The organism is Cryobacterium algoricola, from assembly GCF_004402485.1.
In the GTDB taxonomy this organism is placed as follows: Bacteria; Actinomycetota; Actinomycetes; order Actinomycetales; family Microbacteriaceae; genus Cryobacterium; species Cryobacterium algoricola.
This window is the reverse complement of the sequence record NZ_SOFG01000004.1, coordinates 799,891-915,233: the sequence shown is the minus strand read 5'-3', so window position 1 is coordinate 915,233 and position 115,343 is coordinate 799,891. Positions and strand designations below refer to the sequence as shown.

At 69.7% G+C, this 115,343-nt stretch carries 89 protein-coding genes (2 of these 89 only partly in view); 53 read left to right on the top strand and 36 right to left on the bottom strand.

Going from position 1 to position 115,343, the window contains the following annotated elements:
• Positions 1 to 419, bottom strand: the start of a protein-coding gene (locus E3O44_RS04610) for a putative bifunctional diguanylate cyclase/phosphodiesterase (protein WP_134532871.1). 1,855 nt of this gene lie to the left of the window's left edge; 419 of the gene's 2,274 nt are visible here — the first part of the coding sequence; the start codon lies at positions 417 to 419; the stop codon falls past the left edge of the window.
• A complete protein-coding gene (locus E3O44_RS04605; RefSeq protein ID WP_166792534.1) occupies positions 416 to 2,608 on the bottom strand; it encodes a putative bifunctional diguanylate cyclase/phosphodiesterase in 2,193 nt (730 codons plus the stop codon). The genes E3O44_RS04610 and E3O44_RS04605 overlap by 4 nt, the downstream gene beginning before the upstream one ends.
• A 237-nt stretch (positions 2,609 to 2,845) precedes the next feature.
• Here E3O44_RS04605 and E3O44_RS04600 point away from each other — a divergent pair, with 237 nt between their 5' ends.
• Positions 2,846 to 3,376, top strand: coding sequence for a flavodoxin domain-containing protein (locus E3O44_RS04600; RefSeq protein ID WP_134532868.1), 531 nt, complete (start codon positions 2,846 to 2,848; stop codon positions 3,374 to 3,376).
• A 28-nt stretch (positions 3,377 to 3,404) separates the two neighbouring features.
• Here the strand turns inward: E3O44_RS04600 and E3O44_RS04595 are convergent, their stop codons facing one another.
• On the bottom strand, positions 3,405 to 6,611 hold the full coding sequence (locus tag E3O44_RS04595) for a DEAD/DEAH box helicase (RefSeq protein ID WP_166792533.1): 3,207 nt from the start codon (positions 6,609 to 6,611) through the stop codon (positions 3,405 to 3,407).
• A gap of 153 nt (positions 6,612 to 6,764) precedes the next feature.
• Positions 6,765 to 8,978 (bottom strand): S9 family peptidase, encoded by a 2,214-nt coding sequence (locus E3O44_RS04590; protein ID WP_134532864.1) that lies wholly within the window; start codon positions 8,976 to 8,978, stop codon positions 6,765 to 6,767.
• Here E3O44_RS04590 and E3O44_RS04585 point away from each other — a divergent pair.
• Positions 8,977 to 9,792 (top strand): HAD-IA family hydrolase, encoded by an 816-nt coding sequence (locus E3O44_RS04585; RefSeq protein WP_241976024.1) that lies wholly within the window; start codon positions 8,977 to 8,979, stop codon positions 9,790 to 9,792. The genes E3O44_RS04590 and E3O44_RS04585 overlap by 2 nt on opposite strands.
• 42 nt (positions 9,793 to 9,834) lie before the next feature.
• Here the strand turns inward: E3O44_RS04585 and E3O44_RS04580 are convergent, their stop codons facing one another.
• Positions 9,835 to 11,925, bottom strand: a complete 2,091-nt coding sequence (locus tag E3O44_RS04580; protein WP_134532862.1) for a transketolase family protein — start codon at positions 11,923 to 11,925, stop codon at positions 9,835 to 9,837.
• A 52-nt stretch (positions 11,926 to 11,977) separates the two neighbouring features.
• Between E3O44_RS04580 and E3O44_RS04575 the strand changes: the two genes are divergently transcribed.
• From E3O44_RS04575 to E3O44_RS04560, 4 genes are all read left to right on the top strand, one after another.
• Positions 11,978 to 13,189 carry an ROK family transcriptional regulator gene (locus E3O44_RS04575; RefSeq protein ID WP_134532860.1) on the top strand — a complete coding sequence of 404 codons (1,212 nt, stop codon included), beginning with the start codon at positions 11,978 to 11,980 and terminating at the stop codon, positions 13,187 to 13,189.
• 130 nt (positions 13,190 to 13,319) lie between these two features.
• The gene (locus E3O44_RS04570; RefSeq protein WP_134532858.1) at positions 13,320 to 13,841 is read left to right on the top strand and encodes a PTS sugar transporter subunit IIA; all 522 of its coding nucleotides are present in this window, start codon (positions 13,320 to 13,322) and stop codon (positions 13,839 to 13,841) included.
• Complete coding sequence (locus tag E3O44_RS04565) at positions 13,838 to 14,110, top strand: PTS sugar transporter subunit IIB (protein ID WP_134532856.1); 273 nt, start codon at positions 13,838 to 13,840, stop codon at positions 14,108 to 14,110. Before E3O44_RS04570 ends, E3O44_RS04565 begins: the two co-directional genes overlap by 4 nt.
• 59 nt (positions 14,111 to 14,169) lie before the next feature.
• A complete protein-coding gene (locus E3O44_RS04560) occupies positions 14,170 to 15,693 on the top strand; it encodes a PTS ascorbate transporter subunit IIC (protein ID WP_134532854.1) in 1,524 nt (507 codons plus the stop codon).
• A gap of 77 nt (positions 15,694 to 15,770) precedes the next feature.
• Here E3O44_RS04560 and E3O44_RS04555 read toward each other — a convergent pair whose 3' ends face one another.
• A complete protein-coding gene (locus E3O44_RS04555; RefSeq protein WP_134532852.1) occupies positions 15,771 to 16,157 on the bottom strand; it encodes a VOC family protein in 387 nt (128 codons plus the stop codon).
• A 113-nt stretch (positions 16,158 to 16,270) separates the two neighbouring features.
• On the opposite strand from E3O44_RS04555, the gene E3O44_RS04550 reads away from it, so the two are divergent.
• The 3 genes from E3O44_RS04550 (at position 16,271) to E3O44_RS04540 (ending at position 20,231) form a co-directional block, all read left to right on the top strand.
• Positions 16,271 to 17,587: an LCP family protein gene (locus E3O44_RS04550; RefSeq protein WP_241976023.1), complete on the top strand. Its 1,317-nt coding sequence runs from the start codon at positions 16,271 to 16,273 to the stop codon at positions 17,585 to 17,587.
• 146 nt (positions 17,588 to 17,733) lie between these two features.
• Complete coding sequence (locus tag E3O44_RS04545; RefSeq protein WP_134532850.1) at positions 17,734 to 18,546, top strand: TspO/MBR family protein; 813 nt, start codon at positions 17,734 to 17,736, stop codon at positions 18,544 to 18,546.
• Entirely contained in the window at positions 18,543 to 20,231 is a 1,689-nt protein-coding gene (locus E3O44_RS04540; protein WP_134532848.1) for a DHA2 family efflux MFS transporter permease subunit, read from the top strand. The genes E3O44_RS04545 and E3O44_RS04540 overlap by 4 nt, the downstream gene beginning before the upstream one ends.
• A 25-nt stretch (positions 20,232 to 20,256) precedes the next feature.
• Here the strand turns inward: E3O44_RS04540 and E3O44_RS04535 are convergent, their stop codons facing one another.
• Entirely contained in the window at positions 20,257 to 21,168 is a 912-nt protein-coding gene (locus tag E3O44_RS04535; protein ID WP_134532847.1) for an FHA domain-containing protein, read from the bottom strand.
• Positions 21,169 to 21,170: 2 nt separating this feature from the next.
• Positions 21,171 to 21,446: a hypothetical protein gene (locus tag E3O44_RS04530; RefSeq protein ID WP_420897908.1), complete on the bottom strand. Its 276-nt coding sequence runs from the start codon at positions 21,444 to 21,446 to the stop codon at positions 21,171 to 21,173.
• A 218-nt stretch (positions 21,447 to 21,664) separates the two neighbouring features.
• Here E3O44_RS04530 and E3O44_RS04525 point away from each other — a divergent pair, with 218 nt between their 5' ends.
• Positions 21,665 to 25,252 (top strand): TM0106 family RecB-like putative nuclease, encoded by a 3,588-nt coding sequence (locus E3O44_RS04525; RefSeq protein ID WP_134532845.1) that lies wholly within the window; start codon positions 21,665 to 21,667, stop codon positions 25,250 to 25,252.
• Positions 25,253 to 25,353: 101 nt separating this feature from the next.
• Here the strand turns inward: E3O44_RS04525 and E3O44_RS04520 are convergent, their stop codons facing one another.
• The 5 genes from E3O44_RS04520 to E3O44_RS04500 all read right to left on the bottom strand — a co-directional run bounded on the left by E3O44_RS04520 (position 25,354) and on the right by E3O44_RS04500 (position 31,271).
• Entirely contained in the window at positions 25,354 to 25,632 is a 279-nt protein-coding gene (locus tag E3O44_RS04520) for an HPr family phosphocarrier protein (RefSeq protein WP_134445914.1), read from the bottom strand.
• 89 nt (positions 25,633 to 25,721) lie between these two features.
• Complete coding sequence (gene ptsP / locus E3O44_RS04515; RefSeq protein ID WP_134532843.1) at positions 25,722 to 27,506, bottom strand: phosphoenolpyruvate--protein phosphotransferase; 1,785 nt, start codon at positions 27,504 to 27,506, stop codon at positions 25,722 to 25,724.
• 23 nt (positions 27,507 to 27,529) lie between these two features.
• Entirely contained in the window at positions 27,530 to 29,521 is a 1,992-nt protein-coding gene (locus E3O44_RS04510) for a PTS fructose transporter subunit IIABC (protein ID WP_134532841.1), read from the bottom strand.
• On the bottom strand, positions 29,518 to 30,486 hold the full coding sequence (locus tag E3O44_RS04505; protein ID WP_134532839.1) for a 1-phosphofructokinase family hexose kinase: 969 nt from the start codon (positions 30,484 to 30,486) through the stop codon (positions 29,518 to 29,520). Before E3O44_RS04505 ends, E3O44_RS04510 begins: the two co-directional genes overlap by 4 nt.
• Complete coding sequence (locus E3O44_RS04500; protein WP_134532838.1) at positions 30,483 to 31,271, bottom strand: DeoR/GlpR family DNA-binding transcription regulator; 789 nt, start codon at positions 31,269 to 31,271, stop codon at positions 30,483 to 30,485. The genes E3O44_RS04505 and E3O44_RS04500 overlap by 4 nt, the downstream gene beginning before the upstream one ends.
• A gap of 180 nt (positions 31,272 to 31,451) precedes the next feature.
• Between E3O44_RS04500 and E3O44_RS04495 the strand changes: the two genes are divergently transcribed.
• The 4 genes from E3O44_RS04495 to E3O44_RS04480 all read left to right on the top strand — a co-directional run bounded on the left by E3O44_RS04495 (position 31,452) and on the right by E3O44_RS04480 (position 37,795).
• Positions 31,452 to 32,660, top strand: coding sequence for an exonuclease SbcCD subunit D (locus E3O44_RS04495; RefSeq protein ID WP_134532836.1), 1,209 nt, complete (start codon positions 31,452 to 31,454; stop codon positions 32,658 to 32,660).
• Positions 32,661 to 32,685: 25 nt separating this feature from the next.
• Positions 32,686 to 35,757, top strand: a complete 3,072-nt coding sequence (locus E3O44_RS04490) for an AAA family ATPase (protein WP_134532834.1) — start codon at positions 32,686 to 32,688, stop codon at positions 35,755 to 35,757.
• Positions 35,758 to 35,940: 183 nt separating this feature from the next.
• Positions 35,941 to 37,305 carry a S1C family serine protease gene (locus E3O44_RS04485; protein ID WP_241976020.1) on the top strand — a complete coding sequence of 455 codons (1,365 nt, stop codon included), beginning with the start codon at positions 35,941 to 35,943 and terminating at the stop codon, positions 37,303 to 37,305.
• 121 nt (positions 37,306 to 37,426) lie between these two features.
• Positions 37,427 to 37,795, top strand: a complete 369-nt coding sequence (locus tag E3O44_RS04480) for a DUF2834 domain-containing protein (RefSeq protein WP_134532833.1) — start codon at positions 37,427 to 37,429, stop codon at positions 37,793 to 37,795.
• Here E3O44_RS04480 and E3O44_RS04475 read toward each other — a convergent pair.
• From E3O44_RS04475 to E3O44_RS04460, 4 genes are read right to left on the bottom strand one after another with little or no spacing between them, the layout of a single operon-like run.
• Positions 37,701 to 38,438 (bottom strand): Pr6Pr family membrane protein, encoded by a 738-nt coding sequence (locus E3O44_RS04475; RefSeq protein WP_134532831.1) that lies wholly within the window; start codon positions 38,436 to 38,438, stop codon positions 37,701 to 37,703. The genes E3O44_RS04480 and E3O44_RS04475 overlap by 95 nt on opposite strands.
• A 53-nt stretch (positions 38,439 to 38,491) precedes the next feature.
• Complete coding sequence (locus tag E3O44_RS04470) at positions 38,492 to 39,394, bottom strand: amino acid ABC transporter ATP-binding protein (protein WP_134532829.1); 903 nt, start codon at positions 39,392 to 39,394, stop codon at positions 38,492 to 38,494.
• Positions 39,381 to 40,049 carry an amino acid ABC transporter permease gene (locus tag E3O44_RS04465; protein WP_134532827.1) on the bottom strand — a complete coding sequence of 223 codons (669 nt, stop codon included), beginning with the start codon at positions 40,047 to 40,049 and terminating at the stop codon, positions 39,381 to 39,383. Before E3O44_RS04465 ends, E3O44_RS04470 begins: the two co-directional genes overlap by 14 nt.
• 7 nt (positions 40,050 to 40,056) lie before the next feature.
• Positions 40,057 to 40,896: a transporter substrate-binding domain-containing protein gene (locus tag E3O44_RS04460; protein WP_134532825.1), complete on the bottom strand. Its 840-nt coding sequence runs from the start codon at positions 40,894 to 40,896 to the stop codon at positions 40,057 to 40,059.
• Positions 40,897 to 41,058: 162 nt separating this feature from the next.
• Between E3O44_RS04460 and E3O44_RS04455 the strand changes: the two genes are divergently transcribed.
• Both E3O44_RS04455 and E3O44_RS04450 read left to right on the top strand, forming a co-directional pair.
• Positions 41,059 to 42,081: a hypothetical protein gene (locus E3O44_RS04455; RefSeq protein ID WP_134532824.1), complete on the top strand. Its 1,023-nt coding sequence runs from the start codon at positions 41,059 to 41,061 to the stop codon at positions 42,079 to 42,081.
• Positions 42,082 to 42,149: 68 nt separating this feature from the next.
• The gene (locus E3O44_RS04450; RefSeq protein WP_134532822.1) at positions 42,150 to 43,733 is read left to right on the top strand and encodes an ABC-F family ATP-binding cassette domain-containing protein; all 1,584 of its coding nucleotides are present in this window, start codon (positions 42,150 to 42,152) and stop codon (positions 43,731 to 43,733) included.
• 20 nt (positions 43,734 to 43,753) lie between these two features.
• Here the strand turns inward: E3O44_RS04450 and E3O44_RS04445 are convergent, their stop codons facing one another.
• Both E3O44_RS04445 and E3O44_RS04440 read right to left on the bottom strand, forming a co-directional pair.
• Positions 43,754 to 45,880, bottom strand: coding sequence for an acyltransferase family protein (locus E3O44_RS04445; protein WP_241976018.1), 2,127 nt, complete (start codon positions 45,878 to 45,880; stop codon positions 43,754 to 43,756).
• A gap of 127 nt (positions 45,881 to 46,007) precedes the next feature.
• The gene (locus tag E3O44_RS04440; RefSeq protein ID WP_134532820.1) at positions 46,008 to 48,176 is read right to left on the bottom strand and encodes a RecQ family ATP-dependent DNA helicase; all 2,169 of its coding nucleotides are present in this window, start codon (positions 48,174 to 48,176) and stop codon (positions 46,008 to 46,010) included.
• A 59-nt stretch (positions 48,177 to 48,235) separates the two neighbouring features.
• Between E3O44_RS04440 and E3O44_RS19125 the strand changes: the two genes are divergently transcribed.
• Complete coding sequence (locus E3O44_RS19125) at positions 48,236 to 48,958, top strand: hypothetical protein (RefSeq protein ID WP_166792532.1); 723 nt, start codon at positions 48,236 to 48,238, stop codon at positions 48,956 to 48,958.
• On the opposite strand, the gene E3O44_RS04430 is transcribed toward E3O44_RS19125, so the two are convergent.
• Both E3O44_RS04430 and E3O44_RS04425 read right to left on the bottom strand, forming a co-directional pair.
• Positions 48,955 to 49,545 carry a DUF2510 domain-containing protein gene (locus E3O44_RS04430; RefSeq protein ID WP_166792531.1) on the bottom strand — a complete coding sequence of 197 codons (591 nt, stop codon included), beginning with the start codon at positions 49,543 to 49,545 and terminating at the stop codon, positions 48,955 to 48,957. The two genes, E3O44_RS19125 and E3O44_RS04430, sit on opposite strands and share 4 nt — an antisense overlap.
• Before the next feature lie 78 nt (positions 49,546 to 49,623).
• Complete coding sequence (locus E3O44_RS04425; protein WP_134532816.1) at positions 49,624 to 52,098, bottom strand: glycoside hydrolase family 65 protein; 2,475 nt, start codon at positions 52,096 to 52,098, stop codon at positions 49,624 to 49,626.
• A 77-nt stretch (positions 52,099 to 52,175) separates the two neighbouring features.
• Between E3O44_RS04425 and E3O44_RS04420 the strand changes: the two genes are divergently transcribed.
• The 4 genes from E3O44_RS04420 to E3O44_RS04405 all read left to right on the top strand — a co-directional run bounded on the left by E3O44_RS04420 (position 52,176) and on the right by E3O44_RS04405 (position 56,481).
• The gene (locus tag E3O44_RS04420; RefSeq protein WP_134532815.1) at positions 52,176 to 53,531 is read left to right on the top strand and encodes a M18 family aminopeptidase; all 1,356 of its coding nucleotides are present in this window, start codon (positions 52,176 to 52,178) and stop codon (positions 53,529 to 53,531) included.
• Positions 53,532 to 53,656: 125 nt separating this feature from the next.
• Positions 53,657 to 54,619, top strand: a complete 963-nt coding sequence (locus tag E3O44_RS04415; protein WP_134532813.1) for an NAD-dependent epimerase/dehydratase family protein — start codon at positions 53,657 to 53,659, stop codon at positions 54,617 to 54,619.
• Positions 54,620 to 54,621: 2 nt separating this feature from the next.
• Positions 54,622 to 55,269, top strand: coding sequence for a MerR family transcriptional regulator (locus tag E3O44_RS04410; RefSeq protein WP_198415865.1), 648 nt, complete (start codon positions 54,622 to 54,624; stop codon positions 55,267 to 55,269).
• 102 nt (positions 55,270 to 55,371) lie between these two features.
• A complete protein-coding gene (locus tag E3O44_RS04405) occupies positions 55,372 to 56,481 on the top strand; it encodes a hypothetical protein (protein WP_174775025.1) in 1,110 nt (369 codons plus the stop codon).
• 20 nt (positions 56,482 to 56,501) lie between these two features.
• Here the strand turns inward: E3O44_RS04405 and E3O44_RS04400 are convergent, their stop codons facing one another.
• Positions 56,502 to 57,506, bottom strand: coding sequence for an oxygenase MpaB family protein (locus E3O44_RS04400; RefSeq protein ID WP_134532809.1), 1,005 nt, complete (start codon positions 57,504 to 57,506; stop codon positions 56,502 to 56,504).
• 91 nt (positions 57,507 to 57,597) lie between these two features.
• Between E3O44_RS04400 and E3O44_RS04395 the strand changes: the two genes are divergently transcribed.
• From E3O44_RS04395 to E3O44_RS04380, 4 genes are all read left to right on the top strand, one after another.
• The gene (locus E3O44_RS04395) at positions 57,598 to 59,061 is read left to right on the top strand and encodes a cryptochrome/photolyase family protein (protein WP_134532807.1); all 1,464 of its coding nucleotides are present in this window, start codon (positions 57,598 to 57,600) and stop codon (positions 59,059 to 59,061) included.
• A 75-nt stretch (positions 59,062 to 59,136) separates the two neighbouring features.
• On the top strand, positions 59,137 to 60,246 hold the full coding sequence (gene menC / locus E3O44_RS04390; protein ID WP_134532805.1) for an o-succinylbenzoate synthase: 1,110 nt from the start codon (positions 59,137 to 59,139) through the stop codon (positions 60,244 to 60,246).
• Positions 60,247 to 60,339: 93 nt separating this feature from the next.
• Positions 60,340 to 61,266 carry a Pvc16 family protein gene (locus tag E3O44_RS04385; protein WP_134532803.1) on the top strand — a complete coding sequence of 309 codons (927 nt, stop codon included), beginning with the start codon at positions 60,340 to 60,342 and terminating at the stop codon, positions 61,264 to 61,266.
• 21 nt (positions 61,267 to 61,287) lie between these two features.
• A complete protein-coding gene (locus tag E3O44_RS04380) occupies positions 61,288 to 61,578 on the top strand; it encodes a hypothetical protein (protein WP_134532801.1) in 291 nt (96 codons plus the stop codon).
• Between the two features lie 9 nt (positions 61,579 to 61,587).
• On the opposite strand, the gene E3O44_RS04375 is transcribed toward E3O44_RS04380, so the two are convergent.
• Together E3O44_RS04375 and E3O44_RS04370 are read right to left on the bottom strand one after the other, a co-directional pair.
• Complete coding sequence (locus tag E3O44_RS04375; protein WP_134532799.1) at positions 61,588 to 62,364, bottom strand: RNase H family protein; 777 nt, start codon at positions 62,362 to 62,364, stop codon at positions 61,588 to 61,590.
• 70 nt (positions 62,365 to 62,434) lie between these two features.
• Complete coding sequence (locus tag E3O44_RS04370; protein WP_134532797.1) at positions 62,435 to 63,616, bottom strand: MarP family serine protease; 1,182 nt, start codon at positions 63,614 to 63,616, stop codon at positions 62,435 to 62,437.
• Between the two features lie 109 nt (positions 63,617 to 63,725).
• On the opposite strand from E3O44_RS04370, the gene E3O44_RS04365 reads away from it, so the two are divergent.
• On the top strand, positions 63,726 to 64,925 hold the full coding sequence (locus tag E3O44_RS04365) for a DUF4192 domain-containing protein (RefSeq protein WP_166792530.1): 1,200 nt from the start codon (positions 63,726 to 63,728) through the stop codon (positions 64,923 to 64,925).
• Between the two features lie 12 nt (positions 64,926 to 64,937).
• Here E3O44_RS04365 and E3O44_RS04360 read toward each other — a convergent pair whose 3' ends face one another.
• The 3 genes from E3O44_RS04360 to E3O44_RS04350 all read right to left on the bottom strand — a co-directional run bounded on the left by E3O44_RS04360 (position 64,938) and on the right by E3O44_RS04350 (position 68,228).
• A complete protein-coding gene (locus E3O44_RS04360) occupies positions 64,938 to 66,146 on the bottom strand; it encodes a low temperature requirement protein A (RefSeq protein WP_134532793.1) in 1,209 nt (402 codons plus the stop codon).
• Positions 66,147 to 66,239: 93 nt separating this feature from the next.
• Positions 66,240 to 67,742: an aspartate aminotransferase family protein gene (locus tag E3O44_RS04355; RefSeq protein WP_255454323.1), complete on the bottom strand. Its 1,503-nt coding sequence runs from the start codon at positions 67,740 to 67,742 to the stop codon at positions 66,240 to 66,242.
• A gap of 3 nt (positions 67,743 to 67,745) precedes the next feature.
• Entirely contained in the window at positions 67,746 to 68,228 is a 483-nt protein-coding gene (locus tag E3O44_RS04350) for an Lrp/AsnC family transcriptional regulator (protein ID WP_134532791.1), read from the bottom strand.
• A 176-nt stretch (positions 68,229 to 68,404) separates the two neighbouring features.
• Here E3O44_RS04350 and E3O44_RS04345 point away from each other — a divergent pair, with 176 nt between their 5' ends.
• The 13 genes from E3O44_RS04345 (at position 68,405) to E3O44_RS04285 (ending at position 91,400) form a co-directional block, all read left to right on the top strand.
• On the top strand, positions 68,405 to 69,463 hold the full coding sequence (locus tag E3O44_RS04345; protein ID WP_134532789.1) for an FHA domain-containing protein: 1,059 nt from the start codon (positions 68,405 to 68,407) through the stop codon (positions 69,461 to 69,463).
• Entirely contained in the window at positions 69,460 to 70,341 is an 882-nt protein-coding gene (locus E3O44_RS04340) for a PP2C family protein-serine/threonine phosphatase (RefSeq protein WP_134532787.1), read from the top strand. Before E3O44_RS04345 ends, E3O44_RS04340 begins: the two co-directional genes overlap by 4 nt.
• A gap of 166 nt (positions 70,342 to 70,507) precedes the next feature.
• A complete protein-coding gene (locus E3O44_RS04335; protein WP_134532785.1) occupies positions 70,508 to 72,046 on the top strand; it encodes a serine/threonine-protein kinase in 1,539 nt (512 codons plus the stop codon).
• Positions 72,043 to 78,012: an Ig-like domain-containing protein gene (locus tag E3O44_RS04330; RefSeq protein WP_134532783.1), complete on the top strand. Its 5,970-nt coding sequence runs from the start codon at positions 72,043 to 72,045 to the stop codon at positions 78,010 to 78,012. The genes E3O44_RS04335 and E3O44_RS04330 overlap by 4 nt, the downstream gene beginning before the upstream one ends.
• Before the next feature lie 75 nt (positions 78,013 to 78,087).
• Positions 78,088 to 79,098, top strand: a complete 1,011-nt coding sequence (locus E3O44_RS04325; RefSeq protein ID WP_241976016.1) for an AAA family ATPase — start codon at positions 78,088 to 78,090, stop codon at positions 79,096 to 79,098.
• Positions 79,095 to 80,492, top strand: a complete 1,398-nt coding sequence (locus E3O44_RS04320; RefSeq protein WP_134532781.1) for a DUF58 domain-containing protein — start codon at positions 79,095 to 79,097, stop codon at positions 80,490 to 80,492. The genes E3O44_RS04325 and E3O44_RS04320 overlap by 4 nt, the downstream gene beginning before the upstream one ends.
• Complete coding sequence (locus tag E3O44_RS04315; RefSeq protein WP_134532779.1) at positions 80,489 to 82,885, top strand: transglutaminase TgpA family protein; 2,397 nt, start codon at positions 80,489 to 80,491, stop codon at positions 82,883 to 82,885. Before E3O44_RS04320 ends, E3O44_RS04315 begins: the two co-directional genes overlap by 4 nt.
• A complete protein-coding gene (locus tag E3O44_RS04310; RefSeq protein ID WP_134532777.1) occupies positions 82,882 to 83,655 on the top strand; it encodes an FHA domain-containing protein in 774 nt (257 codons plus the stop codon). Before E3O44_RS04315 ends, E3O44_RS04310 begins: the two co-directional genes overlap by 4 nt.
• 156 nt (positions 83,656 to 83,811) lie before the next feature.
• Entirely contained in the window at positions 83,812 to 87,060 is a 3,249-nt protein-coding gene (locus tag E3O44_RS04305; protein ID WP_166792529.1) for an FtsK/SpoIIIE domain-containing protein, read from the top strand.
• A 204-nt stretch (positions 87,061 to 87,264) separates the two neighbouring features.
• Positions 87,265 to 88,476 (top strand): ABC transporter substrate-binding protein, encoded by a 1,212-nt coding sequence (locus tag E3O44_RS04300; protein WP_134532773.1) that lies wholly within the window; start codon positions 87,265 to 87,267, stop codon positions 88,474 to 88,476.
• A 1-nt stretch (position 88,477) separates the two neighbouring features.
• Positions 88,478 to 89,683, top strand: coding sequence for an ABC transporter ATP-binding protein (locus E3O44_RS04295; RefSeq protein WP_134532771.1), 1,206 nt, complete (start codon positions 88,478 to 88,480; stop codon positions 89,681 to 89,683).
• Positions 89,683 to 90,597, top strand: a complete 915-nt coding sequence (locus E3O44_RS04290; RefSeq protein WP_134532769.1) for an ABC transporter permease — start codon at positions 89,683 to 89,685, stop codon at positions 90,595 to 90,597. Before E3O44_RS04295 ends, E3O44_RS04290 begins: the two co-directional genes overlap by 1 nt.
• The gene (locus tag E3O44_RS04285) at positions 90,594 to 91,400 is read left to right on the top strand and encodes an ABC transporter permease (protein WP_174775024.1); all 807 of its coding nucleotides are present in this window, start codon (positions 90,594 to 90,596) and stop codon (positions 91,398 to 91,400) included. Before E3O44_RS04290 ends, E3O44_RS04285 begins: the two co-directional genes overlap by 4 nt.
• Positions 91,401 to 91,513: 113 nt before the next feature.
• Here E3O44_RS04285 and E3O44_RS04280 read toward each other — a convergent pair whose 3' ends face one another.
• Both E3O44_RS04280 and gabT read right to left on the bottom strand, forming a co-directional pair.
• The gene (locus E3O44_RS04280) at positions 91,514 to 92,548 is read right to left on the bottom strand and encodes an asparaginase (RefSeq protein ID WP_241976014.1); all 1,035 of its coding nucleotides are present in this window, start codon (positions 92,546 to 92,548) and stop codon (positions 91,514 to 91,516) included.
• Entirely contained in the window at positions 92,548 to 93,918 is a 1,371-nt protein-coding gene (gene gabT, locus E3O44_RS04275; protein WP_134532767.1) for a 4-aminobutyrate--2-oxoglutarate transaminase, read from the bottom strand. Before gabT ends, E3O44_RS04280 begins: the two co-directional genes overlap by 1 nt.
• Before the next feature lie 35 nt (positions 93,919 to 93,953).
• Between gabT and E3O44_RS04270 the strand changes: the two genes are divergently transcribed.
• Complete coding sequence (locus tag E3O44_RS04270) at positions 93,954 to 94,424, top strand: OsmC family protein (RefSeq protein WP_134532766.1); 471 nt, start codon at positions 93,954 to 93,956, stop codon at positions 94,422 to 94,424.
• 26 nt (positions 94,425 to 94,450) lie between these two features.
• On the opposite strand, the gene E3O44_RS04265 is transcribed toward E3O44_RS04270, so the two are convergent.
• Positions 94,451 to 95,788 (bottom strand): aminotransferase class III-fold pyridoxal phosphate-dependent enzyme, encoded by a 1,338-nt coding sequence (locus E3O44_RS04265; protein ID WP_134532764.1) that lies wholly within the window; start codon positions 95,786 to 95,788, stop codon positions 94,451 to 94,453.
• Positions 95,789 to 95,852: 64 nt separating this feature from the next.
• Positions 95,853 to 96,659, bottom strand: coding sequence for a lysophospholipid acyltransferase family protein (locus tag E3O44_RS04260; RefSeq protein ID WP_420897907.1), 807 nt, complete (start codon positions 96,657 to 96,659; stop codon positions 95,853 to 95,855).
• 52 nt (positions 96,660 to 96,711) lie between these two features.
• Between E3O44_RS04260 and dxr the strand changes: the two genes are divergently transcribed.
• Entirely contained in the window at positions 96,712 to 97,791 is a 1,080-nt protein-coding gene (gene dxr, locus E3O44_RS04255) for a 1-deoxy-D-xylulose-5-phosphate reductoisomerase (protein ID WP_134532762.1), read from the top strand.
• Between the two features lie 12 nt (positions 97,792 to 97,803).
• Here dxr and E3O44_RS04250 read toward each other — a convergent pair whose 3' ends face one another.
• Genes E3O44_RS04250 through E3O44_RS04240 form a run of 3 tightly spaced genes read right to left on the bottom strand, consistent with a single transcriptional unit; the run spans position 97,804 to position 100,653 of the window.
• On the bottom strand, positions 97,804 to 98,718 hold the full coding sequence (locus E3O44_RS04250) for an NAD-dependent epimerase/dehydratase family protein (protein ID WP_134532760.1): 915 nt from the start codon (positions 98,716 to 98,718) through the stop codon (positions 97,804 to 97,806).
• Between the two features lie 25 nt (positions 98,719 to 98,743).
• Positions 98,744 to 99,217, bottom strand: a complete 474-nt coding sequence (locus E3O44_RS04245; protein ID WP_134532758.1) for a hypothetical protein — start codon at positions 99,215 to 99,217, stop codon at positions 98,744 to 98,746.
• Positions 99,214 to 100,653, bottom strand: a complete 1,440-nt coding sequence (locus E3O44_RS04240; protein WP_241976013.1) for a serine/threonine-protein kinase — start codon at positions 100,651 to 100,653, stop codon at positions 99,214 to 99,216. Before E3O44_RS04240 ends, E3O44_RS04245 begins: the two co-directional genes overlap by 4 nt.
• A gap of 65 nt (positions 100,654 to 100,718) precedes the next feature.
• Here E3O44_RS04240 and E3O44_RS04235 point away from each other — a divergent pair, with 65 nt between their 5' ends.
• The 11 genes from E3O44_RS04235 to E3O44_RS04185 all read left to right on the top strand — a co-directional run bounded on the left by E3O44_RS04235 (position 100,719) and on the right by E3O44_RS04185 (position 113,305).
• Positions 100,719 to 102,143 (top strand): M50 family metallopeptidase, encoded by a 1,425-nt coding sequence (locus tag E3O44_RS04235; RefSeq protein ID WP_198415864.1) that lies wholly within the window; start codon positions 100,719 to 100,721, stop codon positions 102,141 to 102,143.
• Positions 102,144 to 102,298: 155 nt separating this feature from the next.
• A complete protein-coding gene (locus E3O44_RS04230) occupies positions 102,299 to 103,573 on the top strand; it encodes a sensor histidine kinase (protein ID WP_198415863.1) in 1,275 nt (424 codons plus the stop codon).
• Positions 103,570 to 104,229: a response regulator gene (locus E3O44_RS04225; RefSeq protein WP_134532754.1), complete on the top strand. Its 660-nt coding sequence runs from the start codon at positions 103,570 to 103,572 to the stop codon at positions 104,227 to 104,229. The genes E3O44_RS04230 and E3O44_RS04225 overlap by 4 nt, the downstream gene beginning before the upstream one ends.
• Before the next feature lie 134 nt (positions 104,230 to 104,363).
• Positions 104,364 to 104,732 carry an SHOCT domain-containing protein gene (locus E3O44_RS04220; protein WP_241976011.1) on the top strand — a complete coding sequence of 123 codons (369 nt, stop codon included), beginning with the start codon at positions 104,364 to 104,366 and terminating at the stop codon, positions 104,730 to 104,732.
• 145 nt (positions 104,733 to 104,877) lie between these two features.
• Positions 104,878 to 106,035 carry a flavodoxin-dependent (E)-4-hydroxy-3-methylbut-2-enyl-diphosphate synthase gene (gene ispG / locus E3O44_RS04215; RefSeq protein ID WP_174775023.1) on the top strand — a complete coding sequence of 386 codons (1,158 nt, stop codon included), beginning with the start codon at positions 104,878 to 104,880 and terminating at the stop codon, positions 106,033 to 106,035.
• Positions 106,036 to 106,167: 132 nt separating this feature from the next.
• Complete coding sequence (locus E3O44_RS04210) at positions 106,168 to 107,931, top strand: proline--tRNA ligase (RefSeq protein WP_174775022.1); 1,764 nt, start codon at positions 106,168 to 106,170, stop codon at positions 107,929 to 107,931.
• Positions 107,932 to 108,066: 135 nt separating this feature from the next.
• Positions 108,067 to 109,077 (top strand): transcription termination factor NusA, encoded by a 1,011-nt coding sequence (gene nusA, locus E3O44_RS04205; protein WP_134532751.1) that lies wholly within the window; start codon positions 108,067 to 108,069, stop codon positions 109,075 to 109,077.
• Positions 109,078 to 109,085: 8 nt separating this feature from the next.
• On the top strand, positions 109,086 to 109,343 hold the full coding sequence (locus E3O44_RS04200) for a YlxR family protein (RefSeq protein ID WP_134532749.1): 258 nt from the start codon (positions 109,086 to 109,088) through the stop codon (positions 109,341 to 109,343).
• Between the two features lie 76 nt (positions 109,344 to 109,419).
• A complete protein-coding gene (gene infB, locus E3O44_RS04195) occupies positions 109,420 to 112,293 on the top strand; it encodes a translation initiation factor IF-2 (RefSeq protein WP_134532747.1) in 2,874 nt (957 codons plus the stop codon).
• 128 nt (positions 112,294 to 112,421) lie between these two features.
• The gene (gene rbfA, locus E3O44_RS04190) at positions 112,422 to 112,913 is read left to right on the top strand and encodes a 30S ribosome-binding factor RbfA (RefSeq protein WP_134532745.1); all 492 of its coding nucleotides are present in this window, start codon (positions 112,422 to 112,424) and stop codon (positions 112,911 to 112,913) included.
• Positions 112,914 to 113,098: 185 nt separating this feature from the next.
• Entirely contained in the window at positions 113,099 to 113,305 is a 207-nt protein-coding gene (locus tag E3O44_RS04185) for a hypothetical protein (RefSeq protein ID WP_134532743.1), read from the top strand.
• Positions 113,306 to 113,328: 23 nt separating this feature from the next.
• On the opposite strand, the gene E3O44_RS04180 is transcribed toward E3O44_RS04185, so the two are convergent.
• Positions 113,329 to 114,057, bottom strand: a complete 729-nt coding sequence (locus tag E3O44_RS04180; protein ID WP_134532741.1) for a DUF72 domain-containing protein — start codon at positions 114,055 to 114,057, stop codon at positions 113,329 to 113,331.
• 76 nt (positions 114,058 to 114,133) lie between these two features.
• Positions 114,134 to 115,000: an HhH-GPD family protein gene (locus tag E3O44_RS04175; protein ID WP_241976057.1), complete on the bottom strand. Its 867-nt coding sequence runs from the start codon at positions 114,998 to 115,000 to the stop codon at positions 114,134 to 114,136.
• A gap of 106 nt (positions 115,001 to 115,106) precedes the next feature.
• On the opposite strand from E3O44_RS04175, the gene E3O44_RS04170 reads away from it, so the two are divergent.
• A protein-coding gene (locus E3O44_RS04170) for a nucleoside/nucleotide kinase family protein (RefSeq protein ID WP_134532739.1) crosses the window boundary here: on the top strand, positions 115,107 to 115,343 show its beginning. The gene runs 429 nt beyond the window's last position; only the first 237 of its 666 coding nucleotides appear in the window; its start codon is at positions 115,107 to 115,109; the stop codon falls past the right edge of the window.

Genomic DNA, 115,343 nt, shown 5'->3' with positions numbered 1-115,343 from the left:
TGCCGCCGCGCGGTGACGAAAAGGGAGGAGAGGATCAGGCCGTAGAAGGCCAGATAGAACACGTCGGCGACCGAGGGGGAGCCGGGGCCCCCGAAGAATCGGGTGGAGACGGTGAAGCTGATGTCGCCGAGGACGTTGCAGGTGACCGCGGCGGCGGCGAGCGTCACTTCCCGCCGGACGAAGCCGGCCCGGCGGACGGCGGTCCAGCAGACCACGACGGCCGCCACTCCCACGAGCTCGACGACGACGAAGTCGACGAGGACCCGGTAACCGTTGCCCTTGCCGAGGAGCATCACGAGGTAGATTGCGAGCGGGACGCCCATGATCCACAGCGGACGGCTCGACGGCTGCCCGGCGGAGGGTTCCGGGGCTCCGTCCGGCGACTTCAGGGTGCGCGCGCCTCCGCGCAGGATCGTCATGACGCGACCGGCTCCGCGACCGACCGACGGTCCGCGATCCACTGGTCGAAGGCATCCGCCGGGATGGGCCGGGAGATGAAGAACCCCTGGGCCTGGTCGCAGCCGAATGCGGCGAGGGCCTCGTAGGTGGCGGCATTCTCGACGCCCTCCGCGACCATGCGCAGCCCGAGGCCGTGCGCGAGCTCGATCGAGGACTTCACGAGCGCAGCGGCGCGCGGGTCGTCCTTGAGCGGAAAGACGAAGGACTGGTCGAGCTTCAGTTCGTCGATGGGCAGGTCGCGGAGGTACGCGAGCGAGCTGTAGCCGGTGCCGAAGTCGTCGATGGAAATACTGATGCCGTTCGCGCGGAGTCTGGCCAGAATGTCCCTGGCTCGTGCCCGGTCGCTCATCAGGAAGTCCTCGGTGATCTCCAGTTCGAGCACCGAGCCGGGCAGACCACGCTCGGCGAGGAGGTTTTCGATCCGTTCGGGGAGCTCGGCGTCGACGAGGGAACTCGCCGACAGGTTCACGGCGATCGAGAGGGGCAGGTCCCCGGTCCAGGAGGCGGTCCAGACCTTCGCCTGGTCGAGCGCGACGGCGAGTACCCGCTGGGTCAGGGCGTGCATGAGCCCGGCCTCCTCGATGAGCACGAGGAACTGGTCGGGGAAGAGCAGCCCGCGGGTGGGGTGCTGCCAGCGCACGAGGGCTTCGATGCCGGCGACGCTCCCCGATGCGAGGTCGATCTTGGGTTGGTAGTGCACGATGAGCTGGTCGTCCTCGAGGGCGAGCCGCAGCTCGGAGAGGGTGCGCAGACGCAGATCGCCGTGACTGTCGTCGTTGCTGCGGTAGACGTGGTGGCCGCTTCTGGTCGATTTCGCCTTGTACATGGCCATGTCGGCCTTGCGCATCAGCCCGGTCAGGTCGCTGCCCTGGTCCGGGTACAGGGCGATGCCCACACTCACCCCGGTCTGCAGGGCGATGCCCTCGAGGGTGAACGGCACGGCGAGTGCTGCGCGCACCCGGATGGCGAAGTCGACGGCTTCGCCGTGTCCGACGTCGTCGAGCAGGATCGCGAACTCGTCGCCGCCGAGCCGGGCGAGCAGGTCGTCTTCGCGCAGCTGGTCCGACAGGCGGATACCGGCCTGCACGAGCAGACGATCGCCGGCGTTGTGCCCGAGGCTGTCGTTGACCTCCTTGAACCGGTCGAGGTCGAGGAGAAGGAGGGCACGGCGACGCCGGGGTTCCCTCGTGATCCGGGCGGTGACATCGCCGTACAGGGCGCGTCGGTTGGGCAGCCCGGTGAGGTCGTCCGTCCGGGCCTGGCGCCGCAGCACGATCTGCCGGGAGACGAGCGGGAGGGAGGCGAGGGCGAGGGCGGTCGCGGCCAGCGCGATGGCGAAGCCGGTCACGGGCACCTGGCTCGCGAGGATCAGCACCCCGAGGCCCGCGCCCGTCGACACGACCGGCACGGCGACGGCGGCGATGCTGTCCTGGGCGTGGCTGTGCGTTCCGGTCTGGCGCGACGAGGAATCGATCCAGACGGCGACGAGGCCGAGTCCGATCGCCCAGCCCGCGTCGAGGGAGGTGCCGGTGACGTAGGCCTCTCCGATGCGGAGGTAGACGATCTCGGTCGCCGAGAAGATCATCAGCCCGAGAACGAGCAGCATCCAGCGCCTGCGGGGATCTGGCCCCTGGGTCGCGGCAGTGCCGGCAATCACGAGCACGAGCATCGCATTGAACAGCGGGTAGGTCACGACGACGGCGGTCGCGCCGGCCTCGATGGTGGTGTCGGCGGAATAGAGGATCGGGGTGAGGAGTGCCGCAAGAACGGAGCCGGCGCCGAGGATCCCGATCGCACCCTCGAGGAGGACCGGCCAGCCCGGGGCGCGGCGCTGCCGGCGTGCGAGGGTCACGATCGCGGCGACGATCAGGAGATAGAAGAAGAAGTATCCGATGTCGGGGAGGGTCTGGGACTGGTCGGAGTCACCTGGCCGAAAGTAGGCGTAGCTGTCCGCTGCCACCACGAGGGTGATGGCGCTCGCCGAGAACACGATTTCGCGGCGGTCGAAGCCCGCGCGCACGACGGCGGTCCACGCCACGGCGACGAGGCTCAGCTTCGTGATGATCGCGAGCCAGACATCGACGAATGGGCTGAAGTCCGAGCCCTGCGCGACGAGCCCGACCGTATAGGCGGAAAGCAGGATGCACATGAACCAGACAAGCCAATTGCCTGATGAGGCCACGTACCGAGCGAAAGTGCCGAGGTGGCGAGCCAGAGTTGTCATGGTTACCTGTGCCCTCCGCCTGCGTGTGCCCAGCATATCAGCGGGGAGGCCCCCGAAATCCGTCACGGCCACCCGAACGAGGGGCGGTCTGCCGGGCCGCCGCAGTCGCGGGGAGGAGCAGAATGGCAGTGCAGGCATGACCTAAGGCACAGGAGGCGGACCGTGGTGGTTCTGGTGGGGTATTCGAGCAAGTACGGTGCCACGGAGGGGATCGCCGAGCGGATCGCGCGGAAGCTGCGCGAGGCGGGGCGTGACGCCGAGGCGAAACCCGTTTCGGTCGTCGAGACTCCCGACCGGTACACCGCGTTCGTGATCGGCAGCGCCGCATACATGGGCTCCTGGCGGAAGGACGCCGTCGAATTCGTGCGCGGCAACCTCGAGCTGCTCACCTCCCGCCCGCTCTGGTTGTTCAGCAGCGGCCCGCTCGGCACCGCGACCCGCAATGCAGAGGGACGCGAACTGATCCTCGAGGCCGAGCCCAAGCAGTTCGACGAGTTCGTGGCCGCACTCGAACCACAGGGGACCAAGGTGTTCTTCGGAGCGCTGAACCCGGAGGCGCTGCGCCGCCGCGACCGACTGGTGCGGATGATCCCGGCCGGCCGGGAGCTGCTCCCGGAGGGCGACTTCCGTGACTGGGTCGCGATCGACGCCTGGGCTGCGACGATCGCCGCCGAGCTGCCGGCGTCCGCGTAGGGCAGGCTCGGTCGCCCGCCGGCGGCGCTCAGGGTGCGAGGAGCGCCCGGATGTCGTCTGCGGTGAAGTCGTCGCCGGCATCCGCTGCCGCCGCAGCGCCGTCGGGCGCCGAACCGTCGAGGCCGGCGCCGTCGAGCACAGACCCGACGAGCCGCGCCTTGCGTTCCTTGAGCGCCATCACCTTGTCCTCGATGGTGTCCGCGGCGACGAGCCGGTAGACCATGACCGTTCGGGTCTGGCCGATGCGGTGCGTGCGGTCGATCGCCTGCGTCTCCGTCGCCGGGTTCCACCACGGGTCGAGCAGGAACACGTAGTCCGCCTCGGTCAGGTTGAGGCCGAAGCCGCCGGCCTTGAGGCTGATCAGGAACACGGGCGCCGTGCCGCTCTTGAACCGGTCGATCACCTCGGAGCGCTTCAGCGTCGAGCCGTCGAGGTAGCAGTACGGGGTGCCCTGGGCGTCGAGTCGTGCCGCGGCCTTGCCGAGGAACGACGTGAACTGGCTGAACACGAGCGCCCGGTGGCCCTCGGCGACGACGTCGTCGAGCTGGTCGAAGAGGGCGTCGAGCTTGCTCGATGGCACGTCCGCGTAGGTGTCGCCGAGCAGGGACGGATCGAGGCTCAGCATCCGCAGCAGGGTCAGCGATCGGAACACGATGAACCGGTTCGCGTCGAGGTCTTCGATCAGCCCGAAAAGTTTCTGTCGTTCGCGTTGCAGGAAGGTGTCGTAGAGCGCCCGGTGCCGGGGGTTCAGTTCGATCCGCAGCACCTGCTCCTGCTTCTCGGGGAGTTCGCGGGCGACGACGTCCTTGGTACGGCGCAGGATCAGGGGGCGGATGCGGCGGCGCAGCCGGGAGACCAGCGCCGGGTTTCCGGGTCGCTCTCCGTCGTCCGTTGTGTCGGCGGGTCGCAGGCCGTGTTCGTCGCGGTTCTCGATCGGGCGCACGTACTCCTCGCTGAACCTGCGGGCGGACGGGAACAGCCCGGGTGCGACGATCGCGAACAGGGACCAGAGTTCGAGCAGCCGGTTCTCCATCGGCGTCCCGGTGATGGCGAGTTTGAACGGTGTGTCGAGGTCACGGGCGCAGGTGTGCAGCCGGGAGGCGTGGTTCTTCAGGAACTGCGCCTCGTCAAGGATCAGCCCGGCCCAACCCTCGGCGCGGTAGGCCGCGAAGTCGAGACGGAAGAGCGTGTACGAGGTGACGATCACGTCGTGGTGCAGGGCGGCATCCGCCAGTGTGGTGCCGCCGCGGCCGAGGACGGTCGACTGGGTGGTCTCGACGCCGTGCACGCGGAGGCCGGGGGTGAAGCGGGCGGCTTCGGCGATCCAGTTGGAGACGACGGAGGTCGGCGCGACCACGAGGAAGGGGCGGCGCGGTGCTGCCGGCGCGTGTGCCGAACCCGGTGCGGTTTCTGGTCCGGGTGCGGTTCCCGGGTCGGTCTCGCGCGTCGCGTGCTCGATCAGGGCCAGCGCCTGCAGCGTCTTGCCGAGGCCCATGTCGTCGGCGAGGATTCCGCCGAGGCGATGCTTCCAGAGGAAGGCGAGCCAGGCGAAACCGTCGAGCTGGTACGGGCGCAGGGTCGCGGTCACTCCCGCGGGCACCGGCACGGGTTCGAGGAGGCCGTGCCCGTCGTCGTCGTCGACCGCGCGGGTGCGTTCGAGCAGCCCGGACACCGCTGACCGCCAGGCGGCGGCCTGCTCGGTGTGTTCGGCGAGATCCTCGAACTCGGCCCAGAGCTGGGCCTGGTAGCGGCTGATCCGCAGCCCGGTCTCCCACTCGGTGAGGCTGCGGGCCTCGTCGATGAGCGTCCGCAGGCGCTCGAACGCGGGCTGGCGCAGCGAGAGGTAGGTGTTGTCGATCATCAGCAGCTTCGGCTTGCCCTGGGCGAGCGCCTTGAACAGCGGGCCGAACGGCACCGTGCGGCCGTCGATCGTGACGATCACGCCGAGGTCGAACCAGTCCCGTTGGTTCGTCTCGACCGTCGTGATGGTCAGTTCCGGCGTCGCGGTGAGCTCCCGGTAGCCGGGCTCCGCGCCGATCCGGTCGACTCGCAGCCCCCGCAGCTCCTCGAGCCGGGGGAGCTCGTCCGCGGTGAACTCGGCCGCGTCGAGCCCGCGGAGGGTGTCCGGGGCCGAGCCGGGCGCGCTGCCCGGCTGAGGTGCGGAGAAGACACCGTCGCGGCGCTCGGGAAGGTGTTGGGTCCGCAACTCGACCGCCGCGAGGAGCGCGGCCTCCGCGGCCGCGTCCCGGCCGCCGGAGTCGGGGCCGTGGCCGAGCGGGACGCGCGTGACGGCCCGGCCCTCGCGGTATTCCCAGTCCCAGGCGAGGCTCAGCGCCTGCTTCGGGAGGAAGCGCACGGTGAGCACCAGGAGGGGAGCGGCGGCCTCCGGAAAGCTCACCGAGGCATCCGTGCTCGTCACCGGGAGCGCGTGGCGGAGGCTCGGGTAGAAGTCGCCGAGGAACTCGGCCGTCTCGGACGCGGGCACGGCGACGGTGGCGGGCAGCCCGAGCAGGCGGGTCTGCTCCGGGCTGAGCGGGCCGCGGGTGGGGGCGAGGAGGAACGAGAGGGCGAGGGCCGGGGACCTGGGCGAGGATTTCGGCGCGGTCGAGGTCGAGGTCGGCAGCGAGGCCGAGGGCGTCGTCTGCGAGTAGACGTAGACGCCGTGGCTGCCGATCGCGCCGGCCTGGGCGGGCGGCTGCTCAGTGCCGTCGATCGTGAGTGTCGTGGTCAGGCGGAGGCCGGTCGGCCCGCCGGAGGCAGCCGCCCGCGCGGTGGCAGCGGTCGCGGCCGCGGCCTGCGTCACGTCGAGTCCGACCACGGCTTCCGACCCCACCGAGACGGTCACGCCCTTCTTCGTGCCGACGAGCGCTATCCCGAGGCGACGCGCCTCGCCGAGGTGCGCCCAGAGCAGGGAACTCTCGAAATCGTCGAGGTAGAGCCAGTCCGACTCCTGGTTCGTGTACACCCCGCGCACCGCGCGGTTCAACGCCCACAGCTCGCTCAGCCAGCGGGTGTGCTCGGGATTGAGGGCGAGCCGGTTCATGTGGAAGCTCATCTTGTTCCAGGTCACACTGCCGCGCACCCAGTTGCCGCGCGCGTTCAGCACGACGGGGCGCACACCGAGCCTGAGCGTGCCATGGCCGCCGCGCAGGCTCGTCACCGTCTGTGCGGTCGGCCCACGCCAGCGTTCATCGGTGCGGGGGGTCAGCTCGCGGAGTTCGAACTGGAGTCCCATCGCGGTCGGGGTATCGGTTCTCGAGGCGGTCCCTGCGTTCCCCGGTGTCCCGGTGGGCGGTCCAGCGGGGGGCTCTGCACGCATCCGCCAGCCCGGCGCCGGTGCAGGGGGCCCGGTCTGCGACATTCCCCCATGCTCTCACGCTCCCGCGGCTCAGGGCAGCGGCTGCACCCCGGCCGCATCGAGGATCCACGCGTTGTCGAAGGCGATCTCCCGCCAGCGGGCGTAGCGACCGGACACCCCGCCGTGGCCGGCGGACATCTCGGTCTTGAGCAGGACATCCGCCCCGACCTCGCGCAGGTGGGCGACCCACTTCGCCGGTTCGACGTAGAGCACGCGGGTGTCGTTGAGGCTCGTGACCGCGAGGATGCGCGGGTAGTGCGTGTCCCGCACGTTCTCGACGGGTGAGTACGACTTGATGTACGCGTACACCGCTGCGTCGTGCAGCGGGTCGCCCCATTCGTCCCACTCGATGACGGTGAGCGGCAGCGAGGGGTCGAGGATCGAGGTGAGCGGGTCCACGAACGGCACGCCGGCGAGGATGCCGGAGAACAGCTCGGGGGCGAGGTTCGCGACGGTGCCCATCAGCAGGCCGCCGGCACTGCGGCCCTCCGCGACGAGCCGGTCCGGCGAGGAGAAGCCCGCATCGATCAGGTGCCGGGCACAGTCGATGAAGTCGGTGAAGCTGTTGCGCTTCTCCAGCTCCTTGCCGTGCTCGTACCAGAGCCGGCCGAGCTCGCCGCCGCCGCGCACGTGCGCGATCGCGTAGACCAGTCCACGGTCGAGCAGGCTGAGCCGCGACACGCTGAACGTCGGGTCGATGCTGATCTCGTAGGACCCGTACCCGTAGAGGAGCGTGGGCGCGGGCTCTCCGGGGGTGACCAGGTCGCTCCGGTAGACGAGCGAGATCGGCACGCGGGTGCCGTCCGCCGCGGTCGCCCACTCGCGGCGCTGCTCGTACCCGGCCGGGTCGTACCCGCCGAGCACGGTCTGCTGCTTGAGCAGGCGGCGCTCGCCGGTTCCGACGACGAGGTCGTACACGGCCGACGGGGTGACGAAGCTCGTGTAGCCGAACCGGATCGTCGGCTGCTCCCACTCGGGGTTCGCCCCCGTGCCCGCGGTGTAGAGCGGTTCGTCGAAGGCGAGCTCGGTGAAGGTGAGCGGGCCGGCGGCTCCGGCCATCGAAGCGGATGCCTCCGGCGCAGCCCCGAGGGACGCGATCGCCACCTGCGTCAACCCGTCGCGCCGGTACTCGGCGATGACGAAGTCGCGGAACGCGTCGACACCCTCGAGCCGGACGGACTCGTCGTGCGGAAGCAGGACCCGCTGCGGGCCGTGCGGGTCTCCCGCGGCGACGTCGACGAGTTCGAAGTTGACGGCCTGGTCGTTGTGCACGATGAGGAGCCGGTCCTCCCCGGCGAGAACGGCGTGCTCCACGTCGTACTCGACTCCGTCCCTACGGGCCCAGACGACCGCGAAGTCGCCGGTGGGATCGCTCGTGTCGAGCAGCCGGGTCTCGGTGGTCACGCTCGAGCCTGCCTCGATCAGGAGGTACTTGCGGCTCCTGGTGAGCCCGATGCCCACCCAGAACCGGTCGTCGGGTTCGTGGAAGACCTGGGCGTCGTTCGCGGCGTCGGTGCCGATCTCGTGCCGCCAGACCGTGTCGGGGCGCCAGGCCTCGTCGACGGTCGTGTAGAAGAGAAAACGGCCACTCGGTTCGAACAGCGCATCCTCGCCGGTGTCGGTGATCTCGTCCGCGAGGTTCTGACCCGTCGTGAGGTCGCGCACCCGGATCGTGTAGCGCTCGTCGCCCTCGGTGTCGACGGCGTACAGCAGGCGGGTGGCGTCGGCGCTCACGTCGAAGCTGCCGAGGGCGTAGAACTCGTGGCCGGCCGCCTCGGCGTTGTCGTCGAGCAGGACCTCCTCGCCGGGCAGGCCTGCCGGCAGGGCGACGGATGCCGGGGTGCCGTCGTCATCGACGCCGGCCGTTCCAGCGCCGTCGGCTTCGGGGTCCAGGATCGGCGGCGCCCAGTCGTCCGGGCCCGAGATCGGCGCCCGGCAGTGGATGCCGTACTCCTGGCCCTCGACCGTGCGGGTGTAATACCACCACCGGCCCTCCCGCACGGGCACGCTGAGGTCGGTCTCGCGGGTGCGGGCCTTGATCTCGTCGAAGAGCTGTTCCCTGAGCGGTGCGAGCCCCGCGGTGCGGGCATCCGTGTAGACGTTCTCGGCCTCGAGATGGGCGAGGACCTCCGGGCTCTCCTTGTCGCGCAGCCATTCGTAGTCGTCGATCACGAGGTCGTCGTGGTGCAGTCGTTCGACGGGCTTCTTCGCGGCGAGGGGAGGTCCGAGGGGAGCAGTTGTCATGGTGTTCAGCGTAGTGAGGCTTCCGACGAGGGAGAATTGGGGGAGTACCGAAGCCGGCTATCGCGGCTTCACGGAAGGAAACAGCATGGAGCAGGGCCTCACCACCGCCGCGAGCACGACAGAGAACCGCACGGGCAGCAGCACGGATGGCGCCGCCGGGCACGTTCTCCTCGGCCGGGTTTTCGACGCCGTCCTTTTCGACATGGACGGCACCCTCGTCGACTCGACGCGGGCGGTGAACCGGGCGTGGATGCGCTGGGGTGCCGAAGCGGGCCTCGGCCCGTCGTTCACCGGTGCCGAGCACGGGGTGCCCGCCCGGCAGATGGTGGCCCGCCTGGTCCCCGAGGACAAGATCGAGTGGTCGATCGCCCGGGTGCTCGAACTCGAACTCGACGACCTCGAGGGCATCGAGATCCTGCCGGGCGCCGCGGAACTGATGCAGAGCATTCCCGAGAGCCGCCGCGCCATTGTGACCTCGTGCGCCCGGTCCTTGTGCCTCGGCCGGCTCGACTCCGCCGGCTTCCCTGTGCCCGCCACGGTCGTGACGATCGACGACACCCCGCGCGGCAAGCCGTTCCCTGAGCCGTTCCTCAAGGCGGCAGAGCTGCTCGGCGCCGACCCGCGCCGCTGCGTCGTGGTCGAAGACGCCCCCGCCGGCCTCGAAGCCGGTCGTGCGGCCGGATGCCTGACGATCGGTGTCGCCGGAACGCACACCATGGACCAGCTCGACGCCGACCTCGTCGTGCCGAGCCTCGACCGCCTGCGGATCAGCGTCCGCGACACCGGCATCGTCTTCGAGCTCCTCCCCGAGTAGCCCCCAGCCGGACGGGCGGGGGGAGCGGCGCTCCGTGCGCGCTCAGCGCGAGAGCGGGCGGGGATCGCCGGCGCACCGGGCGATGGATGCCTTCGCCGCGGCCACGATGTGCCCCGGAGTGATCCCGCGCAAGCGCATCACTTCGGGCCCGCTTCCCGATTCCCCGAACGACTCGATGGACACGACATCACCACGAGATCCCGTCCAGCGCCACCAGGCATCCCCGCGACCGGCCTCGACGGCGATCCTGGCCGTCACCACCGGCGGCAGGACGGAGTCGATGTACGTCTGACCGGCATCCGCGAACCATTCGACACACGGCATCGAGACCACCCGGGCCTGGATGCCGTCCCGGGCGAGGATCCCGGCTGCCTCGATGGACAGGGCCACCTCGCTACCGGTGGCGATCAGGGCCAGGTCCAGTCCGTTGCCCTGCTGCCAGACGACATAGCCGCCGTTGGCCACTCGGGCTTCACGGTCGGGGACGTGCTCCAGAACGGGCACGTCCTGGCGCGACAGGATCAGCGCCGTCGGTCCCTCTGGCCGCTCGATGAGGCGGCGCCATGCCGCGACCGCCTCCGTGGCGTCTGCCGGGCGTACGACGGAAAGCCCCGGCACTGTCCGCAGGGACGCGATCTGCTCGACCGGCTGGTGCGTCGGGCCGTCCTCGCCGACAGCGACTGAGTCGTGTGTGAAGACATAGACGACGGGAAGGTTCATCAGGGCGGCGAGCCGAATGGCGGGCCGGAGGTAGTCGCTGAACACGAGGTAGGTCGAGCCGAACGGACGCCAGGGTCCGTGGATGGCGATACCGTTCAGGATCGCCGCCATGGCGTGTTCGCGGATGCCGAATCGGATGAATTCACCGCCCGGGTTATCGCGGGTCACCGCGTCTCCGGCGACGGCGACGTTCGTCGATCCGGCGAGATCGGCTGAGCCGCCCCAGAGTGGCCAGGCCGCGGAGAGCGCCTGAACGGCCCGACCATTGGCCTTACGGGTCGCGACGGGTGTTCCGGGTTCAGGGAGACCACCGGCCACGTCGTCGAGCACGGCACGAGCCCTGGCGCTGTCGGTACCCGCGTATGCCGCAAGCCGAGCGCCCGCGGATTCCGGGTTCCGCGCGGCCCACAGGTCATAGTCCCTCGACCACTCAGCCTCGAGACCTGCACCCCTGGCGATCGCCCTGCGGCAGAAGGCGAGGGCTTCCGGCGTCACCAGGTCGGCGAGAGCGGCGTCGGGAGCAAAGCCCAGCGTTTCCTTGATCTTCGCGAGTTCGTCTTCGCCGAACCCGCCGGCGTGAGCTGCAGACTTCCCGCCGAAGGCCAGGGAGGGGGCCCCGATGACGCTCGACACGGCGACCAGGGTCGGTCGTCCGCCGGCTGCCGAACGGTCGCTCGCGACACGGAGCACGCCCTCGATCGCGTCGAGATCGGTGGCATCGGGGATGTCCAGCACCCGCCAGCCGTATGCGCGGTACCGGGCACGCACGTCCTCGGCGAAGGCCTCGCTGGTCGGCCCGTCGATCGTGATCCCGTTGTCGTCCCACAGTAATACGAGGTTGTCGAGGCCGAGTGTCCCCGCGAGACTCGACGCCTCCGCCGACACCCCTTCCTGCAGGCATCCGTCTCCTGCGAGTACCCAGATCGTGTGATCGAAGACGGTGGTACCCGCGCCGTAGACGGCCGTCTCGCGACGTGCGGCGAGCGCCATGCCGACGGCGGATGCGACGCCCTGGCCGAGCGGGCCCGTGCTCATCTCGACGCCGACCGTGACACCTCGCTCCGGGTGGCCGGGGGTGACCGAGCCGAGCCTCCGGCTCGAGGCGAGGTCGTTGAGGGTGAGGCCGTACCCGGTGAGGAAGAGCTGGGTGTAGAGCAGGAGGCTGGCATGACCGGCGCTGAGCACGAACCGGTCACGGCCCGCCCACATCGGCGTGGCTGGGCTGTGACGCATCACACGGGAGAACAACACGTGGGAGAGTGGCGCGAGCGCCATCGCCGTTCCAGCATGCCCATGTCCTTTGGACTGTACGACATGGGCGGGAATGGCGATGGCCGCGGCCACGGCCCTGGCTTCGGCAGGATCAGGTGCAACGACATCGGTGCGGGTGGGAAGATAGCTGACTGTGGTCATGCAGCTCACATTGGTATATAAGTAAACTTAAGTCAATCGATGGGAGCAAATCGTGGCGCATGTCCCCTCCACCGGATCCGGTGTGGCCCTTGACCTGATCAGGAGTGGCGAAGCGACAACACGCACTGAACTGATCGAACGGCTTGGCTGGTCGCGAATCACCCTGGCCCGGCGCCTCGACGACCTCCTGGCCGCCGGCATCATCGTGGTTTCCGGTCAGCGCGAGTCCGGGGGCGGACGTCCCTCGGAGAAATTCGCCGTCAACAAAGACGCCGGACTCCTTCTCAGCGTCGACATCGGCGGATCCCACACCCGGGTCGCGATCACCGACCTCATCTCGACCGTGCTCGTGGAGGACGAGGCCGATATCGGCCTCTGGGAAGGCCCGGACGCCGTCTTCACCTGGGCGACGCAGGTCTTCGACTACCTGCTGCCCCGGCTGGGCAAGTCCCGCGCCGACGTGCGAGGAATCGGCGTCGGGGTTCCCGGGCCGGTCGATGCGCAGACCGGGCGCCTTGCCTCGCCACAGCTCGATCAGCAGTGGGCTGATGTGCTGGTAAAAGACTATTTTCCGGAAGAATACTCCGCAGTCTTCGCAATAGACCGCGACGTCAACGTGATGGCGGTTGCCGAGTCGCGTCTCGGCTGGCCCGAGTATCGGGACCTGATCGTGCTCAAGCTCGGGCTCGGGATCGGCTGCGGACTCGTTCTCGACGACCGGGTGTACCGCGGTGCCCGCGGGGGCGCCGGAGATGTCGCCCACCGCTACCGCCACGGTTCCGAGCCCTGCAGTTGCGGAGGCAGCGGATGCCTCGAAACAGTGGCCAGCGGCTATGCCATCCGGCGGCGGTTGAACGAGCGTGGCTACCGCGTCCGCACCAGTTCGGACATTGTCGCACTGGCGCGTCTCGCCAGCCCGGATGCCGTCGAGCTCCTGACAGCGGCCGGGCAGGAGATCGGCACTGCCCTCGTGGACGTCGCGGGCCTGCTGAACCCCCAGATCATCGTCGTGGGGGGAATTCTGGCCGAGGCGGGGGACCCGTTCCTCTCGGCGATCCGGGACACGCTGCTCGCCGGAGCGCGGGCGTTCTCGGGAGAAGGCCTGGTCGTGGCGCAGTCCAGACTCGGCAACAAGGCAGGCATCCTCGGGGCGTCCCTGGTGGCGCAGGACGCCCTCTTCGCCACGGAGCGCATCAGTGCCCTCACCCGCACCCCGCGTTCCGGCAGCCGGGCCGGTGCCGTCCAGGTTCGCATCGTGCCGTAATGACGAACCGACTTTCGTTTACTTGTAGACGAAAGCCCCGCAGGGTGGCTAGGCTCAGGAGGTAACACCGGCACGGCCGGACGGACAGAGCAGTCACGGGCCAGGGCCCGGAACCAAGGAGCGATGCACGATGACGGTGACGACAACTGGTCTCTCGGGCGGGCTTCCCGAAGACGCCATCCTCACGCACGCAGTGGCGGCGGATTGGCGGGCCGCGATCACGCTCGCCGGCGACTTGCTCACGACAAGCGGCGTCACGACCTCCGCCTATACGGCGGAGATGCTCGCCGCAGTCGACACCCTCGGACCGTACATCGTCATCGTTCCCGGCCTCGCCATCGCTCATTCGCGACCTTCTCCGGCCGTTCTGCGTGCCGGAATGAGCTGGGTCAGCCTCGAGACTCCGATCCCGTTCGGAAACTCCAAGAACGACCCCGTCTCACTGGTGCTCGGATTGGCCGCGCCCGACCACGACAGCCATCTCGGCATCATGTCGGCACTCGCCGCGCTGCTGCTCGACGCCGATGCCCTCGCCGAACTCACGGCCGCGGAATCGCCGGCGCAGGTGCACGCGCTCCTCGTCGCTTTCGACCGTTCTCACTCCGACCGCTCTCACACTGATTCATCCCTGGAAGGGAAGGCCACCTCATGAAGATCATCGCCGTCTGCGGTATGGGCATCGGGACCTCTGTCCTGCTCAAGATGAACACCGAGAAGGTGTTGCGCACTCTCGGGATCGACGCGGATGTCGAGGCCGCCGACATCGGCGTCGCCCGGGGGATGGCCAGGGACGCGGAGATCGTCCTGACGTCGGCGGACCTGGCTCCGCAGATCGGCGACGTACCTGCGACCGTCATCGTGATCGACAACTTCTTCGACCTGGACGAAATCTCCGACAAGCTCACCGAGGCACTCGACTGAGCACGTCGTCCTCAACCAGATAACTCACTGACAACTGAACAAACAAGGGGTGTAGCACAATGGAGTGGTTCCTAGTCATACTCGACTTCCTCGGCAAGCAGATCCTGAATGTACCTGCCTATCTCGTGGGGATGATCACGGCGGTCGGGTTGATCGCCCTGCGGAGACCGGCTGGAACGGTGATCGGCGGCGCGCTCAAAGCGGCGCTCGGGTTCCTCATCCTCGGCGCAGGCGCAAACGTCGTCGTGGCCGCACTCAACCCGCTCGGCAACCTCATCCTGGCCGTCACCGGGTCCCAGGGAGTCATCCCCACCAATGAGGTCATCACGGCCCTGGCGGCCGAGCAATACGGCGCCACGAGCGCCTACGTGCTGGTCGTCGGGTTCCTGGTGATGCTGATGTTGGCTCGCTTCACTCCCCTCAAGTACATCTTCCTGACCGGACACCACATGGTCTTCATGGCCATGATGCTCGCCGTCGTGCTCTCCGTCGGGTTCGGACCGAACCTGAGCTGGCTCGTCATCCTGATCGGCGGGTGCCTGCTCGGCGTGATCATGGTCGTGATGCCCGCCTTCGCGCAGCCGTGGACCAAGCGCATCACGGGCGATGACTCGATCGCCATCGGTCACTTCGGTACCCTGGGGTACATTGCGGCGGGCATGGCCGGTCAGGCGACGGGCCAGCGCAGCAAGTCGACCGAGCACATCGACTTCCCCCAGAACCTCAAATTCCTCAGGGACTCGATGGTCGCGACGTCACTCTCGATGGTCATGATCTACATGGTGTTCGCCGTGTGGGGCCTGATCGCCCTCCCGATCGACGATGCCCTCAAGATCTTCGGATCCGCTGATGGTGGCGCGTACATCATGGCCGCCTTTGCCCAGGCGCTGCAGTTCGGCGTCGGTGTCGCGATCATCCTCTACGGTGTCCGCACCATCCTCGGCGAACTCGTCCCCGCATTCCAGGGCATCGCCGAGAAGGTCGTCCCCGGGGCCAAGCCTGCGCTGGACATCCCGATCGTCTTCCCGTTCGCCGCCAACGCAGTACTGATCGGCTTCATCGCCTCGTTCGCCGGTGGCCTCCTGAGCCTCGGTCTCCTCGCCTGGTGGCTCGGCCCGGTCTTCGGTCTGGCCCTGATCCTTCCTGGCATGGTGCCGCACTTCTTCACCGGTGGTGGCGCGGGCGTCTACGGGAATGCGACCGGCGGCCGGATCGGCGCGGTCGTCGGCGGATTCGTCAACGGCATCCTGATCACGATCCTTCCGGCGATCCTCCTCCTGGTGCTCGGCCAGCTCGGCTTCGCCAACAGCACATTCGGCGATGCCGACTTCGGTTGGTTCGGGACGCTGATCGGCGTCAGCCTGCTGAGCGGCAATGTCCTGGTCGGGGTCGTGCTGACCGTCATCATCGGCGCCGTCCTCGTGATCGGTGCCTCGGTCTTCCAGATGAAGGTCGTCGACAAGGGCTGGCTCCCCGGTGCCAAGCACGCCGCGTATGTCGCAGGGATCGACGCGGAGCTGAAGGCCACGGCCGCCGAAGCCAGGGCGGCTGCCAAGGCAGAACGCGCGGCCCATCCCGCATAAGTCGCCTGTTCGATCACGTTCGGTTCCCCCTCATCTGGCGGATGAAGGGGAACCGAACGCGATTCCGGGGAGGGCGGTCAGGACTGGTAGATCTCGAGGGGCAGGCCGTCGGGGTCCCGGAAGAAGAACATCGCCTTGTGGGTGTGCGGGTCGACCCGCAGTTCCTCGCAGTCGACGCCCCGGCCGAGGAGTTCGGCCCGCGCGCCGGGAACGTCGTCGACCTCGAACGCGAGGTGGCGCAGGCCGAGCGCCTCCGGTCCGCTGCGGCGGGCCGGGGTGTCCGGGAACGAGAACAACTCGAGGATGTACTCGCCGTTCAGCGCGAGCTTGCCCATCCAGGAATCGCGCTCGGCGCGGAAGTACTCCGCTTCGAGCGTGCACCCCACCACATCGAGGTAGAACCGTTTCGAGCGCTCGTAGTCGCTCGCAATGATGGCGATGTGGTGCACGCGGTTGATCAGCATGCTCCCAGCCTGACACGGCCGTTCCTGTGAGTCTCATAGCCCGAGTCCAGAAAACGTCCGGGACCGGCAACTATCGTGAAGATTCTGACCATGGAACGCAATTAGGGGTTTTGTTGACGAATCACGGGCCCGAGGGCCGCGCGGACGCCCGCAGGCACGCCAGGGCGGCCACACTCATCCGTCACCGGCGCCGACCGAGCCGCAGCCACACGATGCTCACCCTGATCAAGGCCCTCTCGATCGCGCTCGCGGTCGTCCTCGTGAGCGGGGCATCCGTTGCGGCCATCGCGGTCACCCAGTTCGCAACGAAGGTCTCGGCCAACGCGGTCGACATTTCCAACGGCGCGACCGATGCGCCCGCGATTCCGCAGCTCGGCTCTTTCGAGGGCGGCTTCAACGTTCTCGTCGTCGGGGTGGACAACTCCCTCACCCAGTCGGCGGCATACGGGGACCGTACCGGCACCCTCAACGACGTCAACATCCTGCTGCACGTCTCCGCCGACCATAAGAGCGCGGTCGTGATCAGCATTCCCCGCGACCTCGTCGTCAGCCAGCCCGCCTGCACGGACCCCGACACCGGGAAGGTGTCGAAGGCCGTTTCGTCCTCGGCCATGAACGCGTCCTTCGGCAGGGGAGGACTCGGCTGCGTCGTCTCGACCGTTGCGGCGCTGACCGGACTCACCATTCCCTACGCCGGCCTGATCTCCTTCGAGGGCACGGTCGCGATGGCCGACGCCGTCGGCGGCGTCCCGATCTGCCTCAACGACGCGATCAAGGATCCGTACACGGGACTCGACCTCCCCGCGGGAACGAGCGTCGTCTCCGGAACCGCGGCCCTCGCCTACCTGCGCAGCCGCCACGGTGTCGGAGACGGCAGCGACCTGTCCCGGATCTCTTCGCAGCAGGCATACATGTCGTCGCTGATGCGCGTGATGAAGAGCAGCGCGACGCTCACCGACGTGTCCAAGCTCTCGGCCCTCGCGACGGCAGCGGGGACGAACCTGAAGCTCTCCACGTCTCTCGCCAACATCCCGACCATGGTCGGCATGGCGCTCGCCCTGAAGGACATCGACCTGAACCAACTCGTGTTCGTGCAGTACCCCTCGGCGACGGACCCGGATAACCTCGCGAAGCTCGTGCCGTCGACCGCGCTCGCGAAGAAACTGTTCGCCGCCGTCACGGCCGACCAGTCCTTCACCCTCGACGCCAAGTCCCTCGGCAACAGTGCCGAACTCGACCCGACGGCGACTCCCGCCGCGACTCCCGCCGCGACGTCGACCCCGACGCCGACCCCCACTGCTCCGGCGACCGATGCGGCGACGGGCACCCCGACGCCCGCGGCAACGGATGCCGCGGCGCCCGTCGAAATCGCCGGCCTCCGCGGCCAGACCGCGAGCCAGCAGACCTGCTCGATCGCGTACAACTACTGATCCAGGGCCCGGTCGCGCGCCGCTGAGCGCCCTCCGCAACCCAGGATCAACAGATCGAGGGCCAGCGGTTCCCGCCGGCACTGTCCTTTCGCGCGCCCTGGTGCTAACGTCATCTTGTTCAGTTGACTTATATCTAGGAGAGTGAGATGAATTCTCGAGATCTCCGGCGGATGGTCCTCGTCGTGATCGGCGCGCTCGTTGCCCTCGTCGGATCCTTCATCGGGTCGGGCGCCGCGGGCGGTACGCCGATCCAGAACGCCGCCGGCGGCGCGCTCGCGGCCGACGCGACCCTGATCGCGCCTGCGGTGCCCGCATTCGCGATCTGGACACCGATCTACCTCGGCCTCGTCGGATACGCCATCTGGCAGTGCCTCCCGGCGCAGCGGAGCGATCCCCGGCAACGCCGGCTCGGCTACCCGATCCTCGCCTCCCTGATCCTGAATGCCGCGTGGATCCTGAGCATCCAGTTCGACCAGCTCTGGCTCAGCGTTCCCGTCATCGTGGCCCTGCTCGCGGTGCTCGTCTGGACCTTCCGGCTCACCCTGGCGTCACGCCCGAAGAATATCGTCGAAACGATCCTCGTCGACGGGACCATGGGCCTGTACCTCGGCTGGGTCTGCGTCGCGACCGCTGCGAACGTGACCGCCGTGCTCGTCGCCGCCGGCTTCACGGGCTTCGGGCTCGACCCCGACCTCTGGGCCGTCGCCGTCATCGCGGTCGCCGCGATCGTCGGCGGGTTGCTCGCGATCGCCGGCCACGGCCGCCTCGCCCCTGCGGCCTCCCTCGCCTGGGGACTCGGCTGGCTCGCCGTCGCGCGGCTGGGCGGCGCCCCGCTCTCCGTGCTCGCTGGCATCGCGGCCGTCGTCGCGGTGGTACTCGTGCTCGCCGTGACCGTCGGTGCGCGCCTGCGCATGGCCGAACTTCCCGTATCCCCACCGACCCGAACGGTAGTCGCATGACCGACCAGCGCCCAGCCACTCCCACGTCCCCCCTCGCCCGCACCGAGTCTCCGCGCCGCCGCTGGGCCGGCCTCGTCTTCATCAGCGTCGCCGTCGCGCTCATCATCGTCGACTCGACGATCATCAACGTCGCGATCCCCTCGATCGTGCGCGACCTCGCGATCACCTCGACGCAGGTGCAGTGGGTCCAGGAAAGCTACACCCTCGTCTTCGCCGCACTCCTGCTCGTCTTCGGCACACTGGCGGACCGGTACGGCCGACGCCGGATCCTGATCCTCGGCGTCGTGATCTTCGCCGCGGCATCCGTTCTCGCCTCGGCGGCCCAATCGGGCGACCTGCTGATCGGAGCCCGCCTGATCCAGGGCATCGGCGGCGCCATGGTGCTTCCGACCACCCTGTCGCTGATCAATGCGAACTTCCGCGGGCGGGACAGAGGCATCGCCTTCGCGATCTGGGGCTCCACGATCGGCGGCATGGTCGCCGTCGGGCCGCTGCTCGGCGGCTGGTTGACCACGTACTTCTCCTGGCGGTGGGCCTTCGGCATCAACGTTCCCCTCGGCGTGATCATCATCATCGGGGTGCTGGTCTTCGTCACCGAGTCGAAGGACGCCGGTGAACCTCGCCGGGTGGACGTCGTCGGCGCCGTGCTCTCCGTGCTCACGAGCGCGACCCTCGTCTTCGGGCTCATCGAGGGCCGCAGCTATGGCTGGTGGCTCACCAACAAGCCGATGGTGATCGGCGGCTTCACCTGGCCGTACGAGATCTCGCCGATCCCGATCGCCTTCGCGATCACCCTTCTCGCCGGCACGGCGTTCATCCTCTGGGGCCTCTCCCGTCAGCGCGCCGGAAAGACCACCCTCCTCGCGTTCTCCCTGTTCCGCATCGCGTCCTTCCGCAATGGGAACATCGCGGCCATGATCGTGTCGCTCGGCGAGTTCGGCATCATCCTGTCCCTGCCGCTCTGGCTGCAGAACGTGTTGGGCTATGACGCCCTGCAGACCGGGTTCGTGCTGCTCGCGCTCGCGATCGGCTCCTTCGTGGCGAGCGGTTTCGCCGGCGCATACGGCAACCGGGTCTCCCCGGAAACGATCGTCCGGGTCGGAATCGTGCTGGAGATCGTCGGCGTCGCCGGACTCGGCCTCGTGATCACCGCGGATGCGAGCTGGCTGGCGATCGTGCCGTTCCTGTTCGTCTACGGCATGGGTGTCGGTCTCGCGACCGCCCAGCTGACCGGGGTCGTGCTCAAGGATGTGCCGGTCGAGAAGAGCGGCCAGGGCTCAGGCACCTCCTCGACCGCGCGCCAGATCGGCTCCGCGCTCGGTATCGCGGTGCTCGGCACCGTGCTGTTCACCTCGGTCGGCGCCTCGCTCGACGCGAAACTCGCGGACGTGCCCGGGTTGCCCGAGTCTGCGCGCACCCAGGTCGTCGACGCGGTCGTGGACAGCGCCGGGGCGGCGATCCCCGCTCTCGACGCACAGAGCCCTGCCGTGGCCACCGCCGCGCGCGACGCCTTCAGCGAGGGCACCCGGTACTCCGCATTCGCGGCGGCCGGATTCCTCGTCATCGGCCTGCTCGCGACCCTGCGGCTCTCCGGGACCGCGCCGCACCGCGACGGACGCGAGCCCGAAGCGGATGCCGGTGCCCCGGCATCCGTCGCCGTCACCCCGGCGGACAAGCCGGTCTGACGCAGCGGACGCCGGGTTCCTGGGGCTAGGAGGCCGACCTCGGCGTCTCCGTGTTCCGGCGGGCGGGCTGCGGCTTCTGGTACGCCAGTTCCCCGCCCACCCTGCCGCCGTATGGACGACCGTGATCGGCGAATTCCTCGCGGAAGAACGCCATCCGCCACGGCCCGAGTTCGATGCGTGCTCCGGTGCGCAGAATTCGGCCCCCCTCCGACGAACGGCTTCCGTCGATGCCCGGGGACTCCGCTCCCGGTGCCACGGGCCCGAGGTAGAACAGCACGTACTCGTCGTTCTGGTCGTGCCGGATCTCGGCGTGGATGGGGGCGAGACCGTCGAGCCTCAGATCGGCGTCCGGGCTCGATCCGATCCTGGTGGTCTCCGGCTTGAGGTCGAACTGACGGGGCGGCGTGCCGTCCCAGTTCTCCGACCCGACGACGAAGATCAGTCGGGGCCGTCCGGATCCGCGGGTGTAGTGCGTGGTCGTCACCGTGCGCCGGATGCGCCGGTCGAGCGTCGGCACCAGCGGGAAGAGGGTGGACGGCGGCAGGGTCACGACCGGCGCCGGTTCTGCTGCGGCGGCGCGCCTGCGACGCCGCAGCAGCGGCGCCAGCGCCGCCCGGGTGCCGAGGGCGACATGCGCTGACCCGGTCAGGAGGCGCTGCAGGCGGGGAGCCTGGATCGCTCCGAGCCGGACCACCAGCCCGTCCGGGCCGCTCAGCGACACGGAGAGCCCCCGTTCGGCCAGGTCTGCCGCGAGGGTGCGGACCTCCTTGAGAGTGATCGTCCTCGTCTGCAGGAAGAGCTCTGGCCTGCTCGCGAAGATCTCCACGTCGGTTCCGGCGGCGGTGATCGTCCCCTGCATCCGTTCGCCGCCGTGCTGGCCGTCCGGCTCGGCAAGGGAGAAGGCGAGATCGATATCCAGGCGGGTGGTCGTTGCCATGGTCAGTGGGCAGCGGACTCGACGGCTGGGCCTTCGCTGGTCGTGACGCGGAGGGTCCCGTTCAGCTTCCACGTCGCCCGCGGGGCGTCCGGTCCGATGTCCCGCGGGACTTCGACGGCCATGTCGATGAAGGTGTAGTTGATCACGGCGCTCTTGCCGGTCAGGTACGACCACATCTCCTTCCCGAGATCGGTCCAGTCCTGGATGATGTGGCCGTCGGGGCCCGACGCCGTCCCGGCCGCGTCGTCGGTCGTGCTCGTGCTGGTGGTTTCGCTCACGGTGTGTCCTTCTGAATTCGTCGATGAGAATGCGGAGTCCGACGTCGAGGAAACCCTCCGGGGCACCCCGTGAGAGGGAAGCCCGGCCACGCCAACACTGCCGTTGGGTCGAGGCTAATGGGCCACTCCGCACAGTGGGGGATTGCACAGACGGCTCACAGCAACCCGGTGTCGGTCGTTTCGGTTAGCCTCGGGGCAGATCCTTTCGGGAGGCCGTCGTGTTCCTGCTTGACCCTGTCACCGTCGTGTACTCGGCGAGCGACCTGAGCGCGGCCGCGGTCTGCGAATGGGCCGTGATGCGCCGGCTCGACGCCCGCCTGGGGCGGATCGACCCGGTTCCGGACCCCGTGGACGCCATGCTCGCGCGCACCGCAGAACTCGGCGACGCCCACGAGCTGCAGATGCTGAACCGGCTCCGTTCGTCCGGGCCCGTCGTCGAGATCGAGCGTCCCGCCCGCGCCGGGCGCACTGAGATCCTCGACGCCGCCCGGCTGAGTGCGGCGGCCCTCCGCGCCGGCGTCGCTGTCGTGTTCCAGGCTGCCTTCTTCGACGGGCGCTTCCTCGGGTACGCGGACTTCATCATCCGCTCGCCGGAGCCGGGCGATTCGGCGGGAAGCGCCGCGGCGGGGCCCCGTTATGAGGTCTACGACACCAAGCTCGCCCGCTCGGCGAAGGTCACCGCGCTGCTGCAACTGGCGGCGTACAGCGACCAGCTCGAACGCCTCGGTATCCGCACCGGCGACCGGGTGCACCTCCTACTCGGCGACGGACGCACGAGCTCGCACCGGCTGGCAGACATCCTGCCGGTGTACCGGGCCAGGCGGGCCAGGCTCGAGGGCCTGATCGACGACCGCCTCGCCGACGCCGAGGCGACCCCCTGGGGCGACCCCCGGTACGTCGCCTGCGGTCGCTGCGCGGTCTGCGAGGAACAGGTACAGCTGCACCGTGACGTGCTCCTCGTCGCCCAGCTGCGCCTCACCCAGCGTGCTCGCCTGCGTGCGGCGGGCATCAGCACGATCGAGGAGCTCTCCGTGTCGACCGGGCCCGTTGCCGGCATCACCGATCCGACGCTCGCGACCCTGCGCGCACAGGCCAGGCTGCAGCTCGACCCGCACCCCGGCCGGCCACTCGCGTGGCAGGTGACCAACCCGCGGGCCCTCGCCGACCTGCCGAAGCCGAGCCCGGGGGACATCTTCTTCGACTTCGAGGGCGATCCCCTGTACCAGGAGGGTGCGGACGAGACGTCGGCCGGGACCGTCGTGTGGGGGCTCGACTACCTGTTCGGCCTCGTCGAAGCCGACGACACCTTCCGCGCGTTCTGGGCGCATAGCCACGCCGAGGAACGCCAGGCCCTCATCGATTTCCTCGACTACGTGCGGGAGCGCCGGGACCGCTACCCCGACCTGCACATCTACCACTACGCCCCCTACGAGCGCACCCACCTGCTCAGCCTCGCCGCCCGGCACGGCGTCGGCGAGGATGCCGTCGACGACCTGCTCCGCAACCACGTGCTCGTCGATCTCTACCCGGTCGTGCGGCAGGGCCTCCGGGTCGGCAGCCGCAGCTACTCCCTCAAGAAACTCGAGCCGCTCTACATGGGGGAGGAGGCCAGGGAGGGTGTCGACAATGCCGCAGACTCGATCGCCGAGTACGCGCATGCGGGCGAGCTCCTCGCCGCCGGCGAGGCGGATGCCGCCGCGGCCGTCCTCGAGGACATCGCGCGCTACAACGCCTACGATTGCCGTTCGACGAGGCGGCTTCGGGACTGGCTCCTCGACCGGGCCGCAGAGGAGGGTGCCTGCGACGACGGTGCCGCCGGACACCTCGCCACACCCGGCGAGTTCCCGATCGCGGTCCCCGAGCGGGAACCCGACCCGGTCTACCTCGAACTGACGGCCCTGCTCGACCAGGTACCGCCGACCGGCCGCACGAGCGACGAAACCGCGCTCGCCCTCGCGGCGGCGGCGATCGACTACCACCGCCGCGAACAGAAGTCGTTCTGGTGGGACCACTTCGCCAGGCTCGCCTCGCCCCTCGAGGACTGGTCGGACACCAGGGACGTCTTCGCGGTCGTGCGCGCCACCGTCGAGATCGGCTGGCACCGCGAGGGCAGGCAGGTCCTCGACCGTCGCCTGCTCCGCCTCGAGGGCACTCCGGCACCCGGAAGCTCGTTCAAGGCCGGACAGCAGCCGTTCCTCGTCTACGACCCGCCGTATCCGCCGATCCGGCGGAGCGACGAGCCGGGTGCCCGCACCGCGCACAACAAGGCGACGATCGTGCAGGTGGGCGCGGACGGCGGCTTCGGCGCTACCCTCGGCGCTACCCTCGGCGGCGCTGCCCTTGACGGCGGCGCCCTCGACGACGGTGTGATCTTCGTCGACGAGATCCTCGAACGCGACGCGCCCCACCACGACGCGCTCCCGGTCGCGCTGACTCCGGGAACCCCGCCGCAGCCCGGCAGCCAGGTCGGCGCGATCTCGCAGTGGGGCAGGGCCGTGCTGACCGCGTGGCCGCTCCCGCTCGCCGATGCCGCGTTCGACATCCTGCGCCGGGTGCCGCCGCGGCTGCGCGCGGGTGCCAGCCTCCCCGCCGTCGCCGCAGGAGACACCCAGAGCGCCATCCTGGACGCCGTGCTGGCCCTCGATCACTCGTACCTCGCGGTTCAGGGCCCGCCAGGAACCGGGAAGACCTTCGTCGGCTCTCGGGTGATCGCCGAGCTCGTCGTCCGGCACGGCTGGAGGATCGGCGTCGTCGCTCAGTCCCATGCCGCTGTCGAGAATATGCTGCGCGCGGTGGTCGACGCGGGCGCCGAGTCCGGGCTCGACCCGGACCGCGTCGGCAAGAAGCCGAAGAAGGGCGAAGAAGCCACCGTCGTTCCCTGGCTCTCCCTCGATGCGAAGAGTCTCACCGCTTTCACCGGCCGGCCGGGCGGCTGGGTACTCGGCGGGACAGCCTGGGACTTCAGCAATGCCGATCGGATCCCGCGCGGCTCCCTCGACCTGCTCGTGATCGACGAGGCCGGCCAGTACTCCCTCGCGAGCACGATCGCCGCGGCCGTCTCCGCCGAGCGGTTGCTGCTCCTCGGCGACCCGCAACAGCTTCCGCAGGTGAGCCAGGGCACCCACCCCGAACCCGTCGACCTCTCCGCGCTCGGCTGGCTCACTGACGGGCATCGGGTGCTCCCCGCCGAACTCGGGTACTTCCTCGCGACCAGCTGGCGGATGCACCCGGCCGTCTGCGCGCCCGTCTCGGCGCTCTCCTACGAGGGCAAACTCCGTTCGCACTCCTCGGACCGCAGCCTCGCCGGGCTGGAACCCGGGCTGCATCCCGTTCCGGTGCGCCACACCGACAACGCGACCTCGTCCGTCGAAGAGGCGGATGTCGTGGTCGGGCTCGTGCGGAACGCCCTCGGCCGGCCGTGGACATCCGCCGGGCGAACCGCCCCGCTCGGTGAGGCGGACGTGATCGTGGTCGCGCCATACAACACCCAGGTCGGGCTGATCCGGGAACGGCTCCGGGCGGCGGGTCTCTCCGCGGTTCCGGTCGGCACGGTCGATAAGTTCCAGGGCAGGGAGGCCGCGGTCGCGATCGTCTCACTCGCGGCATCGTCTGCGGAGGAGGTGCCGCGCGGCCTCGAATTCCTGCTGCTCGCGAACCGGCTCAATGTCGCCATCTCGCGCGCCCAGTGGGCGGCGTGGCTCGTCTACTCGCCCGCGCTCACGGACTCCGTACCGCACAGCGTCGAGGCCCTCACCCAGCTGAGCGCCTTCATCACCCTCGTCGATGGGCAGACGAACGTCGGGTAGAAGAACGACGGGCAGACGAGCGGCGGGCACACGAGCGGCGGGCACAAAAAAAGGAAGCACCCTCGACTGCCGAGGGTGCTTCCTGTAATGCGGGTGGGGTGCTACTCGGCGTCGAGGTCCGTCTCGAGGATCTTCACGAGGGCTTCGAGCGCCTCGTCGGCGCCGTCGCCTTCCGCACGCAGCACGACGACGTCGCCGTTGGCCGCGCCGAGGCTCATCAGGCTCAGGATGCTCGAGGCGTCCATGGCGTCTTCAGCAGGCTCGCCCTCCATCGCGATGGTGACCTCGATCGGCAGTTCGCCGACGGCGGCCGCAAAAATGGATGCGGGACGGGCATGCAGGCCGACTCGGCTGGCAATGGTGGCGGTGCGTTCGGACATAATTCCTCCTGGTTGATACTCGACGACGGTCGTGCTCGACGATACTGCGGGCTGACTGGAGTGGTGCGGGTGCGGTTACGCGCGTGCGATCACAAACCCAACTCTTCAAGTATGGGCAATCCGGCGCGCACGCGCTTGCGGGCCTCTGTCGGATTCGGTGCGGATACCGCGAGGGCGGCGAGCTTCTTGGCGTCGTCGAGGGTGACGGACTTCAGTACGGCTCCGACCGCGGAGAGAGACCGCGACGTCATCGACAGGGTTGCCACGCCGAGTCCGACGAGCACGACGGCGAGCACGGGGTCGGCTGCGGCCTCGCCGCAGACGCCGACGGGCTTGTTGTTGCCTTCGGCGATGGAGCCTTCGACGGTGAGGCCGATGAGCTTCAGCACGGCCGGCTGCCACGGGGAATTCAGTGCGGCGAGCGTGCCGAGCTGGCGGTCGGCGGCCATCGTGTACTGGGTGAGGTCGTTCGTGCCGAGGCTGACGAAGTCGACCTCGCCGAGGATCCGGTCCGCCAGAAGGGCGGCGGAGGGCACCTCCACCATGACGCCGGGGATCTTGAGCCCGGCGGTCGCGCACATCGCGGCGAACTCGGCTGCTTCCTCAGGAGTCGCGATCATCGGGGCCATCACCCAGACGAGTGCGGCGGAACCTTCGGCGGCCTGGGCGATCGCGGTGAGCTGGCGGGCCAGGACACCGGGCGTGGTCAGGTCGGTACGGTAGCCGCGCACGCCGAGCGAGGGGTTGGGCTCACTCGTGTCGGTCAGGAACGGCAGTGGCTTGTCAGCGCCGGCGTCGAGGGTGCGCACGACGACCTTCTGGCCGGGGAACGCGTCGAAGACGCCACGGTAGGCGACGACCTGTTCTTCGATCGTGGGCTCGGTCTCGCGCTCGAGGAAGCAGAACTCGGTGCGGAGGAGTCCGACGCCCTGGGCGCCGGCCTCGGCGGCCTTGACGGCATCCTTGGCCCCGCCGACGTTGGCGAGCAGGGGGACGAGGTGGCCATCGGCGGTGCGGCCGTTGCCATCGAAGACGGCGAGGATCGCTGCGGCGGTCTTCCACGCCTCGACTGCGGCGATTTCCTCGGCGCCGGGCTCGAGGGAGAGGGTACCGGCAGCGCCGTCCACGAACACCTCGGTTCCGTCTTCGAGGGCGTCGACGCCGGGGGCCGCGACGATGGCCGGGAGGCCGAGGGCGCGCGCGATGATGGCGGTGTGGGACTGCGGCCCGCCGCCGGAGGTGACGAGGGCGAGGATCTTCTCCGGGTCCAGGGTGGCGGTGTCTGCGGGGGCGAGGTCTTCGGCGACGAGGATGAAGGGTTCGTCGGAGAGGGGGATGCCCGGCGCGGGCACACCGCGCAGTTCGGCGACGATACGGGCGCGGACGTCGAAGACGTCGGTGGCGCGATCGGCCATGTAACCGCCGAGGTTGATCAGCATCTCGGCGACGGAGGCGCCGGACTCCCAGATCGCGCGCTCGGCGGAGGTTCCGGTGTTGATGTGCTTGATCGCGGCCTTGATCAGCATCGGGTCGGTCGCCATCAGCGCGGTCGCCTCGAGGACGGCCTTGCTCGCGCCGGTCGCTCCCGCTGCCCGGTTCTGCAATTCGAGTTGGACGGCCTTGGCGGAGGAGCGCAGCAGCGCGGTTGCGGCATCCGCAGACAGGGACGGGGACAACCGTTCTCCGGCCGGGGGTTCACTGACCGGTTTGGGCATCTGCCGAATCGATCCGATGATCCGTCCGGGACTGACGCCCACGCCGGAGAAGTTCTGCTGCACGGTTTGACCTCTATTCTTGCGTGGGAATTGGTTGCCCACGGTAACGATATTACGCGGCGGCCGGTACGGATCACGTATCGGCCGCCGCGTTTTCATGCGGTGATGGTACTACTTGCTGGTTATGCGGTGACCAGAACCGGGGCTTCCACTCCGGTGGTGACCTTCTTGGTGGTGTACCGCTTCAGCGCGATGACGGCGAGGCCTGCGACGACGGTGCCGATCGCGATGGCCAGGGCGAAGAGCGCGAAGCTGTCGATCGCGAAGAAGACGAAGATGCCGCCGTGCGGGGCCTTGCTCGTGACACCCCAGGCCATCGACAGGGCACCCGTGACACCGGCACCGAGCATGCTCGCCGGGATAACGCGCAGCGGGTCTGCCGCGGCGAACGGAATGGCACCCTCGGAGATGAAGGACGCACCGAGCAGCCAGGCCGCTTTGCCGTTCTCACGTTCGATCGGGCTGAACAGCTTCTTGTCGAGCACGGTGGCCAGGGCCATCGCGAGCGGCGGAACCATTCCGGCTGCCATCACGGCGGCCATGATCTGCCACGGGGCCTGGTTGACCACGGTTGCGGTGCCGAGACCGGCGACGGCGAACGCGTACGCAACCTTGTTGACCGGGCCGCCGAGGTCGAAGCCCATCATCAGGCCGAGGATCAGTCCGAGGACGATCGCCGCTGCGCCGCTCATGCCGGTGAGCCAGGTGTTCAGCGCGGCGGTGAGCCAGGCGATCGGGCCACCGAGCACGAGGAACATCAGCCCGGAGGCGACGATCGAGGCGATCAGCGGGATGATCACGACGGGCATCAGGCTGCGGAGCCAGCGCGGAACGTTGAGCCGCGCGAAGCTGGCCGCTGCGACACCGGCGAGCAGGCCGCCGGCGATGCCGCCGAGGAACCCTGCGCCCATGAACCCCGCGACGGCACCGGCGACGAACCCGGGAGCGATACCCGGCCGGTCGGCGATGGCGAAGGAGATGTAGCCGGCGAGGGCGGGAACCAGGAAGCCCATCGACAGGGCGCCGATCTTGAAGAAGACCGCGCCGAGGTAGATCGCGAGGCCACCCTCCGGCAGGTTGAAGAGACTGTTCTGCAGGGTCACGACGTCGGCGATCTTGGTGATCTCGTAGCCGCCGAGGAGGAAGCCGAGGGCGATCAGCAGACCTCCGCCTGCGACGAACGGGATCATGTAGCTGACACCGGTGAGGAGTGCGCGCTTGACCTTCTGGCCGAAGTGCTCGTTCTTCTCGTCGACCTCCGCTGCCCCGGCGGTTCCGCCGACGCGGCGGGCGTTCGGGTTCTGGGAGGCTGCGATCGCGTCCGCGATGAGCTTGGCCGGTTCGTCGATGCCGCGCTTGACCGGAACCTGGATGACGGGCTTGCCCGCGAAACGCTCGCGACCGCGCACGTCGACGTCGACCGCGAAGATCACGGCGTCGGCGGCGGCGATGATCGCCGGGTCGAGCATGGTGAGTCCGGCAGACCCCTGGGTCTCGACCTGCATCTCGACGCCGGCGGCTTCCGCGGCGGCAGAGAGGGCCTCAGCGGCCATGTAGGTGTGCGCGATGCCGGTGGGGCAGGCGGTGACGGCGACGAGGCGCTTCACGCCGGTGGACGTCGACACCGCGGGGGCTGCCGCGGCGACGCCGGCGGCGACGGGAACGGGAGAGACGACGTTGGTGACGAGCTCGACGATTTCCGCGGGCGTCTTCGCCGCGCGCAATGCGGCCGTGAAGGCGGGCTTCATCAGCGAGCGGGACAGCTTCGCGAGGATCTTAAGGTGTTCCTGGTCCGCGCCTGCCGGCGCTGCGATCAGGAAGACCAGGTCCGCGGGGCCGTCTCCTGCACCGAAGTCGACCGGGGTCGACAGCCGGGCAAGCGCGAGGGTCGGCTCGGTAACGGCGGCGGAGCGGCAATGCGGGATGGCCAGGCCGCCCGGGATGCCGGTGGCCGTCTTCGCTTCGCGGGCGAGAGCATCCGCGTACAGGCTCTCGATCTCGGTGGCCCGGCCTGCGCCGACAACGAGCTCGGCGAGTCGCCGGATGACGCTCGAGGGAGCGGCTCCGAGGTTCTTATCCAGAGCGACGAGCTCCGGGGTGATCAGTGCACTCACTGGACATCCTCCTTTGGATGGGTCAGCTGCGTCACGGTGACGTCGCTGGGCTTTGTTTGGTTCAGTGCCGGAACGGTTGATCCGGGCAAAGATGCGGCTGCGGCCCCGTGGGCCGCCGCCTGGCGGAGTGAATCGGGGGCGTTCCCGCCGGCCAGGTCGCTGAGCAGGAAACCGGCCAGCGACGAGTCGCCGGCGCCGACGGTGCTCACGGCGACCATGGGCGGGGTCTGGGCGAGCCAGGACCCGTCCTTCGTCGTCAGCACGGCCCCCTGGGCGCCGAGTGTTGCGAGGACGGCGCCGACGCCGCCGGCGACAAGCCGGGCGGATGCCGTGGCGACCATGGCGGGATTGCCCTCGAGCGCCTCGGGGTCCGGGATGCCGGTGAGCTCGGCGAGTTCCTCACCGTTCGGTTTGATCAGGTCGGGGCCGGCGCCGACGGCGGCGGCGAACGGGGCGCCGGAGGAGTCGACGGCGACCTTCGGGGCCGCGGCTCCGTAGCGGGCGCGGAGCTTGCGGATGATGTCCGCGTAGAAATCGACGGGCGCGCCCGGGGGCAGCGAGCCGGCGAGCACGACCCAGCCCGCGCCATCCGCCCGGTCGAGCACGAGCTCGATGAGTTCGGTCTGCTGCGCGGGGGTCAGCACCGGGCCGGGCACGTTGACCTTGGTCGTGGTGCCGTCGGGCTCGGTGATGGCGACGTTGCTGCGGATGCTCGCACCGATCGGCATGCCGAGGTGCGGGATGCCCGCCTCGGTAAGCGCGATCAGGACGGGATCGAGGGCGTCGCCCGGCAGGATGGCGAGGCTCTCCACGCCGGAGGCCTCGAGGGCGCGGCAGATGTTGACACCCTTGCCCCCCGGCTCGACATGGCTCGCCACGGCGCGCTGTACCTCGCCGCGGGCGAGGACGCCGTCGAGCGAAATCGTGCGGTCAAGGCTCGGATTCGGGGTAAGCGTGATGATCACGCGATCACAACCTCTACGTCAGCCGCGGCGAGGGCCGCGGAAAGTTCCGGTGATGGGAGGGCGTCCGTGATGAGCACGTCGATGTCGCCGAGCGCGGCGAACCGCACCAGGGTTTCTTCGTCGAGCTTGGTGGAATCGGCGAGCGCGACGACGAGCCGTGCCGATCGGACGATGGCGGTCTTCACGGACGATTCGACGAGGTCGGGGGTGCTGAGGCCGAAGATGGCGTGCACGCCGTTGGCGCCGATGAACGCGATGTCGGGACGGAGACCCTCGAGCTGGGCGACCGTGCTCTGGCCGACGACCGCGCGGGTCAGGCCGCGGACGCGACCGCCGAGGAGGTGGAGCTGGATTTCCTCGTTGCCCGCGAGCTTGTATGCGATCGGAACGGCGTTGGTGATCACGAGGAGCTGGTCGTCGGGGCCGGCGGAGGTCCAGTCGGCGAGGCGGTCGGCGAGCAGTTCGGTGGTGGTGCCGGCATCGAGGATGATCGACCCGGACTGGCTGGTCGGGATCATGGCGAACGCCGCCGCGGCGATGCGCTCTTTCTCGTCGTGTCGCTGGGTCTGCCGTTCGGCCAGGCTCGGCTCGGACAGGCTGAGGCGGTCCAGGGCCACGGCACCGCCATGGACTCGACGCAACTGCCGGGAACCCTCGAGCGTATCGAGGTCGCGGCGCACCGTTTCCGGGGTGATGTCGAAGCGAGTTGCAAGTTCATTGACGGTGACCCGGCTGGCGGTCGTGACGAGTTCGGCGATCAGCGCCTGCCGTTCTTCCGCAAACATGATACCTCCTCGTCTTTGAGTGACCCCCCGCCACCGCGCGGCCCGATCTCTTCGATCAGGATTGACACCACAATATCTGTGTTTCTTTTTGTTTGTCAAGGAAAACACAGAAGAACAAAGATGGATGCTGTTGGGCGGGCCGATCGGGCCGTGTCGGTGCAGGGCGGTAGCGTGACGACCATGAGGATCCTGCACACGTCGGACTGGCATATCGGGCGCACGTTCCACACTCACTCGACCCTCGACCATCTCCGGATCGTGCTGGACGCGCTCGTCGACGTGGTCCGCGATCGTTCGATCGATGTCGTCGTCGTCGCCGGCGATGTGTTCGACTCGGCGATGCCCTCAGCGGACAGCTACCTGCTCCTCTCGACGGCCCTCCGCGAGATCCGGCAGGCCGGCGCGCAGATCATCATGACGAGCGGCAACCACGACTCGGCCACCAGGCTCGGGTTCCAGTCCGAGTGGGCCGGCCTTGCCGGCATCCATGTGATCACCCGGCCCGAGCAGGTCGCGACGCCGGTCACCCTCACCGATGAGCACGGCCCCGTGCATTTCTACGGCATCCCCTTTCTCGAACCTGCACTGGTCCGCCACCTCTATTCCACAGAGACGCGCCCCGAGCAGGTGCTCAAGACCCACGAACAGGTGCTCACCTTCGTCATGGAACGGATCCGCGCCGACATCCTGGTGCGCGGCGGCCGCTCGGTCGTGCTCGCACACTGCTTCGCGGCCGGCGTCGCGCCCGCGAAGGAAGCGACCGACGTCGAGCGGGACATCACCGCCGGCGGGCTCGACCTCGTGCCGGTCAGCGTGTTCAAGGGCCCGGACTACGTCGCACTCGGGCACATCCACGGGCGAGCCAGGCTCGAAGATCGGGTGCGCTACTCCGGGGCGCCCCTGCACTACTCGTTCGCCGAGGCCGGCAAGCCCCGCGGAGCCTGGCAGGTGGACCTCGGCCCGGCCGGCAGCGGACAACAGCAGCAGGGGCAGGGCTCCGAACTCGAGATCGAGTGGGTCGCCCTCCCGGTTCCGCGGAGGCTCAGCGTGCTCACCGGCGAGCTCGAGGAACTCCTCACCGCAGACAGGTTCACCGAATTCGAAGAGGACTGGGTGTCGGCCGTGCTCACCGACCAGGTCCGGCCGCTCGACGGCATGCGGGCACTCCAGAAGCGTTTCCCGCACTGCGTCGCGCTCGAACACCGGCCGGCGGTCGTCATGGACACCGGAAGCGAGAGCTACGCCGAGCGGATCAACCGGCAGACCGATCCCGACATCGTCGCCGGGTTCCTGAGCTTCGTGCGCAACGGCGTCGGTGAGACGGAGTTCGAGCGGGACCTCGTCGCCGAACTGCTCGCGGCCGGGGAACTGAAGGAAGTCACCCAGTGAGGTCCGAGACCAGGAGGACCACCACGTGAAGATCAAACGCCTGCGGCTCGCGGGATTCGGCCCGTTCAAGAACGAGCAGGTCGTCGACTTCGAGAGCTTCGATGACGACGGCATCTTCCTGATCACCGGCAAGACCGGTGCGGGCAAGTCGAGCATCCTCGACGCGGTCTGCTTCGCCCTCTACGGCAGCGTTCCGCGCTACGAGGGCACCGAATCGCAGTTGCGCAGCGACCACTGCGAACCCGGTGATCCCACCTTCGTCGAGCTCGAGTTCGGTCTGAACGGGCACGACTATCGCATCTTCCGCACCCCCAAATACCTCAAGGCGAAGAAGAACGGTGTCGGCACGACCCCGTCCGCACCGGACGCCCGGCTCGAGATCCGGGACCTCGACGTGGGTGCCGAAGGCGGTGCTGTCGACGGCTGGCGGGGGATCGCGACACGCCCGGTCGATGTCGGGAACGAACTCGCCCGCATCCTGCCGCTCAAACAGGACCAGTTCCTGCAGGTGATCCTGCTCGCGCAGAACCGGTTCCAAAGGTTCCTGCTCGCCAAGACCGACGATCGCCGCGAGGTCCTGCGCACTCTGTTTGGCACGAGCAGGTTCCAGAGCCTGGAGACCGAACTCATCACGCGTCGGAAGGCCCTCGACGACGAACTCACCGGCGTGCGCGTGCGGCTCGATTCTCTCGCCGCCGCCGCTGCCCGGCACCTGCCCGTGGATGCCGGATCCGGCACCATCGCACCGGACCCGGCCTGGTTCGACGCGGCCGTCGCCGAACTCGAGCAGGCACTCGCCATCGCCGTCGCCGCGGCGGCCGGTGCGGACGCCGCACTGATCGACGCGACCGCGGTGCTCCGCACCGAGGAAGAGCTGCGTGCCCGACAGGACCGCAAGGTCGCCGCGGCAGCCACCCTCTCCCTGCTCGACGACCGCAGCGCCGCCGTCGACGTGGACCGTGAGGACCTTGCGGTCGCCCACCGAGCCGCCCGGGTGTGGCCCCAGATCGAAACCGAGGTCGCCGCTCTCGCCTCCGCCCTCGACGCAGCGCGGGCGGAGGCGGCGGCGCGGGAGAACTGGCTCACGATCCATGGTTCCGACGCTGACGACCAGCACGCTGACGACCAGCACGGCGACGACCAGCACAGTGACGACCAGCACAGTGACGACCAGCACAGTGACGACCAGGAGACCGTCCCGCTCTCCACCACCATCGACCTGCTCCTCGAACAGCTCGGATCCCTCAATGACGTCCTCGCTGCCGAGGAGGAGCTGCCGGCCCTGGTCGCCGAGATCCTGGTGGCCGAAACCGGGCTCGCGAAGGCCCAGTCGGCGCTCGACGAGCTGCAGGCCAGGATCGACGCCGCTCCCGCACAGCTTGACGATCTCGACAGGGACCTCGCCGTGCTCGCCCGCGACGCCGCCCTCGAACCGGAGGCCGTCGCCGCGCTCGCCCGCGCCGAGGCCGCGGACGCGGCAGCCGCCGAGGCTGCCGCACTCGAGTCGGACCTCGATGCTGCACGCAGCCGGCATGCCGCGGCCGCCGCCGGGAATGCCGACGCCGCCGGGCACTACCGGAACCTCGTCGCCAAGCGACTCGTCGACCACGCCGGCGAGCTCGCCGGCCGGCTCGTCGCCGGCCAACCCTGTGGAGTGTGCGGTTCCCCGGTGCATCCGCACCCCGCGGCTGCGCCAGGAGAGCCGGTCACCGAGGCCGACATCGAGAACGCTCTCGCCGACATGACCCGTGCCCAGGACGACCTCGAGCGCAGCAACGGCGAGGTCCTCACTCTCGGTGCGCGCGCTGCGGCCGCCCGCGCCGCCGCCGGTCCAGGCACGGAAACCGACCGCGCGGCCTCACGCGCCGACGCGCTCACCGTACTCGAGAGCGCGCGCTCGGCGGCGGGGCGGGAAACGGAGCTCGGTGCCGAGCGGCTGCGGCTGCGTACCGAGCTCGACCACGCGCGCGCGACCCTGGCCGGGGCGCACTCCGGCAGGGACGAGGCCGCGACACGGCTCACCGAACTCCGAGGCCGCCGAATCGCGATCAAAGAACGGGTCGACCGCCACTCGGCGGGCTACGCCTCCATCACCGAGCGGGCGGAGAGCCTGCGCGTCGAACTCGAGTCGGCGCGCACCCTCCAGGCGGCCCGTGCCCTCAGTGGCGAACGAGAACGTGCCCTCGACGCCGCCTCAGCGGCCGTGGCCGGTCGGCTCACGGCCGAAGGGTTCGCCGAAGAAGCGGAAGTCGTCGCCGCACGACTGACGCCGGCCGAGATCGCGGCGCGGGAGACCGGCATCCGCTCCCACGACGATCAGCTCGCGGCGGTTCGCGCCGTGCTGGCCGAACCCGAGCTCGCCGACCTGCCCGATGCCGCGCTCGACCTGGAACCGGCCAGGGCCGCCCTGGCCGCCGCTGCCGAGGCCAGGGACGAGGCGTTCGCCGTGCAGGGGACTCTCGCCGTGCGCGGGAAGGAACTCGCCGTCGTCGTCACCGAGGCCCGTGCGCTCATCGCCACCTCGGCGACCCTGCTCGTGACCCAGACCCAGGTGCGGGAGCTCGCCGCGGTCGTGCACGGCGAGGAACCGAACACCAAACGGATGAAACTCGAAACCTACGTGCTCGCCGCGCAACTCGAGGAGATCATCCTCGCCGCGAACGGGCGCCTGCGGGACATGACCGGCGGCCGGTACGCCCTCGAACACGACGATTCCCTGCAGTATCGGGGCACCCAGTCCGGGCTGGGACTCGCCATCCTCGACCAGCACACCGGCAGGGCCCGGCCGACCCAGTCGCTCTCCGGTGGCGAGACCTTCCTCGCCTCCCTCGCCCTGGCCCTCGGACTCGCCGAGGTCGTCTCGCATCAGGCCGGCGGAATCGCCCTGGACACACTCTTCGTCGACGAGGGCTTCGGCTCGCTGGACAGCGAAACGCTCGAGACAGCGATGAGCACCCTCGACGGCCTGCGTGCCGGCGGCCGCACCATCGGCCTGATCAGCCACGTCGACTCGATGAAGGAACAGATCCCGGCGAAGCTCGCGGTCACCGTCACCGACCAGGGCTTCAGCGAAATCGCGAGCACGGTACTGGTCTGAAGCAGTACTGGTCTGAGGCCGTGCTCGCCTGACCGGCCCGCAGGTCCGGAGGGGCTCACAGTCGATGGGCGGGAGCCTCTAGGCCAGTACCTCGGCGCCTCATAGAGATCCGATAGCTTCCGGGACTTGGGTGGGAACCAGTCGCGACGGTCTGGCCGTCACCCGGAGGAAAAGGATCTCACAATGACTGGCACCGAACCCACTGGCACGGGATCCACGAGCATCAGCCCCGCAGCACCCGTCGCCAATCCGGCCTTCCACCGGCCCCGCTTCCGGCCCGGCGTGATCGTCTCGCTGGGACTCGCCGCAGCCCTCGTCACCGCGACCACGGGTGCCGGCCTGTACTTCTCCTCGATGGCCGTCGCCCAGGTCGTCGCAGCAGCCTCGTCCTCGAGCAGCTCGTCCGGCACCGGCACGTCCGGCTCGGTATCGGGGTCCACCGGCTCAGCGGGATCCGCGACCCTCGGTACCGCCGGCCTGCGCCCCGGCGGGCCCTCCGACTACGGGTCCGGCACCGCATCCGCTACGACGGCGACCGCGCTCGACACCACCGCGGCGACGGACGCGCAGTCTGTCGGCGTCGTCGTCATCGATACCGTGCTGAAGTACCAGAGCGCCGAGGCGGCCGGCACGGGCATCGTCCTCACGTCGAGCGGGGAAATCCTCACCAATAACCACGTCATCGACGGCGCGACGAGCATCAGTGTGACGGTCGTCTCGACCGGCGCCAGCTACGTGGCGGATGTCGTCGGTACCGATGCCTCACAGGACATCGCCGTGCTGAAACTCGAGAATGCCTCCGGGCTGATTCCCGCCACCCTCGACTCGACCTCCGCCGTCGCGGCGGGGGACGCGGTCACCGGGGTCGGCAACGCCGGCGGAACGAGCACCCTCACCGCGGCGGCCGGCACCGTCACGAGCGTGGGCCAGACGATCACCGCCTCGAGCGAGGACGCCTCGGACGCCGAGACCCTGACCGGCCTGATCCAGGTCGACGCGGACATCCAGTCCGGCGACTCCGGCGGGCCCCTCTACGACGCCGACGGTGAGGTCATCGGCATCGACACGGCGGCGTCCTCAGGAACGACGGCCATCAGCGGCTTCGCGATCACGATCGCCGCCGCCCTCGACGTCGTCAGCCTGATCCACACCGGCGTCGAAACCAGCACGATCACGATCGGCTACCCGGCGTTCCTCGGGGTCGCGGTCGGTACGAGCGCGACGGCATCGACGGACACGGGCTCGGTCAACGGCCGCAGCTACCGCGGCAGCCTCGGCGCGGCATCCGGTACCACCGGCTCGACGGCCACGACCGGTGACTCGGCCGTGATCACGGCGGTCGTCGACGGTTCCGCCGCCGCCACCGCCGGGCTCGTCGCCGGGGACACCGTCACCCAGGTCGACGGCACCACGATCGCCTCGGCCGCCGACCTCACCTCGACCCTCGCGGCAGACAACCCCGGTGACACGGTCACGATCACCTGGACGGACACCGCCGGCGCAACCCACACCGCATCCGCGACCCTCACCGCCGGCCCCGCCGACTGACCCGCGCCAGTCTCCTCTCCTCCCCGCGAGAGCGGAGTTTTGGCCCTTAAATCGGCAGTTTAAGGGCCAAAACTCCGCTCTCGCGAGGGGGGACGGGCGGGGACGGCGGCATACTGGCTGCATGACCCGGAACTGGAACCCGCTCGCGCTCGTGTACCTCGGCCTGAGCGTCGCCGGCCTGATCGGCACCTGGACGTACAACATCCTCTCGATCAGCCAGGCGCGCGACTACCTCGGCGACTGGACCGGCAGCGGCCCCTCGGTGTCGTCGCTCACGGTCGACCTGCTCGTGACGGCCGTGGCCGGAAGCATCCTGATCATCGTCGAAGCGCGCCGACTCGGCATGAAGCGCGCGTGGCTCTACGTCGTCCTCGCGTTCGTCCTGGCCTTCGCGTTCAGCTTCCCGCTGTTCCTCGCGATGCGCGAGCGTCATCTGGCGGCGACACGGATGTTGCCGGATCTTCCACCGGAACAGCTGTCGAAGCCGTGACCCCCGTCGCATGCCCGGCCCGGCTCACGGAGATCGCCGCGGCCGCGAGGCCCGCAATGACGACGGCGATTCCGAGCACGTAGCCGCCGACGCTCGCATACCCGCCGGGTCCGGTCGGGTCGAGGAACGGGTAGGTGTAGAACCCGGTGGCGGCGCCGCGGATCACCGCGTAGACGACCCACGCGACCGGATACAGCAGGGCGAATCCCAGGGTCTTCCAGGCGAGGGCGGGCCGGCCGGGGGCGAGGAGCCAATCGACCAGGATGAGGATCGGCGCCCAGACGTGCAGGACCTCGTTCGGCCAGGCGATCCCGGTGAACCCGTCCGACACCACATTCCGCAGCAGTGCGTTGTAGACGACCGCGGTCACGATCGCGTAGCAGAGCCCCGACATCCTGATCCGGGTGAAGAGTTCCGGGTCTGCCCGGTAGCGGAGGGCCAGGGAACCACCCCACAGCAGGACGGCCGCGTTCACGAGGCTCGACTGCACCGTGAAATACCCGAAGTACTCCGTCGGCACGAAGGCGTCGTGCACGGCCTGGTCGACGATCTGGGTGAGCACACTCGCGAAGAGGAGCGCCCCGAGCGCGAGACGGAAGGCCCCGAAGAGCCGTCGGTGGGTGGTCGCCGCTGCTGTTGCCATGGCACCACGATATCGGCGCGGCCGGGCGGCGACGACGGGCCGGGCTGGCGGGTTCAGAACGGGTTGAGCAGGCGGTGCAGGAATTGCCGGGTGCGTTCCTCGCGCGGGTGCCGGAGCACCTGCTTCGGATCGCCGTGTTCGACGATCCTGCCGCCGTCGACGAAGGCGATCTCGCTCGCGACCTCACGCGCGAATTCGAGCTCGTGGGTGACGATCACCATCGTCCAGCCCTCGATCGCGAGTTCCTTGATCAGGCGCAACACGTCTCCGACCAGTTCAGGGTCGAGGGATGAGGTGGGCTCGTCGAAGAGGAGAAGCTGGGGCCGGAGTGCGAGAGCCCTGACGATGCCGACCCGCTGCTGCTGGCCGCCGGAGAGCTCGAATGGGTAGGCATCCGTCTTGTCGGCCAGACCCACCCGGGTGAGGAGGGCGAGCGCCTCCGCGGTGACCTCGGCCTTCGGACGGCGCTGGACCACGACCGGTCCCTCGAGCACGTTCTCGAGCACGGTATTGTGCGGGAACAGGTTGTAGTTCTGGAACACCATGGCCGACCGGTCGCGCAGGGCGGCGAGCTGCTTGTCGCGCGGGCCCCCCGCTGCGCCGAAGTCGACCGTCAGCTCGGTGCCCGTCCCGGTGCCGGCGGGTGTTGCGCCTGCGGCCGCGGGGTCTGCTTCCGCGGCGGTGATCGTGATCGTGCCGCCGTCCGCGGTCTCGAGCCCGTTCAGGCAGCGCAGGATCGTGGTCTTCCCCGAGCCGGAGGGGCCGATCAGGGCGAGCACCCGGCCCCGGCCGACGGTGAGGTCGATCGATTCGAGTACCCGGGTCGTTCCGAAGCTCTTGCGCAGGCCGCGCACGCTCAGCAGGGCAGCGGATGCCGCTGGCGCCGTCCCGTCGCCGGGCTGCGGTTCGGTCTGCGGTTCGCGCGGCGGGTCGAGCGGGGTGTCAGTGGGCGACATAGCGGTCCAATCGCTTTTCGAGCCGGCTCTGCACGGTCGAGAGCACGAGACAGATCACCCAGTACACGAGCGCGGCCTCGAGATAGAGCAGCATGAATTCCTGGCTGAAGGCCGCGACCTTCTGGGCCTGTCGAAAGAGTTCGGTGACGAGGATCAGCGAGGCGAGGGAGGTGTCCTTGACGAGGCTGATGAAGGTGTTCGACAGCGGGGGGACGGAGACGCGGGCGGCCTGCGGCAGGATGATCCGGGTCAGGGCCTTGCGGCGCGACATCCCGACCATCCACGCCGCCTCCCACTGGCCCTGGGGCACGGAGAGGATCGCGGCACGGATCACCTCGGCCGCGTACCCGCCGACATTGATGGAGAAGGCGATCACGGCGCTCGGCCACGGGTCGATCAGCAGACCCAGCGAGGGCAGCCCGTAGAAGATCACGAAGAGCTGCACGAGCAGCGGGGTTCCCCGCACGATCGAAATGAACACCCGGGCGATCGCGGAGAGCCAGCGCAGCCGGGACAGCCGCATCAGCGCGAGGGCGAGCGCGAGCACGAGACCGAGCGCGAACGAGACGAGCGCGAGCGGAATCGTGCCCTGGATAGCGCCCATCAGGATCGGGCCCAGCGCGCTGAGGGCGAGATCCCAGTTCGACTGAGTCATCTGCTGGTTACTTCGAGACGTCGGCCCCGAAGTACTTCTCCGAGATCGAGGTCAGGGTACCGTCGGCGGCCAGATCGGCGAGGGCGGCGTCGACCGCAGTGGCGAGGGCGGTGCTGCCGCCGGCGAACGCGAGGGCGCTCTCCGACTTGTCGGTCGTCGTCGCGGCGACCTTGAGGCCGGAGGCGTCGTTGTTCTTCTTGTAATCGAGGAACGTCAGGTTGTCGTTGATCGTGGCGTCGACCCGGCCCTGCTCGACAAGGGCGACCGACTGCGCCCAGCCCTCGACGGCCTGGACGTTGGCGCCGCTCTGGGTGGCGAGAGTGTTCCAGTTGCTCGTGAGCGACTGCGCGGTCGTCTTTCCGGAGAGGCTGTCGAACGAGGTGATCGAGGTGTTGTCGGCCTTGACCACGATGACGCCGGTCGAGTAGGTGTACGGGGTGGAGAAGACGTACTTGGCGGTGCGCTCGGGAGTGATCGAGACCTGGTTGGCGATCGCATCGAAGCGGCCGGCCTCGAGGCCGGCGAAGATGCCGTCCCACTGCGTCTCCTGGAACGTGGCACTGACACCGAGCTTGGCCGCGACGGCCTTGACGACGTCGACGTCATAGCCGGTGATGTCCCCGGAACCGTTCTCGTGGAACGAGAACGGGCGGTAGGTGCCCTCTGTGCCGACGGTGAGTGTTCCGGCCTTCTGCACCTTGGTGAGGGAATCGTCGGCGGTCGATGCGCCGTTCGTGCTTCCGGCAGTGCTTCCGGCGGTGCCGCCGGCGGCGCACGCGGTGAGCGACAGTGCCGCGAGGGTGACGATGGCTCCCGCGACGAGCGCGGAGGAGAACTTGAGCTTCATGGGAGTGCCTAACGCGAATGCAGGGAATCGAACCGCCGGTTTGACGCTTCGGAAGGTGGAGGACCAGGGTGGCGGTCCTTCACGGGAGGGAGTCTCCGGGCCTGGTGCATTCACCGGGGACGTCCGAAGACTAACAAGGAGCAGGCGACTCCGACTATTCCCATGACGCGCAATGACGCCCCGCCGGCCGTTCTCCGGTATCGCGAACGGGGGTGGTGGACGGGGGTTCCGGCCTTGTCGGCCGTGCGGCCGGGACGTATGCTGCGCGCATCCGATGTCGTCGCTCCTGCCAGGGAGGTCGCTGTGCTCACACCCGAACAGCACGATCGGTCCGCCGCTGTCCTGCTGGGGCTCGCCGCCGGGGATGCCCTGGCATCCGGCGACGACTTCGCGTGGTCCGAGCGGACGGCCGCCGCCGTGGACCTCGCGCTGCTCATGGCCGACGGCCGCGACCCCCGAGAGGCGGACCTCTGGGAGGAACTCGGCGCAAATGCCGAACCGGGAGCCTCGGGTCCGGGAGCCGACGATCCGGAGGCGGTGCGGCTCGCGGCCGGCCGACGCCTGCTCCGAACGGCGCCCGTCGCACTCGCCCTCCTCGACGACCCGGTTGCGCTCGCCGAAGCCGCCCGGCTGGTCGGCTCCGGCCGCGGAACGGCGGTGACCGGATTGGATCGTACCGACGCCGACCCCGACGCCGACCCCGGCACCGGCGATGCGGCTGTGCTCTTCGGGCTCTCGCTCCGCGTGGCCGTCCTCGAGGGCCGCCTCGATCCCCGGGCCGGACTCGCGACCCTGCCCGCAGAGGCGCGCGCCGCCTGGGAAGCCCACCTCGCTGCGGCCGGGCAGGGGCGGACGGTCGACGTGCAGCGCGTGGGCGCGGTCGGTGGCGTGCTGCAGGGCGCGTGGGCGATCCTCGGCGAGGCCGGTGCTGCGGATGCCTCGCTCGTCGAACAGGTGATCTCCCGTGCTGCGCACAGCGGCGCGGACCCCGCCAGCGTGGCCGCCGCCGGCGCGCTGCTCGCGGGCCGGTGGGGACTCGAGGCCGTCCCGGTTGCCTGGCGCCGTCGCGTGCACGGCCGGCCGGACCTGTTCGGCATCGACCTCGTGCGCCTCGGGATGCTGTCCACCCGCAGCGGGGTGCCGCACGACCCCGACGACCCCGCCCGGATGGACGTGCTGCGCTGAGGGTTTTGTAGACTCGACTGGGCTCCGCTCGCCGAATTCCCTGGGCGTCCCTCGAGAGGACAGCAGCAATGAGCCTGATCAGGCTGAACGACGTCAGTGTTCGATTCGAGAAGACGCAGATCCTGCGCGATGCCCATTTCCGTTTGGAGACTGGCGACCGCGTCGGCCTGATCGGGAAGAACGGGTCGGGGAAGACCACGATCCTCAAGCTCATCCTCGACCAGGTGGCACCGGACACCGGAACCGTCACCCTCGAAAGCGGCGTCTCGATCGGGTACTTCTCGCAGTTCTCCGAACTGGACGGCTCGTCCACGATCACCGAGGTCCTGCACGGCCTCTTCGCTCCGATCAAGGCCATCGAAGCCGAACTCGCGTCCATCGACGCGGCGATCGCCGTGGCCACGGACTACGACGCGCTCCTGCACCGCCAGGCCGAACTCTTCGAGGACATGGACCGGCTCGGCGGCTGGGACTACCCGCGCCGGATCGACACGGCACTCAGCACCCTCGGTTTCAACGAGGCCCACCGCGTCTGCGCGATCGACGAGCTCTCCGGCGGCTGGCGCAACCGGGCCGCGCTCGCCAAGATCCTGCTCGAGGACCCCGACGTCCTCCTGCTCGACGAGCCCACCAACTACCTCGACGTCGCCGGCGTCGAGTGGCTCGAGGCCTGGTTCCGCGACTTCCACGGTGCGGCGATCATCGTCTCGCACGACCGGAAGTTCCTCGACGCCGTCGTCACCCGCATCATCGAGGTCGAGAACTTCCACCTGCACGAGTACCCCGGCAACTTCGGCGAGTACGTCATCCAGAAGCAGTTCCGGCTCAAGACGCTCGAACAGCAGTTCGTGCACGAATCCGAACTCCTCGCATTCGAGTCAGAGGGGATCTCCGACCGCCGGGAGGCGGCGAAGGCCGCGAGCCGCACCCTCGACGGCCAGCTGGCTCAGATCAAGAAGGCGCGGGCTCCCCGCCCGGTCGACCAGATCATCACGGAGATCTACCGCGGCCTGCACGTCAAGGACGTGCTCTGCCGGGTCGAGGGCCTGAGCAAGTCCTACGGCGACAAGGCCCTGTTCTCCGACCTGAGCTTCGAGGTCCGGCGGGGCAACCGGATCGTGGTGCTCGGCGCCAACGGCAGCGGCAAGACGACCCTGCTCCGGGTCCTCGACGGCGAGGAGAAGGCCGACTCCGGGTCCGTGACCTGGGCGGGCGGCATCGCGCCGGTCAGCTACAACCAGGTCCTCGCCGAGCTCGACGAGAAGGACACGGTCACGCACGCGGTCAACGCCATGCCCGGCAGCCTCGCGTTCACCGCGACGCGCAAATCGGTGAACCGTTTCCTCGCGATGTTCCAGTTCTCCGAGGCCGACCTCAAGCAGACGATCGGGAACCTCTCCGGCGGGCAGAAGGCGCGCGTCGCGATGGCGCAGTGCCTGCTCTCCGGGGCCTCCGTGCTGCTGCTCGACGAACCGACCAACCACCTCGACCTGTCGAGCACCCAGGTGATGGAGCGCGCCCTCGTGCACTTCCCCGGAGCCGTGGTCGTCGTCAGCCACGACAGGTTCTTCACGGACAAGATCGCCAACCGGTTCCTGGTCTTCGGCAGCGAGGCCGCCGAACCGGGCGAGATCGAGGTCAGGGTCGCCTGAGCGCGCCGGAAACGGCGCGCCTACATCAGGCCGAGTGCCCCGAAGGCGAAACGGATGGCCGGCGCGATGTGGGCCGAATACGCTGCGGTCATGTGTACGGTGTCGTACTTGGTCGGGATCGTGCCCGCGAAAGCGGGGCAGGCGCCGTTGTAGCAGCTGAACGGCAGCGAGGACACGAAGTAGCTGCCGGTTCCGTTCAACGCGGTGGTGGCCGCCGCGAAGTCCTGCCAGGCCTGGTCGATGCCCGTGTTGCAGTTCTGCGGGCTCGAGACCGGCGAATAGCACTGGCCGAGGTTCGCGCCGAGGGGCGGCGGGGCGAGGTAGACGATCCGGCCCGCGGCGTTGTAGGTAGCCGCCTCCGCGGCCGTCGACGCGACCAGGGTCTCCGCGGAGAGAGCGGTCCGGTCGGGCATCTTGCCGAGGGCGTACGCGTTCGAGATCACGACGAGCCGGGGGTTGTCGGCCACGATGCGCTGGGCCACGTCCTGTTTACGCTGGGGGCAGGCATCCATCACGCCGGCGCCGTCGTTCTGCACGGGCACGGCGGTGAACCGGCAGCCGTACAGTCCGATCGTGGTGATCTTCCACTGCCCGTTGCTGCCCTCCGCCATGGCCTTGAACGCGGGCGCGTATGCGAGGGCCGTCGAGTCGCCCACGAGGTACATCTGGTTCGGGGCGTCCGAGTTGCCCCAGGTGCACCCGTCGAAGTTCGGCGTGCTTCCGATCTCGAAGCAGCCCTTCGCCGGGTTGTTGTTCGACGTCGTTGCGATCGCGTCGTCGAGCGAGGGGGAGAGGGTGCCCGGCCACTCGGTCGATGAGGCGGCCGCGCCGAGGTCGGCCTGCAGCTGCGCTGTCGGATCCTCCACGGGGCCCGGCGCGGCGATGGGCGCGGCCGGCGCGCTCGTGCCGTGCAGCGTGACCTGGGCGCTGACACCGATCACGGTCGCGATCACGAACAGGCTCAACCCGGCGAGGATGAACTGGGAGCCGAACTTCTCCCGCCAGGTGCGCCAGGCGAGGCGGCTCGACTCCGCGGACCCGCCGAAGCGTTGCAGCCACGGCGACCGGTGCATGGGTTGTTCGATGAGGTAGTACGACACGATCGAGAGCGCGAGGATCATGCCGAGGATGACCTGCACGCTGAGCGTGGGGTCCGCCATCAGCAGGAACACCATCACCGGGAAGTGCCAGAGGTAGAGCGAGTAGGACAGGTCGCCGATCCAGACGCTGAGCGGGTTCGTCAGGGGGAACAGGTAGTGCTGCGGGCCGGTGATCCCGCCGACGATCACGAGCGCGGTCGCCGCGACGGGGACGGCCGCCCAGGGGCCGGGAAACGCCAGGGTGTCGTCGATCAGGAAGAAGCCGGCCAGGATTCCGAGGAGGCCGGCCCAGCCGAGGAGCCCGCGCAGCGCAACGGGGATCTTCAGGAACAGCGGCGCCGCCGCGGCGAGGAGGGCGCCGATGCCGAGCTCCCAGACCCGGGAAAACGTGGACAGGTACGCGGCCGCCGGCGTGGTCGCGCTCTCACCGAGGGCATAAAAAAAGGATGCGACAATGACGACGACCGCCACCACACCGAGGGCGGCCCTGCCGCGGCGGGCGCTCCCCAGGCGTTTCGCGCCCACGGAGAGCACGAGGAGCACCGCGATCGGCCAGACGAGGTAGAACTGTTCCTCGACCGAGAGCGACCAGTACGGCTGCAGCGGCGAGGCCGGGTCGGTCGCGTGGAAGTAGTCCGTGCCGATGGCCGTGAAGTGCCAGTTCGCCGCGAAGACGAAGGACCAGGCGGCGTCCCAGAGCGTCGAGAGCGCCCGGGAGCTGTTGAACAGGAAGTGGGCGAGGACCGCCGTGACGGCCAGCACGGTCACCGCGGCCGGTGCGATGCGGCGGATGCGCCGGGCGTAGAAGCGTCGGAGCGAGATCGTGCCGGTTGCCTCGTGGTCGCGGAGCAGGATCCCGGTGATCAGGAACCCCGAGATGACGAAGAAGATGTCGACGCCGATGAAACCGCCGGTCGGCCACAGGATCACGTGGTTCAGCACGACGGCGACGACAGCCACGGCGCGCAGGCCCTGAATGTCCCGGCGCACGGTGGTTTCGCCTGGCGCCGCCGGAGCAGGCCTCTCGGTCTTGAGCGTCGATGTCACGGGTCTCCCAGGTTCTGAATGCCTCGGGGAGCCTACCGGAACAATGTGTCTTCGCCGATTCGGGCCCGGCGTCTGGAGCTCAGGAACTCAGGAGCTCAGGAACTCAGTAACTCAGGAACGCAGGAACTCAGGAACGCAGGGCCAGAGTGAACGGCAACACGGCCGAGGTGCCCGCCCGGCGCAGCAGCCGCCCGGCGACGGTGAGGGTCCACCGGCTGTCGGCGAGGTCGTCGACCAGCAGCACCGGCTTGCCGGCGAACGGCGCCAGTGCCGCGGCGAGTTCTGCCCCGACCTCGAAACGGTTCCACACCGCGGCGAGGCGATAGGCGCTGTTGCCGCCGCTGCTGCCGTCCGGGCCGCCGCCGACCAGGTCGAGGGAGCCGAGCCAGGGCAGGCGCCCCGCTTCCGAGAGGGCGCGGGCGACAGAGGCGACGAGAAGCGGATGCCGCCGCGACGGCATGCTGATCACCGCGGCCGGTCGCTCCTCCCAGTTCCAGTCGGCGAGCACCCGCACGCAGGCGCTCGTCATCGCGGCGCTCGCCGCGGCATCCGCCGCCTGGACCGCGAAAAGGTCGCGCAGGGGCCCGCCCCAGCCGAGGTCGGTGAGCCGGGCGAGGGCGCGGCCCGCGGCGAGGCGCTCGCCCACCGGGATGTTGCCGCGCACGTCGACCCCGAGGCTCGCAACCCCGGTCGGCCACTGGGCGCGCGGTTCGAGTTCGACGCCGACCCGGTCGAGCGAGGCGGCGGCGGCGGAGGCGGCCGCCACGGCGACGTCGGACGGGTACCAGGCCGCCGTGCAGTTGTCGCAGCGACCGCAGGGCACCGCGGTGTCGTCGTCAAGGGCGCGCTGCAGGAATTCCATCCGGCAGCCGGTCGTGCGCTCGTAGTCGATCATCGACTGCTGTTCGGCGAGCCGGGCGGCGGCGATGCGCTCGTAGCGCACCTGGTCGTAGACCCAGGGCTGCCCGGTCGACACCCAGCCGCCGGTGACCCTGCGCACAGCGCCGTCGACGTCGAGGACCTTGAGCAACAGCTCGAGGGGGGAGCGCTTGAGGTCGACCCGCGCCTCGAGCGCCGGCGTCGAGAGTGGCCGCCCGCCCGCGTCGCCGAGGGCGCCGAGCACGGCCTCCGCCTTGTGCTCGCTCGGCATCGACGAGGTGGCGAAGTACTGCCAGATCGCCTCGTCCTCGATGCCGGGGAGCAGGAGCACGTCGGCGTTCTCGGTCGCGCGCCCGGCGCGGCCCACCTGCTGGTAGTACGCGACGGGGGAGGAGGGGGCGCCCAGGTGCAGCACGAAGCCGAGGTCCGGCTTGTCGAAGCCCATGCCGAGGGCGCTCGTGGCGACGAGGGCCTTGACCTCGTTGCGCTTGAGCATGCCCTCGGACTCCTCGCGTTCCGCGGTGTCGGTCTGGCCGGTGTACGCGCGGACGGCGTGACCGGCCTCGCGCAACAGCCGGGCGGTGTCCTCGGCCGCCGAGACGGTGAGGGTGTAGATGATGCCGCTGCCGGGCAGCTCATCGATGTGGCTGAGCAGCCACGCGAGCCGGGCTCGCGAGTCGGGCAGCCGCAGCACGCCGAGCCGCAGGGAGGCGCGCGCGAGCGGGCCGCGGATGGTGACGACGCCGGGCCCCGCCGGCTGACCTGCCGCCGATGCCGATGCCGACGCCGACGCCGCCGGCGCGAGCTGTTCCGCGACATCCGTCACGACGCGGCTGTTCGCCGTGGCCGTGGTCGCGAGCACCGGAACCCCGGCCGGCATCGTCGCGATGAGGTCGCGGAGCCGCCGGTAGTCCGGGCGGAAGTCGTGGCCCCAGTCGGAGATGCAGTGCGCCTCGTCGACGACGAGCAGGCCGACGCGGCTGATGAGCGCGGGCAGCTGCTCGTCGCGGAAGGATGGGTTGTTCAACCGTTCGGGGGACACCAGGAGCACGTCGACCTCGTCCCTGCGCAACTGCTCGAGCACACCGGCCCACTCGTGCGCGTTCGAGGAGTTGATCGACACCGCGCGCACGCCCGCGCGCGCCGCCGCGGCGACCTGGTCGCGCATCAGCGCGAGCAGCGGCGAGACGAGGATGGTCGGGCCAGCGCCCTGGCGGCGGAGCAGCAGGGTCGCGACGAAGTACACCGCCGACTTCCCCCAGCCGGTGCGCTGCACCACGAGCGCGCGGCGACGGTCGTCGACGAGGGTGGAGATGGCCTCGAACTGACCCTCGTGGAAGTCGGCGTCGTCGCGCCCCACAAGGGTGCGCAGAATCTCACGGGCGGATGCGCGGGTGTCGGTCCGGGTGTCGGTCATCGTCCCAGCTTCGCAGGTACCGCTGACAGTTCTGCCGGGACGCTCGGTAGGCTCGCAGCGTGAAGGTCACCCAGGAACTCGAATCCCGCATGCACCCCGACGCGATCGCCGGCTTCCGGCTCGTGCTCGCCGAGGCCCGTGTCAACGACACGATCCTGCTGCCCGAGCGGGCGATGCACCGGATGGTCGGACACGTCCAGTGGATCCTGCGCCGCGTCGGTACCGACGGCATCCGCCTCACCGATGCCGGCTACCTGCCGCCGGTCGATGTGCTCGCGGCGACGACGGAACTCGACTGGGGCTGGCCCGAGACGGTCAACCGCGAGGTGAACATGCTCCCGCTGCAGGAACTGCGCGACCACCTCCGCCGGGTCGGGCTGCTTCGGGTGAGCAAGGGCCGGCTCATGCTCACGAGCAGGGGACGCGCGCTCGCCGAGAACCCGCGCGAACTCTGGTGGCATCTCGCGCGCACCATCCGCACGAGCCGCTCGCCCGTTGAGGCGGATGCCACGAGCCTGCTCCTGGTGCTCATCGCCCGGCGAGGCTTCACCGAGGCCGCGCTCTTCCAGCAGGCCCTCGCGCTCGGCCTTGAGACCATCGGCTGGGGGCAGAAGAACGGCGAGCGCCTGTCGAAGGATGCCGCGTTCCAGGTCGTCCTCGGCAAGTGGCGGCTCCTCACGCACCTCGGCGTCTTCGACCGGAAGCCCGGGGACTACCGGCAGTGGACGATCACCCCCGGTGGGGCGGCCTTCGCCCGCGCGGCCCTGCAGAGCGAGGTCTAACGCGAGGCGCTCGTCCTGATCATCATCTCCAGGAGCGGCAGGAACGCCACCAGCTTGGCGATGGACAGCACCGTCGACCCGGTGAGGATGGCCGCCCACGCCCAGATCGGGGCGAGGCCCCGCCCGACGCGGTTGCGCACGACCACGGACCGTCCGATCACGTAGACGCCGGAGTAGAGGAATGCCCACGCCCAGTGGAACGGCCGCACGAACCCTGCGTTGATCAGGCGGCGCCGGTCGAAGTACGCGAGGGTGACCGTCGCGCCGTACACGGCGAGGCCGAGGAACTGGCCCAGCACATACTCCACGGTGTACGGGCTCCCGGACCGGCTGGTCATGGCCTGGTTGAAGATGGCCCCGAGGTCCATCGTGGCGAACGAGATCAGGGAGAGGACCGGCAGCAGGACGATGATCCAGATGTACGGGCCGTACACCGGCGTGTCCGGGCCGACGACGGTCGGCGCGATGCGTCCATAGACGGGAGGCTCCGGATACTGCAGGTCTTCGGTCCAGGCGACCCCGTTCCACCAGCGCCGGCGCGGTGTTCCCGCGGGATCCGGGTACCATCCCGCCGGGGGTGTCGCCACGGGCTGTGGAATGTAATTGCCTGATCCGTCGGTCATTGTGCCCCCACTTTGTCGCGTGCGGCCAGTCTAGGCCCTCCGCTACGGGACCAACGGGAAGTCGCGGACCTGGCCGGGGGAGAGCCAGGCGCCCTGGCCATCCACCCGAACCCGGATCGGCGGGGCGCCGCCGGCGCTGAGCGTCAGGCGCAGGCTCGTCGGCGTGAGCTCGATCCGGATCGGCTGCTCCCGGTAATTGATGCTGAAGGAGAACGCGCCGAGCTCCGCGGGGAGCACCGGGTGCAGCCAGAGGGTGTCGTCGCGGATCTCGAGGCCGCTGTAGCAGCGCACCATCATGTCCACAGAGCCCGCCATCGCGCCGAGATGGATGCCCTCGTGCGTCGTACCGCCCTGGATATCGGCGAGGTCGCTGTCCAGCGCCCGGGTCAGGAACTCCCAGGAACGCTCCCGGTCCCGACGGGCCTCCACCCAGGAGTGTACGACGTTGCTCAGGGTCGACCCGTGCGTCGACCGGGCTCCGTAGAAGGCGACCGTGGCCACGACGGCTTCCGGCGGCAGCGGGTAGCCCAGGTGGTGCAACAGGCTGCGCAGTTCCTCCGCCGAGAAGAGGTAGAGCAGCATCAGCACGTCTGCCTGTTTCGAGACCCGGTAGTTGGCGGTGCTGTCGCCCTCGGCGTTGAGGATCAGGTCGAGTCGGCCGATGTCGCCGTAGCGGGCGCGGTAGCCGGCCCAGTCGAACTCGGGGAGGCTCGCGTATCCCTCGAACTGGGCGGGCACGCCGCCCGGCAGGAAGGGCACCCGGAGCCGGCTGCCGATGTGCCGCCAGCGGTCGATCTCGCCGGGGCGCAACCCGAACCGGTTCCAGAGCGGGCGGCAACTCCGCCCGTTCAGGACGGCGACCGTGTCGACGGCCCGTGCCAGCACCCAGGCGGTCATCACGTTGGTATAGGTGTTGTTGCGCAGTCCGGTTCCCGGCGCTCCGGGAAGGCCGTCGTGGAACTCGTCCGGCCCCATCACTCCGGCGATGTCGAAGCGGTCGGCGCCCTCGTCGTAGGTCGCCAGGGACGCGAAGAACCTGGCCACTTCGAGCAGGAGCTCCGCGCCCTCGTGGATGAGGAACTCGACGTCCCCCGTGGCCTGATAGTGCGTCCACACGCTGTACGCGATGGCCAGCCCGACGTGGCGCTGGTTGTGGGAATGGTCGGGCATCCACTCGCCCGTGCGCGGGTTGAGCAGCTCTGTCGGAGTCACCTCGCGCCCGTCGATGCCGCTCTGCCAGGGGAACAGCGCGCCCTCGAAGCCGGCGGACTTCGCTGCGGCCCTGGCCTCGTCGAGGCGCCGGTAGCGGTACCCGAGCAGGGCGCGGCTGAGGTCGGGGCGGCGGAGCGTGAGCACCGGGTAGACGAAGGCCTCGTCCCAGAACACATGGCCCCGGTAGCCCTCACCCGTGAGGCCGCGGGCCGGGACGCCGGCGTCGAGGTCGGCGTCGACGCCGGCGAGGGTCTGCAGCACGTGGAACGTGTTCAGGTTGAGTGCCAGGGACTGGTGTTCATTGTCGTCCAGGGTCACCGCGAACTCGTCCCAGAGCCCGCGCCATTCCCGCTCGTGCGCGATCAGGAGGTCGGCGGGGTCGGCGACCCTGCGCATCCACGCCGTCACGGCGAAGGGCGCCGACACGACGGCCCGGTCCCTCGACGTGCCGACGATGACGGTCTTCTCCACCCGGACCGGGCGCCCCGGTTCGAGGTGCAGCTCGAACTCGTGCCCGACCCGGCCTGGCTCGCTGAGTAATCGCCGGGGCACCCCGATCTCGCGGGGGGCTCGTGACCGATCCGTGCCGGCCGGGTCACCCTCGACGACCCTGATCCGCGCCGCCATCGCGATGTGCACGCCGGAGACGGTGGTCTCCATTTCCAGCAGCACGGTCCGGGCGTCGACCTCGGCCTGGGTGCGCGGCATCAGGTGCGTGTTCGTGAGTGCGGCATCCGCCGCCACATTCCGATTCGCGACCCGGCCGTCGACGGCCGAACGCACCGTCACCGGGCCGGACCAGTCCGAGGCCTCGAAGGTCGTCTCGAGCACGGCGACGTGCGGGTCGGCCTGGGAGACGAAGCGCCGGGAGGTGATGGTCGTCGTGCGGGCGTCGGCGTCCCGCAGTCGGATGACCCTGGTCAGCAGGCCGCGCCGGAGGTCGAGTTCCTGCCGGTAGTCCAGGACTCCCGGATCGTCCGGCCGGAACCAGCCTGAGGTGCCGATGCGGAACGACAGGGCGAGCCAATTGGGGGCGTTGACCATGTGCTCGTCGTCGCGGGAATGGCTGCCGAGGTCGGTGTGCACCGGGTTGTAGACGCCGGCGAGGTAGGTGCCCGGGTAGTGCACGGCATCCGCTGACGACTCGGGGGCGGCACCCCGCGTGCCCCAGTACCCGTTGCCGAGGGCGCAGAGGGCTTCGCGGACCCCCTCGGTAGCCGGGTCGAAGCCCTCGAAGCGCAGCGTCCAGACGTCGTCGCCCCGGATGGCGCCCTCGACAATGCTCGGCCGGCCGATCGGGACCATGGCGCACCCTTCTGCTGTCGTCCGCCCGGCGTGAGCCCGCGTGCAGGGTGGTGGTCGGCCGGTGCTTGGATAGGAGGATGACCTTCGCACCGGATTCGAACCCAGAGTACATCGACGACCTCGCCGGCTTCATCGCCGCATCGCCGTCCTCGTACCACGCCGCCGCGGAACTCGCCCGGCGGCTCGAGGCGGGCGGATTCACCCGGCTCGACGAGCGCGACGAATGGCCCGGCAACGCCGAGGGCGCGGGCATCGGCGCGGTCTCGGCCGTGGCCAGGCGGCAGTTCATCGTCCGCGACGGCGCGGTCGTCGCCTGGGTGCAGCAGCCCGGCGCCGGCCCGGTGACGCCGTTCCGCATTCTCGGAGCGCACACCGATTCGCCCGGCTTCAAGCTCAAGCCGAAGCCGACCATCGGCAGCAAGGGCTGGCTGCAGGCCGGCGTGGAGGTCTACGGCGGCCCGCTGCTCAACTCCTGGCTCGACCGCGAGCTCGAGCTCGCCGGGCGGCTCGTCACCCGTGACGGCACGGAACACCTCGTGCGCACCGGCCCGTTCCTGCGCATCCCGCAGCTCGCCATCCACCTCGACCGCGATGCCAACAACGGCCTCACCCTCGACCGCCAGCGCCACCTGAACCCGGTCTACGGGGTCGGCGACCTCGCCGCGGCCGACCTGCTCGCCCACCTCGCCGGCCTGGCCGGGCTCGAGGCCGCGGATGTCGCCGGGTACGACCTCCTGACCGCCGACTCCGCGGCCCCCGCGCGTTTCGGCCTCGGCGGCACCCTCTTCGCCGCGGGACGCCTCGACAACCTCTCGTCCGTGCACGCGGGACTGGTCGCGCTGCTCGCGGTGGCCGACGACGACACGGCCGGTGTCGATTCGGCCGCCGGTGTGGTCCCGAGCACGAGCGTGCTCGCCGCGTTCGACCATGAGGAACTCGGTTCCCAGACCCGCTCCGGGGCGAGCGGGCCGCTTCTCGACGATGTCCTGACCCGGATCGGGGCCGGACTCGGGGCATCCGCCTCGGACAGGCTGCGCGCGTACGCCGGCTCCTGGTGCCTCTCGGCCGACGCCGGGCACCTCGTGCACCCGAACTACCCGGAGAAGCACGACCCGGCGAACCAGCCGGTGCCCGGCGCGGGCCCGCTGCTCAAGATCAACGCGACGCAGCGCTACGCGACGGATGCGGCCGGTGCCGCCCTCTGGTCCCGCACCTGCGCGCAGGCGGGCGTGGCCTACCAGGAGTTCGTGTCGAACAACACGGTCCCGTGCGGCTCCACGATCGGACCGCTCACCGCGACCCGGCTCGGCATCCACACCGTCGATGTGGGCATCGGGCTGCTGTCGATGCACTCCGCCCGCGAGCTCTGTCACGTGGCCGACCCGGTCGCGCTCAGCGCGGCGATCGGCGCCTTCTTCGCCCCGGAGGCCTGACCGCGGCCCGACGTGAGGGGAGCGGGATGCGTCCACTAGCGGATACTCTCACTATCGGATATTCTCAGTATCAGATAGTGTGAGTATCTGATCGGACGGCGTGTGCCGTCCCGAAGGAGGATCCCGTGACCACCCAGCTTGTCGTCGGCGCCGGTTATCTCGGCAGGGCCCTTGCCCGTGCCCTTGTCGAGCGCGGAGACACCGTCACCGTCGCCACCCGTTCCGGCAGCACCGTCACAGGAGCGACGTCCCGCGTCGTCGACGCCTCGGACGTGGATGCCCTCGCTGCGGCGGCCGAGGGTGTTGCGACGATCTTCCTCGTCACCGGCCCCAGCCAGTACCACCGCTGGCCAGAGCTCTGGCCGCCGATGTTCCAGGCCGCGATCGAGGCCGCCCGCCGGTCCGGGGCCCGGCTCGTGCTGATGGGCAACCTCTACGGCTACGGCGAGGGCAGCCCGATGCCGATGACGGAGACGACGCCGCAGCATCCGACCGAGCCCAAGGGCCGGGTACGCACCGAGGGCTGGGAACTCGCCCTCGCCGCCGCGAAGCGGGGCGAGATCCAGGTCGTCGAGGTGCGCGCGAGCGACTACTTCGGCCCGGGCGCAGGCAAGACCTCCCAGCTGGGAAGCGCGTTCTTCGGTCCGCTCATCGCCGGAAAGACCGCCCGCGTCTTCGGGAGCCCCGACGCCGCGCACAGCTGGTGCTACCTGCCCGACATCGTCGCGACCCTCCTCGCAGCGGCGGACTACCGCGGGCCGTGGGGTCGCGCCTGGCACGTGCCGGCGGCCGAACCGCTGTCCCGCACCGAGCTTGCCGCCCGGGTCAACGCGCTCACGGGCAAGCGGGGGAGGCTCGCCAGACTGAGCCCCGCGCTGCTGCGCGTGCTGGGGGTGTTCGTGCCGTTCATTCGCGCCGCCAACGACTCCGACTATCAATTCACCGCTCCCTTCGTCGTCGACGCCGCCGAGACCGAACGGCTGCTCGGGGTCGCGGCCACGCCCTGGGACGAATCGCTCCCGGCGGTCGTTGCGAGCTATCGCGACCTCGCTGTCGCCGGCCCGCCTGCGACGGGCGCACGTCGATGAGAATGGCAGAGCTGAGCACCCGGAGCGGGACCCCCGTTGCGACGATCAAGTACTACCAGCGCGAGAACATCCTCGCGGGCGGTGCGCACTCCGGGCCGAACCAGGCGCTGTACTCGGAGACGCACCTCGACCGCATCCGCCTGATTCGCGGCCTGACCGAGGTCGGCGGGCTGAGCGTCGCCGCCGTCCGGCGGGTGCTCGAGGCCATCGATTCCGAGCGGTCGCTGCAAGAGACGTTCGAGATCGCCCAGCAGTCCGTCTCGGCCACGATCGACCCGTCCACGGTGAGCGCGGAAGCCTTGGCCCGGGTGGACGCCCTCACCGCCGGCTGGCATGTCTCGGCGGCGAACCCCGGCCGACTGGCCGCGGCTCGGGTCGTCGACACCTTCGCCGAGGTCGGGCAGGTCGACGCCCGCGGCTGGTTCGACCGCTACGCAGCCGCCGCCCTGCTGGCCGCCGAGGCCGACATCGACGAACTGGATGCCCGGGTCGACCGGGCAGCGAAGGGCGAGACCGTCGTCGTCGGCACCGTTCTCGGCGACAAGCTCTTCTCCGGCCTCCGCCGCGCCGCGCAGGAACACATCTCCGCCCTGCGCTACAGCGTTCCGCTGGACGGGGCACCCGAGCCCGCACCAGACCAGACGTCCTGAACATCGCACGACCGCACGAGGCACGACCGCACGACCGCACGACCGCACGAGCTACGGCACCGCCACCGACAGAGCACCACGCGACAGAACAGGGAGCGCCCCATGAACACCCCCGAGTTTCCAGAGACCCCGACGTCCGGCCTCGCGGCACCGTCGGCATCCGCCGCCGCCCGTCGACGACCGACCACAGCCTGGCCCGCGCTGCGCACCCTCACCTGGCATCGACCACTGCTCGCGGCGTCCGCCGCCATGGCGGTACTCGTGGTGGTCTGCCTGGTCGGGCTGCTGGTGGATCAGCGCACCCTCACCGGCTCGCCGATCTGGGCCAAGCCGCTCAAGTTCTCGATCAGCGTGCTCGTCTACGCGGCGAGCCTCGCCTGGCTGCTCGGGCTCCTCTCCGCACGCCGGCGCCGACTGGCCTGGTGGATCGGCACGGTATCGACGATCGGGCTCGTCATCGAAATGGTGATCATCGTCGGCGCCGCGGCAGTCGGCATCACGAGCCACTTCAATGTGTCCACCCCGGTGTCCACGACACTCTGGTCGGTGATGGCTTTCTCGATCGTGGTCGTCTGGATGGCCGCCCTCGTCGCCGCGGTGCTGCTGTTCCGCACGGACCTCGGCGATCCGGCCCGGTCGCTTGCGATCCGGGCAGGCACCGTGATCGCCGTGATCGGGATGGGACTCGCGTTCCTGATGACCGGGCCGACCGCCGCGCAGCTCGACGCCTTCCAGGGCATCGTCGGTGCGCACACCGTCGGCGTCCCCGACGGTGGCCCGGGGCTGCCGTTCCTCGGCTGGAGCACCGTCGCGGGTGACCTGCGGATCCCGCACTTCGTCGGCATGCACGCCCTCCAGGTGATCCCGCTCACGGTCCTGCTGCTCGAGGTGCTCGCCTCCCGGCTGGCCGTGCTGCGTGACCGGGTGGTGCGGTCGCGGCTCATCTGGCTCGTGATCGGGCTCTACCTCGGCGTGCTCGCGATCCTGACCGGCCAGGCGCTCGCGGGGCAGTCGATCGTGCGCCCGGACGCGCTCGTGACGACCCTCACCGTCGCGCTCGTCGCCGTCGGCGCGGTGGCGGCGACGCTCGTACTGTCCGCCGCCTCCCGCGCCACCCTGTCACCGACGGATGCTGCAGCACCGGAGACCGGGCCCGCGCCGGTTTCGGCAGCCCGCGCCCGCCGTTCCGCTAGCAGCCTGCCGAAACCGTAGCGGGCGTGCCGGTCTCCGCGTCAGGGCGCGGATGCCGCCTGCGCGCCCTCGCCCTGAGGTGTCGCAGATCGAGGTTGATCGGTCCCGGGAACGTCGATCTGCGGCACCTCAGCGCCGGCGTTTGGCGTGAGGCGAGCACGGGCGATGCGGTCGAGGCGAGTCCGGGCGGCGTCCTCCGACGTCGAGGAGGCGCCGAGCAGCATCCGCACGATGCCGAGCACGGCCCCGGTCGCCCAGACAACCGGGAACACCGAGCGGCGCAGGCCGAGCAGCCGTCGGTACTCGAGGGGCAGCGAGGCGACCGCACCAGCGAACATCACCCGGTAGAACGGCAGCATCCCGCGCCGAAGCGGAGGATTGCGGATGAAACGCACCGCCTCGGAGACGCGCTCGTCGCTTTTCAGCACCCCGGCATCCGTGAAGGCGGCCAACTGGGCGTTGAGCTCTGCCGCCGATCGTGGCGGGTCCTGCACGCCCACGAGTTCGCCGGCCTTCGCCCACTCGCGCACGTACCCGTCTGCGCCGCCCGGGATGCTGCCGCCCCACAGCTTGTGCGACTCGAGGAACGCATCCGTGAAGACGATGTGCACCCAGGAGAGCAACTCGGGGTCCCCGGCGGCGTATGGTCGCGAGACTCCCGCCGCATCGAGGTAGGTGCCGGCCACCCGGTCGTGGAAGCGGCCGACCCGGGTCGATTCCTCGGTCGCGACGGTCGTGTCGGCGAAGGTCACGGTCACGAGCCACTGGATCGTGCCGGAAAGGCGCCCGAGCGGATCCTCTTTGTACCGCGACCAGTCGTGAACCCCGGCCATCGCGCCCGGGTGCAGGGTCTGCATCAACAGCGCGCGGATCCCGGCGACCATCGTCGCCATGCCGCCGTGCACAGCCCACGCGGCCGATTCTGGCCCGAAGAAGCCGGCGTCGTCGCCGCGTTCCATCTTCTCCACCCAGGAGGGCCGTCCTTCTGAATTCCCGGACAGCGTCGAGAGAAGATGCGACCGCCAGCTGTCCGTGAACCTGCTCATACCCGAGGCTAACCACAGCTCGCTGGGCATCCGCCCCGAACAGCACGACCGGCGGAAACCGCCGCGATCGCCCGGCCCTAGACTCACCACCATGCCGGTGTCCCGATTCCTGTTCGCCGACCAGCTCGGACCGCATTTCGACGACGGCGGACCGATCGTGCTGGTCGAGGCCGTCGGCGTCCTGGGCCGTCGGCCGTACCACCGGGCGAAGGCGCACTTGATCCTCAGCGCGCTGCGGCACCGGGCGCGGGAACTCGGCGACCGGGTGGAATTCCTGCGCGCCGAGCACTATCGCGACGTGCTCTCCGGCCGCCCGCTCGAGGTGATCGATCCCACCAGCTGGGGAGCCCGGGCGCTCGTCGCCGAACTCGGGGCCGACGTGCTGCCCAGTCGGGGTTTCGTCACGAGCGAGACCGACTTCGCGGAGTGGGCGGCGGGCCGACCGGCCTCCCGGCTCGTGCTCGAACAGTTCTACCGCTCGGTGCGTGCCCGGACCGGCGTCCTGATGCGCGGCCCCGACCCCGAGGGCGGCCGGTTCAACTTCGATCACGACAACCGCCGGCCGCCACCCCGTGGGGCCGTCGGCCTGGGCCTGCCCGACCCGTGGACCCCGGTCGAAGACGACATCGATGCCGAGGTTCGCCGCGACCTCGACCGGCTGCAGGCGGATGGCCGGATCACCCTGATCGGCAGGGACGGACCGCGACGCTTCGCCGCGACCCGGGCCGAAGCGCTCGCCGCCCTCGACGACTTCATCGAGACCCGGCTGAACGACTTCGGTCCCTTCGAGGACGCGTCATTGCGCGGAGACGATGCGATGGCGCACTCCCGCCTGAGCGTCCCGCTGAACCTGGGCCTGTTGCACCCGCAGGAGGTGATCGATGCGGTCGTCGCCGCCCACGCGAGCGGCGCGGCGCCGCTCCAGAGCGTCGAGGCCGTCGTCCGTCAGCTGATGGGCTGGCGGGACTGGGTCTGGCACCTCTACTGGCACCTCGGGCCCGACTATGTGGGCGGCAGCAATTTCCTCGGCGCCCACGAGCCGCTGCCCCGGTCGTTCCGTGAGCTCGACGGGTCCGGCGTGCGTGCGGCCTGTGTCAGCCACGTACTGAACGCCGTCGCCGACACCGGCTGGGCCCATCACATCCAGCGCTTGATGATCCTGGGCAACCAGGCCCTGCAGCGCGGCTACCACCCCGGCGAACTGAACGACTGGTTCATCGCGGCGTTCGTGGACGGGACACCGTGGGTGATGCCGGCCAACGTCGTCGGGATGTCCCAGCATGCCGACGGCGGTATTGTCGCGACCAAGCCGTACGCGTCGGGCGGCGCCTACATCTCGTCGATGAGCGATTTCTGCGGCGGCTGCCCGTTCAACTCGAAGAAACGGCTCGGCGAGGACGCCTGCCCGTTCACGGCCGGGTACTGGGCCTTCCTCGACCGGGTCGAGCCGCGCATCCGCGGCAATCACCGGATGAGCCAGCCGCTCGCCGGACTGCGTCGTCTCGCCGACCGTGACGCCGTCGTCGCGCAGGAGCGCTCCCGCACTGTGTGGTGACCTCTCGGGCGCTGCGGGGCGTTAGATTCGGGGAGAGGGCTCCGGCGGCCGGGGTGCGAGACGGAGGAAACCAGGATGAAGATCGAGAACGTCGAACTGCGCCGGGTGCGCCTGCCGCTCGTCAGCCCGTTCCGCACCTCCTTCGGCTCGGTGTCCGAGCGTGAGGCACTCCTCGTGCACGTGAGCACGGCGGATGCCGAGGGCTGGGCCGAATGCGCCGCGGAGGCCGAGCCCCTCTACAGCTCGGAGTTCCTCGACGGCTGCGAACTCGTGATCCGCGACCACCTCGCCCCGCGGCTCAACGCGGCCGGCGAACGCCTCACCGCCGAGCGGGTCGCACCGGCGCTCGCCGCGGTCAAAGGGCACCGGATGTCCAAGGCCGCCCTCGAGACCGCGATCCTCGACGCCCAGCTCCGCACCTCGGGAGTCTCGTTCGGGGGCTACCTCGGAGCGGTGCACGACCTCGTGCCTGCCGGGGTCTCGGTCGGAATCATGGACTCGATCGACCGGCTCCTCACCGCGGTCGAGGGCTACCTCGCCGAGGGGTACCTCCGGATCAAGCTCAAGATCGAGCCGGGCTGGGACCTCGCTCCCGTGCGCGCCGTGCGCGAACGATTCGGACCTGACGTGCTGCTCCAGGTCGACGCGAACACCGCGTACACACTCGCTGACGCCCGCCACCTCGCCCGCCTCGACCCGTTCGACCTGCTCCTGATCGAACAGCCGCTCTTCGAGGACGACATGCTCGGGCACGCTGCCCTCGCGAGACTCATCCAGACTCCGGTCTGCCTCGACGAATCGATCGAGTCGGCCAGGGACGCCGCCGCAGCGATCTCCCTCGGCGCGTGCAGCATCATCAACGTCAAGCCCTCCCGGGTCGGCGGGTACCTCGAGGCCAGGCGGATCCACGACGTCGCGGCCGCCCACGGCGTCCCGGTGTGGTGCGGCGGCATGCTCGAAACCGGCATCGGCCGGGCGGCGAACGTAGCGCTCGCGGGGCTGCCCAACTTCGTCCTGCCGGGAGACACCTCCGCCTCGAGCCGCTACTACGCCCAGGACCTGACGAAGCCGTTCGTGCTCGAGGACGGCCACCTCCGCGTCCCCGCCGGTCCCGGCATCGGCGTGGAGGTGCTGCCCGACGTGCTCCACGACCTCACCGTGTCGAGTTCGGACATCCGTTTCTGATCCACCCGCACAGCGGAAGTCCTCGACCTGCGCGGTCAGGCGGAGTAGCGTGAAATCGGTGGCGGGTCCACTGCCCCAGAAGCCGGAGTCGCCATGTCCTCGCTCTCGAACTACGGGCAGGTGATCGCGGCCACGACTGTGGCGCTCCAGTCGATGCTTGCCGGGTCACCCTTCGGGCTGAACGTGACGGCGCGCAGCCTCGACGTCGCACGCACCGGGGTCACCGGGTCGTCGATCAACCTGTTTCTCTACAGCGACAGCCTGATCAGCTATCGCGAAGCGAGCGCACAGCACGGGCCCAGCCGGGTCATCGCGGAGTTGCGCTACCTCGTGAGCGCCTTCGCGGCCGACATCGAGGACACCGACGCGGCAAGCCACCGCGACTTCGGCACCGCCCAGGCAGCGATCGAACGGCACCCGGTACTCACGGTTCCCGTGACGGCGAGCGAGAAACTCCAGGTCTGGCTCACCCCCTCTCCGCTCACGACCGAGGTGCTCACCTCGCTCTGGCAGGCATCGACGGCTCCCTTGAGGGTCTCGTTCGCGGTGATGGCGTCATTCACCCTCGACACGACGGAGCGGGTCACGAAGCTCGGAACGATCCGGGACGTCGTGAAGCTCGCGGGCGCCGGGGCGATCGCCGTGTTCAGCGGCACGGATGCCGGTGCGAAGGCCGCGGCGGCGGCATCCGCTGCGAGCGAGCTCGGCAAGGCCCTCGTCACCGTCGGGCTCGAGAGTGTCGTCGCGTCGTCCCCCGAGGAGACGGATGCGACGCTCGACCGGCTGTTCGAGCGGGTGAAAGAAGAGGGCGCCGTACTCCTGGTCGACGATGCCGACGCCGTCTTCGGCGTGCGCCCCGAGGAACTCGACCCCGACGACCCATACGCCGCGATCGACGTGGGAGCCGTGCTCGACCGGCTCGGGAACGCGCCGAGCGTCGTGATCATCGCGCTCACGGGCGTCTCCGGCGACGAGCTCGCAGATCGCGCCCGGGTCGAGGTGCGGTTCCCCGCCAGCTGACGCCCCGCATACGCTGGAAGAATGCCCTCGTTCCGGATCACCATGACCATCGGCAGCCTGCAACCCGGGGTCGCTCCCGACTCGGTCCTGCCGGCTGCAGCGGCCGCGGCGGCCGAGCTCACGACCGTCGAGGCGTCCGACCTCGCCGTCGTGGCGGGTTCGGCGCGCGCGACCGTGCGCTTCACCGCGGACGATGCGGCCTCAGCGGTCCGGATCGGTGCGCACACCCTCGAGGGCACCCGTGCCCGTGCCGGAGTGATCACCTGGCAGGTCACCGAGCGCGTCCACGGCCGCTGGCTGCCCGTCCACTGATCCCGTTCGTCAGATCAGGGCGCGGAGCGCGTCCTCCACGCTGACTCCGAGGCGGGTGGCCCGCTCGCTCAGGCGGGCGTGCTGTTCGGCAGAGAGCACGAGGGAGACCTCGTGCACGGCGGCGGCGGGGGCGGCGTCGTGGTCGTCGTCGAACGAGAATAACTCCGGATGCGCCGCACGGGCGGGCGGAGCGGCAACGGCCCGGCGCACGGCCGGCTTCTGCTCTCGCGAGGCAGCACCGGCCGCAGGAGCGGCTACGGGAGCCACCGGGGCCACCGGAGCCACCGGGGCCGCCGGAGACGCGGGGACCGCCGGGGTACCCGCGCGCACGAACCCTGGCCCCTTGGGAATCGTCCCCCCGCGCTGGTAGGCCTCGGAGACGGCCCGGGCCCGGGCATCCGCCGCCTCATTGAGCGGGTGGTTCGCGTGCCCCTTGACCCACTCGAACCGGTACCGACGGCCGGCGAGGGCCGCGTCGATTTCCTGGAGCAGCTCGAGGTTCAGCACCGGCTTGCCGTCGGCCTTCCGCCAGCCCTTGGCCTTCCAGCCGCGCATCCACTTGGTCACGGAGTTGATCACGTACTGGCTGTCGCACAGCACGAGCAGGTCCTCGTCGAGGTGCGCGGTCGCGCGGAACAGCTCGAGCACGGCCTTGAGCTCGCCCTGGTTATTCGTGGCGTGCTTCCAGCCACCGGCGTCCCAGCAGGAATCGTCGACGTACCAGGCCCAGCCGGCCGGTCCCGGGTTGCCGAGGGCCGAGCCGTCGGCGGCAGCGGTGATGGTCATGGTGGCCTCTCCTCGGGGAACGGTCTCGCGCCCCGGTGTTCTTCCCTATTTTCGCATCGACCGGGCGGAGCTATCCGACGACGCAGTGCCCGGGTTCGACGGAGTCGGTGAGCGATGCCGCCTCGGCGGCGACGGGGGTGACCGACTCCATCGCGAGGGCGTAGCCGATGTTGGCGGTCACGGTCGACTTCGCGAAGACGACGCCGACGACCTTGCCGTCCTGGTTGAGCAGCGGTCCGCCGGACTCGCCGTGCTGGATGTCCGCCGCGAGCGTGTAGATCGACCGCGACGTCGGATTGTCGCCGTAGATGTCGCCGACGACGGCCGGCGCGACCGCGACGACCTCCGCGGGTCCCGTTTCGAACGGTCCACCGTACGGGTACCCGTCGCTCACGGCGAGGCTTCCCGTTGCGAGGTCGGAACCGAGGCCGAGGGGTGCTGCACCGAGCCCGGAGACGGCGATGACGGCGAGGTCGGCCGCCGGGTCGAAGTAGACGACGGTTCCCGCGCGGGCCGTGCCGTCCGCCGATTCGACGACGGGCTCGGAGACGCCCGCGACGACGTGCGCATTGGTCAGCACCCGGTCCGGCGCGATCACGAAGCCGCTGCCGGATTGGTTCTGCCCGCAGGCATATGCCGTGCCGACGATCTTGAGCACGGAATCCTGGGCGGCGAGCAGTTCCGCGCTCGTGCCCGTGACGAGGGGAACCGTGGGGGCAGGCCCGTTGAAGGCCTCGATGACCCGGGGGATGCCCTCGGTGACGACCATCGCGCGCAGCTGGGCAAGGAACGTCTTGACCGGATCGGGCGTGAGCGAGTCGATCGACCGCACGACCGTCGACGAGGCGATCGCGGGAGACAGCACCGGCACCCCGAGCGACCCGATGCTGAACGCGAGCATCGACACGATGCTCGCCGCGACGACGACGGCGATACCGGCGCCGAACACCCGGTCGACGACGAGCAGCCGTTTGCGGGCCGCCCGGGGGCGGAGCACCCTGCCCAGGGTCCCGCCGATCGAGAGGCCGCCGAGAAGGAGGGCGGCGGCGGTGGCGAGGGTGGCGGCCGTGCGCCACTCCGCTGCGGGCACCCAGGCTCCGACGAGCGGCACGAGGAAGTATGCGGCGATCCCGCCGGCGACGAGGCCGGCGATGCCGCTCAGGCTTCCGATCAGGCCGCTGCGGTAGCCGGAGACGAAATAGCCCAGCAGGAGCAGGACGAGGAGGACGTCCACGATGGTCGAAATGGGCATAGCTCCAAGAGTACGTCGGGAGTTATGCACAGGTTGCGTTCCGGTGCGAGTTATGCACCGATCCCCAGCGAGCACACCGGGGAAGGAAGCGCCCGGGAAGAGTGTCCGCATGACACCGACCATCGTGAAGACCAGGGAAGCCCACGACTTCCTCGCCCTCGTGCCGCAGCTCGCCGGGTTCCAGCCCGAACGCAGCGTGGTGCTCGTCGCCTTCCGCGGAAACCGCACCTGCGGCGCCCTGCGCTTCAACCTGCCGGAGCCCGACCTCGCACGCACGGTCCTCCGTCGTCTCGCGACGTCGATCGTCGGCACGCTGTGCAAGATCGAGGGGGTGGATGCCGTCGTGCCCGTCCTCTACACCGACGAACGGTTCGCGGATGTCCCTGGCATCCCCGGTGAGCGCTTCGCCGAGATCCTGGGCCGTCGGGCCGAACTGTCCGGCTTCCTGGTCCGGGACTCCCTGTGCGTCGCCGCGGACGGCTGGGGTTCCTACCTCGATCCCGCCTGCCCTGCGAGCGGGCGGCCGTTGTCGGCGATCGCGGAGTCCCCGGTGAACCGCGACCTGCCGCCGGAGGCCCACCGTGAGCTCGCGACCCTCGTGAGCAGCGCAGACCTGCCGAAGGTCGACGCGGACCTCCGAGAGCGCTGCGCCCGGCGGCTGGTCCGCTACGAGAGCCTCGGGTCGCATGTCCCGGACGCACCGGACCTGCCGGAACTCGTGGCCATGGTCGGAGATATCCTCGACCCGGTTGCCACCGCCGAGGCCGCGCTCGAGCTCGACCCTGCCGAACTCGGGGCCGGGGAGGCCGCGACCCTGCTGTTCCTGCTGAAAAGCCCGGCCCGGCGCGACCAGGTCATGCTGCAGATCGCGTTCGGGGTGGAGATCGGGCGGGCGACGCACGCAATCAACCAGCGGTATGCCGAGATCCAGCGGGAGACCGGACGCAGCATGGACGACATCGTCGCCGAGGAGCAGGCCGGGTTCGGCGACACGCGCGACCTCGCCCAGACCGGAAACCTCCTGCTCGGATCCGTCTCCCGGCGCCCGGACCCGGAGCGGGTCGAACGCGGCATCACGCTCCTGAAGATGCTCGTCGCCGTCGCCCCGAAACGGGTGCGCCCCGCACCGCTGTGCATGCTCGCCTGGTTGTCGTGGGCGCTCGGGCGCAGTTCGGTCGCCGGGATCTTCATCGATCAGGCGTTGGCGATCGACCCGGAGTACGGCATGGCCAGGCTGCTGCTCACCGTCGTCTCCGCCGGGCACCTGCCCGAGTGGGCGTTCGCCGTACCGGACTCCGATGCCGGCTGAGAGCATGGACGGTCATCCGTGCAACGGCTGGGCGCGACGCCAGGCGACTTCGTCGCCGACTACGACCAGAAGCACTACGGCGTTTGCCGCCCAGGCGAGCCCCAGGGCCGGGACAATCGGAGAGGCCGCGGTGAGGAGCCCGAAGGCGAGGATGCCGAGGAAATGACCCGGCAGCCACCGTCCACCGGCCGCGCGGCGGAACAGTGCATTTCCCAGCACGTATACCGCCGATGACCCGCAGACGAGTCCGGCCGTCCAGAGGCTGCCCGCCTCGAGCGGGTCAGCCAGCACGAGGCCGTCGGCGACCGCGGCCAGTACGACGCCGAGCACCATCAGCGCCGGGACGTACGTGTATGCGGTCCGGGCGATCGGCCCAGGGTCGGCGGCATTGACGATGTAATCGCTGCCTCCGCGTTCGCTGTGGCTGAAGTAGAGCAGCCACAACAGTACCGTTCCGAGGAACGACGACAGGAAAGCCAGGAGGTGCGTCCCGTCGAGCGGTCCTTCGCTGAAGCTCGTTCCCGAGACGATGATCGACTCGCCGAGGACGATGATGAGGAAGAGGCTGACCCGCTCCGCCATATGGCCGCCGGCCACGTTCCAGGTCGTGATGTCCGAGCGCCCGAGACCGGGCACCCAGTACAGAAGGTACGGAGCCCCGTAGTCGACGAGCAATGCCAGCAACCAGATCCAGGGACGTGCTGCGTCCGGCACGAGGGCGCCCCCGATCCAGAACGTTGCCGCGAACGCGTTCCAGAGTGAGATGCGCAGGAAGTTGAGCCCCAGTTCCGGACGCTGCCGGGAGAGCGCCAACAACGTGAACACGCTGCGACCGACCTGCATCGCCGCGAGAGCGCCGGCGAACAGGAGGTCCTTGTCGCCGAACGCATCGGGAATGGCGCTCGCCATGAGCAGACCGAGCAGCATCATGACGATGAGCATTGCCCGCACCGCGCCGCGCTCGGGGTTGAGCCAGGTGAAGGCCCACGTCGTGTAGATCCATACCCACCAGACGACGGCCGTGAGCACGAGGGTATGGAGGAACTCTTCAGGACCCGGATGCGACAGCAAGAGGTGCGAGATCTGAGTGACGGCGAAGACGAAGACGAGGTCGAAGAACAGCTCGATATACGTGACGCGGTGTTCGGCCCCGTCCGTGTCCGGACGGAGGAGGTTGCGGGAAAAACCGAGGCTCGCCATGCCGGTCAGGGTAGCGCGCACGCCGGACCGATTCGACGGAAACCTGGACCGAAAACCAACCCGGGTACGCGGGACAAGCGCCTTCTGCCAGGTATTCCGTCGAATCGGGCGGGGCTACAGGTACTTCGGGGCCTCCGCGAGCACGCCGTAGAGGATGTCGCCGATCTCGCGGAACTCGGACGGGCCGATGGTCAGCGGGGGAGCGAGCTGCACGACGGGGTCGCCGCGGTCGTCGGCGCGGCAGTACAGCCCGGCGGAGTAGAGCGCCTTGGACAGGTAGCCGCGCAGCAGGCGCTCGGACTCCTCATCGCTGAACGTCTCCTTCGTGCCCTTGTCCTTGACGAGTTCGATCCCGAAGAAGTAGCCCTCGCCGCGCACGTCGCCCACGATCGGGAGTGAGTGCAGCTTCTCGAGCTCTGCCCGGAAGAGCGGCGAGTTCGTGCGCACGTTCTCGTTGAGCCCCTCCTCCTCGAAGATGTCGAGGTTCGCGAGCGCGACCGCGGAGGAGACCGGGTGCCCGCCGAAGGTGTAGCCGTGATAGAAGGTCGTGTCGCCGTGCTTGAACGGCTCGTAGATGCGATCGGAGACGATCGTCGCCCCGATCGGCGAGTAGCCGCTCGTCATGCCCTTCGCGCAGGTGATCATGTCCGGTTCGATCCCGAAGGTCGTCGAGGCGAACATGTTGCCGATCCGGCCGAATGCGGTGATGACCTCATCGGCGACGAGGAGCACGTCGTACTTGTCGCAGATCTCGCGCACGCGCTTGAAGTAGCCGGGCGGCGGCGGGAAGCAGCCGCCGGAGTTCTGCACGGGTTCGAGGAAGACCGCCGCGACCGTCTCCGGGCCTTCGAACTGGATCATCTCTTCGATCCGGTTCGCCGCCCAGAGGCCGAACTTCTCGATGTCGTCGCCGAAGCCGGAGCCCATCTCGTCGGCCCGGTAGAAGTTCGTGTTGGGCACCCGGAGGCCGCCGGGGGTGACCGGTTCGAACATTTCCTTCATCGCGGGGATGCCCGTGATCGCGAGGGCTCCCTGCGGGGTGCCGTGATAGGCGACGTTGCGGGAGATGACCTTGTGCTTGGTCGGACGGCCCTGCAGCTTCCAGTAGTACTTGGCGAGCTTGAACGCGGTTTCGACGGCCTCGCCGCCGCCGGTCGAGTAGAAGACGCGGTTGAGGTCTCCGGGAGCGTACGAGGCGAGCCGGTCGGCCAGCTCGATCGCGCTCGGGTGCGCGTAGGACCAGATCGGGAAGAACGCGAGTTCCTCGGCCTGCTTGGCCGCCGCCTGGGCGAGGCGCTTCCGGCCGTGGCCGACCTGGACCGTGAAGAGGCCGCTCAGGCCGTCGATGTACTTCTTCCCGTTCGAGTCCCAGATGTGGTGCCCGAGGCCCTTCGTGATGATCGGCACGCCCGCGCCGGATTCGACGACGGACTGGCGGGAGAAGTGCATCCAGAGGTGGTCCTTGGCCTTCTGCTGCATGGCCGCGTTCTCGGCGTCCGTGTAGACGGTGGGCCCGGCGTCCTCCGGCGTCACGGCCGCATCGGCGGCGGTTGCGTCAGCGCTGACGACCGCGGGTGCCGCAGGGACGGATTCGAGCAAGGGTTCTGAGAGTGTCATTTTTTACCGTGTTCCCCAGTTGTAGAACTGTTTGTGGAGTTTGAGATAGACGAATGTTTCAGTGGACCTGACCCCGTCGAGGTTGCGGATCTGGGAGTTGAGCAGTTCGAGCAGTTCGTCGTCGTCCTCGCAGACGACCTCGGCGAGGATGTCGAAGGAGCCCGCGGTCAGGACGACGTAGTCGACGGCCGGCATGGCCGCGAGCAGGTCGGCGAGCACCCGGGTGTCTCCGGTCGCACGGATGCCGATCATGGCTTGCCGGAAGAAACCGAGCTGCATCGGGTCGGTGACGGCCACGACCTGCATGACCCCGGCATCCGTGAGCTTCTGCACGCGCTGGCGCACGGCGGCCTCGCTCAGCCCGACGGCCTTGCCGATCTCCGCGTAGGAGCGGCGCCCGTCGACCTGCAGCTGCTCGATGATCTTTTTCGAGACGTCATCGAGGGGCACCGACTTGCCCGGTGCGGTACGTCCATTTGCGACCATCCAGCGATTATGTCAGCGAGATTATGCCCCGGCAAGTGATTCCGCAGTTTTTCACGACAAATGCTGCGGATTCCATATCTCCGCGGGATTTTCCGGTGCGGTGCGCCACCGCGGGCCGCACGGTGGACGGCGCACTCGGGCTACGGTGAAGACCGTACGAGGACGGAGGGAGTCCGATGGGCCCGGAGTGGATGTTCGTGACCGGCTGTTCCTTCGTTGCCGCGGTACCCGCCGACGCGCCGGACGCCCTCGTCAGGGAACTCTCGAACCGCGCCGGCGACCTCTTCCCCTCGGCCGAGGCGCTCGTCGGACTGCTGCCGCTCGGCGGCGCGGACGCACTCGCGTCCTTCGCCCTCGTGATCCGCGCAGCCGCGGACGAGACTACCGTGACCGTCGTCGTGCGCGGACCGATCGCCGTGGACGTGTTCTCGGTCGGCGGCTCGCGGCGCTTCACCGATCAGGGCATCCGCCCCTGGAATCTCGCCGATTTTTCGGCCGTGACCGGAGTCGTGATCGGTTCCCCCGACGCGGCCGTGCTCGCCGCGGTGCCTGCCCCTCGCGACACGGAAAGCGGACCGGGCACGGTCGTCGGACGGACGGCGCACTGGTCGCCCGCCGGCCGGCCCGCCGCGACGGACGACACCGTGATCCGCCCGTCGGATGACACCGCGATCCGCGTGCCGGCCGACACCGTGATCCGACCCCTGGATGACACCGTGCTCACAACCGGTCGCCGGATCGGGGTACCCGGCGACGACGGCTACGACGGAGACGACGGGGCCGGCGGGTGGGAAGCGGTGGCCGGCGCGGACGCCGAGGCGACAGTCGAAGTCGTCCGACCTCCATCCGCCCGGTTCCGGCTGCCCGACGGTCGTGAGTTCTCCCTCGACCGTCCGCACCGGCTGGGCCGGCGCCCTGTGCCGCCGCGGATCCCCGCCGAACCGCTCATCACCCTCGTGGCCGTCGACTCTCCCGGCTCGCTCGTGTCCGCGACCCACGTCGACATCCGGCAGGTGGGGGACGTCATCGTCGTCACCGATACCGGCTCCCGGAACGGCACAGTCGTGGTGTCAGCGGACGGCCGTCGGGAACGGCTCCGCCCCGGCGATTCCCGAACTGTGCCCCCGGGTACGAGAATAGACATCGGGGACGATAACATCATCGAGATCATCCCGGCGAGCGACACCGAGTCGGCTCCGTATTTCCCAGCACATCGTGGAAGGCACCACCCGTGACCCAGATTGGTCAAGGCTCAGGCGGATTCGAGGTCGCTTTCCCCTCGGTGAAGAAGACGGTCTCCCTCGCGTGGGCCGCACTCACCGACACCGGGCATCGCCGCGAGGTCAATGAAGACAGCCTGATCTCCGTGCCGCCCATCTTCGCCGTCGCAGACGGCATGGGCGGTCACTCCGCCGGCGACGTCGCGAGCGCTGCCGTCGTGAACCGGCTCGCCGAGCTTGCCGGACGGGACTCGCCGCAGAACGCGGCCATCAACACCGCCCTCGGCCTCGCGGTCACGGACATGGCGTCCGGCGTCGGCGTGACCGACCTCGGCACCGGGACCACCGTGACGGGAGCCTTGCTCGCGGTCGTGTCCGGCGCGCCGCACTGGGTCGTCTTCAACATCGGCGACTCCCGGGTGTACCTGCTCACCTCCGGTGTGCTCGAACAGATCACCATCGACCATTCCGTCGTCCAGGAACTCGTGGACGCCGGGCGGATCACCCGCGACGAAGCGGATGTCCATCCGCACGGCAATATCATCACCCGCGCCGTCGGGTTCCACGAGGCGCCGATCCCCGACTACCGAGTGCTGCCGGTGCACCCGGGAATGCGGCTCCTGATCTGCTCGGACGGGCTGACCAAGGAACTCACCGCCTACGGCATCCGGCATTTCCTGATCTCCAATCCGGATCCGGAGGACGCCGCGAAGGCGCTCGTCGAGGCCGCGCTCGAGAACGGCGGCCGCGACAACGTCACGGTGATCGTCCTCGACGTCCTCGATATCGAAGACAGCGAAGGCACCGAAGGCACCGCGGGCGCAGACGAGTCGTCCGCCGCGCAGGACGCTGACACCGGCCCCCTCGACATCGTCCATCTCGACACGCACTGAGTCCGAAACGCACTGAGTCCGACACCCCCTGAGTTGGGGTAGCGGCATCCCGGATACGTGCGGGGCAACTGCCTAAACTTGAGTGACGCCAGTCGTGATACCCGTTCGATGCGCGTTCACGGACCAGTTGAATGACCATTGGCGAGAACCAGACGGGGAGGCCGCGATGCAGCGACGATTGCCGTCGACGCCCCCGAACCTGCCGGGATTCTCCTATCTGCGCGTACTCGGCTCCGGTGGTTTCGCGGATGTCTTCCTCTACCAACAGGACCTTCCGCGCCGCCAGGTCGCGGTCAAGGTGCTCCTCGCGGAGGTCGTCAACGACCAGGTCCGGCAGTCGTTCCAGGCCGAGGCCAACCTGATGGCGTCGCTCAGCTCGCACCCGTCGATCCTCACCGTCTTCCAGGCCGGAGTCTCGGCCGACGGCCGCCCGTACCTCGTGATGGAACAGTGCTCTCCTGCGCTCAGCCAGCGCTACCGCACGGAGCCCCTCGGCGTCCCTGAGGTGCTCCAGGTCGGCATCACCATCGCGAATGCCGTCCAGGCCGCGCACCAGGCCGGCATGCTGCACCGAGACCTCAAGCCCTCGAACATCCTCGTCACCCGTTACGGGCATGCCGTGCTCGGCGACTTCGGCATCGCGGCCACGGTGAGCGACGCCCGCACCGTCGAAGCGATCGGGCTGTCCATTCCCTGGTCGGCTCCCGAAGTCCTCGTCGACGAGGTCTCCGGCTCCGTCGCCTCCGAAGTCTGGTCCCTCGGCGCCACACTGTATTCCTTCCTCACCGGTCGCTCGCCGTTCGAGATCCCCGGTTCCGAGAACAGTTCGGCCCAGCTCATCTCCCGCATCAACAAGGCCAGGGTCCCTGCGATCGGCCGGCCGGATGTCCCGGGCAGGCTCGAGCTCATCCTCCAGCGCTCGATGTCCCGGCGTCCGGAATCGCGTCAGGGCAGCGTGCTCGAACTCATCCGGGAGCTGCAGTCCGTGGAGGCCGAACTGGGTCTCCTCCCCACCCGGCTCGAGGTCGCCGACGAGGACTGGGCCGGAGAGTCCGGCGTCGACGACGAGGACCGCACCCGCATCTCGGCGGTGAATTCGATCAATGCGTACCGGGAGCCTCGCCGCCGCCGCGCGCAGCCGGCAGCACGCGGGCGCCGCTCGACTGCCGGTGCGCTCGCCGACACCTCCGGCCCGCGCGGCACGGCCGGCTCCGACGGCTCGGCCGGCTCGTTGGGCACCGGGGGCCCGTCCCGAGACTCGGGCCGCGGCACAGCCAGGGGTTCGGTGCCGGGGAGCTGGCGGCGTTCGGCACTGGTCTGGGCGCTCGTGGCGGCATCCGTCATCATCGTCGTTCTCGCCGTCGTGACGGCGTCGGCGCTCTCGCACCAGGCGACGCCAGGCCTGCCGACGGTGAGCAATGTCACGGGTGAGGTGCGCGACGGCATGGTCGTGTTCGGCTGGGCGGACCCGGGCATCGCCCAGGGGGACAGCTACGTCGTCACCCTCCGCACCGGTGAGAGCAGCATCCAGAAGGGCACCGAGTTCAGCGTCGACCCGCACGGACAGGCCAGGGTCTGCGCCAGCGTCGCCGTCAACCGGGACGGGCGCACCGGGAGCGCGAGCGGCGAGAAGTGCGTCGACACCGGTGGGTCCGTGACCGGAAGCGCGCGCGGCGGCGTGTCCGGCGTCTGGGACGTTTCGTGATCCGTCGCTGGGCCTCCCGCCAGCTCGCCGTCCACCGCTCGGCCTGGGCGACGGGCCTCGGCGGGACGCTCGTCCTGGCCCTCGTCGTGACGACGGCCGTCGTGTCCGGCGGGTACACCGCCCAGCGTCTCGACCTCGGCGATGCCGCGGTCTGGGTCACCAACGAGACCCGCCAGGCCATCGGCCGGGCGAACACGGCGGTGATGGAGCTCAACACGGTCGTGACGAGCGAGAGCTCCAACCTCGACGTGCTCCAGGGCGGGGCGACAGTGCTCGTGCTCGACACCGGCAACAGCTCCCTCGACATCCTCGACCCGGCCACGGCGACGATCGTGCGGAGCGTCGCACTGCCGCCCCTGGCGCCCACGGTGTTCCTCGCGGGAACCCGAACCCTGATCGCCTCGAACGGCGAGGTCTGGGAGACGCCGACGAGCCAGCTCGCGAGCTTCGACGCGACGACGTCGCCGACGCTCTCCCTCGGCGCCGGCTCGGTCGTGAGCGTCGACGACACCGGGACCCTGTTCTCCTTCACACCGGCGACGGGCACCCTCGCCCGGGCGTCGTCCGGAAGCGGAACGGTCACCGCGAGCCAGACCATCAACGCCGGATCGCCCGGCGACGACTACCAGCTGACGAGCGTGCACGGTAGCTGGGCGCTGCTCAACGCGACATCCCGGCACCTGTTCCTCGATGGCAGGGACGTCGACCTGTCCGGGGTGATCTTCGACGGCGCCACCCCCGCCATCCAGCGGCCGAGTCTCACCGGCACCCGGGTGCTGGTCGCCCACGAGCGCGGGCTCGTCGCAGTCCCGCTCTCCGGCGGCGCCCCGACCGCACTCGTCAGCGGCAGGACCGGCACCGCGGCGGCCCCGGACACCTCCGGATCGTGCGCCTATGCGGCGTGGTCCGACGGCACGGCCTGGCGCGACTGCGGCGAGGCGGGGTCCGGTGGCTCCGGCGGAACGCGGTCAGGCACGACGACCCTCACCGGGATCGACGGCAACGCCCGGCTCTCCTTCCGGCGCAACGGCACCGGACTCGTCCTGAACGACGCGCACAACGGCTCGACCTGGGCGGTGCAGCGCGACAACCAGCTGATCGACAACTGGGCCGACCTCATCGACTCCGCCCCGGACACCCAGCGCATCGAGACTAACGGCGACGACACCCCTCCGGTCTACGACAAGGTGCAGGCGCCTCCCGTCGCCGTCGACGACTCCTTCGGAGCGCGGCCCGGCCGGATCGTGACCCTCCCGGTGCTGCTCAACGACTCCGATCCCAACGGGGACGTGCTCGTGATCGAGTCGGTCACGCCGATCGACGCGGCCACCGGCCGGCTCGACCTCGTCGGCAACAACCAGCAGGTGCAGCTCACCCTCACGGAGGCCGCGACCGGTCAACTCCGGTTCGGCTACACGATCAACGACGGCCGCGGCGGAAGCGCATCCGCAACCGTCACCGTCACCGTCAAAACCCCGGCGGAGAACTCCGCTCCCGAACAAGTGCGAACCACCCACGCGACCGTTCGGGCGGGCGGGCGGGTGACGAGCCAGGTGCTCGGCGACTGGGTCGACCCCGACGGCGACCCGGTCTACCTCGCCGCGGCATCCGCCGCCGGCCCCGACCTGCTGAGCTTCACACCCGCCGGCGCCGTCGTCTTCACGGATGCCGGCACGAACGCCGACGACAAACGGGTCGGCCTGAGCGTCTCAGACGGCCGCCTGCTCGGCACCGGCTCGCTCACCGTCTCGGTGCGCGCGAGCGGCGCGGTGCCGATCGTCGCTGACTCCTTCGTCGTGCTCGCGACCGCGGGGGCCGAAGTCTCGGTGTCCCCGCTCGACCATGCCCGTGGCGGGTCGGCGCCGCTCCGGCTGTCGAGCGTCCCTGCCCGGCCGGACGCCACGATCACCCCCGACTTCGCCTCCGGGTCGTTCCGGTTCCTGAGCGGCACTCCGGGGGTCCACGAGATCGAGTACTCCGTCACCGACGGGCAGCTCACCGCGACGGGCAGGGTGCGGGTCGATGTCGCGCCCGCCGCCGACGCCAACAGCACCCCCGTCACCGTGCCGCACACGGCATTCATCCGCGGCCAGCAGGCCACCCTCGTCGACGTCCTCGCGACGGACTTCGACCCGGCGAACGGGGTGCTGCTGATCACCGGGACGATGAATGTGCCCGCGTCGAGTGGCATGCGGATCGAGATCCTCGACCAGCGGATCCTCCGGGTCACCCTGACCCGCCCGCTTCCGGAGGGCGGGCTCAGCTTCGGATACCGGATCAGCAACGGACTCGCCGACGCGGACGGCACCGTGTCCGTCGTCGAAATACCCGCGCTCGGGCAGAAACAGGCCCCGATCGCCGCCCCGGACACGGCGACCGTCCGGGTCGGCGACGCCATCGACATCCCGGTCCTCGCGAACGACGAACAGCCGGACGGCGATTCGCTGACCCTGGACCCCGTCCTCGCCTCCGGCCTGCCCGCCGGCGCCGGCCTGCTCTTCGTCGCGGGCACCGTGCTGCGGTACCTCGCGCCGGCCACCCCGGGCACATACACCGCGGTCTACCGGGTGAACGCCCCCGACGGCCAGTACTCGAACGCCGAGGTGCGCATCTCGGTGCGCGAAGCCGATCCGAGCACCAACAACCCGCCCGTCCCGAAGACGGTGACCGCGCGAGTGCTTTCCGGCGGCACCGTCGAAGTGTCGATCCCGCTGGCCGGGATCGACCCGGACGGCGACTCCGTCCAGCTCGTCGGCCAGGAGACCAACCCGGAGAAGGGCTCCGTCACCGCTGACGGAACCGACACGTTCCGGTACCAGGCTGGGGAGTACTCGGCGGGAACGGACACCTTCAGCTACGCCGTCGTCGACGCCCTCGGCGCCCGGGCGATCGGCACCGTGCGGATCGGGATCAGCCCGCGCCTCGACGGCGCCCGCAACCCGGTCGCGGCCCCGGACGAGGTCGTCGTGCGCCCGGGAAGCACGGTCGCGGTGCACGTGCTGGCGAACGACTCAGACCCCGACGGGGGCCGGCTCACGATCAGCGCCGTCGAACCGAGCGGAACGGACCCGGCAGCAGCCCAGGGCACCGCCGCGATCGACGGCGACACCATCGCGGTCACGGCTCCCGCGACACCGGGCCGATTCGGCTTCATCTACGAGATCAGCAACGAGCGCGGCGGCACCAGCTCGACCTTCCTCACCGTCGTCGCGCGCGCGGACGCCCCGCGCGCCCGGCCAGAGGCCAGGGACACCCACCTGACCCTCTCCGACGTGCTCGCGGGCGGCACCGTCGACGTCGACGTGCTCGCCAACGTGAGTTTCGCCGACGGGCCGGCCCGTGGCCTTGCGCTGAGCGTCCCCGACTCCTGGGCCGACTCGGCGAGGGTGACAGACGCCAAGCGGGTCCGGGTGACCGTGCACGCCACGAGCCAGATCATCCCGTTCCAGGTCGCGAACCCCGACGACGCGGGCATCACCGCCCTCGCCTTCATCTGGGTCCCCGGGTACACCGACGCCCTGCCGCAACTGCGGAAGGGCGCTCCCGCGCTCACCGTCGCAAGCGGCGCCACCCTCACCATCCCGATCAACGACTACGTCGTCGCCGTCGGCGGCAAGAAGGTGCGCCTCACCGACCGGAGCCTCGTGCACGCCACCCGGTCCAACGGTGCGGAGCTCGCCAGCTCGGACACGAGCATCGCCTTCACGAGCGCGGACCAGTACTACGGGCCGGCCTCGGTGTCCTTCGTCGTCACCGACGGCACCGGCGCAGGGGATCCGGCCGGCCACACCGCCACGATCGTCCTGCCGATCACGGTCACACCGCAGGCGAACCAGCCGCCGGCCTTCGACGGCGCCGTGCTCGACTTCGAACCCGACCAGACGAAGGTCATCGACCTGAGCAAACTGACCTCGTACCCGTACCCGAACGACCAGGCCTCCCTGGTCTACTCGGTGCTCGACCCGAAGCCGGTCGGATTCGACTACTCCCTCGACGGCAGGCAACTCACCCTGCACGCCAGGACCACGACGCTGCCGACCTCGGGCGCGCAGGGCGGCCACGGTTCCATCACGATCGGCGTCTCGGCCGGTGGCACGCCGGGCAGGACCGGCCGCATCGACATGAGCGTCGTCGCGTCCACCCGCCCGCTCGCCATCCCGGCGGCGGATGTCGCAATCGCCCCCCGCGGACAGACGACCGTCGTCGACGTGCTCGCCAACGACGGCGCGGCCAACCCGTTCCCGCAGGTCCCGCTGCGGGTCGTCGCCGTGCGCGGTCTCGGCGGCGCCGGGGTCCCGGCAGGGGTCAGGATCACCCCGAGCGCCGACAACAGCACGCTCAGCGTTCAGGTCGCCGCGAACGCCGCCGCAACGGACACGAACCTCGAGTATGAGGTCGCGGACGCGACGAACGACCCGGACCGCTACGCGTGGGGCACCGTGAGGATCTCCGTCCAGGACCGGCCGGACCCGGTCACGAGCCTGTCGGTGACCGGATTCGCGGACGCCCGCCTGTCGGTCGCCTTCAACCCCGGCGCAGCCAACAACTCCGCCGTCACCGGCTACGAGATCACCCTCGTGACTGCCGCGACGGGCGCGCCGGTGAGCACCACCACCTGCCAGGCGACCGCGTGCACGGTCCCGACCGGCGGCAACGGCCGGTCCAACGCGGTCCGGGTCTCGGTCGCGGCGCGCAACGGCCTCGGCCTCGGCACGGCTACCGCGCTCGCAGACACCGTCTGGTCCGATGTCGTCCCGACGGCACCCGGGAGTCTTGCGGCCGCGCCGCTCGACGGCGGCCTGACGATCAGCTGGGCGCCCGTCTCCGCCGGCGCGGGGTCGCCGGTCGCGGACTACCTGGTCACCGTCAACGGCACCGCCCAGCCCGCCGTTTCCGCGACGGGGCCGGGCTGCGGGGCGACCCGGTGCTCACTCACGGTGAGCGGTCTCGCCAACGGCGCGGACGTTCCGGTGACCGTGAGCGCCCGGAACGAGTCATATCCCGCCCTGTCGGCGTGGACAGCCGCCTCGACGCGGGGCACGCCCTTCGGAGCGCCGGCGGCCGGCGCAGTCTCCGCTTCGGCCGGTGCCGCCGGCACCGTCCACGTCGCGTGGGATGCCTTCTCCGGTTCCGGTGACCCTGTCGCCGGGTACTACGTGCAGCGCCTCACGAACGGCACGGTGCCGACCGGCAACCAGGCGTGCACGGTCACGTCCCCTGCCCCCGGAACCGTCGTCGTACCGCACACCGGTGCGAACGTCGCCGAGCTGAAGACCCTCGGCTCGGACGCAACGGGCGTCGACTTCACGGGGCTCACGGCGGACACCGCCTCGTACTACTTCGTGGTCTGGGCATACAACCGGGCCGGCTGCACGAACAGCCAGGTCACCAGCGTGCAGGTGCAGGCGACTCCCGGCGCGGTCACCGACCCGGGAGCCTCGATGGGCATGCACGACACGGCATACGACCTCCAGATCACCCCGGTGAGCCCGGGTGCCGGGGTCACGGGATACGAAGTCCGGTCCGTGGACGCGGCAACGGGCACCCCCGGCGCGAGCGCGAGCTTCACCGCGACCGCACTCCCGCGCCAGCTGCTGAGTCCGACGGTATTCGGCGCACAGTTCAGCTACCAGGTGCGCGCGTGCAACACCACGGCCACCTGGGGCACCTGCGGAGCCTGGTCTGCGACGCTGACGGCGCCGGCGGCACCCGTCAGCCTCGCCGTGACCGGCCTGACCTACGACCCCCTGGCCGGCGCGTTCGCCTGGACGAACGGCCCGGACAACGGCGGCTACACCACGGGCTACAGCTGTTCGGTGCCGACGGACGCCGGTGCCGCACCCGTGGCCGGCGGCCCCACGAGCTGCACCCTCGCCGCTCCGGCCGCTGCAGGCACGGCCCGCCTCAGCGTCACCGTCGACCTCGGGCTCGGTGCGGGCAACCCGCTGTACAACTACGACCGATGAGATCGATGAGACTGTCGAGACTGATCCGATGAAAACCCGAAAGACACTGAGATGACTATCCCAAGGACCGGCCCGATGAATGCCCAGACGACCTCGCCCGACCAGGCTGCCGCCGCCACGATGACCGCCGAGCAGGCCGCGCACTTCGCCGAAGTCTTCGAGCGGCTCGTCTCCGGGGTCGAACGGGTTCTGCTCGGCAAGCATCACGTCATCCGGATGGCGTTCACCGCATTGCTCAGCGGCGGTCACCTGCTGCTCGAAGACGTCCCCGGCACCGGCAAGACGAGCCTCGCGCGGGCGATCGCGCAGAGCGTCCAGGGCACCAGCAACCGGATCCAGTTCACGCCGGACCTGCTCCCCGGCGACATCACCGGTGTCAGCATCTACGACCAGCGCAGCGGTGCGTTCGAGTTCCACCGCGGTCCCGTTTTCGCCAATATCGTGCTCGCCGACGAGATCAACCGCGCGAGCCCGAAGACCCAGGCTGCGCTGCTCGAGGTGATGGAGGAAGAGCAGATCACCGCGGACGGGGTGACGCACCCCGTCGCCGAGCCGTTCATGGTGATCGCCACCCAGAACCCCATCGAGCAGGCGGGCACCTACCGGCTGCCGGAGGCCCAGCTCGACCGGTTCATCATGAAGACCTCGATCGGCTACCCGGACCATGCCTCGACGATCCGGATCCTCGAGGGCGCCGGCCGTCGCGCGCACGCGGTCGTCGTCCCGGCCGTCATCGCCGCCGCGACGGTCGTCGAACTCGCCGCACTCGCCAGGACGGTCTACGTCGACCCCTCCATCAACGACTACGTCTCCCGCCTGGTCGACGCGACGCGCACGAGCACCGAGGTACGCCTCGGCGCGAGCGTGCGCGGGGCGCTGGCCCTCATCCGCACCGCGAAGACCCTCGCCGCGGCAAACGGGCGGCACTACGTCATCCCCGACGACGTGAAACAGCTCGCAGAGGCGGTCCTCGCGCACCGGCTCCTGCTCGAACCGGAGGCCGAGTTCGACGGCGTCACACCCTCGAGCATCGTCGCGCGCATCCTGATCGAGACGCCTCCGCCGGGGGACCGGCAGGCCGCGTGAGCGACCAGGACGGCGCACGTCCGAACGGCCTCGGCGAGGACACCGCCGACGGCCGTCTCGCCGCGCTGCTCGTGCGTGCCGTCCGCGCCGTCGGTGCCGTGCGGGCGGCCGGTGCGCTACTGGTGAGGACCTGGCGGCGCGCCACCGCCGTCGTCACGGTCCTCGGCTGGAGCGTTCTCGCATCCGCCGCCCTTGCCCTCGCGACCGGGTACCTGCTCGGCTGGACCGAACTCGTGGTGCTCGGCTGGGCGGGACTCGCCCTCGTCCTGGCCTCATTCGGCTTCCTCGTCGGGCGCACGGCGTACCAGATCCGGCTCCGGGTTCCAGTGGACCGGGTCGTGGTCGGGGAGCGGGTTCCCGGTGAATTGATCGTGCGCAACCCCAGCGGTCGACGGCTGCCCGGCGTCGGGGTCGAGGTTCCCGTCGGCCTCGGCCTCGCCGAGTTCGCGATGCCGGGGCTCGCCAGGGGCGCACACTTCGAGGACGTGTTCATCGTCCCGACCATGCGGCGCGGCATCATCCCGATCGGGCCGGTGCGCACGGTGCGCGCGGACCCGGTCGGCCTCGTGCGCAGGGAACTCGTCTGGGCAGAACGCGTCGACCTCTTCGTGCACCCGCGCACCCTCCCGATTCCGAGCATGAGCACGGGGTTCATCCGTGACCTCGAGGGAAACCCCACCAGGGACCTCACCAACCTCGACATGTCCTTCCATGCCCTGCGCGAGTACGTGCCGGGCGACGAGCGGCGCAGCATCCACTGGAAGAGCACGGCGAAGACCGGCCGCCTCATGGTGCGCCAGTACGAGGAGTCCCGGCGCAGCCACCTGCTGGTGGCGCTGAGCCTCGCCGCAGACGACTATGCCGACGACGAGGAATTCGAACTCGCCGTGAGCGTCGCCGGCTCCCTCGGCGTGCGGGCGATCCGCGACGCGCGCACGGTGTCCGTCGTCACGAGCGCCGTTGCACCCGGTGCCGTCCGCCACAGTGCCCCTGGCCGGGCCCCGGGCCAGGGGCAGCACCGGCCGGGCCGTTCGGACCGGAACCGGCGGCGCCCCGCAGCCGAACGGCTCAGCACCCTGACGACCACCCGCCTGCTCGACGACCTGTGCCGGGTGGACCGCACCAAGGACGCACTGCCGCTCGGCGCGCTCGCGCAGTCAGCGGCGGATGCCGTCGCCGGCATCTCCGTCGCCTTCCTCGTGTACGGCTCGACGGTGAGCCTCGCCGAGCTGCGCGCAGCCGCGACCCATTTCCCCGGCGGGGTCGAAGTCGTGGCCGTCGTCTGTGCGACAGCGTCCGTGCCGGGCCTCCGGCGCGTCGCCGAGCTCAGCGTGCTCACCATCGGCTTCCTCGAGGACCTGCAGCACAGCCTCGCCAGGGGGGTCGACGCGTGACCGACAGAGCGGTACAAGGCCGGCGCCGTGCATCCGCCGGCTTCATCATCGGAAACACGGTGGCGATGTTGCTCGCGACGATGGTCGCGGCCGTGACGCTGTGGCCGGTCTACGGCAACCGCGAATTCGTGGTGCTCGTTGTCGTCGCCGCGGCGCTCGGTGCGGGAATCGCGATCGTCGGGACGGTGTTCCACTGGCGGGCGTGGCTGGTCTCCCTCGTCACGATCGCGGTGTATTTCCTGGTCGGCGTGCCGCTCGCGATCCCCGGCGAGGCGACCCAAGGCGTGGTCCCGACCCTCGCCGGGCTCGGGGACCTCGCCGCGGCGACCGCGCTGAGCTGGAAGGAGCTCGTCACGATCGTGCTCCCGGTCGGCTCGTACCAGGCCCTGCTCGTGCCCGCCCTCACCCTCGTCCTGACGAGCACCGTCGCCGGCCTCTCGATCGCCCTCCGAGCGCGGATCGGCGAGCTCGGTGTCCTCGGGCCGATCGCGCTCTACGTCGCCGGGATCGGACTCGGACCGACCGTCGGATTCGCGCCGATCGAGACCGGCCTCGCCCTCTTCGTCGTGCTGCTGTTCTGGTTGCTCTGGCAACGCGCGGCACGACGACGGGCGCTCCTCGGCCTCTCCGGCGCCCGTCAGTCCGCGCGCACCCGCGAATCGAAGGCCGGTCGTCGGCTCAACGCTGCCCGTGGGGTGCTCTCCGCCGCGCTGATCACCGCGCTCGCGATCGGGGTCGGCACCGCGGCCGCGGTGGCCTTCCCCGTTCAGGTGCCCCGGGACGTCGTGCGGGCCCGCGTGCAGCAGCCGTTCGATCCGAACGACTACCCGAGCCCGCTGAGCGAATTCCGCAGTTACCTGCAGCGGGGGCAGTCCGACGCCGTGATGCTGTCGGTGACCGGCCTGCCGGCAGGGGGCCGGCTCCGACTCGCCGCTCTCGATTCGTACAACGGGATCGTCTATTCCCTCGATGGTGCCGCGAACGCCTTCACCCGGCTGCCCGACCGGTTGGACCAGAGCGCGGTCGCCGGGGATCCCTCGTCGATCGACGTGACGATCGCCGGGTATGCGGGCGTCTGGGTCCCGGGGACCGGGCGGCTCGAACGCATTCGCTTCACCGGTGCGACCGGCACGGCCAGGGCCGATGCGTTCTACTACAACGACGGCACGGGGACCGCCGCGGTACTCGGCGGACTCGCCTCCGGCGACACCTACACGGCCACCGCGGTCGTGCCACGGGCTCCTCGCTCGCTCGCAACGGTCACGCCGGGCACGGCAGCCCTGCCTGCCCTCGAGGCACTCCCGGACTCCGTAGAAGAGGCGCTCGCGGGATACGTTCGAGCCGGGGACCCGCCCGGCGTGCAACTGCAGGCCATGCTCGACGGGTTGAAGGCGGACGGCTATGTGAGCCACGGCGTCGGTGCGGACGAGCCCGTGAGCCGGTCGGGCCACGGCCTGGACCGGATCAGCCAGCTGTTCACCGATGAACCCATGCTCGGAGACGCCGAACAGTACGCCGTCGCGGCCGCGCTGCTGGCACGGCGGCTGGGTTTCCCGGCCAGGGTCGTCATGGGATTCGCCCCGCAGCAGCCCGGGGTCTCAGGCGACGGGGCGACGCCGGTGATCGTGCACGGTGCAGACGTGTCGGCCTGGATCGAGGTTCAGACGGCGTCGGAGGGCTGGGTGACGATCGACCCCACCCCGGCCGTCCGCGATGTGCCGGAGAAACAGCCGGACCGGCCCCAGATCGTCTCGCGCCCGCAGACCGTCGTGCCGCCGCTCGCGCCGAGTGTGACGGAGCAGCGGGATCCCGCCATTCCGGAGAACGCCCCGGAAACGCCACCGGCGCCACTGTCGCCACTCCTGGCGTTCCTTCTCACCGTGTTGACGATCACGGGCTGGACGCTGCTCGCCGCCCTCGTCATCGCCGGCCCGTTCCTCCTCGTGATCGTCGCAAAGGCACGTCGGCGCAGTCGCCGTCGAAGGACGGGCTCAACGCTCGACCGGGTGCGGGGTGGCTGGCGTGAATTCGCAGACACGGCGGCGGACTTCGGCATCGACGTGCCGGTCGGGGCGACCCGCCTCGAACTGGCCGAAGCGGTCGGCGGGGAACCGCCCGTTGCTGCGGCGGTCGCGGTCGACCGGGCCGTCTTCGCGCCGGGGCGGCCGAGCGACGGTGTCGCCGACCAGATCTGGAGAATGGTCGGAGACCTCCGGGTCGCGCTCGCCGCCGGACGCACGCGCAGGGACCGGTTCCGGGCGCTCATTTCGTTGCGCTCGTTCGCTCGCTACGCTGGAAGGGCATCCGTTCCACCTGTGAATCGGGGCACGCCGAGCGCTGACGGGGTTTCCCACCCCGGCCAGGACCGGCGAATGGAAGGAGCCGTTTCGTGAATTGCCTGATCTGCGGGGCGCCGTTGAGTGTGGGCGCCATGTTCTGCGGTGAATGCGGCAGTTCGACGAAGGCCACCCCGAAAACCCGCAAGCGTCACGACCCGCGTCCGAACGACACGACCATCATCCAGCCGCTGCGACCCAGGCCGAGCGTCGTGTCGATTCCGGTGACGACCGCTGCGGCCGGCTCCGGAGCGCTCGGGGAGCCTGCGGCGCCCGCCCAGCCCCCCGCCGTGCCTGCCCCTGCCGTGCCTGGCCCTGCCGTGCCTGGCCCTGCCGTGCCTGGCCCTGACGTGCCGGCTGGTGGAGCCGAGCTCGAATCGCCATCACCCTTCGCGCCCGGGCGTCGCCTGCGGCCCGTGAACCCCACGCCCCCGTCCCGTCAGGGCGCGCACACCCACGGTTCCCACGTCGCCCTCACCGGTGGCGCCGACCCGGCAACCGGCGGCGTCTTCGTACTGCAGTTCAGCACGGGAGAAGACCTCGAAGTGCGCGGCACCGGGCTGATCGGACGCCGGCCGATGCCGCAACCGAGCGAGCACTTCGACCGTCTGGTGCAGATCATCGATCCCGGGATGTCGGTGTCGAAGACCCACCTCGAGTTCGGCCAGCATGACGGCGAGCTCTGGGTCAACGACCGCTTCTCCGGCAACGGCACCATCATCCGCCGCCCCGACGCGACGATGGTGCGGTGCGAGCCCGGCCGCCGCTACCTCGTGCCGCGCGGCTCGCGCGTCGAGATCGGCGACCAGTACTTCCAGGTCAGCTGAGACGTCCGTCCGAGCCGGCCAACGCCGGCCGGGTGCCTGCGGTTCGGTTCCGGCCAGCTGCGGGGGTTGCTCCTCACCACCCCGACCAGCCGACTACCGGCCCACCGATGCGGTCGGCCGCCGGTCGTCAGCGCGTTCCGGTGTTCTGCTGGCCGGGTGACCGACAACTTCCTCGCCGATGAACCGCTGTCGCTACCCTCGTCCCCGACGGACCCCCCTCCCGCCGCGTTCCCGCTGATCGCCTCCCTGGCGCCCCTCGTGGCGGCCGGAGTGATCTGGCTCGTGACCGGTTCACCGTTCGTGCTGCTGTTCGCCGTGCTCGGCCCGGTGATCGCGGTGGCGGGCGTCGTCGACGGTCGCCGAGCCGCGCGCCGCACCCGCCGCCGCGACGCCGCAGCGTACGCGGCGGCTCTCGCCGACCTGCGGATCGCCGTCACCGACCGGCACACCGAACTGCGCCGACGGCGACGGCAGGAGGCACCCTCGGCGTCCCTGCTCCTCGAGACGCCGGACCGGGCATCCCGGTGGAGGCCACGAGCCGGAAGCGGGGTCCCCGTGGTGCTGGGAACGGGAAGCACGGCGAGCGGTGTCCGTCTCGACGGAGCCGGCTCGCATCGGGAGCTGCGCGCCTGGGCGGGCACGCTCACCGATGCGCCCATCACAGCGGATGCCGCCGGTGGAGTCGCGATCGTCGGGCCCGCCGTCCTCGTGGCGGCGTTCGCCCGCGCGCTGCTCGTGCAGCTCGCCTTCACGCTGGCGCCGGACCGATTCGCCCTGGAACCGGTCGCGACGGAACAGGCGGCCGGCGACGACTGGGCGTGGACCCGAGCGCTGCCGCACTCGCCACCACCGCGCAGCGCGGAGCCCGACGGTCTCGCGGGCCGCGCAGGCCACAGCCGTCCCGTCCGGACGACCGTCGTTCTTCGCCTCACCGACACGTCGACCACCGGCACCCGCGCTCCCGTCGCAGTCCCGCAGCACGGGCACCCGCCCGCACCCTGGTTGCTGCTGGCCACAGACCTCGCCGACGTTCCGCCGGGCTGCGCGACGGTAGTGCGCGTGCACAGCCCGACCAGGGCCGAAGTGCTCTTCTCTGCGGGATCCGCGGAAACCGGGCGCGTCGGGAGCCCAGCGGGCGAGGGGCACCGTCCGGGGTCGTCTCCCCGCCGGGACCTCCGGCCGGAGCTCATCACCAGGGAACAGGCGGGCAGTTTCGCTCGGCTGCTCCGAGACCGTGCCGAGACGGCGGGACTTCTCGGCGGGCAGCTGTCCCTGCCCGCCCGGGTCACGCGCGCCGAGCTGGCCGCGCGCGTCGGCCATCCGCTTTCCGCCGCACCATCTGCGGTGGACCGGGACGGGCTGGCCTGCGCGATCGGTGTCGGCGCCGACGGGCCGGTCACGCTCGACCTCGTCGGCCACGGGCCGCACGCCATCGTCGGTGGAACGACCGGAAGCGGAAAGAGCGAACTGCTGGTGACCTGGGTCAGCCAGATGGCCGCAGACCGGTCACCGGACGAGCTCACCTTCCTGCTCATCGACTTCAAGGGCGGTGCGGCATTTCGCCCGCTCACTGTTCTCCCGCACTGTGTCGGACTGGTCACCGACCTCGACGGGCGGCAGGCGGAACGCGCCCTCGTGAGCCTCGCCGCCGAGCTGCGTCACCGGGAACGCGTGCTCGCCGCTGCGGGTGCCCGCGACCTGGCCGAATTGCGTGCCCTCTGCGGGCCGGTGTCGCCGCACACGCCGACGGGGCACACCGCACTGCCGCGGCTCGTGATCGTCGTCGACGAGTTCGCGACCATGCTCGCGTCGTTTCCCGAACTCCACGCCCTCTTCGTCGACATTGCGGCCAGGGGACGCTCGCTCGGGGTGCACCTCGTGTTGTGCACCCAGCGCCCGGCCGGAGTCGTGCGGGACGCACTGCTCGCCAACTGCAGCCTCCGGATCTCCCTGCGCGTCAACAATGCGGCGGACAGCCAGGCCGTGCTCGGGACGGACGCAGCCGCCGCCATTCCGGCCGCAGCTCCCGGTCGGTGCCTGATCGCGCTGGGGGACGGCGATCCAGAGCCCTGCCAGGTCGCCGTCACCTCGGGCGCGGAGATCGAGGCCCTGGCTGCCGTCACGGGCCCAGCGGGGCGCGGAGAGGCCCCGCCGCCCCGGCACCCGCGCCGGCCCTGGCTCGACCCGCTTCCCGGCCGGGTCACCCTCGCCGACCTCGATGGCCTCCAGGACCTCGGCGGGCCCGATACAGAGGCACACGCTTCCGAGGCACGCGCTTCGGACCGGGCCCCGGCCGGGGAACACGAATTCCGCTTCGGGCTGGTCGACGATCCGGACCGGCAACGGTACAGCGTGGCCCGGTTCGGTCCCGGCGACGGCAACATGTTCGTCCTCGGGGGAGTGCGGAGCGGAAAGAGCTCGGTACTCGCCGTTTTCGCGTCCCAGGCGCGCGTCGCGCACGAGTGGGTCGGCTGGCCGGTTCCCGACGTCGAAGCCGTCTGGGACGCCCTGACCGAGGCGCGTGCCTGGATCGACCGGGGAGGCATGCGCTGGGTCCGCACCGATCCGGCCGGCGCAGTGCGTGACCGCCTCGCGCGCCCGGCGAGGCTCCTGTTGCTCGACGATTTTGATTCGGTGTGTGCCCGCTGGGAGCCGGAACACCGGCAGGCGGCCCTCGAGTGCCTCGCGAGCCTGCTCCGCGACGGGCTGCCACTGGGACTGAGTGTCCTCATCACGGCGCAACGACTCACCGGGCCGCTCCAGAACCTGGCGGCGCTGGCCCAGGACCATCTGTTGCTTCGCCTTCCCGATCGCGCCGAACACCTCGCGGCAGGGGGACAGGCGGCCCAGTACGATCCGACCCTCCCACCCGGCGGCGGACACTGGCGCGGCCGCCGGATCCAGGTGCTCTCCCCGGAGAGTGCGGTGCCGGACGGCGCATCGCCGACCAGCGGTGCCACGGTCAACGGTGCCACGGGCAGCGCAGGGCCCCGCCCGGGATCGTTCGCGACCGCGACCGTGCTCACCCTCGATCCGGGCACGTCGGTCATCCTCGTCAGCGGGTCTCCCGCCCGGGCGGCCGCTCGCCTCCGAGCGGATGCCGCGCACCCCGACATCGTGGAGCTGACGGCTCGCGCCGCTGCCGCCGACACCGCGGCGGCCCTGGCCCGGCCGGGTGCGGCGACCGTCTTCCTCGGAGATGCCGAGACCTGGCAGGCCAACTGGTCGCTCCTGGCCGCGCTCCGGGTGCGCGCACCCGTCGTCTTCGACGGTTGCACCCTCGCCGACTACCGCATGCTGACCCGCAGGCGGGAGCTCCCGCCGCCCCTGGCGCCCGGGCGCGGCCACCTCTGGTCCCTCTCACCCGACGGAGACCTCACCCGGGTGGCCTTCGGCCGACCGTGACCCCGCTTCGGGTCGAGGACCGTCCCGAGGGCCCTTTTCGAGTGCCAAACCGCCCTAAAACTGCTGATTTCGTGACAACTGGGTTACGTAATTGATGATCTGGTCACTCAGCCGTGACTATGAGGCCGCGCTGTGCGAGTATCTAGCAACTCACCCGTCGTCGTGTGGGTGTTCGCTCGCCGAAACCGCAAGGAGACCCCAGACATGATGCCGAGGCCGTTGCCCGCCGACCCGATGATTCGCCAGCTCGTCCGCCAGGCCCAGCAGGCCACGCTCGGCCGTCGCACGTTGCTCGCGGGGGCCGGTGCCGGTGCCGCGGCCCTCGCCCTCGCCGCATGTTCCACCGGCGGGGCCGCCAAGCCCTCCGCCGCCGCCGATGTCTCCGATTCGGACAAGACCATCCGCTGGGACAACTGGGCGCTCTACATCGACGTAGACGACGCCGGAAGCTACCCCACGCTTGAGGCGTTCACCGCCGAAACCGGCATCAAGGTCGCGTACACGGAAGCCGTGGACGACAACAACACGTACTACGGCAAGGTCAAGGACCAGCTCGCCCTCGGCAAGGACATCGGCGCCGATGTCGCGTGCCTCACCGACTGGATGGTCGGCCGGCTGATCCGTTTCGGGTACACCCAGGGCCTCGACCACGCGAACATCCCCAACCTCAGCAACCTCGTCCCGTCCCTCAAGGACGTCGACTTCGACCCCGGCCGCTCGATGAGCGTGCCGTGGCAGGGTGGCTTCGCCGGGATCGCCTGGAATAAGGAGAAGCTCCCCAACGGGTTCACGTCGGTCTCCGAGCTGTGGGACCCGAGCCTGAAGGGCCGCGTCGGTGTCCTCTCCGAGATGCGGGACACGATGGGCCTGATCATGCTCGACCAGGGCGTCGACATCTCCGGGAAGTGGGGCGACTCCGAATTCGGCGCCGCGATCGACGAGTTCAAGAAGCAGGTCGCCAACGGCCAGGTCCGCAACATCAAGGGCAACGCGTACAAGGAGGACCTCGTCAACGAGGACACCCTTGCCGCCATCGTCTGGTCGGGTGACATCGTGCAGCTCAACGCCGAGAACGGCGACAAGTGGGGCTTCGCAGTACCCGAGAAGGGCGGAACGCTCTGGAACGACAACTTCATCGTGCCGATCGGGTCCCCGCGCAAGAAGAACGTCGAAAAGCTCATCAACTACTACTACGAGCCGGAGGTCGCCGCCGAGGTCGCCGCATACGTGAACTACATCACCCCGGTCGCCGGCGCGAAGGAGGCCGCGATGGCGATCGACCCCGAGCTCGCGAACAACCAGCTGATCTTCCCGGACGACTCGACCCTCGCGAAGGCACACGTGTTCCGCACCCTCGACGGGACAGAGGAACAGAAGTACGGCGCCGACTTCCAGTCGATCCTGCTGGGAGCCTAGGGTGGCATCCGGCACCTTCGCCGACGCCGGAGCAGACCTCGAACTGGTCGGCATCCAGAAGCGCTTCCCCGGCTTCACCGCCATCGAGCACCTCGACCTCTCCATCCCGGCCGGCTCCTTCTTCGCCCTGCTCGGCCCGTCCGGCTGCGGCAAGACGACGACGCTCCGGCTCGTCGCAGGTCTCGAAGAGCCGACCGCGGGCAGCATCCTGATCGGCGGGACGGATGTCACGCAGCAGAAGGCCTTCCAGCGCCCGGTCAACACGGTGTTCCAGAGCTACGCGCTCTTCCCGCACATGACCGTGCTCGAGAACGTCGCCTTCGGGCTCCGCCGCCGGAAGATCGCCGACCCGGTCGGCAAGGCGCACGAGGCGCTCCGGCTCGTCGAGCTCGACCACCTCGCCGCCCGCAAGCCGCAGCAGCTGTCCGGCGGGCAGCAGCAGCGGGTCGCCCTGGCCAGGGCGATCGTGAACAAGCCGGCCCTCCTGCTGCTCGACGAACCGCTCGGCGCCCTCGACCTCAAACTGCGCAGGCAGATGCAGCTCGAGCTCAAGACCATCCAGGAGGAAGTCGGGCTCACCTTCCTGCACGTCACACACGACCAGGAGGAGGCCATGACCATGGCCGACACAATTGCGGTGATGAACAAGGGCCGGATCGAACAGATGGGCGCGCCAGAGGTGCTCTACGAGCTGCCGAAGACGGCCTTCGTCGCCAACTTCCTCGGCCAGTCGAACCTCTTCACCGGGCCCGTCATCGGCAGCACGAGCACGTCGATCACGGTCGACGTCGCCGGGCACCGGGTCGTCGTTCCCGCCGACCGGGCGCACCGTCATGCCGGCGAGGTCACGATCGGCGTCCGTCCGGAGAAGATGTGGCTGCACCGGAAGGCGCCCGCCGAGGCCGCCGACCGCAACATCATGGGCCCCGGCCGGGTGATCGACGTGTCCTTCAGCGGCGTGAGCACCCAGTACCTCGTCGCCGTGCCCTACATCGGCACCCTGATCGTCTTCGCCCAGAACATGGCCTTCGGCCCGGTGGCGGATGTCGGTGACGAGGTCTGGCTGGACTGGCACGTCGAGCACGGCTTCGGCCTCGAAGACGAGCCCATTCCGGGCGCCGGCCCCCGGTTCGCCGCGGACACCGACACCCGGAGCATCGCGGCGCAGCGTCGCGAGTCCCTCGTCACGGAGCTCGAGGAGGCCTAGTGGCGTTCGCGGCCTTCGCCACCACGACTGCGCAGGCAGACCCGGCCCCGCGGCGACGCAGCCCGGTCGCCCTCCTGCTGCTGTTGCCCGGCATCCTCTATCTCGTCCTGTTCTTCCTGACGCCGCTCGTGTCGCTCCTGATCACCTCGTTCCAGGCGCCCGCCGAGTTCGGGGACATCGGCCAGTACACGTATGCGTTCAACTGGCAGAACTACGTCGACGTCGTCACCGACTACTGGCCGCACATCGTGCGGTCCTTCGCCTTCGCCCTCGCCGCGACGGTGCTCGCCCTGCTGTTCAGCTACCCGCTCGCCTATTTCATCGGCGTGACCGCGCGGCGCTGGCCGTTGCTGCAGAGCCTGATGCTCGTGCTCGTGATCGCGCCCTTCTTCATCAGCTTCCTGCTGCGCACCCTGGCCTGGAAGCAGCTGCTCTCCGACGAGTCCTTCGTCGTGACGAGCCTCAAGGCCGTCTCGCTGCTCGCGCCGGATGCCCACCTCACCGGCACTCCGATCGCCGTCATCTTCGGTTTGACCTACAACTTCATCCCTTTCATGACCCTTCCGCTCTACACGACCCTCGAGCGGCTCGACCTGCGCTACCTCGAGGCGGCGAGCGACCTGTATGCGCACCCGTTCGACGTGTTCCGCAAGGTGACGATCCCCCTGTCGATGCCCGGGATCGTCGCGGGTACCCTGCTCACCTTCATCCCCGCCGCCGGCGACTACGTCAACGCGAGTCGTGACTTCCTCGGCGGGCCGGACAGCCAGATGATCGGCAACGTGATCGAGGCCAACTTCCTGGTGCTGCTGAACTACCCGGCGGCCGCGGCCCTCTCGATCATCCTGATGAGCGTGATCCTCGTGATCGTCGGAATCTACGTCAAACGTGCGGGCACGGAGGAACTGCTGTGAAGATCTCCCTCGGCAAGTGGCTGCTGCCGCTCTACTCCGCCCTCGCCCTGCTGTTCCTGATGGTCCCGATCGCGTACACGTTCGTCTTCTCGTTCAACGATTCGCTGAAATCGAACATCACCTGGCGGGGGTTCACCTTCGACAAGTGGCTGAACGTGTGCGCCGTGCAGAACGGTGCGGTCTGCGAGGCGTTCGGCAACAGCCTCGTGATCGGCTCCGTCGCGACCGTGCTCGCGACCGTGATGGGCACCATGATCGCGATCGCGATCGTGCGCTACCGGTTCCGGTTCCGCTCGGCGACGAGCCTGCTGCTCTTCCTGCCGATGGCCACGCCGGAGGTCGTCCTCGGCGCGGGACTCGCCGCGCAGTTCCTGTCGCTCGGCGTCGCCAAGGACATGACCACGATCATCCTCGCGCACACGATGTTCTGCATCAGCTTCGTCGTCGTGACCGTCAAGGCCCGTGTCGCGAGCCTCGACCCCGCGCTCGAGGAGGCCGGGCGCGACCTCTACGGTTCGTCGGCCCAGGTCTTCCTCCGGGTGACGCTCCCGCTGCTGGTCCCCGGCATCCTCGCCGCCGCCCTGTTGTCGTTCGCGCTGAGTTTCGATGACTTCATCATCACGAACTTCAACTCGGGTGCCGTCACGACGTTCCCGAAGTACATCTACATCTCCGCGGCCCGCGGCATCCCCGCAGAGGCGAACGTGATCGCATCCGCTGTCTTCATCTTCGCGCTCGTCGTCGTCGTCACCGCGCAGGTGTCCTCCGCGGCACGGGCGAAGCGGCTCGCCAAGGAAGCCTAGCCGCGGCTCGTCACCCGCGCACCCGGTAAGTGTTGCCGATTCGGCCAACGGTGCCTGGTGTGCGGGCCACAGCCGTCCGAAACGGCAACAACTGGGGCGGGGCCGCGTCCGCGCTAGCGGTAGCTCGCGTGGATGCGTCCGACCGGGTGGCCGCCGCCGTACACGGCGAGGCCGAGGTCGGGGAGCAGCGCTTCGACATCCGTGTGGGCGATCGCGCCAGCATCGGCGAGCAGGTTGAGTGCAACGAGCGTCGCCGCGCGCAGGCTGCCGTCGAGGATCTTGAGGGCGACGGTCGTTCCGTTCGGGGCAGCCGCGACCATGATGCCCTCTGCGCCGCCCTTCACGAACAGGCCGAGCCGGTCGATCACGAGGGTGTCCGGCTTGCCGGGCCCCGCGACGACCCAGCCGTTCTGGCGAACGGCCTCGGAGAGGAAGCCGGCCTCACGGTAGATCGCGAACGGCGAGTTCGACTTCGACGACGCGATCCGGCCGATGCCGCGGGCGAGGCCGGCGAGGGAGAGGGCGTGCACGGGCGCGCCGCAGCCGTCGACGCCCGAGGCGGCGGGGCGTTCCCCGGTGAAGCGTTCCACGACGTCGAGAATGCGCTTCTGCAGCGGATGCTCTGGCTCGAGATATCCGGTCAGCGGCCACTCGTTCTGCACACACGCCACGAGCATCGCCGCGTGCTTGCCCGAGCACTCCATGTAGATAGGGGCCTGGCCTGCGCCGAGGCGCACGAGCGCGTCGCGGGTCGCGTGGTCGATCGGCCAGGCCGGCGGGCAGGCGAGCGCGGTCTCCGGGATTCCGGCCCGGGAGAGCAGGCCGCGCACGAGATCGGCGTGGCGCTGGGTGCCGGTGTGGCTCGCGGTCGCGATCGCGGCGTCCTCACCGCGCAGGGTGACGCCGCTCGCCATCACCGCGACGGCCTGGAACGGCTTCATCGACGAGCGCGGGAAGACCGGGCTCGTCACGTCGCCGAGGGAGCGCAGCACGGCGCCCTCTCCCGTGAGCACGACGGCGGAACCTGCATGCCGCGACTCGACGAAGCCGCTGCGTTCGACGACCGCGAGTTCGACGGCATCCGTCACGGCGAAGGTCTGCACGGGGTGCGGGAGCTGGGTATGCCCGAGTGTGTCCGCGAACGACACTAGAGCGCGGCGATCGCGTCGTCGATGACCGAGAGGGCATCGAGGAGCAGTGCGTCGGTGACGGCGAGGCTCGGCAGGAACCGGAGCACGTTGCCGTAGGTGCCCGCGGTGAGCAGCAGCACGCCGTGCTGGGCGGCGTATGCCGCGATCGAGCTGACGGCGGCGGCGTTGGCCACCTTGGTGGTCGCCCCGGTGCCCGGCTGCACAAGCTCGATCGCGATCATCGCACCACGCCCACGGATGTCCCCGATGATGTCGTACTTGTCCTGAAGTTTCCCGAGGCCCGCGCGCAGGGTCTTCTCGATCCGCTGCCCCTCCGCAAGGAGGTTGTTCGTCTCGATCGCCTCGAAGACGGCGATCGCAGCGGCGCAGGAGACCGGGTTGCCGCCGAAGGTGCCGCCGAGGCCGCCGGTCTGGGAGGCATCCATGATCTCGGCGCGTCCGGTGACCGCCGCGAGCGGGAAGCCGCCGGCGATGCCCTTGGCCGTGAGCACGAGGTCGGGGACCCAGCCGAAGTGCTCACTCGCGTAGTACGCGCCCGTGCGGGCCATGCCGCTCTGGATCTCGTCCGCGATCATGACGACGCCGTTGGCGGTGCACCAGTCCTGCAGGGCGGTGAAGTAGCCCTCGGCGGCGACCATGAAGCCGCCCTCGCCCTGGATCGGTTCGACGACGAGGCAGGCCAGGTCGGACGCGCCGATGACCTTGTCGAGGTAGGCGATCGTGCGGGCGGCGGCATCCGCCCCGCTGAGGCCGTCGTGATAGGGGTACGAGCTCGGCACGTGGTACACGTCGCTCGCGAGCGGGCCGTAGCCGGTCGCGTACGGCATCGCCTTGTAATTCATCGCCATCGTGAGCACGGTGCGGCCGTGGTAGGCGTGGTCGAGCACGGCGACGGCACGGCGACCGGTGAACTTGCGGGCGATCTTCACGCCGTTCTCCACGGCTTCGGCGCCCGAGTTGATCAGCACCGACTTCTTCGCGAAATCGCCGGGGGTGTGCTCGGCGAGGAGCTCGCAGACGCGCACGTATTCCTCGTACGGCGTGACCGTGAAGAGGGTGTGGATGAAGTCCTCCGCCTGCCCGACCGCGGCAGCGACGACGCTCGCCTCGGTGTGGCCGATCGTCGTGACGCCGATGCCGGCACCGAGGTCGATGAACTGGTTGCCGTCGACGTCGACGACGATCGCCCCGTGGGCCTTCACGATGTACACCGGGAGTGCTGAGCCGACGCCGCCGGACACCGTCGCGAGGCGGCGCTGTTGCAGCTCGACCGAACGTGGGCCGGGGATGGCCGTGACGATGCGTCGCTCCTGCGTGACCGAGGGAGCAGTGGACGGTGGGGTCGAGGGCGTCAGCGTGTCAGTCATGATGCGTTCAGTTTACCCAGTGAGAGAATCGGGGAATGAAAATTGAGCACCACTTCGACGTGCGTGTTGCGTGGACAGGCAACCGCGGAACGGGCACGAGCGATTACCGGGCATACGGGCGCGACCATGTCGTGTCCGCAGAGGGCAAGCATCCGGTCGAGGGGTCATCGGACCGCGCGTTCCGCGGCGACGCCGACCGCTGGAACCCGGAGGAACTCCTGATTGCCGCGCTGAGCCAGTGCCACATGCTCTCGTACCTGCACGTGGCCGCGAGGAACGGCGTCGTCGTGGTCGGGTACACCGATGACGCGACCGGCACGATGGTCCAGACCAACGGCGGCGGCCACTTCACCGGGGTGACTCTGCGGCCACGGGTCACCGTCTCCGATGCCGGCCAGGTGGATCTCGCCCAGTCGCTGCACGCCGAAGCCGAGCGGGAGTGCTTCATCGCCGCGTCGGTGAACTTCCCGGTCGGGCACGAGCCCGAAACCGTCGCCGCTCCCTGACCCGCAGGTCAGGGAGCGACAGCGGGTCAGACGCCGGAGAGGGCGCGCAGCGTCTCTTCGATGACGGATGCCGCGTCGTTGATGAGCTCCTCGGAGATGACGACGGACGGCATGATCCGCAGCACGGAGTCCCAGCTGCCGGCATCGAGCACGATCACGCCGTGCGTGGTCGCGTGCTTGATGATCGCGGTGAGCGCCTCGGGGTACGGCGTGGTCGTTCCGGGGTGCACGAGCTCGACGCCGAACATGGCGCCCTTGCCGCGGACCTCGCCGACGACGGAGAACTTCTCGGCCCAGTCGCCGATGCGGGCCCAGAGGGCCTTCTCGACGCGCTTGGCCTCGCCGAGCAGGTCGTCGCGTTCGATGATCTCGAGCACCTTGAGCGCTGCCGCGGTCGAAACCGGGTTGCCGCCGAAGGTTCCGCCGATGCCGCCGGGCTGCACGGCATCCATGATGTCGGCGCGGCCGGTGACGGCGGCGAGCGGGAAGCCGCCCGCGATGCCCTTGGCCGTGGTGACGAGGTCGGGGACGACGCCGTGGTGCTCGATCGCGTACCAGACGCCGGTGCGGGCGATGCCGGCCTGGATCTCGTCGGAGACGAAGACGATGCCGTTCTCGGTGCAGAACTCGCTGATCCGCTTGAAGTAGCCGGGGGCGGGGATGACGATGCCGCCGTCGCCCTGGATCGGTTCGACGAAGAACGCCGCGATCTCGGTGGCGCCGATGTGGGTCGTGATGTAGTCGATCGTCTTCTCGGCGGCCTCCTCGCCGGTCAGGCCGTCGCGGTACGGGTAGCTCGTCGGGACGCTGTAGATCTCGCCGGGGAACGGGCCCATGCCGGCGCGTTCCGGCCAGGGCCGGTACGTCATGGTCATGGTGAGGTTGGTGCGGCCGTGGAAGGCGTGGTCGAGCGCGACGATGGCGCGACGGCCGGTGAACTTACGGGCGATCTTGACCGCGTTCTCGACGGCCTCTGCACCCGTGTTGACGAGGATCGACTTCTTCGGGAAGTCACCGGGGGTGATCTCGGCGAGCTTCTCGGCGACGGCGACGTAGTTCTCGTACGGCGTGACCGTGAAGAGGGTGTGGGTCAGCTTCGCGGCCTGGGCGGCCGCGGCCTCGGCGACCTCGGCGTTCGCGTGCCCGATCGTGGTGACCCCGATGCCGCAGCCCATGTCGATGATCTGGTTGCCGTCGACGTCGACGAGGATCGCGCCGGCTCCGTGGTCCATGTAGACATTGATGAGCGTGCCGGCTCCGCGGGAGACCGAGTTGACCCGGCGTTCCTGCAGTTCAATGGACTTGGGGCCCGGCAGGGCGGTGACGAGTTTGCGTTTTTGGGGGACCGAGTACGAAGCAGACATGGGTCCAGCTTAGTTTGCGTCGATTTCCCCGGTGTTTCCGCGCGCCGGTCGCGACCGAACCCGGTTAGACGCGCTCTCGCGGGAAGACCTTGTCTGCGAGCCCGTGCAGCCCGGGGCGCGGCGATTCGTTGTAGCGCCCGGCGAGTTCCTGGCCGGACAGCTTGTGGATGGCGGCCATGATCTCGTCGGTGGCCTGGCGGCGGGCCCGGCCTGAGGTGGCCGGCCCGTGGCGGCTGACGTCGATCGGTTCGCCGAAGTTGACGGTGATCTTCCGCACCCGGGGGATCCGGGTGCCGACGGGCTGGATCTCCTGGGTGCCGATCAGGCCGACCGGCACGACGACGGCGCCCGTCGTGAGGGCGAGCCAGGCGACGCCGGTGCGTCCCTTATACAGGCGCCCGTCGAGGGAGCGGGTGCCCTCGGGGTAGATGGCGAATGCGCTGTCCGATTCGAGGATGCTGCGCCCGGCGTCGAGCGCGTCCTGTGCGGCCTGGCCGGCACCGCGTTCGATCCCGACAGCACCGATCGACTCGAACCAGGTGCGGGTCAGGTACCCCTTGAATCCCGTCCCGGTGAAATACGTCGACTTCGCGAGGTACTGCACGCGGCGCGGGGTCACGAGCGGGATGACCATGCTGTCGATGAACGAGAGATGATTGCTCGCGAGGATGACCCGGCCGGAGCGGGGGATGTTCTCCGTGCCCGTGATGATCGGACAGAAGATGATCCGGGCGATCGGCGCCATGATGCCGTAACTCAGGTAGTAGACGAATCCGGGGCGACGGGTTTTGGGGAGATCCGAAGCGGTCTCCGCGGCCTCATCGGGCTCCTGGATAAGGGGTTCCTGGGGTTCGTCCTTGGCTCCGGTCACTGCTCGACCCTACCGCCGTGACACCCGGTACCACGAAAGCTAGTCTGAGGGAATGCGCAGACGAGTAGTAATCCTCGGGTCCACCGGTTCGATCGGAACCCAGGCCCTCGACGTGATCCGGGCCAATCCGACCCGCTTCGAAGTGGTCGGTCTTTCGGCAGGCACCAATCGGGAACTGCTTGCGCAGCAGGCGGAGGAATTCCAGGTCGACGACACCGCACTCGGCGCCGTCGAGGCAGAACAGCTCGTGACGGATGTCGACGCGGACGTGGTGCTCAACGGCATTACGGGGTCTGTGGGGCTCGGCCCGACCCTTGCGGCGCTCAGGGCCGGGCGCACCCTCGCCCTCGCGAACAAGGAGTCCCTCATCGTCGGCGGTGACCTGGTCACGGCGCTCGCCGCGCCCGGGCAGATCGTGCCGGTCGACTCGGAGCATTCCGCGATCGCGCAGGCGTTGCGGTCGGGGACGGCGCGTGAGGTGTCCCGGCTCGTGCTGACGGCATCCGGTGGCCCGTTCAGGGGCCGCACCCGCGACGAGATGCGGTCGGTGACTCCCGCCCAGGCGCTCGCGCACCCGACCTGGGACATGGGGCTCGTCGTCACGACGAACTCGGCGACCCTCGTGAACAAGGGCCTCGAGATCATCGAGGCGCACCTGCTCTTCGACGTCGCCTACGAGGACATCGACGTCGCCGTACACCCGCAGTCGATCGTGCACTCGATGGTCGAGTTCATCGACGGCTCGACGATCGCGCAGGCCTCGCCGCCCGACATGCGCCTGCCGATCTCGCTCGGCCTCGACTGGCCGAACCGCGTCGCCGCCGTCGGCGTTCCCCTCGACTGGACGAAGCCGCAGACCTGGACGTTCGAACCCCTCGACACCGTCGCGTTCCCCGCCGTCGCACTCGCCAAGCAGGTCGGCCGTGCCGGTGGCACCTACCCGGCCGTGTTCAACGCGGCCAACGAGCAGGCCGTCGCCGCCTTCCATGCCGGCCGGATCGGCTTCCTCGACATCGTCGACACCATCCAGCGGGTCGTCGAAACCCACGAGCAGGACGGCCCCCTCACCCGCGAGTCCCTCGCCGCCGCAGAAACCTGGGCCCGAGCCGCCGCCGACAAACTCCTCGCCTGAGAGGCTCGCCGGTCAGGCCCGGTAGCTGTCCGCCGCCGCCGTGAGGGCGGTGAGCCAAGGGGTTGCAACGACGCCGAGCTCGCGTTCGGTCTCTGCCGATTCGATGATGAACGGTGAGGTGAACTGGTAGCTCGAGGCGTAGACCTCGCGCATCAGCGGGTTGACCAGGCCGATGCCGCGCAGCACCCACTGCGGATACCCGGCGACGGAGCCTTCGCAGTCGTAGCGCTCGTTCAGCTCGGCCGCGATCTCGACGCGGCTCGCCGACGCACTCGGCACGTGCCAGATCCGGCCCCAGTCCCCGGTGTAATCAGCGGCGGAGATCAGGGTCGACGCGATGTCGGGCAGGTAGCTCCAGCTGTGCGGTAACCCGGGATCCCCGACGACGCGCGCCGTCTTCGAGGTCAGGATCGACCCGAAGAAATCCTCGCCCAGGTGTGCTCTGCCGGTCACTCCCGGCCCGAAGTAGTCGCTCGCCCGCACTTCAACCGCCCTGATCTGACCGGCCTCATGCGCCGCACGCACCCGGCGCCAGCCCTCCCTCCGGATCAGGCCCTTCCGCTCGGTCGTCGTCTCCGGAGTGTGCTCGGTCATCGCCCCGCGCGGCGTGCCGTACGGGTACAGGTTGCCCATCACGACGAGGGAAGCGCCTGTCGCCGCGGCGGCGGTGATCGCCGCTCCGACGATCGGGGGCCACTGGGCGGCCCAGTCGGTGTAGGGCGGATTGGTGCAGAGGAAGATCGTGGATGCCCCGGCCGCTGCGGCGGAGAAGGCGTCCGGGTCGCTCGCGTCGAGCACGAGCGGGGTCGCCCCCGCCGCGGGTGACCCGGAGCGGGTCGCGATCGTGACGGTGTCCCCGCGTGCGGCGAGCCGTTCGGCGACGGGACGGCCGATCAGGCCGGCCCCGACAACAAGGTGGTGAGTCATCTGTCCTTCCGGCCCGGGGCGAGGGTCACCCGTCGCAGTTGTCCTTTTTCGGATTGCACTTGTCCTTCTTACCGTTGCCCGTGCCGGGGCCGCTGTCAACGGACGGAGGGGGCTTGGGGCCTGATTCCGGCGTCGCGGTGGGCGTGCTCGCCGCAGCGGCGAGCGCGGCCAGATCGGCGGTCACACCGTCGATCGCCGCCTGGATCTCGGTCGCGCGGGTTCCCGTGACCTGGCCGGTCGCGGCCGCCGTGAGCAGGTCGGCCTGCACGGCGTCGAGGGCCGCGGAGGCACCCGGAAAGTCGCCGGCCGCTGCGGCCTCGGTCACCGCGAGCACGCCGGACTGCAGCTGGGTCGCCGTCGACGGCTGCACGGGGGAGTCATCCGACGCGCATCCTGTGAGGGCGGCGGCCACGAGCAGCGCGCCGCCCACGAGCGCCGCGACGCGGCCACGGATGGTACCGGTTCCCGTGCGGGTCCTGGCGGGTCTGCCGATGCTCACGGTGCCACGCTTTCCTGGAGCTGTCGGAGGTGGTCGCCGAGTGTGCCCGCAACGTCGGGGTAAGCCGGGGCGCTCGTGGACGAGCCGGCCGGGGCATCCGCCTGTGCGGCGGGGCGCAGCGTGACGCCGAGCACAATGATCGTGATCAGGGCGGCTGCCGCGACGAGGAGCACGGCGAGACCGGTCCTGCCGGTGAGCACCCGAGGCCAGGCCGTTGCCCGGGGCGCGCGAACGGATGCCGCCGGCGCCTCGGTCGCCCGCCCCGGCGTACCGGCGCCGAACGCCACCGTCTCGGCAGTGGATCCGCCTCCGGACCGGTCAGTGGCGGATCCGGAGGGCTCGCCGGGAAGGAACAGCGTCGGGGCGTCCGCCGGGGCGAAGGCGCGTGTCACCGCAGATTCTTGTGCCGGGTCGAGCGCCCGCGTCGGGGCGCCCGGTGCCAGGAACCCGCGCGTCGGGGCGTCCGCCGGAGCGTAGGCGCGCGTCGGGGCATCCGCCGGAGCGGAGGCGCTCGTCGGGGCGTTCGCCGTGTCCGCCGCCTCGGACTGCGCCAGCAGCCGCAGTCGCACCGCGGCATCCGCCGGACTGAACCGCGCGCCCGGTTCGCGCTGGGTCATGCCGCCGAGTACCGCGGCCCAGGCCGGGCCAAAGGCCACGGGGACCTCCGGGTCGCGCTGCAGCCGCGCCATCGCGGACTCGATCGCGGTTCCCGGGTACGCGCGCTCTCCGGTCAGGCATTCGAGCAGCACCAGACCGAGGGAGTAGACGTCGCTCGGCGCGCCGATCGTCGTGCCGAGCGCCTGTTCGGGGCTGAGATAGCCGGCCGTTCCGAGGAAGGAGCCGGTCGCCGTGAGGCGGGTCGCGTCGACGAGCCTGGCGATGCCGAAGTCTGCGAGCTTGGCGTGCGCCGCGCGGCCGGGGAAACCGGACGGGGCCAGCAGCACGTTTGCGGGCTTGATGTCGCGGTGGATGATCCCGCGTTCGTGCACGTAGTGCAGCGCCTCCGCGAGGTCGGCGCCGATGGTGGCGACCTCGGACCGAGGCAGCGGGCCGGCGGCGATCCGGGTGCGCAGGTCGGTGCCGTCGACGAGTTCCATCACGATGAAGGTGCGGGCGGTCCCGTCGACGATCGCGGTGCCGGCGTCGAAGAGCGTGACGAGGGCGAAGTGGTTGAGGCTCGCGAGCACGGCGACTTCGCCGCTCTGCCGTTCCGGGCCGGCATCGTCCGCGGTATCGAGCCGGAAGAGCTTGACCGCGACAGTCCGACCCAGGGCGAGGTCTGTCGCCTCGTAGACGACGGCCATCCCCCCGGTCCCGATCAGCCGGTCGATCCGGAAACGGTCGGCGAGGCTGACGCCGATGAGGCCGTCAAGCTGGCGGGCGGAGCCCGAGGAAGGCGAAGGCAGGAGGAGACTCCTTTCGGGTTCGGTACCCAAGCAAACCACATCCCGCATAGCGAACCGCCAGCGGCCTGTCAGCTTGGGGTGAGTAATCTACGACTGTGGAAACCGTGCTGCTGTATATCTTGGGCGTCGTCATCGTCGTCATCGGACTCGCCCTGTCCATCGGCCTGCACGAAATCGGCCACCTGCTGCCGGCGAAGGCCTTCGGCGTCAAGGTCACCCAGTACATGATCGGCTTCGGCCCCACGCTGTGGTCGCGCCGCAAGGGCGAAACCGAATACGGCGTGAAGGCCATTCCCCTCGGCGGATATATCTCCATGATCGGCATGTTCCCGCCCGCGAAGCCCGGTGAGAAGCCCCACCCCAACAGCACGGGCTTCTTCAACCAGCTGGTGCAGGAGGGCGCTCCCGCCCAGGACCAGACCGCCCAGGACCCGAACCTCCAGGACCCGAACGCGAAGAGGCCAGGCGCCCTGACGAGCCTCGTCGAGGACGCCCGCCAGTCGAGCGCCGACACGATCGGCGCCGGCGAGGAACACCGCGCCTTCTACCGCCTGGCTGTGTGGAAGCGCATCATCATCATGCTCGGCGGCCCGACCATGAACCTGCTGATCGCGGTCTTGCTCTTCGCCGTGCTCCTGATGGGCTTCGGAACCGCGCAGGCGAGCACAACGGTCGGCAGCGTGTCCGCGTGCGTCCTCCCGGCCTCGAGCACCCAGACGGCCTGTGGCGCAACCGACGAGAAGTCCCCGGGCGCCGCGGCCGGCCTGCAGCCCGGCGATCGCCTCGTGAGCATCGACGGCACCGCGATCACGAGCTGGGAGCAGTCCACCGGGATCATCCGCAGCTCGCCAGGCACCCCGCTCGCCGTCGTCGTCGACCGCGCCGGAACCGACGTGAACCTCACGATCACCCCCAAACTGACCGAACGGTACGTGCTCGACTCCGCAGGCAAGGTGACGACGGATGCCGACGGCACGGCCGTCACCCAGGAGGTCGGCTTCGTCGGCATCGGCCCGGCAGGCGAACTCGTCCAACAGCCCGTCACGGCCGTGCTCCCCGCCGTCGGAGACAACATCGGCGCCGTCGTGCACATGATCCTGAACCTCCCCCAACGGATGGTCGACATCGTCAACGCCGCCTTCGGTCCCGGCGAGCGCGACCCGAACGGTCCGATCAGCGTCGTCGGCGTCGGCCGCGTCGCCGGCGAGATCGCGAGCATCAACACCATCCCCATCGCGAGCAAGGCCGCGAGCCTGATCGGCCTGCTCGCCTCGCTCAACGTTGCCCTGTTTGTGTTCAACCTGATCCCGCTGATGCCGCTCGACGGCGGCCACGTCGCGGGCGCACTCTGGGAGGGCCTGCGCCGCCGGGTCGCGAAGCTCTTCAAGCGCAAGGATCCGGGCCCGGTCGACATGGCCAGGCTGATGCCGCTCACCTTCGCGGTCGTCATCGTGCTCGGCGGCATGAGCCTCCTGCTCATCTACGCCGACATCGTCAAGCCGATCAACCTCTTCGGCTGAAACCCCGGACACCTTTCCGGTCGAGAGTGACCTTTCCGCGAGGCACTCTCGACCGGAAAGGTGACACTCGCGACATCGCCCAGGGCCAGAGTGCGCGCCGGTACGTACTCCCGGGGGCGGATGCCGGTGGTCGCTCCGGCACGTAGCATCGGAATATGCCACCACACTGGGATACCGATGCGCCGTGGTTCGACCACGACCGCGCGCTTCCCGTTGCCGACTTCGGTAACCGAATGCCACGCAGGGGCCGGGTGCGCTTCCCCGCGATCTTCTCGTTCCTCGTCCAGGTTCCCGCGACCGTCGTGCTCGCCCGCTACGGCCGCGACTTCGGCCACGCCGGGCATGATCTCGGCGGTGAACTCGGCGCGCCCCGGCCCGGCTGGTTCCTCGCGGTCGCCCTCGCCCTGATCGGTCCGATCGCCCTCCTCGGCGCCCGCCGCTTCCCCGGCCCGGTTGCGGCCGTGTGCGCCGCTGCGGCCGGCGCGCTCATCCTGCTCCGCCCGGACATCGGCCTGCCCTACGTGGCCCTGGCCTTCGCGATCGTGCTCGGGATCGTGCGCGGCGCGCGGGTCTGGGTCTACGCATCCGTTGCCGTGGCCTGGGCGACAACCATCGCGCTCGCCGGCACGCTCGGAGTCCCGCTTCCGCCCGCCCGCATCGCGATCACGACCGTCGCCCTCGCCGTGCTCTGCGCGATCGGAGAATGGGTGCGCACCCGGCGCGAGCAGATCCGTGAGCTGCGCCGCCGAGCGGATGCCCGCCGCCAGTCCGCGGAACAGCGCGAGCGGGTGCGCATCGCGCGGGAACTGCACGACGTGCTCGCGCATTCGTTGTCCCTGATCAACGTGCAGGCCGGAGTCGGACTGCACCTCATCGACAGCCAGCCCGCGAAGGCGGCGGAGGCCCTCGCGAACATCAAGCTCACGAGCAAGACCGCCCTCGATGAGGTACGCACGGTGCTCGGCATCCTGCGCTCCGACACCGAGGCGGAGAGCGGTGAGAGTGCCGGGGGTGCCGTGCCGCTCACCCCCGAGCCCGACCTGTCGCGGCTTCCCGCCCTGATCGACTCGTACAGCGCCCAGGGGCTGCACGTCGAGCTCATCGCACAGCTGCAGCCCGTGATGGACGCCACGACCGCCGCCACCCAGCTCGCGCTCTTTCGGATCTGCCAGGAGTCCCTCACCAACGTGCTGCGGCACTCGCAGACCCGGTCAGCGACCGTCCGGCTCGAGCTCGACGACGGTTACGCCGTGCTCACGGTGACCGACGAGGGCTCGACCGAGCCGCTCGACCCGGCCATCGTTCCCGGCGGCGGCCTGCTCGGCATGCGCGAACGCGCGGAACTCCTCGGCGGGAGCCTGCGCGTCGAACGGCCGTCGCCGGGCGGGTTCCTCGTCGAGGCGCGCCTTCCCGTGCGGAGGATGCGGTGATCCGCGTCGTCGTCGCCGACGACCAGCAACTGATCCGGGCCGGCTTCCGCTCCCTGCTCGAGTCCGAGCCGGACCTCGAGGTCGTCGCGGACGCGGCGACGGGCGCGGAAGCCGTTGAGCAGGTCACCCGGCTCCGGCCCGACGTCGTACTGATGGACATCCGGATGCCCGGCGGCGACGGACTCTGGGCGACCGAGCAGATCGCCGGCAACCCCGAGCTCGCCGGAACCCACATCGTGATCGTGACGACCTTCGAACTCGACGAGTACGTCGTCCAGGCGATCAGGGCCGGCGCGAGCGGCTTCCTGGTCAAGGACACCGAACCGACCGAACTGATCCGGGCGGTGCGGGTCGCCGCGGCCGGGGACGCGCTGCTCTCGCCCGGCGTGACCCGGCGACTGCTCACCCGGCTCGAGACCGGGCTGCGGCGGCCGAGCGATCCGGCAGCGCTCGCCGTGCTCACCGACCGGGAACGTGAGGTGCTCGCGCTCGTCGGCCGGGGACTCACCAACACCGAGATCGGCGTGCGGCTGTTCCTCAGCCCCCTCACCGCGAAGACCCACGTGTCGCGGATCATGTCGAAGCTCGCCGCGCGCGACCGCGTGCAACTGGTGATCCTCGCCTACGAGTCGGGACTCGTCAGCGACGGCTGGTGACCTGCACCCGGGGGAGTAGTCGAGGTGACTCCACCGGGCCGATGCCCCGCGAAGCACCGCCGGGAAGAATCGGATCATCGGTTCTTCCCACCGAGGCTCCCGTGCCGGGAGTCCTCACACAGATTGGATTCTCCATGCTCTCGACAGCAGTTCTCACCGGGTTCGCCACCCACATGGGCTATGGCCCGGGCTGGGGCGGCGGGCCGGTCTGGTTGTTCTTCCTGATCCCGTTCTTCGGCCTTCTCCTCGTGGTCACCCTCTTCGCCATCCTCGGCCGGCGCTGGCGTCGGCACGGCGGACCCGGCTTTTCCGGTCACCCCGGCTGGCAGGCGTGGCAGGCGGCCCAGGCCGGGCAGGCCGACGGCACCCGGAGCGCCGAGAAGACCCTCGCCGAGCGCTTCGCCCAGGGTGACATCGACGAGGTCGAGTACCGTGCCCGCCTCGAGGTGCTCCGCGCCAATCGCGCAGACCCCGCCCCCGGCGCGCCGCTCCCGCCCCAGTAACGGGCTGCATTTCGCCGAACGCGGGAGTTGCGCCGCTGCGCGGGTGGTCCACCACCCGCGCACCGGCGCAACACCCGCGCTCGCGTTCGGTGCGGAAATAGCCCGGGCCGGGCATCCGCCCAGTTCTGGCACCTAAGATATTCGCGTGGCTGCAATCAATTTGGGAATGCCCAAAGTACCTGAAATCCTCGCTCCCCGGCGCAAGAGCCGGCAGATCAAGGTCGGCAAAGTCCTCGTCGGCGGTGACGCCCGAGTGAGCGTCCAGTCGATGACGACGACTCCGACCACCAACATCAACGGCACCCTGCAGCAGATCGCCGAACTCACGGCGAGCGGATGCGACATCGTGCGTGTCGCCGTCCCGAGCCGTGACGACGCAGAGGCCCTGCCGATCATCGCGAAGAAGAGCCAGATCCCTGTGATCGCGGACATCCACTTCCAGCCGAGCTATGTCTTCGCGGCGATCGACGCGGGCTGCGCCGGCGTGCGGGTCAACCCGGGCAACATCCGCAAGTTCGACGACCAGGTCGGCAAGATCGCCGCAGCGGCCAAGGCCGCCGGCGTCTCGATCCGGATCGGCGTCAACGCGGGTTCCCTCGAGCCGAGCATTATGCAGAAGTACGGCAAGGCCACCCCGGAGGCGCTCGTCGAGAGCGCCGTCTGGGAGGCCAGCCTTTTCGAGGAACACGATTTCCACGACTTCAAGATCTCGGTCAAGCACAACGACCCCGTGATCATGGTCAAGGCGTACCGCCTTCTCGCGGAACGCGGCGACTGGCCCCTGCACCTCGGCGTCACCGAGGCCGGCCCGTCCTTCCAGGGCACCATCAAGAGCGCGACGGCCTTCGGCATCCTGCTCGGCGAGGGAATCGGCGACACCATCCGCGTCTCGCTGAGCGCACCGCCCGCGGAAGAGGTCAAGGTCGGCCTGCAGATCCTGCAGTCGCTCAACCTCCGCGAGCGCAAGCTCGAGATCGTCTCCTGCCCGAGCTGCGGCCGCGCCCAGGTGGATGTCTACAAGCTCGCCAACGACGTCACCGACGGTCTCGAGGGCATGACCGTGCCCCTGCGCGTCGCCGTGATGGGCTGCGTCGTCAATGGACCCGGCGAGGCCCGCGACGCCGACCTCGGTGTCGCATCCGGCAACGGCAAGGGTCAGATCTTCGTTCGCGGCGAGGTCATCAAGACCGTGCCGGAGTCCGAGATCGTCGCGACCCTGATCGAAGAGGCCAACCGCCTCGCCGCCGAGATGCCGCCCTCCGAGGACTCCCTGGGAGCCCCCGTCGTCACGATCACCCGGTAGCCCCGCGCGGGCCCGCCCGCCCGCCCCAATCCCCGCCAACTGTTGCCGTTCCGGACAACTGTGCCTGCTCTGCCGGTCGCAGTTGTCCGTAACGGCAACAGTCGTATCCGGCGCGCGTCGTAAAGTAGGGGGGTGCCTACACGTCTGTCGTCTTATTTCCTCCGTACCCTCCGCGAAGACCCCTCGGATGCCGAGGTCACCAGCCACCGCCTCCTGGTCCGGGCCGGCTACATCCGCCGCCAGGCCCCCGGCATCTTCGCCTGGCTGCCGATCGGCCTCCGCGTCAAGAACAAGATCGAGACCATCGTCCGCGAGGAGATGGCCGAATCCGGCGCCTTCGAGGTGCACTTCCCGGCCCTGCTCCCGCGCGAACCCTACGAGGTCACCGGCCGCTGGGACGAGTACGGCGACGGCCTCTTCCGCCTCCAGGACCGCAAGGGCAGCGACCTCCTGCTCGCGCCGACCCACGAGGAGGTCTTCACGCTGCTCGTGAAGGACCTCTACAACAGCTACAAGGACCTGCCGCTGTCGATCTATCAGATCCAGGACAAGTACCGCGACGAGGCACGCCCCCGCGCCGGCCTCCTGCGCGGCCGCGAGTTCACGATGAAGGACGCGTACTCCTTCGACTACACCGACGCCGGCCTCGACCTGAGCTACCAGGCCCAGCGCGACGCCTACGAGCGCATCTTCACCCGGCTCGGCCTCGAGTACGTGATCGTCAAGGCGGATGCCGGCGCGATGGGCGGATCCCGGAGCGAAGAGTTCCTGCACCCCACCCCGATCGGTGAAGACACCTTCGTGCGTTCGGCCGGCGGGTACGCCGCCAACGTCGAGGCCTTCACGACCCTGGTCCCTCCGGTCATCGACTGGACGGCGCTGCCGGCCGCCGAGGTGCACGACACCCCGGACACCCCGACCATCCAGACCCTCGTCGACAGCGCAAATGCGAACCACCCCCGCACCGACGGTCGCGAGTGGACGGCGGCGGACACCCTCAAGAACATCGTGCTCGCCCTGACCAACCTCGACGGCACCCGCGAACTCGTCATCGTCGGCGTCCCCGGCGACCGCGACGTGGACCTCAAGCGCGCCGAGGTCGTCTTCGCCCCCGCAGAGGTCGAAGCGGCCAACCCCGGCGACCTCGCCAAGCACCCCGGACTCGTCACGGGCTACATCGGACCGTGGGCCCCGGCCGGCGCCGTGCTCGGCGAAACGTCGGCCACCGGCATCCGCTACCTCGTCGACCCCCGCGTCGTCGATGGCACCGCGTGGATCACCGGAGCCAACGAGAACGGCCGCCACGTCTTCGGCCTCGTCGCCGGGCGCGACTTCGCCGTCGACGGCACGGCAGAGGTTGCGAACGTGCGGGCAGGCGACCCGGCCCCCGACGGCTCCGGCCCCGTCGAGCTCGCGCGCGGCGTCGAGATCGGCCACGTCTTCCAGCTCGGCCGCAAGTATGCGGAAGCCCTCGGACTCAAGGTGCTCGACGAGAACGGGAAGCTCGTCACGGTCACGATGGGCTCGTACGGGATCGGGATCACCCGCATCCTCGCGCTCCTCGCCGAGCTCAACAACGACCCGAAGGGCCTGATCTGGCCCGTGTCGGTCGCTCCGTTCGACGTGCACGTGATCGCGGCAGGGCGCGACGAGATCGTCTTCGAGACCGCGGCCGCGGTGGCAGCGACCCTCGAGGCCACCGGCCGCGAGGTGCTCTACGACGACCGCCGCAAGGTCTCGCCCGGCGTCAAGTTCGGCGACGCCGAACTGATCGGGGTTCCGCAGATCGTGATCGTCGGACGCGGAGCCGTCGACGGCATCGTCGAGCTGTGGGACCGCCGCACGGGAGAGCGCATCCAGTGCGCCGTGGACAACCTCGGCGCGCACTTCGCCTGAGAACCGCCCAGAAACGCCGTCTGAAACAGGCGCCCGTCCCCTTCGGGGTGACGGGCGCCTGTTCCGTCGGGTACCGTAGACACCAGCCCGCTGCGCAGTTTCGCGGCGGCAGAATCTGAATAGAGGAGGCCGGCCATGGACATCGACCTCAGCGTGTTGCGGCAGTTGGAGCGCGAGAAAGAGATTCCCTTCGAGGAACTCGTGCAGATCATCGAGCAGGCGATCTTGACGGCATACGTCAAGCACACCCACCAGGGTGAGACAACGAAGCAGGCCGTCGAAGAAGAGCCGGAAGCGCGTGTCGTTCTCGACCGCAAGTCCGGCCACGTCGACATTTTTGTTCCAGAGCTCGACGAAGACGGCAACGTCATCGGCGAAGCGATCAACAACCCGACCGACTTCGGCCGGATCGCGGCCTTCGCCGCGAAGCAGGTCATCAACCAGCGTCTCCGCGACCTGGCCGACGACGCAGTGCTCGGAGAATTCAAGGGGCGCGAAGGCGAGATCGTCGCCGGCGTCATCCAGCAGGGCCCGAACCCGCGGATGATCCACGTCGACCTCGGCACGATCGAAGCGATCCTTCCGCCGGAAGAACAGGTCCCCGGCGAAACCTACGTGCACGGTGCCCGGATCCGGGTCTACGTCACGGCCGTCGGCAAGGGCCTGAAGGGCCCGCAGATCACCGTGTCGCGCACCCACCCGTCCCTCGTCCGGCGCCTGTTCGCCCTCGAGGTCCCCGAGATCGCGAGCGGTGTCGTTGAGATCGTCTCCCTCGCCCGTGAGGCGGGTCATCGCACCAAGATGGCCGTGCGCGCGACCGAGCCCGGCGTCAACGCCAAGGGCGCCTGCATCGGCGAACTCGGCCAGCGCGTCCGCGCCGTGACAGCGGAGCTCAACAACGAGAAGATCGACATTGTCGACTACTCTCCGGACCTCGCGACGTTCGTCGCGAGCGCCCTGTCGCCGGCCAAGGTGACGAGCGCCTACGTGATCGACCAGTCGATCAAGGCCGTCCGCGCCCTCGTTCCCGACTACCAGCTCTCGCTCGCGATCGGCAAAGAGGGCCAGAACGCCCGCCTCGCCGCCAAGCTGACCGGCGCCAAAATCGACATCCAGCCGGACAGCATCCTGGAGGACTCGGAATAGGGGGTACGATGGAACCCGTTAGAACGTGCATTGGATGCCGTTCGCGCGCTCCTCGTGCCTCTTTACTGAGGCTCGTATCCCGAGACTCGGACCTCGTGGTGGATCACACCGCCACTCTGCCCGGTCGAGGCGCGTGGCTGCATCCCAGCATCGAATGCTTCCAGGACGCACTGCGGCGACGCGCTTTCGGGCGTGCGCTTCGCGTGACCAGTCCTCTGGACGCGAAACAACTAGAGAACAGGCTGAACTGGCTAATGGACAACTAATGAGCGGCTCGAAATGAGACCCGTCCGTTACTAACGGTCTGCCCCTTTCCGGGTGCAGACCCGGAATTGGAGAATTGTGGCTGCGAAACCACGCGTACATGAGATCGCTAGCGAACTCAATGTCGACAGCAAGGTAGCCCTTGCGAAACTGAAAGAGATGGGCGAGTTCGTCAAGGGCCCGTCCAGCAGTGTTGAACCCCCGGTAGCCCGTCGCCTGCGCGCGGCGCTGCTGGCCGACGCCGCTTCCGGCGCCGGAACCACTGCCCCGTCAACCACCCCGGGTGCCGGCGCAACGCCGGGTGCCCCCACAGGCGTCAAGCCCGGTGCGCGGCCCTCACCGGCCCGCCTCGCGGTCAAGCCGGGTGCGCGTCCGAGTGCGGCTCCCGCCGCGCCCGTCGAAGCCCCGGTAACGGATGCCGCGCCGCATCCCGTCGCACCCCTCACCGTCGCAGAACGCCAGACGGTTGCCGTCGAGAAGGCCGCAGCCGCTGAGAAGTCCGCGAGCATCGAGAAGGCCGCCGAGCAGGCAGCCGCAGCAGACCCGACCGCCCCGACTGCGGCGACCCCGGCCGCCAAGGCCGACCGTGGACCGTCGTCGGGCGCCAAGCCCGGCGCGAGCGTTCCGCGCCCGCCGTCGGCACGTCCGGGCAACAACCCCTTCGCCAGCAACCAAGGCATGGGCAAGACCCCCACGCCGCGTCCGGGCAACAACCCGTTCGCGAGCGCACAGGGCATGGGCCAGCGCCCGCCGTCCTCGACGGCCCCGAGCAACATCCCCCGTCCCGCCGCACCGCGCCCCGGCGCGCCGCGTCCGGGTGGACCCGGCCAGGCTCCCCGCCCGACCGGCTTCGGCCAGCGTCCCGGCGCGTTCCAGCGTCCAGGTGGCGCCGGAGCGGGCGGAGCACGTCCCGCATTCCAGCGTCCCGGTGGCGCCCCCGCCGGTGCCCCCGGCTTCGGCCCGCCGCGTCCCGCCGGTGGCGGCGGCGCAGGTGGCCGCGGTCGCGGCCCCGGTGGCGGAACCGCTGGTGCGTTCGGTCGCGGAGGCGGCAAGAACAAGGCCCGCAAGTCCAAGCGTACGAAGCGCGCCGAGTTCGAGCTGCGCGAGGCCCCGTCGCTGGGTGGCGTCAGCGTCCCCCGCGGCGACGGCGGAACCGTGGTGCGTCTGCGCCGCGGTGCCTCGATCACCGACTTCGCGGACAAGATTGACGCGAGCCCCGGAAACCTCGTCACCGTGCTGTTCCACCTCGGTGAGATGGCCACGGCGACGGAGTCCCTCGACGAGGCGACCTTCGACGTGCTCGGCGAAGAACTCGGCTACAAGATCCAGATGGTCTCGCCCGACGACGAGGACCGCGAACTGCTCCTCGGCTTCGACATCGACATCGACCAGGAGCTTGCCGAGGAGACCGACGAGGAACTCAAGCCCCGCCCGCCGGTCGTGACCGTCATGGGTCACGTCGACCACGGTAAGACCGCGCTCCTCGACGCGATCCGGAACGCCAAGGTCGCCGCAGGCGAAGCCGGCGGAATCACCCAGCACATCGGTGCCTACCAGGTCATCACCGAGCACGAGGGCATCGACCGCGCCATCACCTTCATCGATACACCGGGCCACGAGGCGTTCACCGCCATGCGTGCCCGTGGTGCCCAGGTGACGGACATCGCGATCCTCGTGGTCGCGGCGGACGACGGCATCATGCCCCAGACCATCGAGGCGCTCAACCACGCCCAGGCGGCCAACGTTCCGATCGTGGTCGCGGTCAACAAGATCGACAAGCCGGGCGCGAACCCGCAGAAGGTGCGCCAGCAGCTCACCGAATTCGGGCTCGTCGCCGAAGAGTACGGCGGAGACGTCATGTTCGTCGACGTGTCTGCGAAGCAGAAGGTCGGTATCCAGGAAATCCTGGAGGCCGTCCTCCTCACCGCGGACGCCGGACTCGACATGCGCGCCAACCCCGACAAGGACGCCCGCGGTGTCGCCATCGAGGCTCGTCTCGACAAGGGCCGCGGCGCGGTCGCGACCGTGCTCATCCAGTCGGGAACGCTGCACGTCGGCGACTCGATCGTCGCCGGAACGGCCTACGGCCGCGTTCGTGCGATGGCGGACGAAAACGGCGTTGCCGTGCTCGCCGCGACGCCGTCGCGCGCCGTGCAGGTCCAGGGCCTCTCGAGCGTTCCCCGGGCCGGTGACACCTTCCTGGTCATCCAGGAAGACCGCACCGCCCGTCAGATCGCCGAGAAGCGCGAAGCCGCCGAGCGCAACGCACTGCTGGCCAAGGCCCGCAAGCGCATCAGCCTCGAAGACTTCACCCGTGCACTCGAAGAGGGCAAGGTCGAATCGCTCAACCTCATCATCAAGGGTGACGTTTCCGGTGCCGTTGAGGCCCTGGAAGAGTCGCTCCTCAAGATCGAGGTCGACGACTCCGTGCAGCTGCGCATCATCCACCGCGGTGTCGGTGCTGTCACGGAGAGCGACGTCAACCTCGCCACCGTCGACAACGCCATCATCATCGGCTTCAACGTGCGCCCGGACACCAAGGCCCGCGAGCGTGCCGCCCGTGAGGGTGTCGACGTGCGGTTCTACTCGGTCATCTACAACGCGCTCGAGGACATCGAGAACTCCCTCAAGGGAATGCTCAAGCCCGAGTTCGAAGAGGTGCAGAGTGGTGTCGCCGAGATCCGCGAGGTGTTCAGCTCGTCCAAGTTCGGAAACGTGGCCGGCGTCATCGTCCGCTCCGGTGTCATCACGAGGAACGCCAAGGCGCGGGTCATCCGCAACGGCGTCGTCGTCGGAGACAACCTGGGCATCGAGTCGCTGCGTCGTTTCAAGGACGACGTCACCGAGGTTCGTACGGACTTCGAGGCCGGTATCGGTCTCGGCAAGTTCAACGACATCCAGATCGGCGACGAGATCGAGACGATCGAACTGAAGGAAAAGCCGCGCGTCTAACCAGACAGCGTCTGATCGACGGGTCTCCGGCTCCTCTCCGTGAGGGGTCTGAGGCCCGTTGGTCGCTCAGCACGACAGTGTGAACCACCAGTTTTCCGAATACTTGTGAATCAAAGAGGAGTGAGACCATGGCAGATCCGGAACGCGCCAGGAAAATGGCCGACCGCATCAAGGTCATCGTGGCGAAGCGGCTCGAACGCGGCCTGCGTGACCCGAGGCTCGGCTTCGTGACCATCACGGACGTCAAGGTGACGGGGGACCTGCAGCACGCATCCGTCTTCTACACGGTCTACGGCTCCCTCGAGGAGCGCACCGACAGTGCCGCCGCCCTCAAGGCCGCCACCGGACTGCTGCGCAGCGAGGTCGGCAAGAACATCACCGCCCGGCTCACCCCGTCGCTCGAGTTCATCGCCGACGCGATCCCCGAGAACGCCGCCCTGATCGACGACCTCCTCCGGGAGGCGCGCGAGCGCGACAGCCAGGTCGGTGCACTCGCCCAGGGTGCCCAGTACGCCGGCGACGAGGACCCGTACGTCAAGCCGCGCGAGTTCGAGGACGACGACGATGACGAGGACGACGACGAGGACGAGACTCCCGCCGTCGGTCACCACGCCGAATAGCGAATCTCGCCTCCCTGAGGTGTCGCAGATCGATGTCCACGAGGCTCGTGAGCATAGATATGCGACACCTCAGCGCAGAGTGCGCGCTTCCGAGGGCGCCTGACACCTAGCGAGGGAGCCGGGGTCGAACTACGCTTATAAGCGCTTTCGTCCCCCGAAGGCCCATCTCACTGTGGAGGTACCTCATGGCCGGCATCGCAGCCAAGCTCGACAAAGCATACGAAACGCTCCCCGTGGAGGAGCTCGCGAAGGCGCCCGTCGCGGCGCTCCAGGGCGTGAGTGACAGCGACGCGGAGCACCTCAAAGCGGCCTTCGGCATCGATACGATCGGCGACCTCGGAACCAACAAGTTCTTCCTCTGGGCCCAGTCGATCGCGACGCTCGCCAAGTAACCCCACCGCGGCGGTCGGGCGTGTCACCGCCCGAAGCGTTCGGCCAGGCTGCTCGCATTCCGCACGGCATTGCCGCCGCCGTCGTTGTTGAAATAGACGAACACGTCCCGTCCGGTGCGCTGCCAGTCGCGGATGCGGTCCGCCCACCAGTCGAGGTCGGCCTCCGAATACGAACCGCCGTACAGGTGCTCGTGATCGGGGCCGTGCATGCGCACATACACGAACGATGCCGTCGCACGCAGGACGCACGGCAGGTTCGCGCCGCTCATGACGCAATAGGCGGCACCGTGCCGCTCGAGGATCCCGAAGACCGCATCGGACAGCCAGCTGTCGTTGCGGAACTCGACGGCGACCCTGAGCCAGTCCGGCAGGGCCCCGAGGAAGTACTCGAGCCTGGCGTCGTCTCGCTCCATCCCCGGCGGTAGCTGCACGAGCAGGACCGCGCGCTTGTCGCCGAGTTCGTGCCAGCATGCCGCGATCCGCGCGGCCCAGACCTCGGGGGAGTAGAGGCGCCTGCCATGGGTGAGGCCGCGCGGCGCCTTCACCGAGAGCTGGAATCCCTCGGGCAGCCGGCGTCGCCAACTCGCGAATGTCGACTCTCTCGGCCAGCGGTAGAAGCTCGCGTTGAGTTCGACCGTGTCGAAACGGGCGGCGTAGACTTCGAGCCGCCTGGCCGGTGGCAGGCCCTGCGGATACAGCACGCCGTCCCAGTGGTCGTAACTCCAGCCTGACGTCCCGATCCGGATGCTCACGGTCGTGCCAGCCCCCTGCTCCCATCGGTATCCGTTCCGGCGTTCCTTCCGGCGTGGATGACGCGTGCCGGTCCGGTCATTCGTGGGGGAGAGAGTACGCCCCCTGCGCGACCTCCGTCACGAGGCCGTCGGCGAGCAGGCCGGCGAGAGCGCGGGCGAGCTGGGTCGGCTCCGGCCAGAGCGTGGTGATCTCGGCATCCGTCACCGGGTGCCTCGTGGACCGCAGTTCGGCGAGGATGAGCCCGCGCACCTGCCGGTCGCTGCCGGCGAACTGCTTCTGCACGGTCTTCTTCGGACCCCGGTATTCGGGGTACCCGGCCGCGCGCCACGCGCACAGGGCGGCGAGCGGGCAGTCCGAGCAGCGGGGCCGCGCCGACGTGCAGACGAGCGCGCCGAGCTCCATGGCGCCGGCGTTAAAGACGGCCGCAGCCGACGCATCCGCCGGGAGCAGGGCGTCCATGGCCGCGAGGTCGCGGGTTCTGCTCGGCGGCGCGGGCTCGGCCTGGCCGGCCACGCAGCGGGCGATAACCCGGCGCGTGTTCGTGTCGACGACCGGATGCCGGTGGCCGTACGCGAAGGCGGCGACCGCCCGAGCGGTGTAGTCCCCGATCCCGGTCAGCGTGAGGAGCACGTCGACGTCCTCGGGCACGACCCCGCCGTGGTTCTCGGCGATCTCGACGGCGGCGGCGTGCAGCCAGAGTGCGCGCCGCGGGTAGCCGAGGGTCGCCCACGCGCGCACGGCCTCGCCGGGCGGAACGGCGGCCAGGTCCGCCGGAGTCGGCCAGCGCGCGAGCCAGGCCTCGAGGTGCGGGATCACCCGGGTCACCGGCGTCTGCTGCAGCATGAACTCGCTCACGAGCACGCCCCACGCGCCGAACCCGTCGCGCCGCCACGGCAGGTCCCGAGCGTGTAGCCCGAACCAGGAATTGACGGCGTTCGCGATCGCGCCGACCGGCGCGCCCTCGGGAGCGGCCGCTGGCGGGCTCGCCGGCGCGGAATCTGCGGGCGCGATGACGGTTGCATTCACCCCACTAACCTAGGCTCGATTCATGACGCCCGTTTCAACACCACGCACCGAATTCCTCAGCGACCTCGCCACCGAGATCCTCAGCCTCTACGCCCGAGGCCGCACCATCGTCGCGATCGATGGCACAGACCCCGTCGCCCGCTCCACCTTCGCCGACGACCTCGCCGCCGCATTCGCCGAGCGGGGTCACGCGGTCTCGCGCGCGTCCCTCGGAGACTTCCGGCTCTCCGACCAGGAGCAGGCCGCCTTCGGACCGGCG

What these genes read in the sequence shown, in the direction of transcription:
- E3O44_RS04605 (WP_166792534.1), bottom strand. Translation starts at nt 2,608, where the DNA reads ATGTGCATCCTGCTTTCCGCCTATACGGTCGGGCTCGTCGCGCAGGGC.
- E3O44_RS04595 (WP_166792533.1), bottom strand. Translation starts at nt 6,611, where the DNA reads ATGGGACTCCAGTTCGAACTCCGCGAGCTGACCCCCCGCACCGATGAA.
- E3O44_RS04585 (WP_241976024.1), top strand. Translation starts at nt 8,977, where the DNA reads ATGGTGTTCAGCGTAGTGAGGCTTCCGACGAGGGAGAATTGGGGGAGT.
- E3O44_RS04590 (WP_134532864.1), bottom strand. Translation starts at nt 8,978, where the DNA reads ATGACAACTGCTCCCCTCGGACCTCCCCTCGCCGCGAAGAAGCCCGTC.
- E3O44_RS04580 (WP_134532862.1), bottom strand. Translation starts at nt 11,925, where the DNA reads ATGACCACAGTCAGCTATCTTCCCACCCGCACCGATGTCGTTGCACCT.
- E3O44_RS04570 (WP_134532858.1), top strand. Translation starts at nt 13,320, where the DNA reads ATGACGGTGACGACAACTGGTCTCTCGGGCGGGCTTCCCGAAGACGCC.
- E3O44_RS04565 (WP_134532856.1), top strand. Translation starts at nt 13,838, where the DNA reads ATGAAGATCATCGCCGTCTGCGGTATGGGCATCGGGACCTCTGTCCTG.
- E3O44_RS04560 (WP_134532854.1), top strand. Translation starts at nt 14,170, where the DNA reads ATGGAGTGGTTCCTAGTCATACTCGACTTCCTCGGCAAGCAGATCCTG.
- E3O44_RS04555 (WP_134532852.1), bottom strand. Translation starts at nt 16,157, where the DNA reads ATGCTGATCAACCGCGTGCACCACATCGCCATCATTGCGAGCGACTAC.
- E3O44_RS04545 (WP_134532850.1), top strand. Translation starts at nt 17,734, where the DNA reads ATGAATTCTCGAGATCTCCGGCGGATGGTCCTCGTCGTGATCGGCGCG.
- E3O44_RS04540 (WP_134532848.1), top strand. Translation starts at nt 18,543, where the DNA reads ATGACCGACCAGCGCCCAGCCACTCCCACGTCCCCCCTCGCCCGCACC.
- E3O44_RS04535 (WP_134532847.1), bottom strand. Translation starts at nt 21,168, where the DNA reads ATGGCAACGACCACCCGCCTGGATATCGATCTCGCCTTCTCCCTTGCC.
- E3O44_RS04520 (WP_134445914.1), bottom strand. Translation starts at nt 25,632, where the DNA reads ATGTCCGAACGCACCGCCACCATTGCCAGCCGAGTCGGCCTGCATGCC.
- ptsP (WP_134532843.1), bottom strand. Translation starts at nt 27,506, where the DNA reads ATGAAAACGCGGCGGCCGATACGTGATCCGTACCGGCCGCCGCGTAAT.
- E3O44_RS04500 (WP_134532838.1), bottom strand. Translation starts at nt 31,271, where the DNA reads ATGTTTGCGGAAGAACGGCAGGCGCTGATCGCCGAACTCGTCACGACC.
- E3O44_RS04495 (WP_134532836.1), top strand. Translation starts at nt 31,452, where the DNA reads ATGAGGATCCTGCACACGTCGGACTGGCATATCGGGCGCACGTTCCAC.
- E3O44_RS04485 (WP_241976020.1), top strand. Translation starts at nt 35,941, where the DNA reads ATGACTGGCACCGAACCCACTGGCACGGGATCCACGAGCATCAGCCCC.
- E3O44_RS04480 (WP_134532833.1), top strand. Translation starts at nt 37,427, where the DNA reads ATGACCCGGAACTGGAACCCGCTCGCGCTCGTGTACCTCGGCCTGAGC.
- E3O44_RS04475 (WP_134532831.1), bottom strand. Translation starts at nt 38,438, where the DNA reads ATGGCAACAGCAGCGGCGACCACCCACCGACGGCTCTTCGGGGCCTTC.
- E3O44_RS04470 (WP_134532829.1), bottom strand. Translation starts at nt 39,394, where the DNA reads ATGTCGCCCACTGACACCCCGCTCGACCCGCCGCGCGAACCGCAGACC.
- E3O44_RS04465 (WP_134532827.1), bottom strand. Translation starts at nt 40,049, where the DNA reads ATGACTCAGTCGAACTGGGATCTCGCCCTCAGCGCGCTGGGCCCGATC.
- E3O44_RS04460 (WP_134532825.1), bottom strand. Translation starts at nt 40,896, where the DNA reads ATGAAGCTCAAGTTCTCCTCCGCGCTCGTCGCGGGAGCCATCGTCACC.
- E3O44_RS04455 (WP_134532824.1), top strand. Translation starts at nt 41,059, where the DNA reads ATGACGCGCAATGACGCCCCGCCGGCCGTTCTCCGGTATCGCGAACGG.
- E3O44_RS04450 (WP_134532822.1), top strand. Translation starts at nt 42,150, where the DNA reads ATGAGCCTGATCAGGCTGAACGACGTCAGTGTTCGATTCGAGAAGACG.
- E3O44_RS04440 (WP_134532820.1), bottom strand. Translation starts at nt 48,176, where the DNA reads ATGACCGACACCCGGACCGACACCCGCGCATCCGCCCGTGAGATTCTG.
- E3O44_RS04425 (WP_134532816.1), bottom strand. Translation starts at nt 52,098, where the DNA reads ATGGTCCCGATCGGCCGGCCGAGCATTGTCGAGGGCGCCATCCGGGGC.
- E3O44_RS04420 (WP_134532815.1), top strand. Translation starts at nt 52,176, where the DNA reads ATGACCTTCGCACCGGATTCGAACCCAGAGTACATCGACGACCTCGCC.
- E3O44_RS04410 (WP_198415865.1), top strand. Translation starts at nt 54,622, where the DNA reads ATGGCAGAGCTGAGCACCCGGAGCGGGACCCCCGTTGCGACGATCAAG.
- E3O44_RS04405 (WP_174775025.1), top strand. Translation starts at nt 55,372, where the DNA reads ATGAACACCCCCGAGTTTCCAGAGACCCCGACGTCCGGCCTCGCGGCA.
- E3O44_RS04400 (WP_134532809.1), bottom strand. Translation starts at nt 57,506, where the DNA reads ATGAGCAGGTTCACGGACAGCTGGCGGTCGCATCTTCTCTCGACGCTG.
- E3O44_RS04395 (WP_134532807.1), top strand. Translation starts at nt 57,598, where the DNA reads ATGCCGGTGTCCCGATTCCTGTTCGCCGACCAGCTCGGACCGCATTTC.
- menC (WP_134532805.1), top strand. Translation starts at nt 59,137, where the DNA reads ATGAAGATCGAGAACGTCGAACTGCGCCGGGTGCGCCTGCCGCTCGTC.
- E3O44_RS04385 (WP_134532803.1), top strand. Translation starts at nt 60,340, where the DNA reads ATGTCCTCGCTCTCGAACTACGGGCAGGTGATCGCGGCCACGACTGTG.
- E3O44_RS04380 (WP_134532801.1), top strand. Translation starts at nt 61,288, where the DNA reads ATGCCCTCGTTCCGGATCACCATGACCATCGGCAGCCTGCAACCCGGG.
- E3O44_RS04375 (WP_134532799.1), bottom strand. Translation starts at nt 62,364, where the DNA reads ATGACCATCACCGCTGCCGCCGACGGCTCGGCCCTCGGCAACCCGGGA.
- E3O44_RS04370 (WP_134532797.1), bottom strand. Translation starts at nt 63,616, where the DNA reads ATGCCCATTTCGACCATCGTGGACGTCCTCCTCGTCCTGCTCCTGCTG.
- E3O44_RS04365 (WP_166792530.1), top strand. Translation starts at nt 63,726, where the DNA reads ATGACACCGACCATCGTGAAGACCAGGGAAGCCCACGACTTCCTCGCC.
- E3O44_RS04355 (WP_255454323.1), bottom strand. Translation starts at nt 67,742, where the DNA reads ATGACACTCTCAGAACCCTTGCTCGAATCCGTCCCTGCGGCACCCGCG.
- E3O44_RS04350 (WP_134532791.1), bottom strand. Translation starts at nt 68,228, where the DNA reads ATGGTCGCAAATGGACGTACCGCACCGGGCAAGTCGGTGCCCCTCGAT.
- E3O44_RS04345 (WP_134532789.1), top strand. Translation starts at nt 68,405, where the DNA reads ATGGGCCCGGAGTGGATGTTCGTGACCGGCTGTTCCTTCGTTGCCGCG.
- E3O44_RS04335 (WP_134532785.1), top strand. Translation starts at nt 70,508, where the DNA reads ATGCAGCGACGATTGCCGTCGACGCCCCCGAACCTGCCGGGATTCTCC.
- E3O44_RS04325 (WP_241976016.1), top strand. Translation starts at nt 78,088, where the DNA reads ATGAATGCCCAGACGACCTCGCCCGACCAGGCTGCCGCCGCCACGATG.
- E3O44_RS04300 (WP_134532773.1), top strand. Translation starts at nt 87,265, where the DNA reads ATGATGCCGAGGCCGTTGCCCGCCGACCCGATGATTCGCCAGCTCGTC.
- gabT (WP_134532767.1), bottom strand. Translation starts at nt 93,918, where the DNA reads ATGACTGACACGCTGACGCCCTCGACCCCACCGTCCACTGCTCCCTCG.
- E3O44_RS04270 (WP_134532766.1), top strand. Translation starts at nt 93,954, where the DNA reads ATGAAAATTGAGCACCACTTCGACGTGCGTGTTGCGTGGACAGGCAAC.
- E3O44_RS04265 (WP_134532764.1), bottom strand. Translation starts at nt 95,788, where the DNA reads ATGTCTGCTTCGTACTCGGTCCCCCAAAAACGCAAACTCGTCACCGCC.
- dxr (WP_134532762.1), top strand. Translation starts at nt 96,712, where the DNA reads ATGCGCAGACGAGTAGTAATCCTCGGGTCCACCGGTTCGATCGGAACC.
- E3O44_RS04250 (WP_134532760.1), bottom strand. Translation starts at nt 98,718, where the DNA reads ATGACTCACCACCTTGTTGTCGGGGCCGGCCTGATCGGCCGTCCCGTC.
- E3O44_RS04230 (WP_198415863.1), top strand. Translation starts at nt 102,299, where the DNA reads ATGCCACCACACTGGGATACCGATGCGCCGTGGTTCGACCACGACCGC.
- E3O44_RS04220 (WP_241976011.1), top strand. Translation starts at nt 104,364, where the DNA reads ATGCTCTCGACAGCAGTTCTCACCGGGTTCGCCACCCACATGGGCTAT.
- nusA (WP_134532751.1), top strand. Translation starts at nt 108,067, where the DNA reads ATGGACATCGACCTCAGCGTGTTGCGGCAGTTGGAGCGCGAGAAAGAG.
- E3O44_RS04200 (WP_134532749.1), top strand. Translation starts at nt 109,086, where the DNA reads ATGGAACCCGTTAGAACGTGCATTGGATGCCGTTCGCGCGCTCCTCGT.
- rbfA (WP_134532745.1), top strand. Translation starts at nt 112,422, where the DNA reads ATGGCAGATCCGGAACGCGCCAGGAAAATGGCCGACCGCATCAAGGTC.
- E3O44_RS04185 (WP_134532743.1), top strand. Translation starts at nt 113,099, where the DNA reads ATGGCCGGCATCGCAGCCAAGCTCGACAAAGCATACGAAACGCTCCCC.